Raw genomic sequence first — 101,474 nt, forward strand, 5'->3', positions numbered from 1 at the left:
GCTACAAAATACTATCTATGGACATGTAGCAAAATGGCTAAAGCTCGGAGCTTAATATCAATTTTACTTTTGCTTAATTGCGCCGAATGAAGTTAAATTCCACTTTCTCTCTGCTTAGAACATTTATTTTCGTCTCCATAACCAAATTTAGCAAACTAATAATATCCTTAGTTTGCTATTTTTACTTTTCAGATAAAATATCGAGAATACAATATATGGAACATCATAACTATATTAACATAATTAATATTAGTTTCCGAAATACTACTTTCCAAACATCCCTTACATTGATAGTTTATCCTTAAATATCCACAATTCTATTTCCTCCGCGCTCACCTTTTAAAAAAACGCAACAAAAAAGCATTCTATACCCTAACAAAACGGCGATTTTATTACAAAATGAAGTCTAAATTGTGAAATGATATTTTCACAAAAAAAACTATTTAATTAGTTAAAGATGAGAAACTCAGTATTTTCAACGTTTTAACAGTGTTTATTTAATTAAACACAAAAATACTAATATTGAAATAACGATTTTTGTTCAAAAAATGTTCATATTCATCCCGAAAATACTATTAAAAAAATAAAAAATTAATTTTTTTTCTTTAAAACGGGCGTATAATCCAATGTGCAAACAACGACATTTGTGTCGGTCGATTATGACACATTGTCTGAAAATCGATTACACAGATTAAAGACTTTGCGAACGCTTGCACTAGACCAATCAAATACTAGATTCAATGTTTCATATTGAACCATGCCATTGTAAGTATTTCTGATTATTTGATTGGTACAACAACTAAAAGAGGTGACCGTATTACCCACTATTTATAAATTCGAATCTATTTACAAACACAGAAAATTTATGAATAGCCGTTTTATAGAAAGGAGTCAAACATGAAGAAAAAGTTAAGCTTAATGTTTGTTGCATTTGGTGCGCTTGCAGTTCTTTCTGGCTGTGAACCACTAACAGTCTTTGACCCAAAAGGGCCAAATGCCAAAACATTATCAGACACAATTATTTTATCCATTATTACAATGGCCTTTATATTACTAGTCGTGTACGTGCTTTTAGCATTTATGCTAACTAAATACCGTGCTTCTAAAACACCTGCCGATTATGAGCCTCCTCACGAAGAGGGTAGTCATTTACTTGAAATTACATGGACAGTTATCCCTATTATCATAGTGGCTTTCTTAGCAATTGTTACTGTAAGAACAACAAGTACAGTAGAGTCTCAACCAGAAGGTTATGACAATAAAGAGCCACTTGTAATTTACGCATCATCCTCTAACTGGAAATGGCATTTTAGTTATCCAGAGCAAGGTATTGAAACTGTAAACTATGTAAATATTCCAACTGACCGTCCAATTGAGTTCAAACTATACTCTTTCGGACCAATCACAAGTTTCTGGATTCCACAATTAGCTGGTCAAAAATACGCGATGAGTGACATGTTAACAACTATTCACCTAGCTGCAGATGAGGTTGGTTCATACATGGGCCGTAACTCTAACTTTAGCGGTCGCGGTTTCGCTCAAATGGAATTTGAAGTTCAATCTATGACAGAAAAAGACTTCGACAAATGGGCTTCTGATGTGAAAACAAAAGAAAAACCATTAACAAAAGAAAAATTTGATGAACTATTAAAAGCAGAACACGTTGGTCGTTCAAGCTATTCATCTACACACTTAGAATTTAGCCCAGCTCCAATGGAACACAGTGAACACATGAAAATGGGTGGCATGGATCATAGCGATATGAACATGTCTGAAAATGAAATGGATCACTCTAAAATGGATCATGGGAATCATTCTGATTCACAAGAAAATTCTGAAGCAACACATTCACATTAATTTTATTTTTACACCTGAAAGGAGCGCATCCAATGAGCATGGAAGAAATTTTCCATCCACTTAAAGAACCGATGATTTTGGGGGCAGCTATTAGTATCATAGTTGGAGCAGTGGTTATCGCAATCGGCCTTACTTATTTCAAAAAATGGGGCTATTTCTATAAAAACTGGCTATCAACTGTTGACCATAAAAAAATCGGTATTATGTATATCGCTACAGCACTATTGATGCTATTCCGCGGCGGTATCGATGCTTTGTTAATGCGTGCACAAACAGCAGTTCCTGATAACGGACTTCTTGATGCACAACACTATAATGAGATTTTCACAACACACGGTTTAATCATGATTCTATTCATGGCTATGCCATTCGTAATTGGTTTAATGAACATTGTTATCCCACTGCAAATTGGTGCACGTGACGTTGCCTTCCCACGTCTAAATGCAGTCAGCTTCTGGTTATTTGCAGCTGGTTGCGGTTTACTAAACCTATCATTTATCATTGGTGGTTCACCTGATGCTGGTTGGACAGCTTACTTCCCACTATCTGGGACAGAATTTAGTCCATCTCCTGGGGGCAACTACTATTCTTTAGCTTTACAATTATCAGGGATTGGTACGTTATTGACTGGTGTTAACTTCATCACGACAATCATTAAAATGCGTGCACCTGGTATGACGTTAATGAAAATGCCAATGTTTAGTTGGTCAATTTTAATCACAAACGTTATTATCGTATTCGCATTCCCAGTGTTAACTGTAGCGCTTGCATTAATGATGTTTGACCGTCAATTCGGTACACAATTCTTTGCGATGCAAAATGGTGGTATGGACATGCTTTGGGCCAACCTATTCTGGGTTTGGGGACATCCTGAGGTTTATATCGTTATCCTACCTGCTTTCGGTATCTTCTCAGAAATCATTGCAACATTTGCACGTAAAAACTTATACGGCTATACATCAATGGTTATGAGTATGGTTGTTATTTCGTTACTATCATTCTTAGTATGGGCCCACCACTTCTATACAATGGGTCATGGCGTTATGGTAAACAGCTTCTTCTCTATTACAACAATGGCGATCGCTGTTCCAACAGGGGTTAAAATATTTAACTGGTTGCTCACAATGAGACACGGTAAAATTCAATTTACAACTCCGATGCTTTATGCACTTGGTTTTATTCCGATCTTCACAATCGGTGGGGTTACAGGGGTAATGCTAGCAATGTCTAGTGCGGACTATCAATATCATAATACGATGTTCTTAGTTGCCCACTTCCACTATGTATTAATTCCAGGTACAGTATTCGGTGTACTTGCAGGTTACCACTACTGGTGGCCAAAAATGTTCGGTTTCCGATTAAATGAAAAACTAGGGAAAACTGCTTTCTGGTTTATCGCAATTAGCTTCAACGTAGCTTTCTTCCCTCTATTCATTTTAGGTTTAGATGGTTACGCTCGTCGTATGTACACTTACTCTGCTTCAACTGGATATGGTCCATTGAGCATGGTATCGTTCATCGGTGCAATTGGTCTTGCTGTCGGCTTCGCGTTAATCGTATATAACATTTACTATAGCTGGAAACATATGCCACGTAATGAAAAAGCAGATGTTTGGGATGGTCGTACGCTAGAATGGGCTACTCATTCTCCAGTACCTGAATACAACTTCGCAGTAGTTCCGACTGTTTCACGTTTAGACGAATTCTGGTTCGCTAAAAAAGAAGGTCGCGATATTACTGCAGGTAAGATTGAAAAAATTCATATGCCTAACAACACTGGCGCACCTTTCTGGATGAGTGGATTCTTCTTCCTTGCAGCATTCTTCGCTGTATTTAATCTATGGATTCCAGCCATCGTAAGTATGCTTTGTGTATTTGGCTTTATGATTCATCGTTCATTTGAAAAAGATCATGGTCGTTACATTTCAGTTGAAGAAGTTATGGCAACTGAAAAAAGCTTGAGAGGTGATAAATAAAATGAAAATCGATTCTTCACTTCCATTAGAATATAGTACAGAGGAAAATCGCCTGAAAATTTTCGGTTTCTGGGTTTTCCTTGGTGCCGAAATCGTATTATTCGCCACACTATTTACAGTGTATTTCACACTTCATACACGTACAGGTAGTGGTCCAAATGGCGCTGAAATCTTTGAATTAACACCAGTATTATGGGAAACATTCTTATTATTAACAAGTAGTTTCACAATTGGTCTTGGTATTCATGCAATGCGCATTGGCAACAAAAAAGCGATGATGGCATTTTTCATCATCACACTTCTATTAGGTCTTGGCTTCTTAGGTATTGAGATTGATGAGTTTGTCACTTATGTTCATGAAGGTGCTACAATTCAAACTAGCGCATTCTTATCAGCATTAATGACTTTACTTGGTACGCACGGTGCCCACGTAACTTTCGGTTTCTTCTGGGGCGTTGCAATTTTAATCCAAGTAGCAAACCGTGGCTTAAACCCACAAACGGCTAACAAAGCGTTTATCTTCTCACTGTACTGGCACTTCCTAGACGTTGTTTGGATTTTCATCTTCAGCTTCGTCTACTTGAAAGGACTGATTAGCTGATGAAGGAATTATTCCCAAAACAACATGTGATGGGCTTCGGCTTCTCACTATTACTAACAATTGTAGCTTTAGCTGTTGTTAAGTTTGATATGTCTGCTAACATGGCACTTGGTATTTTACTTGTGACTGCTATTGCACAAGCAACTGTACAATTAGTATTATTCATGCACATCGGTGAATCTGAAGATAAGAAAACGTTATATATAACGATTTTATATGCAGTATTCGTAGGTGTTGTTACAATCCTAGGTACATTATTCGCAATGATCTGGGGCTATAACTGATAAGAAAAGTCGAGAAAATGATATCATTTTCTCGGCTTTTTCTTTTTGGAAAAAATTTTTTTCGTCAATTTAAATGAACACTATCTCGCATAACTCAACATTCAGTACAGTTTAAAAAGTAATATTTCTGCATCTAAATAAGGCCTAGTTCAGCCTGAATACCAGTCCTTATTCTTTTATGCTCTGTTAGCAACCAATAATTCTAATGCCTCGAATACTTGATTTAAACTATGTCCTGCGCACACCTATTTCAAATCAAACACTAAATACCCTATCGTCTTTCAAGACCCCTGCATTTAGTTTTCTCTACCATAAACTATTAAAGCTCTATAACTTTATGATTCACTCTGCAAATATTCTAGCAACGGTTCCCTGTTGTAAAACTCACATTATAGGTTAATTTTCTGATTATTATCAAGTTTTGTTCAATTATTAACAAAACTTGATTTTGAAACTTTTATAGCTAACGTTATGATAATAAACCTATTTCAAGGGTATTTTAAGACCGCTATTTTGGATGCAGTTATGATTATGAGCCCATTTTCCGTCAATTAAGTACGTATCAAATGCGTGCAGTCATTCCTATAATGTCTGCAGCTAAGGCCGGATTTGATTAGCATTTCAGACCGACATATATATATGAACACAGTTACTATTACAACAGCTTCGATGAAAAGTATCGAACGAAAAATATTATTTATGAAATTAATTCACTTATTATTCTTGTACTACTTTTTCTTGTTATTCAGCTAAGCATGAAGGCTTATAAATACAGGTATAAATTGGGCATTTACTATTATTTTAATATTGAATTAGAACTGTTTTTTAAATAATGAAACTTTTACTTTTATAGTAATGTATACTAATAGATGATGTTTTTACCAAGAATAGGAGATGAAAGTAATGAACAAATTTTTTAAAGTTTTAAGTGTTGGAGCACTAGCACTAACACTAGCAGCTTGTAACAGTAGCGCTACACCAACTAAAGACACAACTAAAACAAGTAAACTCACTTTAGAGCAAGTGTATGACAAAGCGGTGAAACGCCAGGAAGACATTAAAAGTGCGAGTGCAAAAGCAGAAGTGACTCAAGAGGCAAAAATGGGGTCAGGTGACAAAGCAGAGAAATTTACCAGCGATACAAAAATGGACGTGGATGTAGTTACCGATCCAGTAGGTATGCACTTCTCAATGACAACGACTTCGCCAGATATGCTTGACGAAGGCGACAAGAATAATGAAGTGTCAGTTGAAATGTACATGAATAAGGATCAAGGTATTTTCGTAAAAGACGAAACTACCGATAAATGGTTAAAGTTACCAAGTGATGATTTCGATTCACTTTTAAAGGAGACTTCATCAGCAGCAAACGCTAAGGAACAATTAGAACAGCTTAAAAAGTTTGCAGGTGATTTTAAATTCGAGCAAACAGATGATGCATATGTCTTAACTTTAGACGCAAAGGGCGATAAGTTTAAAGAGCTTATCGATTCTGAAATGAAAAAATCGTTGAAAGATCTTAACCTTCAAGAAAATCCTCTTGATAATTTAACGATTAATAAAATGGACTACGTACTATACATTGATAAAGAAACTTTTGATACAAATAAAATAGATGTGAATATGGATTTGAAAATAAAAGTGGAAAATGAAGAATTTTCGTCAAAAATGAAGACAGTTGTAACATATACTGATTTCAATAACCTAAAAACAATTGACATACCAAAAGAAATTATCGATAACGCACAAACTGTTGCACAGTAAACAATATTATAAAGGAATCTGCATACTTTAATGTGCGCAGATTCCTTTTGCTTTGGGTAACACTTCATTGAAATCGACCATTACCCTAGGATTTCACTTGAAGATTTTTCGAAAATATCCGCAAGACTTATATATTATTTATACTATAAATGAACAGAAACATTACGATTTAAAACATATTTAGCGGCCTCAACATATTCGGTTGCTGCTCTTTGGCTAATTGTTGCTGTTGGGACGAAGCTTTCAAAGGCATGATAACAGCCCGGATACAAATGGAATTCAACATCAACACCCGCCTGACATAGCCTCGTTACATATTGTAATGTTTCATCACGGAACGGATCTAATTGACCGACACACGTATAAGTAAATGGTAAACCTGATAAGTCTTCCGCTCTTGCAGCTGCAGCATATTGTGATACATCATCACCACCATTATCCCCATTTAAATACATTTCCCAGCCCTTTTGATTTAAATCATGATTCCAAACCATATGTCCTGTAATCTCCAATGCAGAAGGTGTATTATTACGATCATCTATCATCGGATAGAGTGGCATTTGAAAACTAAGGTTAGGATAATTTCTATCACGAGCCAGTAATGCTAATGCTGCTGTTAACCCTCCTCCCGCACTTGCCCCAGCTACACCAATACGTGTATTATCAATACCTAAATCATCAGCATGATCAGCTACCCATTTTAGCGCTGCATAGCAATCCTCAATTGGTGCAGGATAAGGATGCTCTGGCGCGAGTCGATAATCCACTGACACTACTATACAATTTGCTTCATTCACGAAACGTTGACATAGTAAATCATCGCCCTCTGGAGAACCTATTACATATCCCCCTCCATGAATCCATAAAAGCGCTGGGAAAATCCCTGTTTTCCCCTTCTGTTTATAAATTCTTAAACGTAGTGAATCATTATCATCTGGTCCTTGAATCATTTTGTTTTCAACTGAAATATTGTCTGCTATCTGAGCAGGTTGAGCAATAGCAACTAACCCTTCTCTAGTAGCCTCCAAATTGTCTAAATCTAAAGGTGGCATTAGTGATAAAGTCTCTCTTAGTTCTGGATCAATACGGTTTTCCATTCATTTCATCCTTTCATCATTAAAATTTTTTTATGATTTTAAGAAGTTAATCCACCATCAATCGTCACAACTGCGCCATTTACATAAGATGCATCCGTTGAAATTAAGAAACCGATCACATTTGCAATCTCTTCTGGCGATGCGAGTCTTCGCATAGGTCCGTTTTCCTCTGGACTCGACTCTAATCCCTTCGTCATATTCGTTACGACACCACCAGGGCATATAGCATTTACTCTAATTCCACTAGAACCATATTCGACAGCCGCTGTTTTTGTTAATCCAATGACACCATGTTTACTCGCTGCATAACCACCTAAATATGGCTGACCTTGAATACCTGCTGCAGAAGCAGTATTCACAATAACCCCTGATTTTTGCTGTTCCATTTCTTTTAATACATATTTTAAGCCTAGAAAAGCACCTTTAAGATTAACCGCTATAACCTTATCAAACGTCTCTTCTTCTAAATCTCCTAGTAACGATGGAGGACTTAATATACCTGCGTTATTGATAAAAATATCAATCCTCCCAAAGTTCTCTTTTGCTGCTTCTACATACTTCTTGACATCCTGACTTTTGGACACATCTGCAAGTACAAAAATAGCATGTTGATTATGTTCCTTTACAGCTTCTAAAGTTTCCTGTCCATTTTTTTCATCATAATCTACTAAAACAATCGCCATATCTTTTTTCGCTAAAAGCTTAGCAGTCTCTCTTCCTATACCGCTCCCAGCTCCCGTAATAATTGTCACCTGCTGTTTCATCCCTAGTTCTCCCTTCCTCGTACAATAGTTAAGACATTGTTTTTAATTTTAACAGCGTAAAACCTTCATAATTGTTTTGCGCAATCTCATTGCAACGTTTTATATAATTATCAAACCCTCCAAGATAGATTAAAAAGCTTCGAGGCTTACCTGCTATATTAGCGCCAGTATACCAAGAATCGCCCTTTACATATAACGTTCCATTTGCAATTTCACGATTATGCTTACTCCATTCTTCCTCCGCTTGTATACTGGTCTCTATTTCATCAATGTCATGCTCGCGCAAATACTCAATACAATTTGCAATCCATTCTACGTGCTGTTCGATAGCAGTTGGCATATTTACAAGCACCGACGGACTTTCGGGACCTGTAATCATAAACAAGTTTGGGAACCCTGTCGTCGTTAAGCCTAAATACGTTCTAACCGAAGCCCCGTTCTCCCATTTATCTTTTAATGCAACGCTGTCTTTTCCTTGAATATCGATTTTAAATAAAGGACCTGTCATACCATCATAGCCAGTAGCAAAAATAATAATATCTAAATCATATTGATCATTCGTTGTTTTAATGCCCGATTCTGTTATCTCCTCTATTGGTGATTCCTTTACATCAACTAATAAAACATTCTCTCTGTTGTACGTTTCAAAATAATCGGTATCTAGTACTTGTCTTTTCGTGCCATACATATACTTTGGACTTAGCTTCTCCGCTACTTTAGGATCTTTGACAACTTCACGAATTTTCGATCGGATAAACTCTGAAGCCTTTTCATTCGATTGTTCATTTGTTAATAAATCATTATAAGACATTGCAAAAGCAAATCCCCCCTCTGCCCAAGCATCCTCAAACACCTGCTGCCGTTTGCTTTCACTATCCTCCATAACAGATCGATCATTTGGTATGTGAGGTGTACCCGATATAGAATTCCTCATTGCATGCTTTAATGTTTCAAAGTTTTCCTTAGTACTTTGAATAAATTCCTTGTCATAAGTATGGTTTCGTGCAGGAACTGTATATTGTGGTGTACGCTGAAATACTGTTAATTGCTTTGCCTCTTTTGCTATTACTGGAATTGCTTGAATTCCACTTGAACCTGTCCCAATAATCCCTACTCGTTTTCCAGTAAAATCAACTTTTTCATGTGGCCAATGCCCCGTATGATACCACTTACCTTTAAATTGATTTAACCCTTTAATGTTTGGAATATTTGCAGCAGATAAGCAACCTATCCCCGTTATGAAATACTTTGCATAAACTTGACTGCCATCATTTAAATGAATAAGCCACTTACTACGCTCTTCATCAAAATGTGCAGCATTTACACGTGTATTAAATTGAATATCCTTTCGCAATTCAAAACGATCTGCTACATAGTTTAAATAGCTTAATATTTCCTCTTGCTCTGGGAATCTAGATGTCCAATTCCATTCCTCGTACAATTCTTTTGAAAACGTATAATTATAGTAGATGCTTTCAACATCACATCTAGCACCAGGATAACGATTCCAATACCAAACGCCACCTACTCCGTCCCCCGCTTCATAAACAACAGTAGATAACCCCTTACTTCTTAGTTGATATAGCATATAAAGACCCGCAAACCCAGCACCAAGTACAATTGCATCTACCTCTTTGATTGAATGATTTTTCACACACTTTTCCCCCACTTCGTTAATTTGTAAAACAGTCATATAAACTTCCACAATTCTAATAACTGAAGAAAAAAAGAGAATATCTTAGCATTAATATTATAATTTACAGAAAATATTGAAAATTCCTCATTTCAAGCGTATTATATACTTAAAAAAGGGGATACAATATGTCAAATCTTTATACCATTCAAAAACATTTTGACACTATTGATAACTTTTCTAATCATGAAGAGTTGCTGATACACATTTTGCAGGTATATTTGAATTCATTCCCTATTAAAGATTCCTATTTATTGAGATATTCTCCAATAGGATTTGTTGCTGAAGGCATTATTTATTTAAATGAATCTGGAGGAATCCATATCGGAGAAATTAGAGAGGAGATACGTAGTTTTCCAATTATTTATTCTGCCATTGTTGATAAAAAAGCAAAGTTTTGCACAGGAATGGATTATTTAAAAAACATTAGTATTAAATATGCTGTTGCCTCTAAACACAATAAGCTTTTAATCGTCCCTATATATATTGGGCCATATGTTTTCGGTTATATTTGTAGCACTCATTTTGAAGAAGATATAGAAATAAGTGATAAGCTTTTAGATGATTTAACTGGCTTTGGAAATACGGTTGGACATTTATTAATTCAATCCAACGGGAAAAGCAAAGATGTTTCTCTTAGTAAACGAGAGTTAGAGGTTATGATGCAGGTTGCTAACGGAGACAGTACAAAGGAAATTGCAAATATTATGGATTTAAGCGAATTAACGATCAATCAATATGTAAAATCTGCAATTAAAAAGTTAAAGGCTAAAAACCGTTCCCATGCCATTAACCTACTTTATCAGCAAGGTATTATTTTATAATATAAAAGAAGGGGATTTCTCTCATCCCCTTCAGTGTAAAGTTATTAACCTGAATAGAAAGCTTCTTTTAAATCATTCATTTATATAATTAATACTCTGTTACTAGTCCCAATAATTCTTCATTAGATCAGTTGCCCAACGTGGCTGTTTTATTTCACCTTTTGGTAAAAATTCTTTCATTACAGGCTTTATATCAATGATTGGTGTTCCATCAATAGCATCTAAGCCTTTAACGATTAATGTTCTATCCTTTAATTCTAGTAATTCTACAACTGTTACACCTATTTTATTAGGTCTATTTTTACCTCTCTGTGAAAAAATACCGACTTCCGGATAGTCCGTATTATTTCTTGGATGTCTCGCTTCATATTGGATTTTTTCATCTGCAACTTTGTCAAAATAAAAAATTATTTCTAAATGAGAAAAATCATCAATCCCCTTTAAAGATGATTCATGCATATCTTTTGTCAATACAATATTAGAAATGACGCCACCCCAATTGTCGTCTTCAATCATTTCTCGACTATTGCTTACTACAGCTATTGGTTTAATGTTATAAAGCATATCAAGACCTCTTCTCTTCGTTAACTTCTCCATGTATATTTCCGTTTAATTCCAGTATACTTTAGCTACTACCAATGTCAATTTACGGTAATGAACTTACTCATCACCATAACGTGTTTTTGATTCCCATAACGACTGGGCGCATTCTGAGGGCGTCTGATGAGCCAATTTCAAAGGAATTCACCAATTAATAGAGAATCCAATTTAATTGTCTCCATATAGCAAATGTGTCAAAGAATCTTTTAAATGCATGTATTCACTGTTCTTTTTGTTTTATTATTCGTAAAAATAAAATATATGAAAATGCTGAGAGGGTTATGATATGGTATATTATCTACAATGAAATTTTAGAAGGTGGAAAACATGCTAGAAGTAAGTGAAAGTAAGTTAACACAATATATTATACATTTTATTGACGATACACTCGTGTTAGGTGAGGAGTCATTTTCACAGCCAGAGGTCATGCTAGAGGCAGCTTTTACACAGCTAGCGTTTAGCAAAATCGATTTAGAGCAGCAATACGAATTTTTTCATGAAACAGATATTGGATTAAATGAGGTTTACACATATGTGAGGGCAATTTTTGATCAGGAAGATAATTTCCTTGAACAATCAATAAACATCGCTAAACACTTACATAGTGTATCTCAACATCCTAACATTAAAAGTGGCGAATTGTTTATTGGATTATTTGACAATTGTTTTCTATCTACGGAAGTTAAAAAAGCAATCGCCATCGTTAAGATTGATGAAAAGGAAATGTTTTTAGATGTAAAAAACCAACAAAACAAAATGATTGTTAATGGCATTGATGGAATTAATGTTAAGAAAATCAATAACATGGCCATCATCATAGATATGGGGACGGATGAGGCACCTGCTGTCTTTATAAAAACGAAAAGGAAAGAAGATATTGTCTACTGGCAAGAACGATTTTTAAAGATTAAAGCAGCAGATGAACATTATTACAAAACAAATTTAGCGTTAACAGAATGCAAAAAATATATCTTAAAAGAAGAGAGCTTTACGAATACGGAGAAACTGGGGCTTTTAAACAAAACGCTTGATTATTTCAGAAATGAAGATGAGTTTCAAGTAAATAATTATATAGAAACGGTATTTGAAAAAGCAGAGCCAACACAAAAAGATATTATCATAAATTCGGTAAAACCTTATGAAACTGTTATTTCTGAGAGCGCACTTGAAAAGGCTGAAAAAAAATATAAACGTAAAATTAAACTCGATTCCAATATTGAGATTCAGGTGAACGTACAGGATATTGAGCAAGTGGATGAACTAATTGAAGTAGGCTACGATGAATCTACAAATCGAAAATTTTATAAGATTTATTTCCAGGAAGAACTATAAATAAATTAGGCCCTCACGACAGTATTTAACATGATAAAAAAAGGACTTGTTTTTATGATTTATCAACAAGTCCTTTTACTTTTTTAAACTAAAAAAATATCACCTTAAACTCTCCCATATTTTATTGCTCTGGCCCAATCAGATCTATTTTGACCTTCACTTTGTTTAATAACCTCCGTAGTATCATAAGGAATGCTTAACTGCTCAATAATCCATTCACCATTCCTTTTTTCTACAACTGTATAATTCGCAAACGGTGTACCTGATTCAATCTTATAATAGAACGGTTCAACTTCTTCATAAGCAGGCAAACCGACACTGCCTGGATTAATAATGATTTTGTTATTAGGTAAATAAACAATCGTTGGAAAATGGGAGTGACCACAAAATATAATATTTTGTGGGATATCTTTTACTAATTTCATTATTTCCTCTGGTTGTTTTAAAGTAACACCAATTGGCGTAATTTCATTCAACATATAAAGCTCATCATTTTCAGGTGAAGCATGACAAAAGTAAAAATCATCTGTTTGAATTGAAAACGGCAGGTTCATTAACCAGCTTTTATGTTCTTCCGTGAGCATGTCTAATACATATTGAACAGTTGGATTTTCCGATGAAGACTGTATTAATATCCGATCACAATTTCCACTTACACTTTTAATATCTGTACTCTTTATCATTTCATAGGTTTCTAATGGGAATAACGGTCCGTAAAGAGTGTCACCTAAATTATATATCTTATCGATACTTTTATATTTTATATCCTCTAACACTGCTTTTAATGCATCTTTATTTCCATGAATATCTGATATAACTGCTATTTTCACAATATCCTCACCTTAATTAGTTTTACATTTCTGGAGCTTCCATACCGATATTTGCCCATTCCTCTTTAGCTGGACCATAAATGCCTGGAACAGTTAATCCAGCCTGTCGCATAAGAACCGTCATTTGTCCTCGATGATGATTTTGATGTTGAATCAAAAACATTAATAGTGTTCCAATTTGCATTTTTTGACCGAAAAAGTTGATGTACTCGTGAAAGGTTTGATCAGTCCAATTGGTCTTTACAGCTTGCACAAATGCATTATTGACTTGAGAGTAGCTATCTGCAATAAAATGCGCTGAAGTAGGAACAGGATAATCTTTAGTTGGACCTTCAAAAGTTAAATTTGAATTTGAAGTTATGATGCGAATTGCAGTAACAGTATGCCAAGCAATACGTCCTAAAGTCCAATTTTCAGACGTTATTTCCTGATTAAGTGATTCATCAGTTAAAGTATTCAATAACCTCTGTGTACCATCGGCTTCGAACTCCCAAGACTTAAAAAAACCATTTAATGTCTGATACATAATGATTCCCCTCTTTTCTTGCGAAATTTTTAGTAAAGCAACAGAAAAGCGCTCTCATCGTAAAGGAAATGGGCTTCCAGATTAGTAGAGTGTATCAATATATTTATTTAATTCTTTTTGATTAACCTGTCCTTCTATCGAATATTTCAATATACCTTTAGAATCAAATATAAAGGTTGTTGGATACTCCAATATTCCAAATGATTTTTGAAGTTTACCATCTAAATCAAGAAATATAGGGAAATTCAAATTGTATGTTTCTTTAAATTTCATAGCATTTTCACTACTATCTTTAGAAGTTGCATTGATTGCTAACAGCTCAACATTTTCAGATTTATTGTTATAAAAATCCCTTAAATCAGAAGCCTCTTCTTGACAAGGTCCACACCAAGATGCCCAAAAGTTAACGATTAGGACCTTTCCATTGTATTCTTTAAATGTTGTTGATGATTCATCTAATCGTGTTAATTTTGCATCAAAAACGAGCTGTTTTGTTCCATCTTCATTTTCTACTATCGGATTAACTGTTGCTGCATTTATAAATACATTTTTCAAACTAATCCCTACAAGTAATACGACTACCAAAGCTGAGAAATATAAACCTAAACGTTTTTTAAGTTGCATAAACAATCACCTAAATTACCCCTTTTAAAATTACCATTATATATATCAATTATCATTTTAACCAATTTGATAAATTCAGTCTACTCTCTATAAATCGTAGTAGCTTTCCTCTTTTTAATCCAACACAATCTGGCAAGATGACATTTTTCAGCTATAAAAAATCCTTTCTTATAAATCAGTAGTAATTCCCATAATTAGTTTTTCACCTAATCCATACAATTAAAAATATTCAGATTACGGATTGACTCCCAAATTTGTCCAATGTTATATTTACTAATGCAGTAATTTACTAAATTACTAAAATTCAAATTAACGAAGGGGTTGTAATTGATGAAAATACCTACACATTTAAAGCATAAACCTGTTATTGTTGCTGAAAATTATGCCAATATTGATGGGCGTACTGCTTATCATACAGATGCACAGGGGCTTTCACTTGGCTTAGCTCAATGGAATGACAGAGGCAAGGTAGATATTTCCGCTAAGGTGTGGCGTCATACAGGTGGTAAATGGTCACGTCAATCGGAGGAACTACCTCTTCATCGTGTACTTGACCTCGCTATCTTAGTATGTGAGTCTCAGCTTTATTTTAAGGAAGCTTATCAATACGAAAATTTATATGATGAAGAAAACCCTATTATTAAACGTGTTGGTTTACAGGGTGATGCTATGACAGTGGAAGTATGCACAGAAAATGAACAAATTAAAGAGGATATTAAGCTCTTTAATCAAGCATTAAGTGCGGATGGTGAACTAATTGGCGAACGCCTACGCACGCTATCAAATATTTTAAAGGAAATGGGTTATTAAAACCCAAGAGGACATAAAAATGGACCAACAAATTTTACATGATGATAAAAAACTACAAAAAGCTTTTTTTAACTTTTTAATCCCTATTATGCTAGCGAATGTGCTGCAGTCACTAGGGCAAGTCTTTGGAATGTTTATGGTTGGGCGCAATTTAGGTGTTGATTCGCTAGCGGCAATTTCAGCATTCTTTCCATTCTTCTTCTTTTTAATGGCGTTTGCTATTGGGATTGGCTCAGGTAGCTCAATTTTAGTAGGGCAAACGTATGGGGCTGGCAATCATGAGAAGATGAAGGAGGTTGTAGGGGTAACTTTAGCCTTCACAACGATTTTATCGATTGTCGTCGCGATTTTTGGTGGCTTTTTCATTGAGTGGATTTTACGCTTTATGCACACACCTGCAAATATTTTAGATATGAGCATTAGCTATGCTCAAATCCTATTTTTCACACTACCAATCATGTTCTGGTATTTTGTGTACACAACCTTTATGCGTGGTGTAGGTGACTCTAAAACGCCTTTTTTATTTTTAGTCATAAGTGTTATTTTAAATATCGCATTCCTACCACCATTAGTTTTTGGCTGGCTTGGTCTGCCTAAGTTTGGCTTAAACGGCGCTGCATATGCTTCTGTTTTATCGAATCTGGTGACGATGATATTGTTACTTGCTTACTTGCATAAAACAAATCATATTTTGCGCTTAGACAAATCGATTTTACAGCATTTTAAATTAAAGAAGGATATTTTAGCTTCTTTATTAAAGTTAGCCATTCCATCGAGCATTAGTATGGTTGCGATCTCTGTAGCGGAAATTGCTGTAATTGGCTTCGTTAATGTTTACGGCTCCGATGCTACTGCCGCTTACGGTGTTGTCAATCAGGTGGCCAGTTATGCACAAGTGCCAGCGATGAGTATTGCTATTGCGACATCTGTATTTGTTGCGCAGGCTTTAGGGGCTAACTCTACGGATATGATTAAAAAAATTCGTCTATTAGGTGTGCGTATTAACTATATTTTAGGCGGCGCTATTATTTTAATTATGTATTTATTTGCGGAACCTATTTTATCTTTCTTTATTGATAAACATGATACGGTACTTATCGCAAAGGATTATTTATATATCGCATTTTGGAGCTATTTAATTTTTGGTCATACACAAACCGTTTCAGCTACAATGAGAGCTACAGGTGTTGTCTTATGGCCTACTATCTTTCTAGTCATCGCAATTTGGGTAGTCGAGGTACCATTGGCGTTTATTTTATCGCACCACACTAAATTCGAGCTAAATGGCGTTTGGTTAGCTTACCCTATTACCTTCTGTGTGCATTTTGTGTTACAGTACACATACTTCAAGTTAGGCTGGCAAAAACGGACTTTAAAAGCAATGTTAAGCGATTAATCTTTATGATAGAACCTGTAGACAAAGCCGTATGTAACTTTGTCTACAGCAATCTCATAAGTATTTAGGGTAGATAGAACATCCGATAGCTCTGTTTACCTATAGGTTTAAGACACTCATCTTCTTCCCAATTATCATGTTTACAATAAGTATCTAGAATGCTTATTCTTAATTAAGCATATTAATTAACTCCTGAGAAAAATTAATAAATTATTCTTACTTATAAACTAAAACATTAAAAATGGTCTTGTATCTCAGTTCATGAATAATCTTTAATGCTTCAACAGCTCCAACAATGAATTTAGAAAAAAATTATGTTAATAAAATAAGTTTTACATTTGCATAATCCGCTCGCTTACACATTCCATTACTATTTTAACGAACATTACGATATGAAAACAACCAAGCAGAAATAGGTAATAATAATACCACCCAAGAAAATTGAACCACTAGCCCTGACCATTTGTCCAATAAGGTATTTACCGCAGGTATTGAAAAAAGATTCAGTGTAGCAAGAGTAGGTAAAAATTTTGCCAACTGAGAAATTGTAAACAACAATTGGCTAAGTCCCAAAATAAGCGGGAACATGATAGCGGTAGGTGCTATAAGCGATTTTGTCATAATGGATAAGGCAGAGGTAATCCAAGCTAATTGAATCCAACTAAGCATGCCAAGAGAAATACTTCCAAGTAACCGTATCATTAAAGTACCTGTCCATTCCATATCATATTGAATAAAAGGAACAAGTAAACTAAGTCCACTTGAAACTATTCCTGTAAGCACTACAACTATGGTAATATTTACAAATTTAGCGCATAATAATTTTAATCTTGATGGTTGTGTGAGAAGTGTTGTTCTTAGAGCAGAGTTAGAATATTCTTGTCCAAAATAACTTGCACTGGCAAAAATAATTCCTAGTTGACCTAAATAGAGGGCTTGCAAGCAAAGAGAAAGTATCTCCTTCTCTCTCCCTATCTTTGGAGTATCAGATGTTAATAAGAAGAGTAAGGGAACGATAATAGCTCCCATTACACCTACAATACACCAACCAAAAGAAAAAAATTTAGTTTTCTCACTACGCAACGCAGCGTACATCAATATTTCCCTCCTACATCACTACGAATAAAAGCATAATAAGATATGATTAAAGTTAAAATCACCCATATCAACAGTACGATACCACCTTTTAATGGATCATGTTCAAAAGGATCTGTTGGTGTTGCAAAGAGAAGATTACCTGCTGCCACAGGAAGATACTCCCCCCATCCCCACCTTTGCGCTAAATAATTTCCAAGATTATAAACCTGAGGAACTAAAAAAACTAAAGGTACTATAGCATTTCTAAAGAGCACTCCGATCCCAAAAGAAAGTATTGTTAGTAAAATCCAATCCAGCACTGAAAAGCCAATGAACTGCCAAGCTATTGTACTTAAATAAAATGGATGTAAACCTAGTTCCCCCAAACCAAAATGCGTAATAGAAATTGTGGAAAAAATTGTCAAAGATGATATGAATGTACTACATATTAAAAGTGCAAGTACTTTCGCATAGAAAACCTTAATACGACTGCTTTGACATAGTAAAGTTGTACGTAACATATGATGTTTATATTCACTCGCTCCTAAAATTCCTCCAAAAACAACCATCGGTAATAACCCAAAAAGCACTGCATCAAATCCCAAGTAATCCAAAGGAGGCAAGGCTTCCGCTAATTCCGGATGAGTTTCTGGTGTCGCGTCTAAACCCATCTGAGCGAAGCTTTTTGCTGTGATAAGTGCAAGTAATGGTTGAATAACGACAACTAAAGCACAAATTACCCACCACACTCTACTTGAACAAATCTTTATCAGTTCAAATCGTATAGTTCTAGAAAAAGTCTTCATCTTTTGCTTCACCTTCTTCTGTAAGAGAAAAGAACACATCTTCCAATGATTCTAGATTTTTCATAACATCCTGAAGTTCACCAGTTGCAATTATTTTTCCATGATTAATAATAACTACATCGTCTGCCACAGCTTCCACTTCAGAAAGAAGATGTGATGACAACAAAATAGTTTTTCCCATGTCTGATTGCTGACGAATAAATTTTCTAAACCAGCGAATTCCAGTTGGATCAAGTCCATTGGTTGGTTCATCAAGAACAATATATTGAGGGTCTCCCAAAAGAGCTACCGCAAGTCCAAGTCGTTGTCCTTCACCCAATGATAAAGTTCCAAGCCTAGATTTGCTTTTTTCTGATAAACCAACTATTTTCAATACTTCGGACACACGACGGAAAGAAATGTTGTTGCTTTGTGCTATGATTTTGAGATGGGTTTTTACACTTCTAGAAGGAGTACCACCTATACCGTCAAATGCTGCTCCTACCACTTTCAATGGAGTACTAAATGTTACATAGTTACTTCCGCCAAAAGTTGCTGTTCCTGTTGAACGATCAAGTCCTAACAAAATACGAAGTGCCGAGCTTTTTCCTGCACCATTTGGCCCAAGAAAAGCTGTGATTCTCCCTTCTTTCGCTTCAAATGACACATCTTTTAAAATATCTTTTTCTCCATGTCGTTTACATAATTTTGATATAACAATATTTTTTGTAGTATTCGTCAATATAACCTTCTCCTCCGAAATAATATTAGTCTTGATTAACAAAATTTCAGTTTCTAAATTAAACAATGAGGAATTTAATATAGTCAGAAATTTCAGATAACTAAATATATGATTTTTTAATATTTATTAAATCTCTTTGAGTTTACCATCTTTATTTAAATTGCCTTGTCAAGAAATTGTTCTTTAGCTAATTCTCTATATAATGGTACTTTATCAAGTAACTCATTATGATTACCTGAACCAACAATTCTTCCATGTTCAAGAACATAGATTATATCTGAATCAACTATTGTAGAGAGACGGTGTGCTACAACAATGACAGTTTTAGACTCTCTCATCTTGTCAACAGCTTTTTTCATCCCAATTTCATTTAAACTATCTAAATTGGATGTCAATTCATCAAGAAGGACAATCTCTGCCTTTGATAAAAGAGAACGAGCCATAGCTAAACGCTGGCGTTCTCCACCAGATAAAGTAGTACCAGATTCTCCAATTTTCATGTCGAGCTTTTCAGAAGAACGTTCTATCAAATAGCTAAGGTTTACCTCTTTTAAAACATCGTAACATTCTTGATCAGATACATTAGAATTTCCTAAAAGGAGATTATCTCTTAAAGTCCCTGCTATAATAGGGGCATTTTGTTCAACATAAGTGATAAGTTTACGAAGTTCTTCACGTGAATAACTGCGATAATCCTTTCCGTCTACATAAATTTGCCCGCTGATAGGATCATAAAATCTTTCAATTAATTGTAAAACAGTACTTTTCCCTGCACCAGAAGGCCCGACAATAGCTGTGCGTTTCCCATATTCTGCGCTTAAAGTAACTTCTTTAAGTACCATTTCCGCAATCATAGTGGCCCATTTAGAATCACTATTCCATTTACTATCTGTTTTTGCATGATATAGCTTAATGTCTGCATAATATGCTTTTAAAGCATACGCAATTGCGGCTGAATCAACACCTCCAGAAAGGTCAGCAGATAAATTAGCATAGCTGTTAGTAGGATTCCTTAGTAATTCAAAAAACCGCTCTCTTATATTTTGCAGCGTCAATTCTAAATCATTACTTAGTTCTAGCGGCATCCAAATTTTGAATTCATCCAATTGTTTATTTTTCCCATATTTCAAAACACAAAATGGCTGAATTTTATTCACACCTTCCCATAAAGGTATATTTTGAAAAGGATAATATGGTAGACTACTTATCAAATTCAATGCAACGGCTGATTTCGATATATTTAAATCACAATATCGCGCAATATTACTAGCCGAATCACTAATAATTAAAATATCATTTAATATTTTCCATGATAGAGAAACATCAAATAATGCTCCTCCTATAATAACTTCGCACTTGTCAACTAGAACAAAGATTCCTTTAGAAACAATCTTTTGAAAAGTTACTGCTAATTTTGACATTTCAAATTCCTTAATTACCTGTATACGGTCTACAATTTTTGGATATTCGCATGGTATACAATATATCTCTAAGTTGGCTTTAGAATGCTTAACATACTCATGTTGAGAAATAAGCAAAATATTTATCGAAGCCGTTTTTATATGTACTTGAAATGGTACTTTATCAGAACTTAATTTTGTTAACTTTTCTTTTAACTGAATGTAAATAATAGTACCCGCCTTTCGCTGAAGAATCGATTGTTTTAAAGTCTCGTATGTTAAATTTTATTGGAAATTAAGTAGTGGTCACTGGATATCCTAAAATTTTCCAATGACCACTTTTCTCTCTGTAATTAAAATCCAATTTCAATGTGAATAAAAGCTCGACTACCCAAACCATCTATAAATTTACCAAACCAAAGCCCTTTAGTAGACTCTTTAAAACTAGCAACTTTCTCAATTGTTGGTTTAGAGTAAACAACGTTTGTCATTGAATTTCACCCCCTTTAACTATGCAAACACCACAATTTCACATGGCTTTAACATTAGATTAAATAGAAATAAAAATTCTATTTATTTTGATAATAATATATTTTCAAACTATTTTTCTTTTTGTGTAACAAACTGCATATTATATGTAACTAATGACATCATTTCTACGCTAGCCTAATAATCAGATACATAGAACAGGGTCTTTTATGCTAATTATTATAGTTTTTTAAAATGTCTAAAAATCGAATTGTTTACAATTAAACTGGTTAGGGAAGATAGTTGTAGAATGGTAGAAGTGGCTAAGTATTTAAACTTAATTTTTCTTCACACACAAATTATTGTTTATGACATATTCGTGGCTCATTGCTACAATTTACTATTATTAAAGGAGCGAAACAATGGTAATAAAAGTTGCTATTTGTGATGATGTTCCAGTTATTGCAAAAGCTATCGAAGATTTAATGTTAGAATATGACTCCTCATTATTTGAAATTGATATATTCAATAATCCATTTCGTTTAATTGAATTACTTAAAGAAAATACATATGATTTGTTTATTCTAGATATTGAGTTTCCTAATATATCGGGAATAGAGATTGCCGAGACCATTAGAAAAAATAATTATACTTGTCTAATTATCTTTCTTACAAGTTTCAATGAATATATGGAAAAGGTCTTTAAGGTTAACACTTTTGATTACATTTTAAAACCAGTAACAAAAGATAAACTATATCCTGCCTTAAATCGCGCTATTAAGTATTTAGATTTAGATGATTCAAAATTTATGTTTACATTTAACAAAGTTTTTTACAGTCTTTCTTTTAGTGAAATTATTTACTTTGAAAAAAATAAAAGGAAAGTACTCATTCACACTCCAACTGATATATATGAAACGGTTCTTCAAACAAGAGCCCTTTTATCGAAAATTAATGAGAATTTTGTGCAGGTCCACACCTCGTTTATTGTTAATGTTAAATATGTAAAACAAATTAGCAATAATACAATTATTGCTAATTTAAATGATAAGAAAACTGTTGAAATACCAATAAGTCGTACATTTAAGGATAGTGCCAGAAAACAAATTTTGATGCAGTTAAGAGACTTAATATAATGAATGATACTATCGTTGCATTATTCAACTTTGTTGTTAATTTAGTGTTGGTTAATCATTATTCCCTAAATAAATCCATCCATAAACTGTTTTCTAAAGAAAACTTAACTATTACATTCTTGGCTTTTATTCTTACTGCATTTTTACTATTTTCTAATCAACAATCACATATTCTTATTAATACCATCTTCACTTCTTTATTGTTTTTAGTTATTACAATCAGAAATCCGATAGATATTAGAAAAGAGTTCTTTTCATTAATTTACTTACTTTTAATGTTTTTCATTTGTGATTCCTTTTCGTTTTTTATTACGAAAGAAGTATTGCTATCAGAAGGTTATAATTCAAATCTACTCTTTATGGCTGGAGGAGGAGCTATTGCTATAATTTTAAAACTAATGGCTGTAGCTGTTCTTAAAATTATCGTTCTCCAAAAGCGTAAATTAAAGAGACCAATAAATGTTTTTCTCCTAATGACACTAATTTCAATACCAACGATATCAGTTTTTATGTTAAGTACATCTGTAGTATCTGGAATTAAATTTATTAATCATCCTAACTTTATATTGATTGCTACTTGTATTTTTTATATGAATATATGCATACTATATCTTTATATAACCATAGGGAATTTTTTAAAAAAACTTGCAAAAGCTACAACACAAAAAATAGTATTTGAATCAGAATTGAATTTTTTTAAACAACTAAAGCATTCACAATCTAAACTATATTCAATGAAGCATGACTTAAAAAACCAATACGTAGTTCTACTGGGGATGTTAAGTCAGGGAGATACTGCTGGTGCTGAAAAATATCTTCAAAATTCGATACAGAAAATCGAACACAATGATTATTTTTATACAAATAACTATGTGCTAAATTATCTTCTGAATGAAAAAAAATCTATTGCTGAAAGCAATGGAATAACTTTAAGAGTTAAATCTTTCACCTCTGAAAAAGTTAATTTAGATAATGATATTTTTGCAGTTGTGCTAGGAAATTTAATAGATAATTCCATAAACGCAGTCGGGCGTTTGTCTAATTCTAAAGAAAAAGAGATTTCACTTCTTATCAAACAATTTAATAATCACCTACTTATAGAAATTTCAAATGTATTTGATACTGTGGAGCTTAAAACTCGAAAGAATAGACGATTCGAGGGAATAGGAATTAAAAATGTGAAGAGAATTGTAGAAGAGAATAGCGGAATTTATAATCAATGGATTCAAGATAATCAGTATATTGTTAGTATACTTTTACTCAATGTATATGATAGAGAAAATGAAGAATAGAAAAGACTGGTAGGGCCACTCCTTATATATTATTGTCCTTTCTTGCGCTTATGAGTAAGATGTTTGATTCATTATACCGCATGCTTAAAAAAAGTTAGCATACAAAGAGGATTTAAAAAAGTAAATTTACAACAACATTAGCTAACATGCTGCTATTCCCTACTAAAACTGTATTCGTTCAGCTTTATTAACACCAAACTTACATGCGCCAAATAGCGCCCACCTTTCTCAGGAAGGCGCTATTCTTATGTAGATTTTTAGGAACATGACAGTTGTTTGGAATAGCTTCCGACCAAGTCTTGAGCGCACCTAATGCTACATTGTCCTGGACGTCGATTAACGGTATTTGCTCAAACACATGCATTATATAACGAAGTGTATCCAATCCGTTTTTTTACTGTTTCGACGATGTTGTAAATAATCGCACTTGCTTGGGCGCCTTTTGGTGACTTCGTAAATAACCAATTCTTTCGATCAATCACAAATGGTTTGATGGAACGTTCGCCTCGATTATTATCTAACTCCAAACGAACATCTTGTATTTGAGTAGTCGACATGCCATTGGTATTAATTTTATCGAACTACACTACATTCGAGCTAAATGGTGTTTGGTTAGCTTACCCTGCTGCCTTCTGTGTGCATTTTGTATTACAATACGCATACTTCAAGCTAGGCTGGCAAAAACGAACATCAAAAGCAATGCTAAGCGATTAATCATTAAAATTGCTGTAGACAAAGCCACACATACTTTGTCTAAGCAATTTTATAAGTATTTCAAGCTTCCACAGGAGGAATTATTCCCCAAACTAATAAGAGAAAGAGTACTAAACCAATTAAAAAGAATATAACTGACGTAATAAATATCGGACCTAGTTGATAAGTGAACTTTTCCCTTTTCTGAATTATGCCTGTTTGCCCACTAACTTGAGATGTAAATAACCTAGTCATAGCACCACCACTACTCGAAAAGTAAAAACTGCCCCCAGCAAAAGCTATACCAGTGAAAAACATTATCTCGATAAACCTTATGGAGAAAAATGAAGCAATAAAATACGTAATTAAAACTTCTACAATAAATGCCACTATCATAATAATTAAATTTTTACTACGCATACAAACCCCTCCTCTCTACATTTTATGTCCATTACTCTGTATACGATTAAATCTAGATAAAGTTCCAATTTTTACTTTATCAACCATTTTTCTGTTTGATGGTTAAGAGATTCATGTAGCAAGTGTCAAAGAAAATAAATTAATGTTTGGTGATGCTTTTTAATGAATTGAAACACAAGATGTACATTCACAGTTCCAACTAAATAATCCTTTAAGCCACTCAACATTGAAATGAATGCTTTTTTAGTTTATTAAAAGACAAATCTAAAATAATCAAGCGTTGGTACTATATTTTTAGAGTTATACATATTTTCAAGCTCATATTTGGTTACCCATTTAATATCGCTCATTTCATCTTCATGTAATACTGTCTCCGTAATTTCAAAGCTTTGGTCAAAAAGCCATACATCGTAAAAATCATTATACGCATCTCTACGTTCACTCTTTATCATTTTTCCATTAAACTTAAATAAATTAATTCCGATCTCTTCTTTTACTTCTCTTATAGCACCATCAAGACTACTTTCCCCTGCTAAAATAGAGCCACCTGGACATTCCCACAAATTAGGATAAGTCTTATCCTGATGTCTTTTCGCTAAGAGAAATTCACCCTTATTATTCTTTATCCATACATGTACAACTATATGATAATCACCATCGACTAACTTTTCTCCACGCATATGAAGCTTATTTGTTTTATTTCTATTCTTATCGTAAACATCCCAAATTTCCATAACGCCCTCCTACATTCATTTAAAAACCATGAAAAACATACTAACTTGAAATTTATTCAAATAATTGTCTCCTTTATTATTCCAGTTTTCAACTAAAACCACTAATTAAAATTGCAATTGTTATTTTCTTGGAGATGCAGTTCAGTTATGTAAAACAAAATTAGGCTTAGTTTGAAGTTCGCCCATATCAATTATCGCGCCAATACATTTTTTCAAAACAACGCTTCCTTTTTCGCATAAAAAAAAAGGCATCCTAATGAAAGGATGCCTCTTTTATGGTTACATCATTAAAATTAAAGTTTTACGATGTTTGTAGCTTGAGGTCCGCGTTGGCCTTCTTCTACTGAGAATTCAACTTTTTGACCTTCTTCAAGTGTTTTGAAACCGTCACCTTGGATAGCTGAGAAGTGAGCAAATACGTCATTTCCGCCTTCTACTTCGATGAAACCGAAACCTTTTTCTGAGTTAAACCATTTTACTGTACCTTGTGTCATTTGAATGACCTCCATTAATTGTATTAAATAAAATCATATCTAGCCAAAAGAAAAAATTCACATATTACAAAAAGCATCAAACAAAACACGATTACTCTTTGTAATATGTGAATTTATTGTTCCCTTGCAAACGATTTTATTATACTTACTATATTATAAAAAATCATATTTGTCTAGTACAAAAGCTGATTTATTAAATATACATTTCTCACTAACCTAATCCGTCACTAAATTAGGTCAACAAACAAGGTACGATAATCTTTTTAGATCAACGCACTTTGTTAGTAAACTTAATTTTATACAAACATCTATTGTGGTTTCGTCGCCATTAATTTTAGACCAAGACCAATACAACACCTGCTACCTTAATCATCATCGTATTAAACTGTTTGCTGTCCTTTTATGCTTTTTGTTGCTAATGTTGCATCAAAATCAGAAATGGTAATGAACCAAAGCTGTTACTTCTTAATGACCGTTCTTATTTAGTGAATGTGGAGTGATAGGGATGAGCATATGAGAACAATTGAAAAATTTTAATTTCCAGTTATTCTTTTCATTAGATCTTCTGTAGCTCTAATGCCTCCAATACCCAAATTGATTGGTTCTTCCTCTTCAATAGCTAGAATAACAAATTTCCTAAACTCCTCATTTCCTTTCCCTTCAATTTCGACCATTAAATCAGCGAACCTTCTATGAAGCTCTTGTTTTTGTTCATTTGTTAAAGCACCTTTAAAAGTTTTAATTGTAGCAAACGGCATTCTTCGCTTTTTTCATTTGGCACTGTGACTCTACTGTTGTTTTCCGAAGCATTCTGCTCGCTTTCCGCGGGCGAGCGATGCTTCTCCAAACAACGCAATGTATCACACTATTATTTTAGTCACGCTTTCCTTTATAATAAAAAATCATCAACAGTCAAACGATTATTGTGGATGCCACACAATCTAGATTACTCTTCTGATGCGGATGCGCGAAAAGGGCATAAGACGTCGGAATCTTCTTTCTTCTGGTATAAGACCATATCGCGTTGAGTGATGAACGTATTATTACAGCGGCTGTCATTACAACAGGTGAAAAAAGTACACAAGCAGGTATGAAAATTAATACAGTTATTGGAGACGCAGCTTACTCTGAAAAGGCAAATATCGAATATACAAAAAAAGAGAAAATCGCAGAAGGCGCAAAAAGTAAAACATATTCTGTCACAATTAAGTCGGATACACATGCCGAACAAGAGGCATTTCAAAATACGGAAGCATTTAAGAAATTAGCCGCAAATCGCTACAAAGTAGAAGCGAAGAATAGTGAATTTGAAAACGGACACGGGTACGATACAGCATCGACTGCGGGTCTATTTGGCATGAAAATTCAAGGTGCTACAACAAAATTCGCTGTCAATTTGAAACGGATATTAAAGCTACTAAACGAAAATGAATAAGGAATAGAGACAGAGATAAGGCACTTCCTGTTCAAAATTGAACAAGAAGTGCCTTATTTTCATCTTAAAAAGGTTCGCTTTTATGAAAACGTAAGTTTTTCAGTGCCCTCCAAATGGCAAGTATTTTTTTCACTTACAGTTTTAAAGTGTTTCATATATAATTTGCCCCATTTGAGTGACGTCATAATCACCTAGTGCCACTACTTCTGATTGGAAATCTGGTGAATTTAAAATCTCTTTGACCGATTCAACCAGCTGTTGGTTTTCAGGTGTTTTTAATAGGACAATATCATAACGTTCTCTAATAAGTGGAATAAAGTCAACTTCTATCAGTTTTGATATTTTTTCAATGCCTATTCCAATGTCTGCATTCCCATTTGCGACAGCAGAAGCTACATCTATATGGCTCATTTCTTCTTCGTTATATCCTTCAATTGAGGATGGAGATATGTGATGAATGCATAATTGTTCATCTAGGAAAGTACGAGCACCTGAACCTTTTTCACGGTTCATCAATTTTAGTGATTTGGTCTTAAAATCATCAATTGATTGAATATGCAATGGATTTCCTTTTTGAACATAAAAGCCTGCTCGGCGTGAAATCAAATTGAGAAGAATATAAGAGTGACTTACAAAAATCTTTTTCAAATAGGGTGTATTATATTCCCCTGTATCCCCATCGTACAAATGTAAACTAGCAATATCACATTCCCCATTATATAGTGCCATGACACCATTAAAGCTACCTTCATGTGAGCGCAATACTTTATTTGATTGTTTTTTCTCTATATATTTTCCTAATAAGTCTAAGGCTAAATCTTGTCCGCTAATAATAATTTTTTTATTTTTTGTCGAAGGAGTAGTCGAGGCAGTAGATGCAGCAGGAGTTGCTCCTGTCTTGCTTTTTTGTATATATAACTGTAAATCGTTTCTATCCACACGCATTTGTCGACCTACACGAAAAATAGGTAAATCCCCCTTTTTCACTAAATCGTAGATCGTTAATTTTGAAACCTTTAATAATTGAGCCACCTCTTCAATCGTATAGGAATGTTCCTGTGACATGTAAAAAATCTCCCCTTCTGCTTCTATTGATTCTATAGTAACTTAATTATAATATTTTTGGACCATCACCAAAACGTGTGGTTGATTTCCGTTCCGACTGGGCGCTTTTATCGCTGACGCTTCGCTTTCTCGCAGAGCTTCCTGGGGGCGTCCGATGAGACGCTAATCCCCAAAGAGTCGCCCAGCCTCCACTCCAATCAACTTATTTACATAGTATACGTTTTACAAAACTCCTCTACAACTTTTGGTGATGAACCATATTTTTTACATCTTGAGCGTTTCTAGCGATTAAGTATTTCTTTTTTGGACATAACTAATTATAATTAGTTATGTCTTGTTATAACGAGTTATAAAAGGAGTATAATCAAAGTGAAAAAGTATTATAGTTTAATAGCTTCATTGTTACTACTGATCGGCATTTTAGCAGGTTGTGGTAGCCAAGGAAGCAACAACAAAGTAAACGAACCAGTTGAATTAACGATTTCCGCAGCAGCTAGTTTGCAAGATTCATTAGAAGAGCTTCAAAAAGCCTATGAAAATGAACACGATAATATTAAAATCACATTTAACTTTGGTGGCTCTGGTGCTTTACAACAACAAATTTTAGAAGGTGCTCCTGTTGATCTTTTCTTTTCAGCAGCACAAGATAAGTTTGATGAGCTAGTTCAAAAAGATTTAATCGACAAAAAACAAGGAACGGATCTTTTAGCTAACGAATTAGTGTTAGTCGTTCCTAAGAACAATGAAAAACATATTCAATCATTTGAAGACTTAATGAAAGCTGATAAGATTGCCGTTGGTACACCTGAAACGGTTCCTGCTGGCAAGTACGGTATAGAAACATTGAAAAACATGAACCTTTGGGAAAATGTAGAATCAAAAGTAGTGTATACAAAAGACGTACGACAAGTTCTTACTTATACAGAAACTGAAAATGTTGATGCAGGGTTGGTTTATAAAACGGATGCCCTTGTGTCAGAAAAAGTTGATGTCGTTTCTACAGCCAAAGAAGATACTCATACACCTATTATTTATCCTGTTGGTGTGATCAAAGAGAGTAAGCATGCAAAAGAAGCGGAAGATTTTTATCACTATTTACAAAGTGATCAAGCGATGAAAGTATTTAAAAAATATGGCTTTCAAGGAACTCATTAATAGATGAGTACTGATTTCTGGTCACCTCTTAAGCTTTCTATTGAGATAGCACTTGTGTCAGGAATAATTGTGATAGTAGCAGGTATTCTATTTGGTAAATGGATGGCAAAACGTAATTTCAAAGGAAAATTATTTCTAGAAACAGTGTTACTTTTACCATTAGTATTACCCCCTACTGTAATAGGATTTCTTTTAATTATTATTTTTGGCAAAAACAGTGTGCTAGGTAACTTGATTACATGGCTTTTTAACCAACCCGTTATGTTCACATGGTGGGCAGCAGTCATTGCCTCTACCGTTGTTGCATTTCCTTTAATGTATCAATCAGCAAAAACTGGCTTTGAATCTGTTGATAAGGACATTGAGAACGCTGCACGTGTTGATGGTGCTAACGAATGGCAAGTCTTTTTCTTTATTTCTATCCCTCTTGCATTAAAATCAATTGTCTCAGGCGGAATTTTAAGTTTCACACGAGCTTTAGGTGAATTTGGTGCAACCTTAATGTTTGCTGGAAACCTTCCAGGCAAAACGCAAACTACGCCGCTTGCTATTTATATGGCGATTAGTTCGGGTAACATGTCACTCGCTTGGTCATGGGTGATTTGTATGATAGGTATTTCCTTCCTTATGCTTCTGAGCGTTCATCTCTTGAAGGCATAAAGTGGAACTTTAACCAGTAGGGGTTCCTCTTCCCCTACTGACAGGCTTTTTCAGGATAAATATAATAAAAGATGTAGTCGGTTCAAACTAAACTGTACCAACTACATCTTTTCTTTTTACCCTCCACTAATAGGTGGAATAAACGCGATTGTATCACCTTTTTTTACAACCGTTGCATCTGTTGCAAATTCCTCATTTACTGCTGTCATGACATGTTGTAAATTAACTTGTGGATATTGAATTTCCATCCATTCTTTAATTTGCCCAATTGTTCGGTCTGACAGTTCTACATATAATTTTGACTCACCGATGATCTCTTGTAAGTGAGCAAACAATAATATGTTAATCACAAGATTCCTCCTCACTGATTGATGGATTTCCTTTTGGATAAGGGATATTTTCTAATTGATCACCAATCCATTCTGTCCCATCTTCCCAATACTCTTTTTTCCAAATAGGCACAATTTGTTTAATACGGTCAATCGCATATTCATTGGCTTCATAGGCTATTTTACGATGTGGTGATGAAACCGCAATTACTACAGCAATATCCGAAATTTCTAAATGACCAACACGATGTGTAATGGCTACTTTCGCTTCTGACCATCGCTCTTGTATTTCTTTAGATATTTGTTCAAACATTTTTATAGCCATAGTAGGATAGGCTTGATATTCCAAATGTAGTGTTTTCTTGCCTTTCGTCATTTCACGTACTGTTCCGATGAATACAGTGATTGCACCAGCATTTCGATCTGTTACTTTTTCTCTAACCTCTTCAACATCAATTGGTTTATCAATGATTTCAAACAACGATGTAGTCATGATTTATTCCTCATTTCCTGCATTAGAAATTCTATATATTGTGCTTTTTCTTGAATTGAAAAAGTGGGATAATCTAACGGTTTATTTAGTGGATATGTTGGCCAATACAGAACACAGACGATATTGGTTACTTTTTGTAGCAAAGATTGATCTTCCGCCTGTCGCAAAAGAACAACCTTTGGAAAGTCTTCATTTTTATAACCTTCAATGAAAATGATATCCATATTAAATGTTTCATAAATAACTAGTATATCAGCAAGCTGCCAGTTACTTTGGTGAATGCTCATCCGCAAAGTACCTTCTCCCTCAACTGCTGTCACACTTGCGCCAGCTTTCTCATGACGAACACTATCTTTTGAACTTTCTATCATAGGGATACCACCATGTCCATGATGCTTGATTGATCCTACACGAAAACCTTCTGTAGTGGCTTGTGTAATGAGTTGTTCCATTAACGTTGTCTTTCCACTATTTTGATAGCCTACGATTTGTAAGATTTTTCGATGATGCCCCATGGCCACTCACTTCCTTGCAAATCTTCTAACAATAGGACAACTACTTGCATTCCTTTTTCGTATCCACGTGATCCACCTGGTAATACAATAAAAGAATTGGCTTCTGCTAAGGAAGAAACCGCACTAGATTTATCGAACCCAGAAGGAGCTGCAACTAATTGACCGTTCTCGTAAGACACATTCGCACGCACAAAACGGGTAAATGGATTCGGTTTTTTAAAGTCCGCATTTAAAACAGCCTGCTCCCTACGTAAATGCGGCTGCTTATTACCAAAAGCCGTTCGAATAATAGGTCGTGTAAATAGTTCAAAACCAACATAACAAGCTGATGGATTACCTGAAAGTCCAAATAATAATTGACCATTTCTAGCCGCAACAGTTGTTACACTACCTGGTCGCATTGCTACTTTATTAAAAAGTACTTGTGCGTCAATGGCTTCATAAATGGCAGGTAAGTAATCGTAATCACCTACTGATACTCCTCCTGTTGTAATCAAAATGTCTACTTCCTGAAGGGCTTTTTCAACAGCTTGAATACATAAATTTAGATCATCGCTAAACTTACCAAAATATTTGACGGTTGCCCCAGCACGTTCAATTTGAGCCATTATCATATATGCATTACTATTACGAATTTTTCCCGGCTGCAAAGCATCACTTGGTTCTAGTAATTCACTTCCTGTTGCAATAACGCCTACGATTGGTTTTCTGAAAACGGGTACTTGATCATAACCAAAAGTAGCAAGTAATGCGACAACACCCGGATTGATGAATTGTCCTTTTTCAATAAGAATAGCGCCTTTTTGAACGTCCTCTCCCTTATAGGAAATATTTGTTCCTGTTTCAAAAGAGCGTTTAATCGACATATACCGTTGATTGTCTTCTTCAAATGTGTGCGTTAATTCTAGCATAACGACAGCATCACACCCGTTTGGGATAGGAGCTCCTGTCATAATGCGCACCGCTTCTCGATCACCGATTTCTCCCTCAAATACATAGCCCGCGCCAATCTCCCCCACTACTTGAAAGGTCACTGGATTGTCTGAACATGCCTCTTGACTATCGACTGAGCGAATAGCATAACCATCATAAGGCGAACGATTAAAAGCTGGTACATCTTGGTCTGCAGCAACATCTTCTGCTAAAAAACGGCCATGTGCTTGCTGTAATGAAACGACCTCTATTTTTTCTTGGAATGCGAACTCCATAACACGTTGAACAGCTTCTCCAACAGCAATTGGTTTTCTTTTTTCTAACATTTTAGAACACTCCTTTATCCGAATAAACGATAATAAATGGTTTTAGCTTTTTGTATATCTTGTACACCGTGAATGACAACTCGTCCATCTTGGAAAATCACTAGTCGATAATCTTCTGCTTGGCAAGATAATAAATAGGGATTTTGTTGAATATCACCATAGGGACTAAGTTGAACAGCGAGCTGATCAAAATTATAGTGAATCGGTTTTGCTGGACGTATTTGAATAGCATCGCGACCACATAATACATTTAATTTTGTTTGATTTTCATATGATAAATAAGGATAGGTCGGATTTTTACCACAGGATGGGCAATCATGATTACGGATTTTTTCCACGTTTATTTCATAATGTTGATTTTGCCAAACATCAAAAGTTAAATAACTTTTGCGTAATGCTTTTTCATCGCCTACTAAAAACTTTAATACCTCAGCTACTTGATAAGCTGCAACGATTTGAACAGTCGGACTTATAATTCCTACTGTATCGCATGTCATCCCTGTATTAGGCATCGCTGCTAGCAAACAATGTAAACAAGGTGTTTTACCTGGCACAATCGTATAAGTAGCGCCATAACTGCCAACACAAGAACCATAAACCCAAGGAATTTGATATTTTTGTGCAAGATCGTTCATCATAAAGCGAATATCAAAGTTATCCGTTGCATCCACCATAATATCTACATCTGCAAGCAGTGGGATTATTTGCTCTGAACACGCATCAAGAATATATTCCTTAATTTCTACCTCTGAGTTAATGCTTTGTAGTCGTTTTTTTGCAGCGATTACTTTAGGGATTTTTTCTTGCGCATCTTGTTCGGTATATAGTTGTTGTCTTTGTAAATTACTCCACTCTACATAATCACGATCAATAATCGTCAATTTTCCGACGCCTGCCCTTACAAGAGCCTCTGCGCTAGCACTGCCTAAAGCACCAATTCCTATCATCAGGACATGCTTTTGTTTTAGTAATAGCTGCCCGTTTTCTCCGATTGGGCTGAATAATTGTTGTCTAGAATATCTATTATGCATAAACGCTTTTGCCTTTCTTTCTATGAATTTTAGTTTGACCTTTTAATTTATAGCTTTATAATAAAAGCAATGTTTTTCAGCAAAAACAAAAATCAACTCTATAAAAGGAGGTCTTTTCCTTGCATCCTACACATAGTCAACTTCCTATACGAGCTGCCATTTTAACTGTGAGCGACACACGCACGAAGGCGGATGATCGTGGTGGTCAGCGTATTCAAGCATTACTTCAAGAAGCTTCATTTGAATTAGTAGACTACCAAATGTCAAAAGATGAACCGCTTGAAATCTCAAACCACGTACAAAAATGGTGCGATAATCCTGCCATTAATACCATTATCGTAACAGGAGGAACAGGATTTACACCGAGAGACCAAACTTACGACACGATTCTCCCTCTTTTCGAAAAAGAAATGATGGGCTTTGGTGAATTATTTCGAACACTAAGCTATGAAGAAATCGGCCCAAGAGCCATGTTTAGTCGTGCAACAGCGGGTAGTCGCGATAAAACGGCTATCTATGTGCTACCTGGTTCCACTAATGCCGTGACACTCGCCATGACAAAACTGATTCTTCCTACTGTGCAACATTTTGTCGGTGAGTTGAATCGCATATGAAAATGGCTGGTGTTGTCTTAGCTGGTGGTCAATCTTCACGGTATGGTCAGCCGAAAATGTTTGAATTATTTGCTGGTCTGCCTTTATATAAGCACAGTCTCATAGCCTTACAAAAAAATCAACTACAGCCTTTAATTATTGCTACGAATGCTAACTTGCAATCAAAGTTTGTAGAAGAAAATGTCCAATGGATCATTGAAAAACAGCCTCATCAAGGACCTCTGTTTGCCTTGCATAATATAATGACAAATTTCCCGGAAGTAGAGTGGTTTTTCGTAATAGCAAGTGATATGCCTTTTATTAATGCCGAATTTGTCCAAACTATGCTAACATTCATCGATGATCGTTATGATGCGATTGTTCCTAAACAAGCTTCAAGATTACAACCTCTTGCTGCTTTATATCGACGCAGTGCTTTACCAAAAGCACAGCATTTAGTCCAACAAAACAAGCGAAGTATGAAAGTCTTGTTAGAGCAACTTCAAGTATGTTATGTCCCATTCGAAGAAGACAGCTCAACATTTATCAATATCAATTCTCAACAAGATTGGCTACAAACATTTGAAAGGAAGTCTAATAATGAATAATTTTACACACTGGAATGAAGAAGGCCGCCCCAAAATGGTCGACATTTCAGATAAAACAATCACAAACCGTACAGCAATCGCTCGTAGTACAATCACGTTATCCGATGAAGTCTATCAAGCTATCCAACAGGGAGGCATTAAAAAAGGCGACCCTACGCAAGTGGCACAAATTGCTGGGATTATGGGTGCTAAAAAAACTGCTGATATTATTCCAATGTGCCATCCGATTATGTTACAAGGAACCGATCTTCAATTTGAATATACAAAAGCAGAGGTTGGTTACGAACTACACATTCAAGCTACAGTAAAATGTAGTGGTAAAACAGGTGTCGAAATGGAAGCACTAACTGCCGTATCCATTGCTGCACTAACTTTTTATGATATGTGTAAAGCCGTCGACAAATCTATGGTGATTAAAGAAACGTACCTCGTTCAAAAAACGGGTGGAAAAAGTGGCGACTTTGTGCATAAATAAACATCAAATCAATTTCGCCTTGGCGTAATTGCGTCCGGATTTTGAATTGTGCTAGCACAATTCATTCCTTTGAAAATCCGTGACATCCGCCGGAGGCTTTATCTTCATTCAGCAGGTGTCTTTTGTACCGAAAGCGTAGCGACAGGTACAAGTACTTAGACACCCACTGAAAAAGAAATCTCATACGCATCCATATCACCACCTTCTAGGGCAGTAGCTTTCTGCTGAATGAAGATAAATCCGGCATTTTGCCGATTTTTTTCTGTTTATTAACATAAGTCACCAGCACTAACTAATACCACTCTATTTCGTCTACCCACCGATATGTGACATTTCAATTTTTGAGTTTTTCCTTTTTTCCATTGTTTGTTCATTTCGTTCATCGGAATAGCGATCTTTTCTATTTCCCCAAACATTTGAAATGCATTGGGTGATAGTTTCATCATCTTCCCCAGACCTTAATAAATCTCGTAGATTCGTTCCCTCTGTTGCAAATAAACACGTATATAATGTCCCTTCTGCCGAAATACGGGCACGCGAGCAAGTGGAGCAGAAAGAATCTGTTACAGATGATATCACGCCAATTTCGCCCTGAGCATCCTCATATTGATAACGTGTAGCCACTTCCCCTTTATAATTAGGGTCAACAGGATGCACTGGGGAAAATTGATGGACTTGGTCAATGATTTCTTTCTTTGACACAACTTCATCCAACCGCCAACCATTCGAATTACCGACATCCATATATTCAATAAAGCGAAGAATATGCTGTTTCTCTTTAAAATATTCTGCCATCGAAATGATATCTTGCTCATTTTTTCCTTTTTGAACGACCATATTGATCTTCACTTGTAAACCCGCTTCTGCCGCTTTTTCTATACCTTCTAATACCGTTTTCACTTTTCCTCGATGTCCATTCATCTCGAAAAAACGTTCCTCATTTAGAGAATCTAGGCTAACAGCTACTCGTGATAAACCTGCTTTCGCCAATTCATTGGCATATTTTTTTAACAATGTACCATTGGTCGTTAAGGCAATATCCTCTACTCCCACTATGCGATGTATACGTTCAATTAATGTCGACAAATCACGACGTAGTAAAGGCTCACCACCAGTAATACGTACTTTTTTCACACCTAACGAAACGAAAATCTTTACTAATCGTTCGATTTCTTCAAAGCTCAATATTTTATCAGACGGTAAAAAAGCATAATCTGGACCAAATACTTCTGCAGGCATGCAATATTGACAACGAAAATTACAACGGTCTGTCACTGATATCCTTAAATCTCTTAATGGTCTGTGTAGTTGGTCTAGTAGATTAGTAATTTTAATCTCTTCCTTTCATTTTGATCAATTTCTAGGTAAGTGAATACGTTCTTTGTGTGTATAAATATTAAGTGTATTTTGGCGAATAAAACCTACCGTCGTAATACCAAGTTGCTCTGCCAATTGCAATGCCAATTCTGTTGGAGCTGATTTAGACAGAACAATTTCACAGCCAATTTTCGATACTTTAAGTAAAATTTCAGATGAAATCCTTCCGCTAAATACGATAATCTTGTCCTGAATGCTAATTTTGTTTTTTAGGCAATAGCCATAAATTTTATCTAAGGCATTATGGCGCCCAATATCCATTCTACTCAATAAAACACCATTCGCATCACATAGCGCTGCATTATGAACACCACCAGTTTGTTTGAATGTTTCGGCCAAATCTTGCATATCGCGCATTAAACGAAAACAATCATCTGTTGTAATACGCACATGAATGCCTTCCATTTTTTTAGCTACTAATGCATCATTAGCAAAAACAAACCCTTGGCGGCTCATGCCACAACAAGAAGTAATGTAACGTTTATTTTGAATTTGTTGAAAGTAAGGATTCACACGCTTTGTTTTAACGTGCACAAAACCTTCTTTTTCTTGGTGCCAAATGTCTTCAACATCTTCGTAATTGCGAATAATTCGTTCAGAAGCCAAATATCCAATAACCATATCTTCTACATACTCGGGTGTGCAAACCATCGTCACGAATTCTTGCTCATTAATCTTCACTGTGACAGCGTATTCTGTGACAACTGTATCTTCTATTTCTTTGATTTGATTACCTTCAACACGTATTATTTCTCTTGCTACTGCACGTTCCATATGGCATCCCCTTTATTCACTAATATTATCTTCAAAAACAAATACAGAAATAGCAAAATCTTCTTCAATTTTAATATCTGAAAATAAATGGATTAACTTAGTGCCCATCAATTCTTCCATGCCTTCTGGAGGAGATTTAGTATACAAATCTTGAATCATCCTTGTCCGTGCAGCATGAACCATTTTTAACCCTTCAGGTGTACTCGCAATAAATTTTTCTGTCGGTGTGATATTACCATATAAAGTTGACACAGCCATGTTCTCTACAAAAACAGTATGAATACGCTCTGGTCCTTTTCCAAATATATCTTTGCGTAGTTTTCGAATAATGTCGTTGAACTCATGCACTTTTTTTGACATTTTAACGATTCTCCCAACGTAATTAATCTTATTTATCCTATGTTCACAGGGGTCACCCTTATAGTTTGTTAATAATATAGCAACTTAAATAAAAATTAAAGAGAAAATATCCAATGATAATTATTATCAATTATCGATCAATTTCGCCTTGGCGTAATTGCGTCCGGATTTTGAATTGTGCCTGCACAATTCATTCCTTTTAAAATCCGTGACATCCGCCGGAGGCTTTATCTTCATTCAGTAGATGGTGAACACCTATTGAAAAAGAGCTATATCTGAATTCATCTAATCATCTTCTGAGATAGGATTTTCTACTGAATGAAGATAAATTTTTTTATAATTATTGTCCATTTTGACTGAAAAGGCTATAATAATTAGTATTACATATGGAATGAAAGTATTTTGATTCCTATGTCATGGTTTCATACGAATAAGTTTGAACTATAGACATAGTGGTTTTAATATTTAAATTCTATAGTTATATTGAATAAAAAATAAAAGTTGATTGAATTTTTAGCAAGGCCTGTTAAGAATTTTATCCACCATGAATAAATAGCATGTTAACACATGTCTTTTCATGGTGGATTTTTTTATTTTTGAGCAATATCAACATTGACAACTCGTATTAAATGTTTCTACATCTATGTTGGTGTAGAAATTGGACAAATTGGGAAATGGCATTATAACAAGACAATTTTTTAAAAAAACAAGACAAATCAAAATAAAAAACCTCGTAATTCTATTCCCGATTTATTCTAAGTATTAATCGATTGTCAAATTAGTCTCAAAGAGCAAAAGGAGGAAAATACCTTGACTTCAATTAAAATTAATGGCCAACCGTATGATGTAGCAGAGGGAGCTACAATACTTGATACCATTAATCAACATGGCATCGCCCATCCACAAATTTGTCATGTACCATCTGTCGATCCTATCGAAACTTGTGATACATGTATCGTTGAAGTGGATGGACAATTAGTACGCTCTTGTTCTACAAAAGCAGTAAACGGCATGGATATCCAACTTACTTCTGATAAAGCGAAAGCTGCACAAACAGAAGCGATGGATCGACTTCTAGAAAATCATTTGCTGTACTGTACAGTTTGTGATAATAACAACGGAAATTGTACATTACACAACACAGCAGAATTAATGGAAATCGAACATCAAAAATATCCGTATAAACCAAAAGTTGAACCACACGAAGTGGACATGTCGCACCCATTTTACCGATATGATCCAAACCAATGTATCGCATGTGGACAATGTGTAGAGGTCTGTCAAAACTTACAAGTTAATGAAACATTATCTCTTGACTGGGAAGCTGAAAGACCAAAAGTAATTTGGGATGAAGGCGTTGCCATTAACGATTCTTCCTGTGTAGGCTGTGGGCAATGTGTTACTGTTTGTCCATGTAATGCCTTAATGGAAAAATCAATGCTTGGCGAAGCTGGTTTTATGACTGGGCTTAAACAAGATACGTTAGATCCGATGATTAGTTTAATTAAGGAAGTTGAACCTGGATATAGCGGTATCTTTGCTGTTTCCGAAGTCGAAGCTGCTATGCGTAGTAAGCGTACTAAAAAAACAAAAACTGTTTGTACTTTCTGTGGCGTAGGTTGTTCGTTTGAAGTTTGGACAAAAGGTCGCAAAATTTTAAAAGTGCAACCTTCTGACGGTCCTGTAAATGCTATTTCTACTTGTGTAAAAGGAAAATTCGGCTGGGACTTCGTCAACTCTGAAGAACGAATTACAAAACCATTAATTCGTAAAAATGATGCATTTGTTGAATCTTCGTGGGATGAAGCTCTAGACTTAATTGCTACTAAACTAGGTGGCATTCAAAAAGAATACGGCTCTGGTTCTGTCGGCTTTATTTCTTCTTCAAAAATTACAAACGAAGAAAACTACTTAATCCAAAAAATGGCACGTCAATTGTTCGAAACAAACGATGTCGATAACTGCTCACGCTATTGTCAATCGCCAGCTACTGACGGCTTAATACGTACAGTTGGTATGGGTGGAGACGCAGGAACAATTAAAGATATTGCAAAGGCTGGCCTTGTCATTATTGTTGGGGCAAACCCTGCAGAAGGTCATCCGGTTTTAGCAACTCGCGTAAAACGTGCCCATAAATTACACGGTCAAAAATTAATTGTTGCCGATATCCGCAAACATGAAATGGCTGAGCGTTCTGACATCTTCATGCGTCCAAAACAAGGTACAGACCAAGTATGGTTAATGGCCGTTACAAAATACATGATCGATCAAGGCTGGCATGATGAAGCATTTATTAATGAAAACGTGCATTTCTTCAATGATTTTAAAGATGTGCTTGAAAAATACACATTAGAATATGCTGAAGAAAAAACAGGTATTTCCAAAGAAACTTTAATTAATGTTGCTGAAATGATTCGTGATGCAGACGGTACATGTATTCTTTGGGGTATGGGTGTTACACAAAATACAGGTGGCTCTTATACATCTGCTGCTATTTCAAATCTACTTTTAGCGACAGGTAACTATCGTCGTCCAGGTGCAGGTTCCTACCCTCTTCGTGGTCATAATAATGTTCAAGGTGCTTGCGACATGGGTACACTGCCACATCTATTACCAGGTTATCAAAAAGTAGTAGATGATGAGGAACGTGCAAAATTTGAGGAAGCATACGGTGTAAAAATCAAACCACAACCTGGTCGTACTAATATGCAAATGTTAGATGCGGTTATGGAAGGTAAAATGAAAGCTATGTATTTAGTAGGAGAAGATATGGCTCTTGTAGACTGTAATGCAAACCATGTAGATGAAGTTCTTTCACAATTGGATTTCTTTGTTGTACAAGATTGTTTCCTATCACGCACAGCACAGTACGCAGATGTTATTTTACCAGCAGCACCTTCTCTTGAAAAAGAAGGTACGTTTACAAATACAGAACGTCGTGTTCAACGTCTATATCAAGTACTACCAACACTTGGTGAATCAAAAGCAGATTGGGAAATCCTTCAAGCAGTAGCTCGTCGCTTAGGTGCAGATTGGAATTACAGTCACCCTAGTGAAATCTTTGCTGAGATGGCTAGTCTTTCTCCAATCTTCGCTCAAGCTAACTACGATGTATTAGAAGGCTGGGGCAGCTTCTGTTGGGGTAGCCTTGAAGGTAAAGATACACCTTTACTATATGAAGATGGTTTTAACTTCCCAGATAAAAAAGCTCGTTTTGCTTTAAATGATTGGGTCAAACCTGTTGAATATGAGGCACAGTATGACTGTCATATTAATAACGGCCGTATGCTTGAGCACTTCCACGAAGGTAATATGACAAATAAATCAAAAGGTATTCAATCGAAAGTACCTGAAATTTTTGTTGAAGTATCACCAGAACTAGCAAAAGAACGTGGCATTGAAGATGGAGCTCTTCTTCGTTTAGTGTCTCCTCATGGCGCATTAAAGTTAAATGCCCTAGTGACAGATCGCGTACAAGGAAATGAACTTTTCTTACCAATGAACTCTGTTAGCAAGGACTCAGCGATTAATTTCTTAACGGGCCCCGCTGCAGACATCAATACATCGACACCAGCGTACAAACAAACAAAAGTACGTGTAGAAGTATTGAAACAAAAAGGAAAATCGCCACTTCCTAGAACAAACCCGCGTTATAAAAAACGTCATCCACAAAATGGTGTTGAGGTACAACGTAAATGGAATCGTCCTGGTTACGTACACTTAACAACTAACGAAAGGGAGTGATTTCATGGCTGCACCAATTACGACAATTCAAAAAGCGCAAGTAACAGAAGAACAACTAAAGGAAGAAAAGTTAGAGAATTTAAAGCAACTTCTTTCTGAGAATGAAGAAATGGTTAATCAGGTCTTTACGATCATGGCAGAATTAAATGATATTGGAGCACTAGAAGCAGCTACGAAACTACTTGAAGCTAAAGAGGATGTAGCACATATTGCTCTAGGTCAATTAACTCGTAAGCCTGTTACGAATATCATCAACAACTTAATGGGTGTTGCTGGAGCATTAACCGAACTGAATCCTGAAACAACAACTAAGCTTATAGAAGGCTTAAATACCGGCTTAGATGAAGCGAACAAAGCTGTTGAATCGGACGAAAAAGTTAGTGCCTTTAAGTTGTTCAAAATGTTAAACGATCCTGATGTTAATCGTGCTGTAAATTTTGGCGTTCACTTCTTAAAAGGACTTGGCAAAGGCCTAAAATAGGAAGGTGGATTCTGATATGCTAACGAACGAACACATTTTAAAAACTTTGCAGAAAATCGATGACCCAGAACTTCATAAAAGCATCGTTGACTTGAATATGGTACGCAATATTCAAGTCAACGGTACGGATATCTCACTTGATATTATTTTGACTATTCAAGGATGTCCTTTGAAAGCCAAAATCCAACAAGATATTGAAGAAGCGTTGAAAGCGATCGGTGCATCAAAAGTCTCCATTAAATTTGGTTCTATGACCGATGAAGAACGTCGTCGTTTAACAGCTTCTTTAAAATCAGAAAAAGTAACGGATAAAGGTATGCCTAAAATGCTTCTACCCGATTCTGGTGTCAAATTTATAGCAGTTACTAGTGGTAAAGGTGGAGTCGGTAAATCTACCGTGACAATTAACTTAGCAGTAGCTCTTGCCCGTCTTGGTAAACGTGTAGGTATTTTAGACGCAGACATATACGGATTCAGTATTCCTGCCATGATGAAGATTCATCAAAAGCCAACAATGCTTGACCAAACAGCTATTCCAGTCATAAGCCATGGTGTAAAAATCATGTCGATGGGCTTTTTCACAAACGACAACCAACCTGTCATGTGGCGTGGCCCAATGCTCAACAAATGGATTCGTAATTTCCTTGTTAATACACATTGGAATGGATTAGATTATCTCCTTATAGATTTACCACCTGGTACAGGAGATGTAGCCATTGATATGGCAGCAATGATTCCACAAGCGCAGGAAATTATTGTAACAACACCACACCTTGCAGCTTCTCATGTTGCTTCTCGTGCAGGTCTGATGGCTCAACATACGAAACACACGATTCTCGGTGTTGTTGAAAACATGGCTTACTTTGAAAACTCAAATGGCGAAAAGAACTATTTATTCGGTCAGGGTGGCGCAGAAAAATTAGCAGATGAGCTTCAGTCAAGTATCATCGCTCAAATTCCATTTGCACAACCTGAGGAAAATACAGGTTCTTCCGTTTATGACGAAGACTCCATTATCGGTGAAGTATTTACGCACCTTGCAGAAGATATTATATATCAATAAAATGTACCTTTCGTCAGTAGACGGTTTTCTTCATCCCCTACTGATGATCAGTCTTCGCCAATCAGGCTTTTACAGGCAGTTAATCTCCCTAAGAGCATGATAAAACACAAAATCCTTGTCTCACTTTTACACGAGACAAGGATTTTTTAATGGAGCAATGTTCAAATTTATATTTAATTCAATAGCCAGCCTTTTTCAAAACCTGCATAAAATAAAAGCGATATGTATTTTTAACAAAAGAATCTAAAGGCAGTCCAACATTCAATTGATACTTTGTAAAAATAAAATAAAAACGCTTATCCCATTTTAACCGCAATAATTCCCCAGCATCTTCACCGTATTTCTCCGTAAATTCCTCAATTAAAGGTTCGATCATATAGTAGCAATAATTTTTTAAGTTTGCGAGAGCCTCTATATCTTTCTCCTTTTGAAAACGTGTAATCCAATCTACTAATTGTTCATTCATTTTAAAATCCATCTCTCTTTATTGAGTTTCTTCCTATTATATTATAACTCTTTTTATAAGTTTTCGCTTCTCTCGTTTCTGAGACATTTGGATTGGTACGTATTTAGATGTGAAATAGTTTTAAATTCAACTGGTATCATTGACTCGACTAATTTACGAGCCCTTTATTATATTCAATCCACTTTTCCATTTCTCTCTCTACAGCTCGATTTTGCCATTCAAACCAAATACCTGAGCATTCACTACAGTGACTATCTACCCCACTTTTATTATGCATATCTTTACGTGTAAATACAGTTTTTTTACGACAGCTGTAGCAGTAAATTTCTAACTCTTTATCAAATTCCATAACGATCAACTCCAACATTTTTACACCTATTTATTTCCGTTTTTTATATAAATTATTCTAATTTGCAAAAAAATCTTTACGGAAGGTAGTGAGAACTTCAAAATTTATATTTAACCCAATAGAGGTTAAGTGCTACAAAATACATTTTTTAAGAAGTTGATCTAATCATATTAAGAATGAACAACATAAAAAAAAACAAAAGTGCCTTAAACCCTTGATAACACAGGATTTAGAACACTTTTCAGCTGGTTCAAACTTACTTCTTTTTGATCCTCACGAAATGGTCTTTTTATGGATTATTACAGCTAATCATAACTTAATCCTGCTTACAGTAATCAGTCGCGACCTGCCTCGTAAAACTTCTGTGCCACCATAGCTGGTCTTGTACGCGTGTCCGTAAAGTGGTCACCGTCGCCTACAATCAGGCGGAACTGCCCAAGCCGACTGGACATATTCGGATGCCAGCCGTAATTCTCTCCTCGTGGCAATGCGTTGTCTTGGTAGAAATAGACATAGCTTTTGGGCGTAGGTAGCGAGTAGAACGTTTTAAGATCTAGTTTCTCGAAAAGCGGCTTAGCCGGCTCCGGAGTAACGCTTTCATACATCCGTTTAGCGTCCTCCAAAGTGGCCGTATTAACGAATGAATCTCGAAACAGGGAAAACGGCATAAAAATCGTATCGTCGTTCGAGCTGGCTCTGAGCTCTTCAAAACTTTGTATCATTTGGGGCGAGAATTCGTCAGCAACTGATTCTCCGTCTTTCAGTACGAACGCGTCCCAGAAGACAAGTCGCTTTATGCGATCCGGAACCTGTTCTGCAACCTTTTGAATGACTGATCCTCCGAAACTGTGCCCGACGAGAACAAAGTTACGTAGATTCCATTTTATAATAAAATCAACGACGGACTTCGTGATCATCTCATGCGTGACATTTTTATTCGGATCTTCACCGTGACCTGCGTATTCAGGTGTATAGACGTCATGCCCTCGACTGCGCAATTCTGCCGCTACTCCATCCCAGAAATGAGCATCAGCCCAAGCACCATGCACAAGCACGAAAGTAAGCCGTTGCTGTGAGGGTAAACGGTGTCTTTCATCTAATTCAAGAGCACCATTGCTCCAGGGCGACCAATAAGGGGCGTAATAAAAACTGTTAGACATAGACCTATAATCGCGATAGGGAAATTGAGGATAAGGAAACATGAAGAAGACACCCTTTCAATTCGACATATATCAGCATATGCCCAGTATATTTGAGAGGTTCCCTTACTTAATTAATCTTCTTCCAATATGATTTTGATGAAAGAATAGGCTTTTAAAGGTTTTTAGTCCCCCCACACATCTATCACATTTCCTTCTATTATAATCTTCTCCAGTATTATTGAAGAGTACATTTGTGTACGATTTTCTCCATAATAAAAAAAATCCATAGTATAGCTCCTTTTATTTATTTCTCCGTAATACTATTCTATCCTTCTCTAACGTCTTCTCAAAAAAGGAAAGCGCTGCAAATCCTTAATGTTAAAGGATTTGCAGCGCTTTTTTGTGGCAGATCGACTTTTTTAGTATGGTTTGAAGATATTTATAATATCTTTGAATTTTAGATAATTTTCTGACTCTTATCAATTTTCGTTCAATTACCAACAAAAATTGATTTTGAAATTATTATGTCTAATGATAAGTCATTAATATACCCGGGAAAAAGTAAAAAAGGAGGTATTTAAAATTGAATAAGAAAATGTATTTTTTTTCTTTAAGTTTTATTTTAATATTTTCATTTGTTTTTCCAAGTATTAATATAAATGCAAGTTCTAATAATGCTGAGGATGTATTACCAAGTTTAGAAGAGTCTTTAGAAGTATTGACGTTAGAAGACGAAACGTTATATGAATCTATGACTGATGAAGAAAAAGATGAAATACTACAAAGTACTCAATTTAACTCGGGACAAGGAACACTGCCCTCTGGAATTGAATTTACTTTCGGGGTCCCTCTATATACTAATGAATTTAGTGAGGACGATACTTTTGAATGGGTCATAATTGATTCCGAACTACAAATAAAAGAAAATATAATATTAGACTCAATATCTGCAGCGACACCTAGAATTGACCCAGGTGGGGCTACATATATTACTAGAGCATATTGGATAAATAGAGATGGCTTAAAATCAATCTCTATTTATCCAAATAAATCTGCCAAGGGTTGGACAAAAGAAAAAGCATTCGCAGAATTAAAGAAAAACTTTTCTCACTATTACGACTGGAAAAATGAAGCATCCCTAAAAAAGCAATTTAATTGTCACGCTAGACCTATTCCGCCATATACAGGTAAACTCCCTTGGAATATAGAACCCAGCAAAAAAATCTACTAATGTTATCTCATGTAATTAAACAACAAAAAAGAGTCCCCATTCGCATGAATTGGGGATCCTTTTTTAACCACGACAATGCCAAGAGGGTTTGGGTGTAGCAAAATTGCCAACTCCTTAAATTCGCCCTTACAAGTTTATTTACAACAATTATGAACAAATGTTAAGTAGGTAACTTATTTAACTATTTTTCGTTTGAAGATATGAGGAGGGAGTATTTTTATGATTCATTTATTTAGCATAATACTTGGATTAGTAGCTTTGATTGCCCCATTTTTTAATCTTTTAGGATATAAAAAACACAAGAGCAAGAAATGGTTTGCATTTTCTATTATTAGTTTTAGTGCGTGCGCAATCGCAATTTGTTTACAAATTTTTTATAGCTATATATTGGTAGAAAATGGAGAATTAGCTTCTCTGATGGATACAATGGGTACTATAGCTTATGTTTCAGCAATACTTGTCAGCGTTACTATATTATTAAACGTAGTTACATTTGTTTTGTACCGTGACAAAATTGCAAAGTAATGCAATTGGGTAGATTTATTTAATAACGAAGATCGCCAATTTGACGATCTTTTTTTCATTTAAAAGCTGATTAACTGCAGAAGAAAAAACGTGGTGTGCTTTTCGTTAATTAACCTCCAATAAAGCACATTTATCTCACTAGGGCTTATCCTAATATATAAAACTGGATCTAAGTCAAGATTCCGGACACACAAAAGTTAAGTTTTTGTTTTGTGGCAACCTCCATTTATGGAGTGTTCCACATCCCGTATAGCCAGTCAAAGTGAAAAGAACCTTTGACAGACTTCACGGGAAGTGGGGCGAGAAACTCATAGAGGTTGCGCCCCAAATAAGGGAAAGGTTATTATAGAACAAAAAAATCCTCCATTCAAAATTTTGATTGGAAGATGATTTCGGAATCCCATAAATATTTGAGGAACGAAAAAAGGGATTCAATGCCCCGGACCGAAGCCCTGACTGAATCCCTAATTTCTCTCAAACCCTTATACCCTGTTTTTAGACGTCCCAGGAGGACATACTACAATGCTGATATATCAATGGTTAACGTATAGAATGTTTACCTTTTGTTTACCTTACTTTTTTTAGACCACCCATCATGGAGTGGTCTTTAAGTAATTAATCTATTATTTGGAGAAATGATTATTTAAGAAATCATGATATCTTATTAAAAAAGTTTTGAGTTTATCTGTTGTTTCCTTACGTTCAAATAATTTCCGGTCTTCAAATTCTAGTCCTTCTTCTTCTATCATCATATTTATAGAATCTATAGCATTTATGATTAAAATATTTGTAGAATCCTCATTCTTAATTGTTTTTAAAATATTATTAGATAATTTTTGTATTTCAGCTGAATTTAAGCTCGGTGAAAACCTTCCTGTAGTCACTAATAAATATTTAATAGTCATTAAAATATGCCATTTCATTCTAGTAAATTCTCTGTACTCTTTATTCTTCCTAAAAAAGGCTTCTAATCTATAAAATAGTATAGAACTCACAAAATATGGTTCCGACTTATCATCTTCTTGGAAAATTTCATCTTTTACTTTTCTGGCTACTGTTCCATAATGTCCTGAAACTCCATGAGGATTATCCAAAAACATTGAAGTCACTGTTTTAATTTGCTTAGGAATATTAATTATTTTAGTTTGTGTTATATCACTCGTTCTATATTGATTGGAACGCCTTTCATAATATAACTGTAAATCCTTAAAAGTAGTATGTTGAGACTTATAGAATTCTTCCAGCATTTTATGAAAATTATTAAGGGCGTCTAACTGTTCTGGTTTTAATCCCGTTTGACTATTAGTAGATTTAACTATCTCATTTTTAGTATTTTCATCAGTCGTAGCTATTATTTTTAATGGTATAGAAGTATTTTTTTGAGTCAAAGAGTCATATGTTTCAAAAATAACATTACTAGTCTGACAACCATTTACTATTTGATAATTATGAAGTGTAAACTTTTCTCCAACAGGTTTAATTTCATCAGTAACTATTGTAATACCGTTATTTAAAATACCAAATAATTGTGAAGATGAACTTTTAAGTCGGTCATGCATATTCTTATTAACTTCATTATTATCTATACCTAAATAGTCTCTTATGTTATCATCAAAAACATTTTTTACTCCCATTGTTTCATTATCTAATAGTAAATTCATATACTCTTGAATTTCTACCAAACCGAAATAAGCAGATTTTATTTCATCTCCTTCATATGGAAATGTTACATTTTTAGGAAATTTAAATGTTGCTTCTAAATCTGAATCAATTTTACGATATAGCTTTTGAATTTCTTTAACACCTAATGGTAGAAACTTAACTTCATCTGATAGATATCCACTATCTAATAATGCAGTTTTACCATTGTTAATAGTTTGAATTATATCCTCACTTATTTGAGATGTTGGCGAAGTTGTTGCATAATACATTGTACATTTTGGATTTTCTTTTCTAAAAAGATGAGAGTTTTCATAAATTATATTTCTTAATTCCCAAAATTTAGTAATTTCCGGGATTGTACATGTCTCATTGCAAATAAACTGGTTTACATGTGCTAAAAAATATGTAATATTTGTATCGTTAAATTTCTCAGCGGCTTTAGATTGAACGAAAATAAACTCAACAGATAATACTTGTTTCTGCTCAACAAGTACATTTATATCTTCCTCATTCAAAACTAACTTGTTATTCACCATTATCGCAATACCATCAAATGCCTTAGCAGTTCCAGTATCAAGTTCTTGAAAGTTTTTTTCTGAGTCTATTACATGATTGTTTAAAACACAGTAATTAATAAAATCTTCAAATAACAAATCTTCTTCTTTGTCTTCTATTTCATATTTTGCTTTAAAATCTTTCAAGAAACCTTTAATTATCGGGTTTTTCATAATTAACTCCTTTTAAAGAATAATAATCCAATATTACCATAAATTCAAACAATGCAGTAGTTGAATTTGTATATTATTAACCAATTTAAATATTACCATTTTCCTTCTTCTACAATTCCAACCAATTATCCAATGTACGTCTATTAATAGATTGTGTACGATCATCGCGCTCATTCAGCCAGTTATATAATGGTACTGGACGCTCTCTATCGGTCGTTTCTTCTATAGAGGATGATTTACTAAGCTTCATACTTGAACGCTCCACAGCTTTTTTATATGCTCCTGTGAATACAGCTCTTAATGTACTAGCAATTGTTAATGTACCGTTCGCAATGTCACGGATAATGTTAGCTAAAACGTCTTTAGCGTTCACAAAATCACGTATATCATTCATTATTGTAGCCAGTATGCATTTATGCAGTTGGTCTTTTAAATCGTCATGTAAAGGCAGTGAGTGCATGAAATCGTACAACATCACTTTTTGAATAAGAGATCATAACGAAGGGTGGTTTATTATGCGGATAAAACTAAAAGAAGTAATGGAAGAACGAGGACTTACACAATCAAAATTGGCTGAAATGACAGGAATTCGCCAAGCAGCTATCAGTGAAATTGTAAACAATCGCAGAGACACAATTAACAAAGCGCATCTAGAAACCATTTGCAATACATTAGAAATTAAAAGCTTTGACGATATTTTGGAATGGGATTAACAGATAACTAATCACAGTTGTCTGTTTTTTTCTTCAAATTCTACTGACACATTATAGGAAATTTGATATAGTTTAATACGAACAAAATATTACATATCAGGGGAGAGTTACTACAATGAAGAAATTTTTCAAATTTGGATGTGGAGGATTAATACTATTAGTCGTATTAATTATTGCATTAGCTATGTGTAGTACTGACGATGATAAACCATCTACTGGATCATCTGGAGAGAAAGTGGAAACATCGTCTTCAAAAAATGATGGATCTAAGAAAGTTGATGCAAGCGCACAAAATGTTGATGCTTCAGGTCTAAAAGTTGGACTTGGAGAAATTAAAATTACCAAAAGTAAGATACAAGTTGGAGTTAATGTTCATAATACTAAGGATAGTAAAGTATCTTTTTATCCAGACCAAGGTTCAGCGGTTATTGGTGACATGCAATTAGATGCCAATATGTTCTTAACTGATGGTAAGGTTTCAGGTGAAATTCAAGGAGGAGTTAAAAAAGAAGCTGTATTAGAATTTTTAGCACCAGATGGGAAAGATATTGATGTAGAAAATGTCAAAGAAATTAAATTAATGTTTGGCGATGTCTACGATGAGAAAACTGGAACGCAAGATGTAACATTCACAGTTCCAGTTAAATAATACTTTAAGCCGCTCAAATGAGTGGCTTTTTTCATTGCATAAAAAATAGGTACCTAATCAGTGCCTTCATTTATATGACTTAAAAGTAATTCTTCCACCTGTGTTTTAAGTGCTTGATTGGCATATCGTAATACTTGGTCCTCTCCAGGTGTAGTAACGGTTAATTCGCTGAAATATTGGTCAATCTTTTCCCACTTAACAATTTTTATTTTATCTTTCGCTAAATCTCTTTTAATGTTGTAATGCTCGCTAGTTATAGCCTTCAATAACTTTTCAATCATTGTCATATATACATTACACATCTTTAGATTTTCGATAACGGAGAAATCACGTTGTAAAGATTGGATTGCTAAATCTAAAATAACAAATTTGTGTAAAAGCCTTTGTTGTTCAAATTTAATCATACGACTTCACGCTCTCTTTGAGTGATTGGAACAACCGCCAATACACTATCAATCATAAATGTACGCTTTGCCTGTTTATTGAAACAATAAGCTTGAAACGAATCACCGACAATTTTAATGATTTTAATTCGTCTTTTTGATACTTCACCAGACTTAGCCATGTACATCATATTTAAAAATTGGTTACGTTGCATTGCTTTAATCAGTTGCTCTTTCATCATTCCACACTCCTTACAATAAGAACATTTGTTTGTTTTATTTTAGAACAGACGTTTGTATTTTGGCAAGAAAAAATTTTGGAAATAAAAAAGCTCAGGCTCAAAGTTAATTTGAGTACCTGGGCTTTGTTGTAATTTATGTATACAAACAATAATAAATCTCTTAAAATGGAAATGATTGAAAATAATTAATAGGAGAAAGATTGAGATGAAAAAATTCTTAGCAATTATCGTAACTGCATTAGTAGCAATTTTAGGAATATCTTTTTTACTTCTTAATTTAAGATACGAAAAAGAAGAGATTTTACATGATTTCCCTGTACCAAGAGGTGCAATAATAACAGAAAAAAGGGAAGATAAGTTCGATAATTCTGTTTCAGCCGAATGGACAAAAGCTTCTAGTAAAGGACTTCCTTTAGACTATGAACTTTTTCTAAAGATTAATGGATGGGAAAAATCAATAGAAGATGCATTTAATGAAGATAGTAAAGCTTGGTATTGTTCATACAAAAAAGATAATGAGTTAGTTGGAGTATATCTTTCTGAATCATCTAGTTCTTTAATTATTACCAGTAGTTCAAGATAAAGGAAAATCTCAATAGTTGTTGATAATAAAACCAGCTCAGCTAAAATAGCTTTGCTGGTCCTCATTGCTTATTTACTACGTCTTTGTTGAATAGTAATATACAACCCAATCAAACGATCAGTTGTCATTGCTCCACTTTGTAAATCTTTCAAGTGTGAAGCTTGAATAATACCATCCTTTACTGCCTGTGCTAGATAGTTTTCAGTTTCTGTTTTCATAGTTGGTGAACCTGGATTCCAATTTGTATTTGACACTTTAATTTCCTCCTTTTTGTCTTCCACAATTAATTGAACTTGCAATTTGCTATTACTCGGAACTATTACTTGTCCTTCAAGCTTATAGCCATTCGGCATTTTCCAATTTGATTTAACTTCGAAATGAGGTCGGTCAATACTACCTACCCAATCACCGCCCCATGTGATGCCTAGCTTGCGAGCGATAACACCAATTCGATTGAGCGTTGTCACTTCATACAATGATTGTGGAGGGCCAACAGCAATATCCCATGCTAAACGTGATTTATGGTTACTATTCAGTGTCCAGGTAACAATTTGCCCTAGTCGTGTTCTCCCTTGTGCAGATAGGTAATTTTGGCGTTCCAGAGAGCGGTATGTTTCTGTGATGAATATGTTTTTAATGCCTGCCTTAAAGCACTCTTGGAACAATAATCGGCATGCGGTTTGTGCTTCTGGTAATAGTTCAGCTAAATTTCGACATGTAGTATTTACGCTTGCACTCATTTAGCATCATCCTTTGGTTTGTTATAATCCATTGCTTGTTGGCTATCTGAAACACCGTTTGTTGTTGGGTCGATAATAATACCTAATAAAGCTAAAATACTTAAAACAGTTTCTGAAATAGCTGTTACTTGATTGTTGTAAATCGTAATATCGACATAAAAAAAATACCCGCTATTTGATTAGCGAGTACAATAAGTAATGCAATTAATGACACCCAAAATTGTTTATGCTGCAAACGTACTTTCCAGTTAATTTTCATGTGTAATTCCCTCCAATTTATCAATTCGTTTGTGAGCTTGTTTCGCTGATTCTTCGTTACGAATTGATTTTTCGTTTAATGCTTCAATTTTATGACCTTGATCTTTTAAATCTAATCGGATATCATCCACACCACGTGCTATATAATCGACCTTAGAAGTGATATTCGCTTCCGTTGCTCCTTGATTTCTACTATCTTTTTTCATTGTTACAATTACACCAATAACGCCTAACAAAGCTCCGATGGCTCCGAAAAGCAATGACATTTCAATATTCATATAACACCTACTTTCGCTAATATAAAAGCCCTCCACAGATGATTGTGGAAGGCTAAAAAGTATATTCTATTTTCAAATTTGTGATTCAAATTATTTTTCTAAAGCAGAAGCTATTCTTTTTAAATAAACTATTATTTCATCAAGTTTTTCCTCAATACTACTAGTTGTTGCTGATTCATTTTCCGATGAACTTTGATTTACAGATACCCCGAACACTTCAATAAGACCATGTTTCATTGCATTTTCCCACTTTACGCTTTTTTCATAATGTAATTTTTGAGCGATGTCCCATGCTGGTAAAAAGGCCTCAGTCAATAACTCATGGTTTTGAATTAAATTAAATTCCCTAGCAAATAATCGGAATGTGCGAATATTGGCTACTTTTTCACCCACTTGATCAGCAAATTCCTCAGCAGAGTATGTCTTTTGAATTTTCATTACATCAACCCCTATAATTGTATTTTAACTACACTTTAATTGTACTTTAAATGGAGTTTAATTGCAATAAAAAATTCAATTGAAGTAATTCTGCCAAAATTCTATCAAAAGGTAATTGTTTACTTCAAAATAATAGACGATAAATTTAATATGCGTATGATTGTGTTCATCTCCTAACTTCACCACTAATCTGACTCAATTCTTGCTTAATCTTTTGAATCAACGTAGGACGATTATTACCGAATGTAGCTTCAATACTAAACCCTGATGTTTCATAAATTTCTTTAATATCAGTAATACGAGCATCCATAGTTATTCCCCAACTGTTATTTTGAATAGTGGTAACATCACCTAAATCATAATCCTTTTGATACTTAAATGGACTATTGGTTAATATCTGTCCTTCTAAGTATTATTCTTGCATAAGCTCACCTAGCTTTTGTTGCCCACGATCAGTTAAAGCTTGAATGACTTTTTGTTCTGGTAATGGATTATCATCTTCATCCGTTTCAGCTATATCTCGAGCGTCGATAAATTCTTCGTGGCGATTGATACCAGTTCCAATTCCAACGCCAGCAACTTCAATTACTCGTCTTTCTACACCTTCACCTTGTCCGGCAACTATTGCTACATTTTTGAATTATATAAATCCAATAAACACATTAATACCTATAACCGTTATTCTAATTCTTCTGAACGTGTTAAAGAATATTTCAAAGATAAACCTATTCAAAAAATAACTCGAGCAGATTATCAATTGTTTTTAAATGATTATGGTAAAGGTAAATCAAAGGAGACTGTTAGGAAGCTTAATACACACATAAGAGCTTGTGTAAGAGATGCAATTGATGAAGGATATATAATGATAGACTTCACTCGCAAAGTGGAATTAAACGCTACCCAAAATGCTAAGAAGAGTGAAGATAAGCACTTGAATTATAATGAAAGTGTTAAATTATATAATGAATTATTTAAACGGTTGTCACCTTCTACAAGTACCTATCATTTAATTTTATTAGGACTAGTATCAGGTCTTCGGTTTGGTGAATTAACTGGACTAACTATAGATTGCTTCGATTTTAAAAAGAACCAAATTAAAGTTTATAGAGCATGGGACTACAAAAGAGGAACTGGATTCGGGCCATTAAAGAATGAACAATCAGAAAGAAAAATTTCTATAGATAAGAAAGTTATGAATGAATTTAAAAAATTAATATTAGCTGTACCTGAAAATGAAAATAACTTAGTTTTCTACAGACAATCAGTCATTAAAACAGTAACAAATGAAGGTGCTAATAAATTATTACGAAAAACATTAGATGCGTTGGAAATTGAACATATTTCAATTCATGGCTTACGGCATACTCATGCTAATGTTTTGATATATAAAGGCGCTAATATTCATTCTGTTTCAAAACGCTTAGGCCATTCTGATATTCAAACAACACTAGATCATTATTCGCATGTATTAAAAGAGATGGAAGAACGAGATGAAGAAATAGCTATCAACGTTTATTCATCTTAATTATTTTGTTTACCGTGTTTACATTTTGTTTACCTCAAATATATTTTATATGTTATTCAATGCGATTTTCAATATTTATCAAATAATAAAAAAACGCTCAAAACCCCGTATTCATAAGGTTTCAAGCGCTTTTCATTTCGATTAAAAATCAACATTGATTTACAATAGACGTCCCAGGAGGGATTCGAACCCCCGACCGACGGCTTAGAAGGCCGTTGCTCTATCCTGCTGAGCTACTGAGACATGATATTATTTTATATGTAGTCCAAGTGAAGGACAATATTTATTATATGTGCTTTTTATCATAAAGTCAACATTAATTTTACTATGAAGGCAAGGTTTGCCTCAATATTAATATTATATGATTTCCTGTATCCCATTATGCCCCCCTCATCTCTACTTTTGTTAAAATAATGAAAAGTAAACAAACTGGAGGAAGCAATATGTTTAAAGATTTAGTCGTAGTTGTAACTGGTGGAGCGCAAGGTATTGGTAGAGGCATTGTGCAAGAGTATGCACGAAATGGTGCCAATGTAGTTATTGCCGATATAAACAAAGAATTAGGACAGCAATTAGAAATGGATTTACTTGCGCAAGGTCATTCTGTTCTTTTTGCTCAAACAGATGTTACGAAAGAGCAGGACATCGTTTCTTTAATGCAAAAAGTAGTTGATCATTTTGGTACTATCCATATTTTAATTAATAATGCGGGTAAATTTCAACATAAATCTCTCTATGACGTAACATTAGATGAATGGAATGATACGATTCAAACAAATTTAACAAGTGTCTTCTTAAGTTCAAGGGAGGCTGCAAAAGTTATGCGAGCAAATGCCAATGGCGGCTCAATTGTTTCTATAGCCTCTACACGCGCAGAGATGTCTGAGCCTCATACTGAAGCCTATGCAGCAACAAAAGGCGGTATCGTCGCATTAACACATGCTTTAGCGAGTTCTTTAGGTCCAGATAATATCACGGTTAATTGTATTTCGCCTGGTTGGATTGAAACAGGTGATTATGAACAGCTCCGTAAGAATGATCACGAGCAGCATTTATCGGGGCGTGTAGGCGTTCCTGCAGACATTGCACAGGCTTGCTTGTATTTAACTTCTTTCAGCAGATGTCCAAGCACCCACTGAAAGAAGTTAAAGCCTCCGGCGGATGTCACGGAATCAGAAAGGAGTTCTTTGTGCATGCACAAAGCCGATTCCGGACGCAATTATGCCAAGGCATAATTGAACAAGCCCAACAAATAATTTCGTCACAGGCATTAATTTAACAGTGGATGGTGGGATGACAAAGAAAATGATATATGAAGAATAGGTCAAACTACTACTTAATCAACGAACAAAAGCAAACCAGATTCACTAAGCATTTTTGAATCCGTTTTCTACTTTTGGCGTATAAATTCTTGCCTCTTTACTCTTTGAATAATGAGCAATAGGTTGAATGCCTTGGATAGATTCCTTCACAAATGGAGCTAGTGTATTGCTTTCAATGTTAATATGAACTCGTTGCAGCTGCCATGGCATATGATCTATATCTATGCGAACTAGAGAGCTCTTCCATTTTGACCAAGAGTGATAACGTTCCACTAACCATTTATCAAAGGTAGAACTACTTATTTCACTGGCAATCGGTTGATATGAAATTTTCAACCTTTCATCCTGTGCACCGTGATATAAACTTATAAAAGAAAAATTGTTCCCTTTTTGTTTTAAAGATATTTTGGAATGGCGATATGCTAAACTGCCCTTTGTGGCTATTTGTACAATAAAACGATTCGTAACGTCTAAGTTGAAGAAATAGATGCCTTTCATGCCGTTATATGTAACATATGTCCGGACATTAAGCTGTAAATGAGAACCTACTCCTGGTAATGGTGGTAGAAATCTTAGTCGCTGTCCTTTTACTTTAAAAAGGACAGCACTAAGCCAAGCGTTATTTTCATAGAGATCCAGTTGCAACTCTTGCGGAATGTAGTATTCTAAATCCTTAGGTGAAACTGGCCAATGCAGAAACAACACATCTTGCCATATTTGCGTCAAAATCCACGATTTACTCCACATAATATAACTCCTTTCTGTAGTTAAATTCTTTCCTACAAAGGAGTTATTCAAACGAAACTGACTATTTTTGTTCTGAATCTAACGTTTCTTTTTCAACATATCGGTAATATAAATTGCGCAGTTCGGATTCTTTATAATTGCCTAAATGACTTTTATATTGTGGATGCACTAAAATACCATGATCTCGAAGTTGCTTAACAAACCAGCCTTTTGAATACTTATGCACTGTACACATTCTCCTTCACTAATACTCATACATAGCGTATGCTCAAGAAATTATGTAGTGACATTTTTTCAAAATAAAAAAAACGAAGAATTTATCCTTCGTTTTCGTACTGTTGAAAAACAAAATGGGTCAAGGTAATTTTGGTGAATGTTGTTGCTCTTTAAATAAGGGTGAATCCCGTTCCAGGCTACTCGCTTTGTTGCTGACGCTTCGCTTTCGCACAGATAAAACATTGTCGCTGACGCTTCGCTTTCGTACAAAAAACTCTATTGCTAAAGTTTCGTTTTATAACCATAAATTAAAGTGATATGTCAGAAGATACATACTATGTGAGCTGGTTGATTGGAGTGGAGGCTGGGCGACTCCTTGGGGATCACAGCGTCACAGATGAGACCCTGCAGCGAAGCGAAGCGGCTCATCGGACGCCCCCAGGAAGCTCTGCTCTGCGCGAAAGCGAAGCGTCAGCGGCAAAGCGCTCAGTCGGAACGGAAATCAACCCCTCGTTTTGCCGAAGAGCCATACTTTATTTAATATAGCTTTATTCCCTCGGTTTTCACCTTATGTGCCACAATAAGTTCGATATGGTTGGTTAGATGGTGTTGGTAATGTTGCATATTCCTGCTGCTCCTTACAATGTGCAAAAGGTTGAGCAAGAGCATCCAGTAATCGCTCCATTACGCTATAGTCTCCTTGTTCAACAGCAGCTTCTAATGCTTCTTCTACACGGTGATTTCGTGGAATTACTGCTGGATTATGATCACGCATTAATTGTTGGGACATGTCTTTTGTTTCTTGCTGTCTTTCCAGCCTAGCTAGCCAATTCTTATGCCATTCTTTAAATTCATTTGTACTAAATAACGTTGAGTCAGCAAATTTATCGAAGGTTAATGCGATAAATGTATTCGTATAGTCTGCTTGATGTTGCTGCATTAACTTTAGAAGTTCCTCAATTAGTGCCTCGTCCTGATCTTCTTCGTTAAATATTCCAAGCTTTGCTCGCATACCTGTTAGCCAGTTTGAATAATACAACTGAGAATATTGCTTTAGAGTCTCTTGAGCTAAGTTTATAGCCTCTTCCTGATTTTCATGGATTAACGGTATTAATGATTCAGCAAATCGCGTTAAATTCCATCCTCCGATATTAGGCTGATTACCATATGCATAACGGCCTTGTCTATCTATAGAGCTAAATACTGTCGCTGGATCATAAGTGTCCATGAAAGCGCAAGGACCATAATCAATTGTCTCACCACTAATAGTCATATTATCCGTGTTCATGACTCCATGAATAAAACCAACTAGCTGCCATTTTGCAATGAGAGATGCTTGTTTCTTGATAACTTCCTGTAGCAGGGTTAAATAACGATTTTGAGCTTCATCAGCATTAGGAAAGTGACGCTCCAAAGCATAATCCGCCAATGCTTTTAACTCCTCATCCGATCCAAAGTTCGCTGCATATTGGAAAGTTCCAACTCGCAAATGACTGCTTGCAATACGAGTTAAAACTGCACCTGGAAGCTCTGTTTCACGAAGGATCATTTCTCCTGTAGTCACGACAGCTAGACTTCGAGTAGTTGGAATGCCAAGTGCATACATGGCTTCACTAATAATGTATTCACGTAGCATTGGACCAAGTGTTGCTCTGCCATCTCCGCCACGGGAATAAGGCGTTCTTCCTGAGCCTTTAAGCGCGATATCAAAGCGTTCATGAGTTGGTGTTAGTTGTTCACTTAACAACAGTGCTCTTCCGTCTCCAAGCATATTAAAGTGACCGAATTGATGACCTGCATAAGCTTGGGCAATAGGCATGCCACCAGTCGGATTGTTGTTACCTGCAAAAATCGCTACCGCTTCCTCGCTTTGCAAAGCATCGACGTTTAAGCCAAGTGCATTGGCAACTGATTCATTTAACATGATTAACTTTGGTGAACGAACTGGATTTAAATTGATTGCTGTATAAAAAATGTTTGGTAGGCGAGTATAGCTATTATCAAAATTCCATCCTATTTTATTGTCCATGTTTTCTCCTTTGTTACGTTTATATTTATTTTTTCTACTTCATCATAAACAATTCATAGCCATTTTTTCCATTTAGGAAGCTTTCAGGGCAGCATGTCTTACAAATCGGGATACAACAAAAAACGCTTATAGTTTCTAGAACTTAAGCGTTTTTGTTACATCATTTTCGCATAAACTTGTGGGTGGAAATATGGCTATTATCATCCGTAAAGAACTTCACTTCAAAATGTGTGTCTTCGGCCTCTAAAAGGGCAAAGCTTTTTTCTTTACGACCACGTGGTTTTAATAAGCTCCCCGGATTTAAAAATAACACATCATCAATCATTTCCGCCCCAAGAATATGAGAGTGACCAAAGCAAGCAATTTGTGCGTCTACCTCTTTGGCACGATAGGATAATGACAAGACCGAGGTTTTTACATTGAATAAATGGCCATGTGTGACAAAGACTGTGACGTCCGCTAAATCGAATACCGCTTCATCCGGAAAGGCTTTATCGATGTCACAATTTCCTCTTACTTTCTTCATACCATCCAATGCTTTATGGGAGAAAGGAAGCTCACTATCTCCACAATGGATGAAAGCATCAACATTTGGATAATAACCACGAACTTTTTCAATCACATTACTATCGCCATGTGTATCACTCATGACTAGTATTTGCATGGATATCACCTCTTATTTTATAAGATTAGGTAATTGTTCCTTCAACTTACGAATAGCATTCCCACGATGGGAAATTGCTCCTTTTTCATCTGCTGATAGCTCTGCCATCATACGGTTTAAGCTTGGGACAAAGAAGATTGGATCATAACCAAATCCGTTAGTACCACGTTTTTCGTGTGCAATAACGCCTTCACAAGTACCAAAAACTGTTGTTGTTTCAAATCCAGGCCCTGCAATTGCAATGCAACAGCAGAAGCGTGCTGTACGTTTTTCATCCTCGACATTTTTTAGGTTTTCTAAGAGTTTAACCATGTTTGCTTCATCATCATGATCACTAGCATAACGTGCGGAATAAACACCTGGTTCACCATTTAATGCATCAACAGCTAAGCCACTATCATCGGCAATAACAATTGTGTTTAGTTCTTTTGCCAATGCTTCTGCCTTTAAGATTGCATTTTCCTCAAAGGTAGTGCCTGTTTCTTCTATTTCCATCTCTGGGGCTACATCAAACATCGTTACTACTTCATAGCCAAGTGGACCGAATAACGCTTCGAAATCTTTTGCTTTGCCTTTATTTTTAGTTGCAATGACTACTTGTTTCATGTTATTCATTTCCTCCCACTTTGTTAGCCAATTCACCTAGTGCCTCTTTTTGAAGTACAATCAATTGTTGAATGCCCTCTTCACCTAATGACAGTAGTTCATTTAATTCTTCACGAGAAAAGGTTGCTTCTTCACCTGTCCCTTGAAGCTCAACAAATTGACCTGCTCCTGTCATGACGATATTCATATCTACGGCAGCAGCGACATCTTCAACGTAGTTTAAGTCTAAAATTGCCCCGTGTTCCTCTACAATACCAACACTTGTTGCAGCTAAATAGTCTGTCACCGGGAATTTTTTAAATGTTTTTTCTTCAGCAAACTTAGCAATTGCCTGTGTCATCGCTACAAATGCTCCTGTTATTGAAGCTGTACGCGTCCCTCCGTCTGCTTGAATCACATCACAATCAATCCACACGGTACGCTCCCCAAGTGCTTCTAAGTCAACGACAGCACGTAATGCACGACCAATTAAACGTTGGATTTCCATTGTGCGGCCATTGACTTTGCCACGAGATGATTCGCGTGCTGTTCTCTGTGCTGTTGCACGAGGTAGCATTGAGTATTCTGCAGTGATCCAACCTTTGCCTTGTCCACGTAAAAAACCAGGAACTTTATCCTCAATCGTTGCCGTACAAATTACTTTTGTATTGCCTACTTGAATTAAAACCGAGCCTTCTGGATGCAATAGATACTCACTATCTATTTTCACAGGACGTAGTTCATTTACATTTCTTCCATCAAATCTTGTCATCTTTTTTCGTTCCTCCTAAAAACTTTCGCGCCCTCATCTTAACATAATTTTCACCTTCAAAAAAGTGCTCAGTCCCTTATGTACTTGCTAAAAACGTAAAAAATCAGCCTAGCCCATAGCTAAGCTGATTTTTTATTTTAATGTAATACGTTTTATATTGAGAGTACCTTGCTCAAGCCAACTTTCAGCAATCGAACGGAAAATTGGAACAGAGCCAGTGGCATAAAATTTGTGAGCAGGCACTGCATCTGAATCAGCCAAAGTGCCATTATACGCAAGCATTTCTTGAACATCCTTTGCTGTTTCTTCTGCGGAAGATAACACAAAAACTTCATCTCCGACAACAGCTTCAATTTGTTTTTGCAATATTGGATAATGCGTGCATCCTAGTATGACCGTATCAAATTGTTCATTTTTCAACGGCTTTAAGCCTTCCGCAATTAATTTATTTGCAAATTCACCTTTATACTCGCCACTTTCTACAAGTGGTACAAATGTTGGACAAGCCAACGGAATTATATGAGTTGACGTATTCAGTGATAGTAAGGCTTCTTCATATGCCCCACTTTTAATCGTTCCTTCTGTTGCAAGCACAACGACTTCATGTCGCTTCGTTTTCTTTACAGCTGCACGTGCGCCAGCATTAATAACGCCTAGTACCGGAAAAGGCATATTTCTTTGTAAACTTTCGAGTGCTACTGCAGTCGCTGTATTACAAGCAATGACGAGCATTTTGATATTCATTTTCTCTAGTGCTTTTGCCATTTGCCAAGTGAAATTTCGTACTTCCTGACGAGTTCTTGGACCATACGGACACCTTGCTGTATCACCAATATAATATATCGTTTCGTTTGGTAATAGCTTCATTATTTCTTTTGCTACGGTTAAACCGCCTACTCCTGAGTCAATAACGCCTATCGGGGCATTCATACTTTCCGCCTCAATCCTGTTTCATGTGTACATGTAGTTTCTCTAAATAGCTTGATAATTGCGCGACTTCTTGTTCGTTAAAACCAACAAGCTTCTCTTGCAAGTATTGCTGTCTTTTTTCAATAACCTCTTGAATAATACGTTCGCCCTTTTCGAGAAGATGAACAACAACGACACGACGATCATTTTCGTCACGCACTCGCTTTACTAATTCATTTTTCTCCATTCGGTCCACTAAATCTGTTGTTGTACTAAAAGCTAAGTATAATCGATTTGACAGGTCGCCAATTGTTATATCTCCAAGCTCTTCTAACCACTGTAATGCAACAAATTGTGGCGGCGTAATCGCATATTGTGAAACAATCTCTCTTCCTTTTTGCTTCACAATCGCCGCTATATAGCGTAATTCCTTTTCAACCGTTGCAACGGTTTCAGGTGAGTGCTTTGTTACTTCATCCGACATATAACTATTCCACTCCTAAAAATACGTTGAATAGTTCTATTTTGTCGTTTTTTTTCTGAAATAGCAAGTGTCCATTTAGTCTAATTTGAATTCTTCTAAGCGTAACAGCTCAATTAACGCCTGAGATCGATTCGTTACACCTAACTTTTGAATTGTATTGGAAATGTGATTTCGCACTGTTTTTTCACTAATACCAAGTTGCTCTGCAATATCCCTCGTTGTTTTTTCAGCTAATAAAAGCGCAAATATTTCACGTTCTCGGTTTGTTAAAAGAGAACGATGATGAGAGCCATTCATTTTCAGTTACACCCTCCTCCCCCGCACGTATTGTAACTTATGTTAAGGAATGAGGAGCGGTGACGGCTATTTTCATGAATATCTCTTGGTTCTTAAAAAAATTCGGAAATTGCTTCCATGAATCAATGGATTTTATGTAAAAATGCAATTTCAACTGTCGAAATCAATGTTTTTACTCTGTGAAAGCATTTTACAATAATCATCCTTTTCCAATATTATATGAACGCCAATCTTGCTAACTGAACTTTTTCTTCTTCAGATAAAGGTACACTCTTTCCAGTTCGTGGGTTCATTTGCACGACCGTCCCTCTTCCCGTAAAGCAAACCTCATCATGTTGATTTTTCGCTAAGTAATGAATATCCATTGATGAGTTCCCTACTGTCGCTATCTTTGTATAAATTCTTAGCACATCATCAAAGAAAACCTGCTTCACGTAATCACATTGTAAATCGGCTACAATCGGAATCCCCTCTACATTTTCATCAATTGCTGATGGCATTAGAACACCTAAATGGCGGAAATAATCGATTCGTGCCTGTTCAAAATATGTAAAGCTAACTGTATTATTCATATGACCGTACATATCCGTCTCTGAAAAACGTACACGGACCTCAATAAAAAATGCAAAATCCTTTGCCCATTCCTGAAAATCTTCGATATAATTTGCCTTCATCTAAACCATCCCCCTAATTTTCATTCGCTTCTTTCCGAAATAACATATAGAATTAGCAAATCAAAATGAATATGTATTCATTATAAAGGAAAACACTATATTATCATAGAAAATTCAAATTTTCGCTCGATTTATTTAAAAATCCATTGTTTTTCGTACAACTCGGCATTCCCATTCTATTTTTCTACTGTTTTGAAATCATCATATTTAGTTTATTAATCTTTCTTGAAAATGACCCTATTCAGAACTCCATATAATGCGAAACTTGAATCAGTGAGGAGTTTCTTCATCTCCACTGAAATAGTCTTCACCAATCAGGCATTTATGAGTAGTTAATCTCCAAAATTATTTAATATTTTACAAAGAAAAAACCCCCTCACACATTGAGTGTAAGGGAGTTGGGAGTAAAGCTTGTACTATTAGTCAACGTAGTGGTCAGAACCGAAGAAGTTACGGAACATTTGCACTGTAGTTGCACGGTTTAATGATGCGATAGATGTTGTTAAAGGAATACCTTTTGGACAAGCAGCTACACAGTTTTGCGAGTTACCGCAGTTTGCAAGGCCACCATCGCCCATGATTGCATTTAAACGTTCGTCTTTAATCATTGCACCTGTTGGGTGAGTGTTGAATAGACGTACTTGTGATAATGGTGCTGGTCCGATGAATGAAGCTTTTTCAGACACGTTTGGACATGCTTCCATACATACACCACAAGTCATACATTTAGATAATTCATAAGCCCATTGACGTTTACCTTCTGGCATACGTGGACCTTCACCTAAATCATAAGTACCATCGATTGGAACCCATGCTTTAACTTTTTTAAGTGCATTGAACATACGTTCACGGTCAACTTGTAAGTCACGAATAACTGGGAATGTTTTCATAGGCTCAAGGCGCACTGGTTCAGTCAATTGATCAATCAGTGTTGAACAAGATTGACGTGGACGGCCATTGATAACCATTGAACATGCACCACAAACCTCTTCAAGACAGTTCATGTCCCATGCAACTGGTGTTGTTTTTTCACCATTTGACATAACTGGATTCTTTTGAATTTCCATTAATACAGAAATAACGTTCATACCATGGCGGTAAGGAACTTCGAATTTCTGCCAGTAGCCATTGCCACCTTTTGTATCTTGACGTAAAATTTCAACTTTTACCATTCTTCCAGTATTAGCTGCGATATCCATAATTCTTAGTCTCCTTTCGCAGAGTAATCACGTTTACGTGGTGGAATTAATGAAACGTCGACTTCTTGGTACGTGATAATTGGATTACCAGTAGTTGGATCAAACTTCGCCATTGTTGTTTTTAAGAAGTTCTCATCATCACGGTTCGGGAAATCTGGTTTGTAGTGTGCACCACGAGATTCGTTACGTAATAATGCACCTTTTGTCATTACTTTCGCTAGGTAAATCATATTTTTCAACTGACGCGTAAAGTGAGCACCTTGGTTACTCCATTTTTGTGTATCGTTGATGTTAATGTTTTCCCAACGTTTTTGGAATTCATCAAGTTTGTTCAATGTATCTTCAAGTTGGTCGTTGTAACGTACTACTGTCATAGTAGCTGTCATCATTTCACCAAGCTCTTTATGAAGTAAGTAAGCGTTTTCTGTGCCATCCATTTTCATGATAGCATCCCATTTAGCTTGTTCTTCTTTAACGCGAGCATCGAATACTTCTTGTGGAAGATCTTCAGCATGCTTTTTAAGATGTTTAACATAATCTACTGCGTTTGGACCAGCAACCATACCACCATAGATAGCAGATAATAATGAGTTCGCACCAAGACGGTTTGCACCATGTTGAGAGTAATCACATTCACCTGCTGCAAATAAACCAGGAATTTCAGTCATTTGGTTGTAGTCAACCCATAATCCACCCATTGAGTAGTGAACTGCTGGGAAAATTTTCATTGGTAGTTTACGTGGATCATCACCTACGAATTTTTCGTAGATTTCAATAATACCACCAAGTTTTACATCTAACTCATGTGGATCTTTATGAGAAAGATCTAGGTATACCATGTTTTCGCCGTTGATACCAAGTTTTTGGTTCACACAAACGTCGAAAATTTCACGTGTTGCAATATCACGTGGTACTAAGTTACCATATGCTGGGTATTTCTCTTCCAAGAAGTACCAAGGTTTACCGTCTTTATAAGTCCAAATACGGCCACCTTCACCACGAGCTGATTCTGACATTAGACGGTTTTTGTCATCTCCAGGAATAGCTGTTGGGTGAATTTGAATGAACTCACCATTCGCGTAAGTAGCACCTTGTTGGTAAACGATAGAAGCAGCAGAACCTGTATTAATTACAGAGTTAGTTGTTTTACCGAAGATAATACCAGGGCCACCAGTCGCCATAATAACAGCGTCCGCACGGAATGATTTAATTTCTTCTGTACGCATATCTTGCGCTACGATACCACGACAAACGCCGTCAGGATCGACTACTGCACCAAGGAATTCCCAGTGCTCATATTTGTTAACTAAACCAGCTACTTCGTGAGAACGAACTTGCTCGTCTAGCGCGTATAGTAATTGTTGACCAGTTGTCGCACCAGAGAATGCTGTACGGTGGTGTAATGTACCACCAAAACGACGGAAGTCAAGAAGACCTTCTGGTGTACGGTTGAACATTACACCCATACGGTCCATTAAGTGAATAATACCAGGGGCTGCATCGCACATACCCTTAACTGGTGGTTGGTTCGCTAAGAAGTCCCCACCGTATACTGTATCATCAAAGTGGATCCAAGGAGAATCCCCTTCACCTTTTGTATTTACCGCACCATTAATTCCGCCCTGCGCACATACAGAGTGTGAGCGTTTTACAGGAACTAATGAGAATAAATCAACTTCAGTACCAACTTCAGCTGCTTTAATCGTTGCCATCAGACCAGCTAGACCGCCGCCGACAACAATTATTTTGCTTTTCGCCATGATTATTTCTCACTCCTCTTAAAAAATTGCAATGATTGCATGTCCTCTATAGTAGCTTTTATTAAATTAAACGAAAGATAAAATAGCAGCCACACCAACTACACTTAGAATTACGAAAATAATGTTTGTTACATAAGTAGCAATCTTTTGAGACTGAGGAGATTGTGTAATACCCCAGCTTACTAGGAATGCCCATAAGCCGTTAGATAAGTGGAAAGTTGCTGATAAAATACCAACAATATAGAATCCAAGCATCAGTGGATTCGATACGATATCTGCGATCATATTGAATTCAACATCTGCACCTAACGCTTTTTGGATACGCGTTTCGAAAATATGCCATGCAATGAAAATCACTAAGAATACACCAGTGAAACGTTGTAATGAGAACATCCAGTTACGGTATGTACTGAAACGCCCTGTGTTTGGTGAAGCAGTGAATGCAATGAAGACACCATAGAATGCGTGGAACAGTAATGGGATATAAATAACTACCCATTCAATTACTAACAGAAGATTGTGTGGAATTAAATCCATCTTACCTACTGCATTATTGTAAGCTTGTTCACCACCAACAGCAGTGAAGTTCATTGACAAGTGGAACATCAGAAACAGACCTACTGGAATCACACCAAGTAGAGAATGTAAACGACGCCATAAAAACTCTCGATCTTTCGACAAGACTGTTACCCCCCTTAGTACTTAAAATAGCACAACAAAAGAAGTCATCATTTTGTAACTGATACTTCATTGACTGTGTATTTCATCATGGTACAATATTATGACATGTTTATTGTACTCTCAAGAGCTACGAGCGTCAAGGCAACTAGCTGTTTTTCGCAGTCCTTATTAAAGAAACATTCTAGTACATGATGCATCGTTTTTTCTCGAAAATTCTATCTTTACTTTATCAGTGTCGAATTATAAGAAAATTCTAAGAAAGAAGGCTTTCAATGTTAAACACTTCATCTCCTACAATCTCAGCATTTGGCTATGAGATAATTCGCGATTATATTTTATCTTCTATTCTTGGCAAACATGAAGGGGATGTCCTTTACTGGGCAGGAAAAGATCTAGCTCGGAAGTTCCCATGTAAAAGTCAAGAAGAACTTATCGCATTTTTCGCAGATGCCTGTTGGGGTAATTTAGAGCTTGTCAAAGAATCAAAGGATGGGCGCATATTCCAGTTGACAAATGATCCAGAACTGTTACAAATCGGTCTTCGTAGCTTTAGACTTGAAGCAGGATTTATAGCTGAACAAATCCAGCAAGCAAAAGGTTATTTAACAGAATGCTATGATGAAAAAAGTGAAAAGCATAATAACGTTATGTTTACAGTAAAATGGGACGTCAAAGAACGAATCATGAACACCGTTCCTACAGAATAAAACGTAAAGGATTGTCATTCCAAATTGATGGATGACAATCCTTTTTATTATAAAAGTTTATTTTCGTTGCGACTAAACGCCCCCAGTAAGGTGCTCAGTCGCAACGAAAATCGAATCCCTTTATATTTATTATAGTTGTGCATGTCTTTCTTTTAAAAGCACATCTATTAACGAAATAAACGCTTCTAAAATATTAAGCGAGTGTTGAATCATTTCCTCTAGGTTAATAATTGACAGTTCATTAACTAATTTTTGTGCAGCCATATGTACCAATTCATGAGGTTGTTCTATTTGACGATATTCTGGTAAATTCTTATATTGCTCAAAATGTCCATAATACCATTCTCCAAACGTACATTGATGATGCGTTTTTATTGTCTCTTTATGGCCCGCCTTTTGGATAGCAGTCCGTAAAAAGTTAGCATGATCCATTAATCTTGCTGCCAATTGGCTAACTACCGTTTGCTCTGAAGGCTTTCGAATTGTCGGTGCAATAGCTTTTAACATTTCAGAAACTTGATTTTGTATTATATCCGAGAAGTTACTAGTATGTGATAATTCCGTCATTGTTTCCGCTAAACGGCCAACAGCTATTACATTTTCTTCTGATGCGACTGTTATTTGATGAATTCCAAGTGCTGCTTCTTCAATATTTTTACTTGTTACAGTCAGATTAGCAATATTGTCCTTCATGATACTTAAAAAATCAGTTAAATAATGTTCTACTTGTTTGATATTTGTTATTGTGTTTTGTAATTTCTTATCAATAACTGATCGAATTTTCGTCATTTCTTGCAATGAACCTTTCGAGCTATTGGCTAGCTTCCCTACCTCCATCGCGACAACATTAAAGCCCTTCCCATGCTCACCAGCACGTGCGGCTTCAATGGAGGCATTTAAGGCTAGCAGTTGTGTTTGATCGGCAAGACCGGTTACACTTTTACTAATATCATCCATTTTAATTACTTCATCATTCAACTGCTCTGTTGATCGAGCTCCTTTGATCAACAATTCCTGAACTATCTCGCCTTTTGTAATGGATGATTCCATTTCCTCAACAAGTAGTAATGAATGCTGTTTTATTTCTTGAATGTTTGCATTAACATTTTGCTCAACCGCAAGCATCTCTTCTGTATTTGACGACATTTCTTCACTCATCGCAGAAATATCCCCTACACTCGTTGAGACATTTTTAACCTTTAAAGCCGTTTGAAAATTAATTAACTCCATGTGTGCTAATACAAAGTCTAAAATCGCATTTTTCACATCAATGCTTTCCTGCTCAAGTTCCAATTCCAGAATTCGCTTTTTTAAAATTTGTATTTCTAAATCGTTGTGTTTCTCAACGCTTACATCCATTGGCTTTTGAAATAATCTGAATAAGACCATACAAACTCCACCTTTCCCTTGGTAAAACATGTCACATTTTATTATATAATAATAAAATTGGATAAAGTATTAAATTGATGTAAACAAAAAAAGATGTGCCAATTACTGACACATCTTATTCAATTTTATATGTAAAGTGTTTGTTCTAAATTAAACTCATCATGTAATGCATTTGCTGCACGAATCATTTCGTCCTGAGGAACAACGACAGACACTTTTATTTCAGAAGTACTTACCATTTTCACAGGGATACCTTCACGACGTAGACGATCAAACATACGAGCAGCCACCCCTGGATTAGATGCCATACCTGAGCCAATTATAGAGACTTTTGCTAAGCCAATTTCAAAATCAGCAAAACTAAACCCTAGTGATAATTTGCTATCTTCTAAAACACGTAATGCTTCGGCGAACTCCTCTTTCAAAATGGTAAATGATACAGTCGGTTTTAAACCATCAATTATTGCTTGTACGATTATATCGACGTTTATGCGATTTTCTGCAAGTATTGTGAACATATCTGCTAACGAAGCATTAGAATAAGCATCATAGCCAACCGTTAAGCGAATAACGTCTGACTCATAGGCAACACCACGTACAATTAAATTTTTCTCCATTTCAACTTCCTCCTTTAATAAAGTACCTACTATATCTATTTCGCTCGACCGAATTATTACCGGGATTTGAAACTTTTTTGCTAACTCAACAGCTCTCGGGTGTAAAATTTGTGATCCTAAGTTTGATAACTCTAGCATCTCATCATAGGAAATTTCTTTTAGTTTTTGTGCCCCAGCAACGTAACTTGGGTCTGCTGTATAGACTCCATCCACATTCGTGTAAATATCTACGCGCTCCGCCTCCAATGCTGCAGCAATAGCTACAGTCGCCGTTTCCGCCCCACCTTTACCAAGCGTCGTAATATTCCGTAAATTATCGATACCTTGTGCCCCAGCAACGATTACAATTTTCCCCTGAGTAAAATGCTCTTCAATTCGACTTACATCAATCTCATCAATACGTGCATTGCCATATATAGCATCAGTTTGAATACCTGCCTGCCAGCCTGTTAATGACACTGCATCATATCCTTCTTCCTGCAAAGCAATTGCCACTAAAGCACTTGATAGTTGTGAGCTTGTTGAAAATAGTGCGTCTAGTTCACGCTTAGACGCTTTGTCTGATAGATTACGAGCCATCTTTGCTAATTCTTTAGCCATCCCCCTCATAGCTGTAGTGACAACGACAACATCAAAACCTCTTTGCTTTTCTGCAATCGCCTTTTTAGCAACATTTTGAATGTGCTCTGTTGATACTAATGTGGCACCACCAAATTTCATCACAATTCTCGCCATCTTCATCATTCTCCTTCGTACTTTTTGTTGATTATAAAGTAGCTATACTTTTGCAGTTCTTCACCAAAATAACGATTTTCAGGGACATGCATGAGACAAAAGCAAAGCAACGTGAGCACTCACCGTTCTCCGCTCTAAATTTTTTAATCAAGAACAGATTTTAGTATGAATCCACTTTTGCATTAATAGCTTTTACTCTCGGGGGTTATACGGAAAATCTTTTGGCATCATTTCATAATAGTAAGAACTGCTTTGAGAAATGTTGTCTCTAGAAAACTAAAAAAGCAACTCTCACATAACGTGAAAGCTGCTTATAACATGTACAATAAAAGTAACTTGTGCATGTGTGATAGCTCTCCGAAACGTTTAGAATCGACAGTCCTACATCTCTTAAATGTAAAACCAGCTAAGCATCGGAAACAACGATGCTCTACTTCGGCAAGCTCCCCTTTCATACATTTTCACTGGACTTGTCCGTCCTCAAATGCACTACTCTTGAACCTTGCACCTCTATCATCACTAAATAGTGAGTGTATTTAATCGAACCTTAGTGGGGAAAATTTCCATTTTTGTATAAATAGAAACTACTAAAAAAACTAAGGCATCGTATATAACATTGCTATATTGTAGATCAATGTTATATACAACCTTAGCATATGTCTAATCCTTTGACAATGTCTCCTGTTGAAAATAAGCGTGGATATTACTAGCTAGATTAGTAGGCATTCCTGCTTCCTGTAATGCCTGCTCACTAGCCTCACGAATTTTTTTGACTGAGCCAAAATGCTTAAGTAATTGCTGTTTTCGCTTTGGACCAACGCCCTCTATATTATCGAGGACTGATTGGATAGCATGCTTTTCGTGCTGTTGTCGTAAGAAGGTAATAGCAAAGCGGTGTACTTCGTCCTGAATTCGTTGCAGTAAATAGAAGCCATCGCTTGTACGCTTCAATGCAATTACTTCAGGTGGATCACCAAATAGAAGCTGTGACGTATTGTGTTTGTCATCTTTTGCTAATCCAGCTATTGGAATGACAAGGCCGAGCTCATCTTCTAATACTTCTCGCGCGACTTCCATTTGCCCCTTCCCACCATCAATTAGTACTAAATCTGGCAAAGGCAGACCTTCCTTTAAAACTCGCGTATATCGACGACGGATTACTTCCTGCATTGCACCGTAATCATCGTGCTTGGCAGCAGTGCGTGTTTTGTACTTTCGATACTCCTTCTTTGCAGGTTTTCCATCGATAAATACTACCATTGCAGATACAGCATCTGTCCCATGCATATGACTATTATCGAAGGCTTCAATCCGTAACGGCGTAGAAATACCCATAGCTTCACCCAGAGCCTCACATGCTCCTATTGTTCGTTCTTCCTGACGTTCAATAAGCTGGAATTTCGCTGCTACAGCAATTTCAGCATTTTTAGTCGCTAAATCAACAAGTTCTTTTTTTTGCCCACGTTTTGGTGTCAGTACCTTAACTTCTAATAATTCCGTTAAAATATCTGCATCAATAGATTGTGGGATAAAAATCTCCTTAGGCTTAATGTGCTCTAACTTTTCATAAAATCGTCCAACAAACGTTAAAAATTCCTCTTCTGCTTCTTGGTAAATTGGGAAAATCGACACATCTCGCTCAATGAGCTTTCCTTGACGAACAAAGAAAACTTGAACACACATCCAGCCTTTTTCGACTGCATAGCCAAATACATCGCGGTTCGTTGTATCACTTGATACGATTTTTTGCTTTTGCATAACTGTATCAATATGAGCAATTTGATCGCGAAATTCCTTTGCACGCTCAAACTCTAAATTTTCTGCAGCCGCTAGCATTTTTACCTCTAGCTCCTTTTTGACTTCCTCAACCCCACCATTTAAAAATTTTGTCATATCCTCAATCATATCGTGGTAAATTTCAGCATCAATTTCTTTCACACAAGGAGCTAGACATTGTCCCATGTGATAATACAAACAAACCTTGGAAGGGAGTTGTACACATTTACGAAGAGGATATAAACGATCTAGCAGCTTTTTCGTCTCACTTGCTGCATATGCATTTGGATATGGACCAAAATACTTCGCCTTATCCTTTTTCACTTTTCGCGTTGTAATAAGACGTGGATGTTTTTCATTCGTAATTTTTAAATACGGATACGTTTTATCATCCGTCAGCATAATATTGTACTTCGGATCATGTAGTTTTATAAGATTAAGCTCTAAAATTAAAGCTTCAATATTGGAAGATGTCACAATGTACTCAAAATCTTCTATTTCACTTACAAGCCTCTGTGTTTTCCCTTCATGCGAACCAGTAAAATACGAGCGTACTCGATTTTTCAGCACTTTTGCTTTCCCGACATAAATAATTGTTCCTTGTCGATCTTTCATCAAATAGCAGCCAGGCTGATCTGGTAAAATTTCAAGCTTTCGTTTAATTAAATCATTCATCGCCTACCTGCCCCCCTTTTTGTTAAAACTAGCGTTCGCTTTTTCTCTTTATTATATAACGAAAAAAAGCCGAGCACATCTATAGATGGCTCGACTTTTCTTTTCTTACAGGATCAATTATGCCTCGGCATAATTGCGTCCGGAATCGGCTTTGTGCTTGCACAAAGAACTCCTTTCCGATTCCGTGACATCTGCCGGAGGCTTTAACTTCTTTCAGCGGGTGTTTGGACACCCCTGAAAAGAGGTTAAATTCGCATTCATCTCCCATCTGTAGAGGTGGAAGACTTGTGCTGAAAGAAGTTAAGCATGTTTTGCGATAAATGCTTCTAACGCTTCTTTTGGTTGGAAGCCAACAGTTTTGTCTACTAATTCACCATCTTTGAATAATAGTAAAGATGGAATAGACATAATTTGGTATTGAGCTGCAGTACCTTGGTTGTTATCTACATCTACTTTTACAATTTTAGCCGCACTACCTGTAGCATCCATTTCTTCAAGAACTGGTCCAATCATTTTACAAGGTCCGCACCAAGCAGCCCAAAAGTCTACTAGCACTAATCCTTCTTTAATATCGTCTTGGAAAGTTGCATCTGTTGCATGTACAATTGCCATTTGAAATCCTCCTTAAACTTACTATGTTTGTAGTATAGCATGGATAAATTCTCTTGAGCGAACAATCTGCCTAGTATGCAATATTTATGAAAAATATGGTCGAAAAAGGCATTAATCTGCTATTTAGCTTAATCTTCTTTTAAACGACCATTATAGAAATAAGTTAATGTAATAAAGAGATAAATAGCTAATGTAATACCTGTTACGATAATAGATGTTGTAAAAATAATACCAATCAGGATTGCACTTAACGCGATAATTGCTATCCAAGTTGTATAAGGGAACCATTTTACTGAATATGCACTTGTTTTTTCATGCTGGTTTTTACGCGATTTCAAATGCGCAATCGCAATAATTAGCCAAATAAATAACACGGTATATCCAAGTGAACCCATTAAGAAATCAAAGGTTTTGCTTCCAGCAAATAAAGAAAATATTACGGCTAAATATAAAGCTAAAGTACACATTAATATGGCATATACCGGAACTTTTCTTTTTGATAAATGTGCAAAGATTTTAGGTACACGCCCGTCCACAGCTTGTGTATACAGTACGCGCGATGAACCATAAAGGCCCGAGTTCATTGATGAAATAATGGCTAGTAAAACGACAGCATTCATAATATGGTCAGCACCTGGAATCCCAATCATTTTAAAAACCATCACAAACGGACTTTCTGGCACCCCGTTTACTTCATTCCAAGGAATCAAGCTTACGATAATAAAGAAAGGAATTAAATAAAAAGTTACAATACGTACTAATGTACTGCGAACAGCTTTTGGCACTACTTTCTCAGGGTTTTTCGTTTCAGCTAATGTAATACCAATAATTTCAGTGCCACCATAAGAATAAATAACTACAAGCATTGCGGCAACTAACCCCATTGGTCCGTTCGGTAAGAAACCACCATGCTCCGTTAAATTAGAAAAACCAACAGCTGTATGATTACCAAAAGTAACAAGCAATAAAATTAATCCCGCTATGATGAACACCACAATAACGGTAATTTTAATTAACGCCAGCCAATATTCAGTTTCAGCAAAAACTTTCACAGATAACAAGTTAATGGCTGTAACTAACACCGAAACAGATAATGCAAGTATCCAAATTGGATAATCTGGTAACCAATATTGAATAAAAATTGCCGCGACTATAGATTCTGCAGCAATATTTAAAACCCACATTTTCCAATAGATCCAATCTAGGAAATACGCTGGATACTTTCCTAAAATAGCTTGCACTAAATCTCTAAATGTTCTTGCTTCGCTATTACGGACTGCCATTTCAGCTAAACCTTGCATAACAAATAACAAAATAATCCCACCAATTAAGTACGCTAAAAGTACTGATGGTCCTGCCATATCAATGGCTGTACTACTTCCTTTAAATAACCCTGCACCAATGGCACCACCTAAAGCCATCATCGTAATATGCCGTGAGGTCATCGTTCTCTTTAATTTCTGATTGTCGTTTTCCATTTCCTTACCTCCTAAAATGAACAAATGCGCTAAAGTGCTCGTTTACATCCGACAAGCGCTGGTGAGCCCGAAGAAAAAAGTAAGCGCTCCTCAACTGTTGCTCGAGGGATCGAAGCGACCTCGAGGTTGTAGCTCTTTAGCCTAGATAAAAACAAAAAAGGCATATCGTCTGTTCCATCATTATCAAATGAAAGAAGAGACGATATGCCTTAAGCAAACCGCGGTACCACTCTAATTGGTTCTTTAAGAACCCTACTTAAAAACCTAGTAACGAAGGTTAACCGTCCAACAAATAGAATATTCTGCAAATTCCATTTATCTTACCGCTCCTAGGCAAGTTCAAAGTCTTATTGGACTGCGTTGCACCAACCCGCAGCTCTCTTCACCAAATAATGAGCTTTTACTACTCCTAATCTTTGCGTTTTTTAAAGATTTAAGTTTTTTAAAGATTTAAATTAATATTCATCACTATACGTTCTAAAATTAACTATGTCAACATTTTATTTTGCAATAACTTTTAAAAATCAAAAAATTCAACAAAAAAAAGCAGGGAAGATATAACTCCCCTGCTACAAATTATGCATTCACTTTTAATGCTTTAAATTCTTCAATTAGAAGCGGCACTACCTCGAATAAATCACCTACGATACCGTAGTCAGCAACTTTGAAAATATTTGCCTCCGGATCTTTATTAATCGCAACGATTACTTTTGAGTTAGACATACCTGCTAAGTGCTGAATAGCTCCAGAAATACCCGCCGCGATGTAAAGGTCTGGTGTTACTACCTTACCTGTTTGACCAATTTGAAGTGAGTAATCACAATATTCAGCATCACATGCACCACGTGAAGCACCAACTGCACCACCAAGTAAATCCGCTAGCTCTTTTAATGGTTCGAAGCCTTCTTCCGATTTTACGCCACGACCACCTGCTACAACTACTTTTGCCTCTGAAAGATCGACACCCTCTGAAGATTTACGTACAACCTCTTTAATGATTGTACGAAGGTTTGTAATATCTACAGTAATAGAAGTTACGTCACCTGATTTACCGGCTACTTTTTCTAATGGTGCAATATTATTTGGACGAACTGAAGCTAAAACCAAGCCGTCTTTTACTTTTACTTTTTCAAAAGCTTTACCAGAGTAAATTGGACGGATGAATATAACATCATCGCCAGCACCTTCAATTGACATTACATCAGATACAAGACCTGCTTGTAATTTACTTGCAATTTTTGGTGATAAATCTTTACCGTTTGCAGTATGTCCAAATACGATACCAGTTGGGTTTTCTTGCTCAATAACTGCTAATAAAGCTTGACCATAGCCATCAGATGTATATTGTTTTAAATGTGGATGCTCCACAGTTACAACACGGTCAGCACCATATTCAAATAATGGACCTGTTAAGTTTGCCACGGCATCTCCTAAAAGAACACCAACAACCTCACCACCATCTGCGATTTGCTTTGCAGCTGCAATTGCTTCGAAAGAAACATTACGTAAGCTTCCTTCACGAACTTCACCTAACACTAATACTTTTTTTGACATAGTATTTTCCCTCCGTTACCCTTTAAGATTCGATTTTCGTCATCAGATGACTTAAACTACTTTCGCTTCTGTATGAAGTAGGTTTACTAGCTCTTTTACTTGAGCAGAAAGTTCGCCCTCAAGAATACGACCTGCTGACTTTTGAGCTGGTAAGAAAATATCAATTGTTTCTACCTTAACTTCTACATCATCTTCATCGATATCTAAATCATCTAACTCAAGTTCTGCAAGCGGTTTCTTCTTCGCTTTCATGATACCTGGTAAAGATGGGTAACGAGGCTCGTTTAAACCTTGCTGAGCTGTTACTAAAAGTGGTAAAGATGTCTCGATAACTTCTGAATCACCTTCGATATCGCGCACAATTTTCGCAGATGTTCCATCGATTTCAAGATTTGTAATTGTTGTTACATAGTTAATGCCTAGTAAATCTGCAACACGAGGTCCTACTTGACCAGAGCCTCCGTCAATTGCAACATTTCCTGTTAAAATTAAATCTGGGTCTTTATCTTTTAAATATTCAGCTAAAATATAAGCTGCTGCATTTTGATCCAGTTCATCTAGATCGTCTTCAGTATTAATAAGAACCGCTTCATCTGCTCCCATTGCAAGAGCTGTACGTAATTGCTTCTCTGCATCTTCGCCACCAATTGAAACGACTGTTACTTTACCGCCAGCAGCGTCGCGTACTTGGATTGCCTCTTCAATTGCATATTCATCGTAAGGATTGATGATGAATTCTGCGCCATCCTCTTGGATTTTACCACCCGACACAACAATTTTTTCTTCTGTATCAAACGTACGTTTAATTAATGCAAAAATATTCATATATCCATACCTCCTGAAACGTTTTTTATTTCTAAGTAAACTTATAAATATTATATATTTTCAATGTCGATAACGTCGATAACACTTTTTCAAGTCGCTATCGACACTGATGGAATATTATTTACCAGTAAACACAGGCTCGCGTTTTTCAATAAATGCTTGAATTCCCTCTTTTGCATCTTCCGAAACGAAAACTGTGCCAAAGGATTTTGCTTCTGCCTGAATACCTTCATAGAATGAAGCATGCTTAGCATATTGCAATGTTTGAATAGCTGCTTTTAAAGCAACCGGGCTCTTCTTCGCAATTTTCTTCGCGACCTTTAGCGTTTCTTCCAGTAATGCTTCATCTGTAAATGCACGATTCGCTAAACCCCATTGTACAGCTTCTGTACCAGAAATCGGCTCACTTGTAAACATCATTTCTGCAGCTTTCGCTACTCCTACATATCGTGGTAGGCGTTGTGTACCCCCGAAACCTGGAATTAGACCTAATTGTAATTCAGGTAGCCCTAATTTCGCAGATTCTGTCACAAAGCGCAGATGACAGCTCATCGCTAGTTCAAGGCCTCCGCCTAGTGCCGCACCATGAATTGCAGCAATAATAGGTTTAGAGAAAGATTCAACTCGCTCAAAAACTTGCTGACCATTGTTCGCTAGCTTTGAAAATTCATCACCAGATTCAACCTCAGTAAATTCTTTAATGTCTGCACCTGCTGAGAAGAAACGACCTTCGCCATGAAGTACAAGGACACGTACAGTGTCATCATTTTCCACAGCATCTAGCACAGAATTTACTTCAGCAATGATTCCGCGAGATAATGCGTTTGCTGGCGGGCGTGCAATCGTAATAATCGCTACTCCATCCTCTACTTTCCAACTTAGAAATTCCATTTCTCCACATCCTTTTTAAGCTTTAATGCCGTTCAGGATTAATGCCTGAACTTTCGGAACCTGTTCTATCAAATCATATCGATATTCATTCATGACCCACGACGTGATGGTTTCATCAATTGTTCCAAATACCATTTGACGTGCCAAGCGTACATCCATCGTTTGATTGAACTCACCTGATAGCATACCTTCGATCAAAATTTGATCAAGTAATTGTAAATACTCTCTTAACACCGAATTGATCTTTAAACGTAAATCTTTGTTCGATTGTCGTAGTTCCAATTGTGTAACGGTTGCTAGGTATCGATCTGTCGCTAGAACATTAAAATGATTTTCTATCATTCGTGAAAGTTTGTCTTTAGACGTACTTCCATTTTCTATTATATCTTGTAATGACTCTACAAAAACAGCCATTTTTTCATTAAAAACAGAAATTAATATATCTTCTTTATTTTTAAAATATAAATAGATTGTTCCATCAGCCACCCCTGCCTGTTTTGCAATCTTCGATACTTGTGCTTGGTGATACCCATTTTCTGCAATAACGATGACAGCTGCATCAACAATTTGCTTATATTTTGGCTTATCACGTTTCACTTTTATATCACCACCTAAAAAAACTTGCACACGTCTACATTCATGCTCGATTAAAGTTTCTATGTTTTTCCACATGATGTCATCCTTCAATGACCAGCAAATCTCTTATAAGGATGTGACATGATAACTAAAAAAAATATGAAAATATGAATGGTCATTCATTCATATTTTCATATTATATTTTACATCTTTGCTTGTCAATACTTTATCACGTATTTATTTTGCTTCTTTATTCGCCAATTTCGTTTTTTCTTCATCCACTAACGCACGACGCAAAATTTTTCCAACTGCTGTTTTCGGTAGTTCTTCTCTAAACTCATAATACCGAGGAACTTTGAAAGCAGCCAAGTGTTGACGGCAATATTTATTTAATTCGTCTTCTGTAATCGAATATCCTTCTTTTAAAACAATATAAGCTTTTACTGTTTCTCCTCGGTACGGATCCGGTATACCCGCAACTATACATTCCTGGATTTCCTCTCGTTCATATAGTACTTCCTCTACCTCACGAGGGTAAATATTAAAACCACCTGCGATAATCAAATCTTTTTTACGATCAACTACATAGAAAAATCCTTCTTCATCCATATAACCCAGATCTCCAGTTAAAAACCATCCATCTACGAACGCTGCTGCCGTATCTTCTGGTCGATTCCAATAGCCTTTCATAACCTGTGGCCCTTTAACAGCTATTTCCCCAACCTCACCGACTGGAAGCACCTCTACATCCCCGGTCCGTAAAATTACTGACTCTGTATTTGGCCATGGTAAACCAATTGAGCCGATAACACGCTTATCCCAAATAGGCGTAGCATGCGTAACAGGAGAAGTTTCTGTTAATCCATATCCTTCTACAAGTTTCCCCCCTGTTACCGCTTCAAATTTCTCCTGCACCTCTACTGGAAGTGAAGCGGAGCCACTTAAGCATGCTTTAATGGACGATAAGTCGTACTTTGTAATATCCGGGTGATTTAATAAACCAATATATAAGGTCGGTGCACCTGGAAAAAGTGTTGGTTTTTGCTTTTCTATCGTTTTCAACGCTGTTTCTACATCAAACTTTGGTAATAGCACCATTTTATTTTGCGTGGAAACTGATAATAACATAACGGTAGTCATACCATAAACATGGAAGAATGGAAGTACGCCCATAATGGTTTCCTCACCATGTACACATTTATACATCCATGCATCACACATTGTTGTATTGGCAATTAAGTTTTTATGGGTCAGCATCACACCCTTAGGGAAGCCAGTAGTTCCCCCTGTATATTGAAGCAACGCAATATCCTCTTCAAAATCAAATGGGGTATCAATCATTTTAATTGGCGACGAGCGCATAATTTCTGTAAATAGATGATTTTGACCACTATGTTCAACCTTTACACTAAAACCATACTGCTTTTTTTGAATATAGGGGTAAACTAAATTTTTTGGGAATGGTAAATAATCTTTAATAGCTGTGACAATGACATTTTCAAGTGCAGTTTCTTTTATAATTTTCATAACACGTGGATACAAAATATCCATCAGTAAAATAACTTTGGCACCCGAATCAGCCATTTGATATTGAAGTTCACGCTCAGTATAAAGTGGATTTGTTTGTACGACAATTGCTCCAGCATACATTGCCCCGTAGTAAGCGATTACACTTTGTGGTGAGTTTGGCAGCATAATAGCTACTCGATCTCCCTTTTCCACCCCAAGGGCTTGTAAATAGTTTGCAAACCTTAGCGCCGACTCATATAGCTCGGTGTACGTCAAATCCTTTCCCATAAAATGAATCGCAACTTTGGATGGATTCTTTATATAGGCACGTGTTAAAAACTCTTGCACAGGAATTTCTTCAAACGTTAAAGACGATGGTACTTCTTCAGGATAATTTTTTAGCCATGGTTTTGTTGTCATACGTCCTCTCCCCTTTGTCCCATACTTTGTAAATTCTTATTTTAATTATAATGAAAAAGAAATATACTTTCAAACACAAAATAGAAAATAAATGCATTTTCGATTAATTATTATGCGTTTAACAACATTTATATAACTGTATTTCTCAGGATTTCAGATCAACGTTCCTTATGAATACTCATTCATTCTTTCTTTTTTTATGCACAGGACTGCGTTAATATTTCTATATTCCAAAAATAATTCTTTCATGATAACTTTTTAGATAGATGAGGGAATATTAATAGATTTTAGTAGTATTTTGTGATGATTTGGTGTGAGGATGATGTAACTTAGATTTTTTCGAGGGTATTGAAGTTTTTTATTTAATTGGAGCGATCATACATTCAGCCTGAGTAGTATCTCCCCGGGCTAGAGCAGTTCTTCACTTTTTTGCGTCGCTATGGATCTTCCTTCCGTCGCTTCGGCTCTTCCTTCCGTCGCCCTGACTTCTTTCCGTCACTTCGGCTCTTCCTTCCGTCACTCTGATACTTCTTACCGTCGCTTCGGCTCTTCCTTCCGTCGCTTTAGCTTTCCTTTCCGTCGCTCTGGCTTCTTTCCGTCACTTCGGCTCTTCCTTCCGTCGCTTTTGCTTTCCTATCCGTCGCTCTGGCTTCTTTCCGTCACTTCGGCTCTTCCTTCCGTCGCTTTAGCTCTTCTTTCCGTCGCTTCGGCTCTTCCTTCCGTCGCTCTGGCTTCTTTCCGTCACTTCGGCTCTTCCTTCCGTCGCTCTGATACTTCTTACCGTCGCTTTAGCTCTTCTTTCCGTCGCTTCGGCTCTTCCTTCCGTCGCTCTGATACTTCTTACCGTCGCTTTAGCTCTTCTTACCGTCGCTCCGGCTCTTCCTTCCGTCGCTCTGATACTTCTTACCGTCGCTCTGGCTCTTCTTTCCGTCGCTAGCTACCCGAGCAGTTCTTCTCCTTAACCAATTACTATGAAAAAAACGCATCCTCATAAAAGGATGCGTTTCTAAGTTTAAAGGGTCATCATATAATAGACACCGACTGCCAAAAATGCGATGCAGACAACGATTAGTACTTTTGCTAATTTTTCCATGTCATTACACTCCTATGCAATACTTGCCCCAATAACAAACGATAGACCGACTGAAATGGTAAAGGAAATGAAGCCAACTGAGCGATTATCATTTGCGATTTCTTGATCGACATTAAAACGTGGTGTCATAAATTCAAATAAGAAATACGCTACAATCAGTAATGTAAAACCAAAAAGGCCCCAGCCAATCATTTCACTTAAAGTACTGTGGCGGGCAATGGAAAAACGAAAAATATTACAGATCCCCAGTATTTTCCCACCTGTTGCGAGTGCCACAGAGATATTACCATTTTTAATTTCTTCCCAATTTTTATATTTCGTAACGACTTCGAACAATGCCATCGAGACGACTAAACATAATACAACAACACTAAAGTATCCTGCCGTTTCGATAATTGGGTATCGCCAAAAGCTAGAATTCAGCATTTTCTCCGTCCCCTTTACAGCTTATTTCAATTCCACAACCGTGACGCCTAAGCCCCCCTCGCCGGCTTCACCAAAACGGAAGGATTTTACACGCTTATGTTTTTTCAAATAGGTTTGAATTCCTTGACGTAATGCACCTGTACCGACACCATGAATAATTGATACACGCCCATAGTTAGCAAGCAAGGCATCATCAATATATTTTTCTGTACGTATAATGGCGTCTTCATATCGTTCGCCGCGTAAATCTAATTCTAATTTTACATGGCTACTGCGATTTTTCACACCAGCAATACGTTGCACAGGTTCTTTTTCAGGTTTAATGTACTCTAGATCACTATCTGAGATTTTCATTTTCAAAATACCCATTTGGACAACCCATTCGGAATTCGATGCTTTTTCGAGCAATGTACCTCTTTGTCCATAGCTTAACACCTTTACCTCGTCTCCGACAACTAAGTTTTGTGCACGGGCCTTTACTTGTGCCGCTTTTTTCAGCACTTTATTGTTTTCAAGCGGTGTAGCTTCTTCCAGTCGTTTACGAGCTTCGATGAGCTCATGCTCCTTAACAACTTGGTCTGCATTTTTGCGCATTTCTCGAAGCTCCGCAATAATTGATTCTGCTTCTCTTTTGGCTTCATCAACAATTTTACGAGCTTTTTCTTTCGCTTTTTTATCGAGTGCCTCTTTGCGTTCCTCATAAGCTTGTAATTTTCCTTGTAACTCTTTACGAAGGTCTTCAGACTCCATCAGTAATTCATGAGAGCGTTCTGCATCATCTTCGGATTGGCGACGAGTCTCTTCAAGTGAAGCAATCATAGACTCCACCTCATGACGATCTGTGCCTGTAAAGCCTTTCGCACGGTCAATAATCGACTCTGGTAAGCCAAGGCGACTTGAAATTTCAAATGCATTGGAGCGTCCTGGTACACCAATTAGTAGGCGATATGTTGGGCTCAATGTCTCGATATCAAACTCTACACTTGCATTGGCAACTCCTGGACGATTATAGCCGTATGCTTTTAGCTCAGGATAATGCGTTGTTGCCATAACGCGGGCACCACGACCATGTACTTCATCTAAAATGGAGATGGCCAGAGCTGCACCTTCCTGAGGATCTGTCCCAGCACCTAATTCATCAAATAGAACTAGTGACTCATAATCAAACTTTTGTAAGATATCTACTATGTTGACCATATGAGAGGAGAATGTTGACAATGATTGTTCTATTGACTGTTCATCTCCAATATCCGCAAAAAGCTGCTTGAAAACGGCAAGCTCTGAACCATCAAGTGCAGGCACTGGTAACCCTGCCTGTGCCATTAATGTACACAGTCCGACTGTTTTTAAAGTGACAGTTTTACCACCAGTGTTTGGTCCTGTAATCACAATTGCCGTAATGTCTTTACCAAATTCAATATCGTTAGCAACAGCCATTTCAATTGGTAAAAGTGGATGACGTGCACGCACAAGTCGAATATAGCCATCGTTATTCATTTTAGGCATTGTACATTTGTTCGCTTGACCGTACTTGCCTTTAGCTAAAATGACGTCAATCTCGCCTAGTACTTTTACTAAATTAAATAAATCTGGAGCTACTTCCTCTACCATTGCACTTAGAGCAAGTAAAATACGTTCAACTTCAGCCTGCTCTTTCATTTTTAAACGATGAATTTCATTATTCGCTTGTACAACAGAATCAGGCTCGATGAATAACGTTTGACCAGAAGATGATTGGTCATGCACAATTCCACCATAATGATGACGATACTCTTGCTTAACTGGGATAACAAAACGATCATTACGAATCGTTACAAGCGTATCTGAGAGCATTTTTGAAGCATTGCTCCCACGTGTAAGACTTTCCAGCTTAGACCGTACTTTAGCTTCCTCAGCGCGCAAAGATTGGCGAATTGAACGCAAAGTTTGGCTTGCAGAGTCTAGCACTGAGCCGTTGTCATCAATACAGTTATTAATTTCATGCTGCAAGCCTGTTAAAACGGGCATTGCCTCCTTTTTGGCGATGAAATGAGGAATCTCAATTACTTCTTCTGATTCTATATCTTCAATAAAATTGCGAAGAATTCTACTAGCTCGAATCGTACTTGAAACTTCCATTAACTCCATCGCTGAAAGCATGCCACCGATTTGGGCACGTCTTGCAGCCGGTCGTACATCAAAAATTCCACCCATCGGTACATTGCCTTTTACACGTAAAATGGATAGTCCTTCATCCATTTCCTCTAATAATTGTACAACTTTTTCATAATCTGTCTGTGGTACAAGCTCATCAATGGCTGATTTGCCGATTGAAGAAGTACAGTATGTAGCCACTTGTTGACGTACTTTATCATATTCTAGTGTTTTCAATGCGCGTTCGGCGATCACTGAGAACACCTCCTCAACCTATTTATTTCGTCGAATGAACGCTTCAAATTGTTCCCGCGTCCATGTATTCATAATCATATCCCTTTTCAACCATGCTCTGTTTGCGTAGCGCACTCCAATATCCATAAAGCGTAAATGAGCGATATCATGGGCATCCGTATTAATAGCTACGGGCACACCAGCTGCCAAAGCCATTTCTAAATGCTCTACACATAAATCAAGACGATATGGATTCGCATTTAACTCTAAAATTTTACCATATTCCTTTGCCCAAGCAATTAATTGTCCCATATCTGGATTATAGCCATTACGATCCTCAATAATGCGACCAGTTGGATGTGCAATCATATGAACGTATGGATTTTGCATCGCCGTAAGCAAACGCGCCATAATTTTGTCCTGCGATTGTGAAAAGCTAGAGTGAATAGAGGCAATGACAAAATCTAACTCTCTCAGCACATCATCCTCAAAATCGAGGGAACCATCTGGTAAAATATCCATTTCTGTCCCTGCATATAAGCGAAAATCTGGATGTGTTTCATTAAACGCCTCAATTTCAGCACGTTGTTTTGTTAAGCGCTCTGGCGTTAGACCATTCGCTACTTTTAAAAATTGTGAGTGGTCAGTAATAACGCTATATTGATAGCCACGTACTTTCAATGCCTCGCCCATTTCAGCTACAGAATATGCACCATCAGACCATGTCGTATGCATATGCAAATCTGCTTTAATATCTTCTAATTTTACTAGACCTTTAATATTATCCGTTTTGTCAAATTCCGTTGTACCCGTACGCAAGCTAGGCGGGATAAATGGTAAATCAAAATGCGCAAAAAATTCCTCTTCATCCTTAAACGTTAATACGGTACCATCAGCCTGCTCAACACCATATTCACTAATCTTTTCACCACGGGCTTTAGCAATTTGGCGCATGCGGACATTGTGATCTTTCGAGCCTGTGAAATGATGTAAGGCAGTTGCATATTCAGCATCTTTTACTAATCGGAAATCTACACTTACAGGCTCATCTAGATCTAAAATAACTGAAATCTTTGTATCACCAGCTGCTACGACTTCTTGTACAGAAAGCTCATTCAGTAACTTTTCACGTACAGTTTCAACTACTTCAGTGACAACAATAAAATCAATATCTTTACTTGTTTCAGCTGCACGACGGAAGCTTCCAGCAACAGAAAAACGTTCCACTTCTTCCATACTACCTAGAAGAGCTTCAATTTGTAAAACAACTGGCTCTAGCTGCCAAATCGGCAAACGTTCTGAACGATTTGCTAAATTTGCAAGTTCCTTTAAAATTTTTTCTTCTGTTTTTGCTGCAAAGCCTGCTAGCTCTCGAACCTTACATGCCTCACATGCAGCCTTTAAACTTTCCGCAGAATCAATCCCTAATTCTTGATGAAGCTTTGCGATTTTTTTACCACCTAAGCCTGGAAGTTTTAATAACGGAAGCAATCCTTTTGGCACAATTTCTTCTAATTCTTTTAATAAGCTTGATTCACCATTTGTCATTAAATCCTCAATAACGGCAGCTGTACCTTTACCAATACCTTTAAGCTTTGTTACATCCTCCATCTCACTTAATGAGCGCTCGTCCCCCTCAAGTGCAGCAGCAGCTTTTCGAAAGGCAGATACCTTGAATGGATTTTCCCCTTGTAATTCCATATACAAAGCAATTTTTTCAAGTGTTCGAATAATTGTTTTTTTGTTCATTGGGAATTCCTCCTATCGTAAAAACACTTCCCTCAAAACCGAGAGAAGTGCACAGTTTGCTATTGCATATAAATATACCACCAGTTTTGGAACATACTTGTAATAATTGGGGTGTGTTCCAAAATGAGACCACTTAACAACGACTTCGACATTAAACTTTGGATAAAATCAACTGGCAATAAGGCAAGAATGTACAGCAAAATAAACATTATTAAATAGTTTTCAATCATGCCAAACAATGCTCCAAGCCAACGATTCAATGTACCTAACACAGGTAAATACGCTATAAAATCAAAAATCGATGCTACAATTTGCAATGTAATTTTCACAGCAAAGAAAATTACAGCAAAGGCAATGACACGGTAAAAAGTGCGGTCTAAATCCAGACTATCAATGACTACTCCAAGACTACCTGAATCCGTTACACCAGGGTACGGAACCCAAAAAACAAATTTTTGTGCTAATGGTTTATAATAGATATACGCAACTATTAGGGCAACTATAAAGCTAACAATATGCATCATCTGTACAATGAAACCACGTTTTGCTCCAACGATGAGCCCAGCTAGTAGCACCACTAATATGATTAAATCTAACATTCACTTCAACCCTTTAATTTTTTCAATTCTTCTTCTAGTTGCTCCATTTGTTCTTTTAATAGTAAATAATCGTGAACGGTATTTACTGCTGTAAGAACGGCAAGCTTTGTGCTATCAAGTGAGGGATTATGTACATTCATTTCGCGCATACGGTCGTCAACAATCGAAGCGACAAGTCGCATATGTCCAATGGATTCAGAGCCGACCATTTTATATGTATGGCCGTATATTTCCACAGAAATTTTATTCTTTTCTTGATTTTCCATAGTCGCACCCTCCTTGTACTCACGATTTTTTTTTGATTGTGAGCAGCATACACAAAAAAGCTATTTATTATCATACCATGAAAGGTATAAAATTGTGAACAATGAGGACAGAAAGGAACGAGTAAATGTCAAATATTGTACTTTCAATATCAACAAAAATACAAAAAGAGGTGATGTCCTACTACGCAAACCATTTTGTAGAACGTAAAGCACCAGGAGTAATCTTTGCTGCAAAGCTTCCAGATACAGCAATTACGATGTACAAATCAGGTAAATTAATGTTCCAAGGGGGAGGAGCTGAGCGAGAAGCAGCACGCTGGGGAAACATAGAAGTAACAAATTCACAGAAATCATCGTCGATCGGGGCAAAGGGCGACGTTCTACCAGAAGGTTTTGCTACGATGTCTGTACTAGGCTCAGACGAAACTGGTACTGGTGATTATTTCGGTCCAATAACAGTGGCAGCCGTATATGTCCCTTCATCAAAAATTGCACTTATAAACGAACTTGGTGTCAAGGACTCAAAAATGCTAACGGATGATTATATGCGTAAAATAGCGCCAGATTTACGTGCGACTTGTGTCCATAGTGTGCTTGTACTACGTAATGAAAAATATAACGAATTACAATCACGAGGCTACTCTCAAGGTAAGATGAAAGCTATGATGCACAATAGGGCACTTAAAAATGCACTGTCAAAAATGGCACCCGAAAAACCAGAGCATATATTAATTGATCAGTTTGCGGAACGTGGCTTGTATTACAATTACTTAAAAAATGAACGAGATATTGTTCGAGAGGATGTACTACTTTCTACGAAGGCCGAGCAATTACATGTTTCAGTAGCAACCGCATCGATATTAGCTCGTGCGGCATTTTTAAAAGAAATGGACCGACTGAGTGAGATTGCTGGGATAGAGTTGTTGAAGGGGGCTTCTGCGAAAGTAGATGCGTTAGCAGCACGCATTTGGCGAAAACAAGGTGAGGAATTTTTACGTTCCATTACGAAATGGCATTTTGCTAATACTGAAAAAGCTAAGAAGATGAAATAAAGTGAAACATTTATCAGTGGGGGTTTTTTTCATCCCTCGCTGATTATTAATTGAACGAATCGGGCTTTTATGGGCAGTTTATCTCTCACCTAACTTCTTTGCTATTGCCAAATTTTGAGGTGGGAGTATTACGCCCGTTAATGCGGGATAAACTTGGTATTATAGTCCACAAAAAAATTCGCTATACTCCAGCAGAGAACTAATTTACACTACTTGTTCTCTTCTGTAGTTAGCGAATTTTTTATATCAAAAAGTTATCATAATCATTTTAGAAGAATTTTGATTCCAACTTAATATTTAAATTGTTGAATCGTTTCTTGTAGATTTTCAGACATTTTAGCAAGGGCTTCGGCCGATACAGCGATTTCTTCAATAGTAGCAAGCTGTTCCTCTGTTGCAGCAGAAATATTTTGTGCGCTTGCTGTATTTTCATTGGTTTGTTCAAGTACACTTTCAATTCCCATCTCCACTTGATGGGCGTGTTCAGAAATAGCTTTAGATGCCTCCGAAATTTGTCCTATTTCATAGGTTACACTTTGCACATTTGTACGAATCTCATCAAATGACTTTCCTGCCGTATTTGTTATATCAATTCCCTTTACTACCTCAGCTGAACCGGCAGCCATTGATTCAACCGCTAATTCTGTATCAGCTTGAATCTGTGAAATAATATCCTTGATTTGCAGTGTGGATTGTGCAGATTGTTCTGCTAGCTTTCGTACCTCTTCAGCTACTACCGCGAAACCTTTTCCATGCTCACCGGCACGGGCAGCTTCGATTGCTGCGTTTAAAGCTAGTAGGTTCGTTTGATCAGCAATTTGGGTTATAGCCTCCACAATGTGCCCAATTTCGTGAGAACGCTTGTCTAATGTTTGCACTGTCTTTTCAAGGGCCTGTACAGTATTTTGAATCATGGTCATTTGTTGCACAGCTGTTTGAATAGTCTCATCACCAATCATAACAGCACCCATAGCTTTATTTGACATCTCATTAACAGCACCAGCTTTTGCTGAAATATGCTGAATGGATGATGACATTTCAAGTACAGCATTATTACTTTCCTGAATAGTGTCTCCCTGCATGTCAACCGTCTCAGCAAATGATTGAATGGAATCAACAATTTGCGATGTTGCTCGCTTATTTTCTGCAGTGCTTGCAGTTAGCTGCTCTGAAGAATTGGCCAATAAATTTGATTTCTCGCCAATATTACCAACTACCCCACGTAAAGAGAAGATCATTTTATTGAAAATATTAGCTAGTTTTCCAATCTCATCATTTCTTCTTATGTCGATCAGGTTACGCAAATCGCCTTCACCTACTCGTTCAGCAACTGTAGATAGCTCTTTCAGTGGACGAGTGATTGAGGCAATGATCATGCCACCGATTATCCCACAGATAATTAAAGCGATAGCAATGACTGCTGTTGTCGATTTTAAAATTGGAGCAGTGACAGCTGTTACATCCTTTAAATCCATAATACCGATAATTTTCCACCCTGTAAGTTTATTAGTAGTGAAAAAAACTTGATGCTCCTTGCCATCTTCCTTAATTTTAAAGCTACCTTCTTCTTTACCTTGCATCTTTTCTATATACGAATCTTTCAGCTTGGTTCCCACTTCAACATTCGGATCTGCTATTGTAAGATTATTGGCATTCACTAATGAGGCATAGCCACTTTTCCCAATCTCCACTGTATCTACGAGCTTCGCAATTTCAGCAAGATTCAAATCTATAGAAACAACCCCGGATTTGTCAGGTAATCCTGCCGCTACAGTTAAAGTTAAATCGCCTGAGATATTTGATTTATATGGGTCCATCACGACCCCTTTACCTGGCGACTCCATAGCCTTTAAATACCAGGGACGCAGAAACGGATTATAATCAGACGGCATTTCATGATATGGATTACGTAAAAAACCATGGCCTTCTAATGTTAAAGCAACTACCGAAACACTAGTATGTAAAGCATTGTATTTATCTAATTCCTTTAATGCATCTGCATCTTTCCAATCCTTATTAAAATAAGCTGCCAAATATTCTGCATCACTTATGATTGGAGAAATTTCTTTTGTCACTAAAGAATTGATTAAATCGACATTCTCACGTGATCTATCACTTAATTCGTTATAATATAGGTTATCCGATTTCATGTATGAAAATGTACCAATTGCAATACTCGGAATTAAGAGTGTCATTGTAAATGCCCAGATTAGCCGAGCACGTACGGATAAGCTTTTTCGTTTTCGATAATCTTTCAAGATCATTATCTCCTCTTACTATTTTTTCTATCCAGTTTCTACTATACACATAATAAATACTTAAGATTCTTTTTTTGTTATTTCAAAATATTATTAAAAACTTAAAATATCAGAAAATTTTGTATTGACTGTTGTATCATATAAACGTTAAGAAGTGCCTTCCAACTAAAAAAGCTGCCTCATTACGAGACAGCTCATAAAAAAATTATTAAATTAGCGTACTTCTGTACCTTCAATTGTTGCAATAGCTTTTAACACTTTATTATGTGCTGCAACAACCTCTTCATCTGTTAATGTACGTTCTGGATCGAAGTATGTTAGGGAGAATGCCACTGATTTTTTACCAGAATCCATTTTTTCACCTTCGTATACGTCGAATACGCGAACGTCTTTCAATAATTTCACACCTGCCGAACGAATAGCAGTAATGACTTCTCCAGCAGTTGTTGCACGGTCCATGATAAGGGCAATATCACGAGACATTGCTGGGAAACGTGGTACTGGTGTATAGGCAAGTGGTGCTTTTTTAGCAGTAGCAATTAATAATGTTACTAGATTCATTTCCATTACATAAGTGTCTTTTACACCCCATGCTTTTTGTTCTGCAGGATGTAATCCACCGATAATGCCGACTTGTTCACCGTCTAAAAGAATGCTAGCCGTACGTCCTGGGTGTAAACCATCTACTTCCGTTTTCACAAATGAAATACGGTCCTCTAAACCAAGCTTACCGATAACACCTTCTACAATGCCTTTTAAGACGAAGAAATCTACCTCTTTTTTCTCACCCTGCCAAGCATGGTCAAGCCATTTTCCTGTTACTACTGCCGCCACATGCTCTTCCTCATATGGTAACCCCTCTTCTGATTGACCAAGGAATACTGAACCGATTTCATACAATGCCACATTGTCAGCTTTACGTGCAACATTGTATGCAGCAGCTTCAATTAGATGTGGGATTAGACTTTGACGTAGTGTTGAACGGTCCTCACTCATCGGCATAAGTAAACGTGTTACTGGCTCTGCTTTTAATGCAAAGCGTTGTGACAATGCATCTGAAGTTAATGAGTAAGTGACAGCTTGGTAAAGGCCTCCCCCTTCCATGTAAGTACGAACTACACGACGATTTGCTTGATATGGCGTTAGACGACCTACTTGGTTTGCGCCCTCTGGTAAGGTCATCGGAATTTCATCATAGCCGTATAAACGAGCAATTTCCTCTACAATGTCTTCCTCAATTTTAATATCTTGACGACGTGTTGGTGCATCAACAATTAGTAAACCATTTGCTGCTTCTACGCCGAATTTAAGACGCTCTAAAATTGACAGCATCTCTTCTAATGAAATTTTCATACCTAAACGTTCATTAATAAAATCTGGAGAAACAACAACACGTGCTGGTGATTTATCTAGTTCATCCACGATGCATGTTCCTTCTAACACTTCACCGCCAGCTAATTCAGCTAGTAGTGCTGCAGCACGTTCTGCAGCAGGTAACACACGGTTAGGGTCTACACCCTTTTCAAAACGAGCAGAAGCATCTGATCGAAGTCCAAGATGACGCGATGTTTGACGTACTGTTAAACCGTCGAAGTATGCAGATTCGATTACAACAGTTGTTGTAGAATCACTTACTTCAGAGTTTGCACCACCCATTACACCTGCGATAGCTACTGGCTCCTTGCCATTTGTAATGACTAAATCTGTTGCTTTTAATGTACGCTCTTGATCATCTAAAGTTGTAATTTTTTCACCTTCTGTTGCTTTACGCACTACGATTTCACCTGTTGCTAGGCTATCGTAGTCAAAGGCATGAAGCGGTTGACCGTATTCCATTAAAATGTAGTTCGTAACATCGACAACATTGTTATGTGGGCGTACGCCTGCTGCCATTAAGCGATTTTGTAACCACATTGGTGATTCCGCGATTTTTACGTTTTTCACAACTTTTGCAACATACATTGGGTTTGCTTGTAAATCTTCCACTCGAAGCTTTAACATGTCTTCTGCTTTTTCAGAAGATGTGCTGTAGGCGATTTCTGGATACTTCACTTCTTCAGTTAGAATTGCACCAACTTCGTATGCCACACCTAGCATTGACAACGCGTCTGAGCGGTTTGGTGTTAAACCAAGCTCTAATACTGTGTCACGTAGACCTAAAATAGCAAGGGCATCCGAGCCGACCTCAGCATCCTCAGGAAGTACATAGATACCTTCAGAATATGCTTTAGGAACAAGCTTTCCTTCGATTCCTAACTCTTGTAATGAACAAATCATACCGTTTGATTCATGTCCACGAAGTTTTGCTTTTTTTATTTTAATGCCACCTGGTAAATGTGCACCTGGACGAGCAACAATAACTTTTTGACCAGCATCAACGTTTGGAGCACCACAAATAATTTGTTGTGGCTCAGCTTCACCAACATCCACTTGGCAAATATTTAATTTATCCGCTTCAGGATGTTTCTCTTTTGATACGACATAGCCTACTACAACTTTTTCCATTGCGTTAGCACGGTCAATTACTGCATCTACTTCAATTCCAGAGCGCGTAATTTTTTCAGCTAACTCCTCAGGCGTTAAATCCTGTGTACTTACATAATCTTTTAACCATTCTAATGATACTAACATTTTTTATCCCCCTTACGCCTCTGTTCGCTCGAATTGTGATAAGAAACGTGTGTCACTCGTATAGAAATGACGAATATCGTCGACACCATATTTCAACATTGCGATACGTTCAGCACCAATACCGAATGCAAAGCCTGACACTTTCTTCGGATCATAGCCAGCCATTTCAAGAACATTTGGATGCACCATACCTGCTCCTAAAATTTCAATCCAGCCTGTACCTTTACATACGTTACAGCCAGAACCACCACATTTGAAGCAAGAAATATCCATTTCAACAGATGGCTCTGTGAATGGGAAGAAACTTGGACGAAGTCGAATTTCGCGGTCAGCACCGAACATTTTTTTCGCTAATGTATCAAGTGTACCTTTAAGGTCACTCATGCGAATATTTTCACCAATCACTAGCCCTTCAATTTGCATGAATTGGTGAGAGTGTGTAGCATCATCGTTGTCACGACGGAATACTTTCCCTGGACAAATAATGCGAATTGATTCACCTTTCTTCTCTTCCATCGTGCGAGCTTGCACAGGAGAAGTATGCGTACGTAATAATATTTCCTCGGAAATATAGAATGAATCCTGCATATCACGAGCAGGGTGTCCCTTCGGCAAGTTCAGCGCCTCGAAGTTATAATAATCCTTTTCCACTTCAGGACCTTCGGCAATTTCATAGCCCATACCGATAAATAAATCTTCAATTTCTTCAATAACACGTGTTAAAGGATGACGATTGCCAACTTTAATCTCACGGCCAGGTAAAGTGACATCAATCGACTCACTTGCTAATTTTTCAGCAATTGCTGCTTCCTCTAGCACAGTTACCTTTTCCTCTAATACAGCAGTTACATTTTCACGAACCGTATTGACTAAGGCACCCATTTTCGGGCGTTCCTCAGCTGATAATTTTCCCATGCCTTTTAATAAATCAGTAATAGGTCCTTTTTTTCCTAGATATGCTACTCGCACATCATTTAGTTCCTTTAAATTTGCTGCCGCTTCAATTTTAGCAAGTGCTTCTTGCTCTAATTGTTTTAATTGCTCTTCCATGTATAAACCCTCCTTGTTCACATAAATGCCTGCTGTTGATGGCATAAAAAAACTCGCCCCTAAAAAAGGGACGAGGACATATTCGCGGTACCACCCTAGTTATTGCATAGAAAATTCCTAGCAATCACTTCATTGACATAACGACTAGATTAAAGCCGGCGTACCTTTACAGCATTTAGCTGGTCCCGGTAGCTGCTCGCGGGGTGAATTCAAAACTGCATTGGTACGGCACTGGCTCTCAATCTTCGTCCTGCGCTCCCTGTCGTCCATTCACAATTTTTACTACTTCCCGGTCAAAGCATTTTAGTTTACATTTTAACAGTGATTATACAATACTATACCAATTCAAATCAAGAGCCATGTGCCTATTGCCATCGATATCGATGATTCTATCGGTAATTTTAGGCTCCTCACCATAACGTGTGGTTGATTTCCGTTCCGACTGGGCGCTTTCCTGGGGGCGTCCGATGAGCCACTTGGGGCAACAGGTGTTTTTTGCGCGAAAGCGAAGTGCTAACGTAGCGGCAGCAAAGTGTTTTTGTCTGTGCGAAAGCGTAGTGCAACGTAGCGACAGCAACAGCAGGATGTTGGTCACGAAGGCGTTATCACAGGATGTGATGGTTTTAGCCTTCGTTCCTCTATTGCTGATCCCCAAGGAGTCGCCCAGCCTCCACTCCAATCAACTAGTACATTGCATACGATTTCACCATATTCTTGCAATTACAGGTGTGATTACGATTATTAACTACTTAACAAATCCATATAAAACAATTCCTGTTGCCACTGCTACATTTAGAGACTCTGCTTGCCCCAATATCGGAATAATAATATTTTGATCTGTCATCGAAAGTAATTGTGGATGAATGCCACTACCTTCATTCCCCATCATTATCGCGAAAGCACCAGTATGCTCAATATCACTATAGACAACTGCATCCTCATCTAAAGCTGTTCCAAATACTGGTACATTATTATCCTGTAGCTGCTCAATCCATTCCTCTAGATCGCCACGAAGGACAGGAATATGGAAATGTGAGCCTTGCGCAGAGCGAAGCGTTTTAGGATTATATAAATCCGCACAACCCTTGCCGAGTATGACCGCATCCAAACCAGCTGCATCCGCAGTACGAATCATCGTCCCAATATTCCCTGGATCTTGGACGGCATCAATTAGTAGCACCTTGCGCCACGAAGCCATTACATCTTCTTCTAACAAAGGTTGCTTACAAACTGCAAATACACCTTGAGATGTCTCAGTTTCAGCAAACTCCTTGGCAACAGCCGCTGTTATTTCAACGATAGCTACATTATCAATCGGCCAAAGCATTGGTAAATCTACACCTTCACGTACAATTAGCTGTAGCACCTGGTCCTTATTTTTTAATGCTTCCTCCACCAAATGGAATCCCTCTACTATGAATTCTCCGGATCTTTCACGCTCTTTACGTGTTGTCGCTAGTTTCTTCCAATATTTCACTAACGCATTTTGCGTAGATTCAATTCTTTTCATCGTACCTCGTACCGCCTTTTTCCTATTTACTGTTCATTATTATACAGTAGAAAACGATAAATTACATAGTCATGCAAAAAACAGATTAATTGTTATATCTTTTTCTTTTATTATCAACTTATCACCCCCAGATAATTACAAAATCACAGAAATACATGTTATAATTTTCAATATTTCAGAAATACAAATGATTCCCATTTTGGGTGATGTAGAAATAAATCTGAGGGTGAAAATAAATGAAAAAAAATGTACATGTAGTAGGTGCCATTATTGAAAATGACAAGCATGAAATTTTTTGTGCGTTAAGAAATCCTAATATGGTACTAGCAAATTATTGGGAATTTCCTGGTGGTAAAATCGAAGAGGGCGAATCGCCGGAACAAGCTTTATCTCGTGAAATATTAGAGGAATTTAATTGCTCGATACAAGTTGGGGAAAAGGTTGAGGATACCATTTATGAATACGAAAAATTTATAGTACGCTTAAAAACATTTAAAGCGTCCATTATAAAGGGAGAGCCGGTCATGCTAGAACATGCTGAAATTAGATGGGTTCCTCGACATCAACTTCTAGATCTTAATTTCGCTCCTGCCGATATTCCCGCGATAAAAAAAATACTTGCTGAAAGATAATACTATTCATAAACAAAAGGATGACATAAAAAAATGCCTTAATTGTCATCCTTTTGTTTACTCAAATCTCTACAATGAGTTACCCTATTTCTCCCATTCTCCTTAGAGGCATATAAAGCTTCATCAGCTCTTTTTAATATTGTAGCCTCACTATCCTTTAAGGTGGCTGTCGCCATTCCGATACTCACTGTTATTTTTCCAGTTTGCCATTTTGCATATTCAACAGCCCGTCTTAAATACTCAGCGATATCTTTAGCCTCGTCCTCATTAGTTTCAGGTAAAATAACAACGAATTCTTCTCCACCATAACGTGCGACTGTATCTTCTGAACGAGCCTGAGTTTTTAATATTTGTGCTAATTGTGCAAGGACTTCATCTCCTACTTGATGCCCGAATGTGTCATTTACTTTTTTGAAATGATCGATATCTAAAATAAAGAGTGAAAATGATTTTGCAGTTTTGTCGAAAATAGAAAACTGTTCTTCTAGTTTTTCTTGAAAGAACCTTCTATTTTTCAAACCAGTTAGCTTATCTGTTACTGATAATTCTATTAATGTAGCATTCATTTCTAATAGCTCTGCTTGTTTTTGTTCGATTTCTAAATGAATCTGTTCTAATTTTGCTAATGCTCTTTCCTTATCAATATAAGCTGCTTCCACTTGTTTTTTAGCTGATCGTAACTCTAGTTCATAATCAATTCGCTTTTTCATCTTCACTAAAATACAATCAATTCGCTCCATCTCATCCTCAGTATACATCCTAGCATTCAACAAATATGGATTAGAAATACCGTCCTGATGCTTAAAACTAATAAATAGTTCTTCTACACACCTTTGTAAATTAATAGTAGGGTAAAAATAAGAATGAAAAATCAGCTTATTAGGTATAGACATGAGAAATTCAATATGTTTATTTAACACATCCGCCTGTTCATAGCCCATCCATTTGAGAAAAGTTTGATTTACTTCTGTTATAATCCCTTCATGTGTAATGGAAAGAAAACCACAAGGCGCATAGTTCAATTGTTTATCCATTTTTTGAATATCCTTTCATGTTTCTTACAAAAAGCCTTTGATACAGCGAATCGTTTCTTCTGGATGGCTAATATGTGGGTAATGACCTTTTGCCTCCATTAATATCAATGTACTATTTTTTAAGTGAATATGTAAAAATTCTCCTATCTCAATCGGTACAATACTGTCATCTGAACATTGCATTATAAGTGAAGGAACTGTCACTTTTACTAGGTCGTCACGATAATCAGATAAAAAAGTTACTTCAGCAAATTCTCTAGCAATAACAGGATTAGCTGCAATAAATGTTTGCTCCAATTCCTGTGATAATCTAGGAACCTCAGGATTTTTCATAGCTATAGGAGCCAAGTAACTTGCCCATCCTGAAAAATTCATTTCCATCATATCCAGTAGTTCTGTAATATCACTTAATTCGAATCCGCCATGATAAGCACCGTCATTTAAATAACATGGAGATGGCCCAATCATCACTAATTTCTTGAAATATTCAGGACGTTTTATTGATGCTAACATTCCTATCATTGAGCTAACAGAATGTCCAACAAATATAATCTCGTTCAAATTTAAAAATTCGATAATGTCTAGTAGATCTTGTACATAACCGTGCAAAGTATTGTATTTTTCAGATTTATAAGCGTTTAAATCCGATTTTCCCGAACCAACATAATCAAACAATATTATTTGAAAATTTTCTTCAAGTGCAGGTGTGATAAAGCGCCACATATTTTGATCGCATCCAAAGCCGTGCGCAAAAATAATAGTTTGATCCCCCTTGCCTATTATTTTTACATTATTACGAACAATAACATCCATCATCGCATTTACTCCCTTTAGAATTTATGTATTACATTCATTTTGACCTTGAGGGCAATAATTATCAAGATAAATGAAGGATTATTATTGCTGTGAGCTTTACTTTCTTCAACATACAGCCCTTTCTCAAATGATGCATATCACTTGGAAAGAATATGGAGATTGAAATTTTATCACTTAAAAATTAAAGATAAATACTCAATTTCTTGATTCATACATATGATGCTATATTGAAACCCATTAAGGAGGTGTCCTAATGATTATTCATGTGGTGAGCGCAGGTGAAACACTTTGGCAAATTGCAAACAGCTATTCTGTACCGATTAATTCCATTATCAAATTAAACGCATTATCTAAACCAGATCAATTAGTAATCGGACAATCACTCGTTATTCCCTCTCCTTACACAACCCATATTGTAAAAAGGGGTGACACCTTATGGTCGATAGCCCAACATTATGGTGTGTCTATGCAATCGATTATCACAGAAAATCATCTAACAAATCCAGATGTTTTAACACCTGGAACTAGACTAGTTATTCCACCCACTACACATATTGTATTGCCAGGAGAGACTCTATCGCAAATTGCCACGTATTATGGAACGACTGTTCAAGCAATTGCTTCGGAAAATGAAATTTCAGATCCAAACATGATTTATGCTGGTACGCAGTTGATTATTCCAAGAGCAAAGCCTTCCATTGAAGTAAATGCTTATACGTATCAAGAGCCTAAAGAAGCTGTGCAGTCGATTAACGCAATCGGTCATCTACTAACTTATTTTAGCCCCTTTGCTTATATGGTGAAAGAGGATGGAACACTACAACCTATAAATGATAAAGAAATGATCGATGCAGCTAATGCCAAAAACATTACTCCTATGCTGACCCTTACGAATTTCTCTTCTACAGAAGCCGGCTCCAATCTATCACATGTTATTTTATCTAGTGCAGAATTACAGGAAAAGGTCATTAACAATACTTTGAAAGTGATGCAGGAAAAGGGCTATAAAGTTCTAAACGTTGATTTTGAGAACGTTCTACCGGCAGATCGAGAGAATTATAACACTTTCCTCCAATTAGCTGTTGATCGTCTTCATCCAAAAGGATACCTAGTATCAACAGCACTTGCGCCAAAAACGAGCGCAACTCAGGCAGGAACTTTATATGAGGCACATGATTATGAAGCACACGGAAGAATTGCAGACTTTGTAATTTTGATGACATACGAGTGGGGATATCGACTTGGTCCACCTCAAGCAATTTCACCCATTAACGAAATGAGAAAAGTTGTGGAATATGCTTTATCAGTTATGCCTGCTGACAAAATATTTTTAGGCTTTGAAATTTATGCTCGCGATTGGCTTCTACCGCATGTTAAAGGGCAAGAGGCAGAAACATTTAGCTCTCAAGAAGCGATTAATAGAGCAATAAAATATGGCGCAATCATTCAATATGATAGGACCGCACAGTCACCATATTTCCGTTATGTCGATGAACAAGGTAGAAATCATGAGGTATGGTTTGAAGATGCTAGAAGTGCACAAGCTAAGTTTGACTTGGCGAAGCAATATAATCTTCGAGGTATTAGCTATTGGGCATTAGGTTTCCCTTTCCCACAAAACTGGGCGCTATTAAATAATGATTTTTCCATCAAAAAAGTTTCATTATAAAGCGGGGGAACTTTTTGGCAATCAATGAACTTAATTAGCTTAGTATGCGCAGTTTAGAATGTACTATTAATCCAAAAAAGTCTAAACAATTCTACAATAAATTCTTACCTTTCCCTAGTTTTTCCCATAATAAAAAATCAATTCAAAGCCATATTAAGAAATATCAAAACGAAAGGAGAAACTAAACATGGGAAGAGACAATAAACAAGGTACTAGCGCAAACAAAGGGTCATTGCCCCAAACACCAAAAAACCAAAAAATAGCGCCAAACAAAGCTAGTGAAGAGTTTTCTCAAGAGTTTATGAACCTGATTAATTCGGTTACTAAAGAAGGCAAGACAAAGAAATAAGGGGGGCTTCAAGTGGATTATAATCGTGCACAAGAAATTGTAGCCTCACCAAAGGAATATGAAGTAAGCTATAATGGCGTATCTATTTGGATTGACAAGCTTCATGAAGATGGTAAAACAGCAACTGTTCATTTACGTCGTTCTTTAGAGGAACGATCCGAAGTGGATATAGGTGAATTAAAAGAAGAGTACCTCGTACATTAGACTTTATAAAAAAACTGCTTACTTGAAGTGACCCCTAAAAGTTAGACACGGTTATTTCATTAGGCAGCTTGGGTAAAACGAGTTCGGTATTGCACCGGACTCGTTTTTAATTTTGCCT

At 36.4% G+C, this 101,474-nt stretch carries 107 protein-coding genes, 1 tRNA gene, 3 pseudogenes, 1 riboswitch and 1 other annotated feature (1 of these 113 cut by a window edge); of the genes and pseudogenes, 37 read left to right on the plus strand and 74 right to left on the minus strand.

The window, feature by feature from the left end:
* The 6 genes from ACQKNC_RS03055 to ACQKNC_RS03080 all read left to right on the plus strand — a co-directional run.
* Positions 1-55 carry the end of a DUF2785 domain-containing protein gene (locus ACQKNC_RS03055; protein ID WP_427423397.1) on the plus strand. Its footprint begins 788 nt before the window's first position, so the window shows 55 of its 843 coding nt (coding positions 789-843); its start codon lies off the left edge, out of view; the stop codon is at positions 53-55.
* An 842-nt stretch (positions 56-897) separates the two neighbouring features.
* A complete protein-coding gene (qoxA, locus tag ACQKNC_RS03060; RefSeq protein ID WP_427423398.1) occupies positions 898-1,857 on the plus strand; it encodes a cytochrome aa3 quinol oxidase subunit II in 960 nt (319 codons plus the stop codon).
* A gap of 32 nt (positions 1,858-1,889) precedes the next feature.
* Positions 1,890-3,833, plus strand: a complete 1,944-nt coding sequence (gene qoxB, locus ACQKNC_RS03065; RefSeq protein WP_427423399.1) for a cytochrome aa3 quinol oxidase subunit I — start codon at positions 1,890-1,892, stop codon at positions 3,831-3,833.
* Position 3,834: 1 nt separating this feature from the next.
* Positions 3,835-4,434 carry a cytochrome aa3 quinol oxidase subunit III gene (qoxC, locus tag ACQKNC_RS03070; protein WP_427423400.1) on the plus strand — a complete coding sequence of 200 codons (600 nt, stop codon included), beginning with the start codon at positions 3,835-3,837 and terminating at the stop codon, positions 4,432-4,434.
* On the plus strand, positions 4,434-4,718 hold the full coding sequence (gene qoxD, locus ACQKNC_RS03075) for a cytochrome aa3 quinol oxidase subunit IV (RefSeq protein ID WP_427423401.1): 285 nt from the start codon (positions 4,434-4,436) through the stop codon (positions 4,716-4,718). Before qoxC ends, qoxD begins: the two co-directional genes overlap by 1 nt.
* Before the next feature lie 903 nt (positions 4,719-5,621).
* Positions 5,622-6,482: a DUF6612 family protein gene (locus tag ACQKNC_RS03080; protein WP_427423402.1), complete on the plus strand. Its 861-nt coding sequence runs from the start codon at positions 5,622-5,624 to the stop codon at positions 6,480-6,482.
* Between the two features lie 143 nt (positions 6,483-6,625).
* Here the strand turns inward: ACQKNC_RS03080 and ACQKNC_RS03085 are convergent, their stop codons facing one another.
* From ACQKNC_RS03085 to ACQKNC_RS03095, 3 genes are read right to left on the minus strand one after another with little or no spacing between them, the layout of a single operon-like run.
* Positions 6,626-7,579 (minus strand): alpha/beta hydrolase, encoded by a 954-nt coding sequence (locus ACQKNC_RS03085; RefSeq protein ID WP_427423403.1) that lies wholly within the window; start codon positions 7,577-7,579, stop codon positions 6,626-6,628.
* Between the two features lie 38 nt (positions 7,580-7,617).
* Positions 7,618-8,343 (minus strand): SDR family NAD(P)-dependent oxidoreductase, encoded by a 726-nt coding sequence (locus tag ACQKNC_RS03090; protein WP_427423404.1) that lies wholly within the window; start codon positions 8,341-8,343, stop codon positions 7,618-7,620.
* A 28-nt stretch (positions 8,344-8,371) separates the two neighbouring features.
* The gene (locus tag ACQKNC_RS03095; RefSeq protein ID WP_427423405.1) at positions 8,372-9,997 is read right to left on the minus strand and encodes a flavin-containing monooxygenase; all 1,626 of its coding nucleotides are present in this window, start codon (positions 9,995-9,997) and stop codon (positions 8,372-8,374) included.
* 167 nt (positions 9,998-10,164) lie between these two features.
* Here ACQKNC_RS03095 and ACQKNC_RS03100 point away from each other — a divergent pair, with 167 nt between their 5' ends.
* A complete protein-coding gene (locus ACQKNC_RS03100; protein WP_427423406.1) occupies positions 10,165-10,860 on the plus strand; it encodes a response regulator transcription factor in 696 nt (231 codons plus the stop codon).
* A gap of 102 nt (positions 10,861-10,962) precedes the next feature.
* Here the strand turns inward: ACQKNC_RS03100 and ACQKNC_RS03105 are convergent, their stop codons facing one another.
* Positions 10,963-11,424 carry an SAM-dependent methyltransferase gene (locus ACQKNC_RS03105; RefSeq protein ID WP_427423407.1) on the minus strand — a complete coding sequence of 154 codons (462 nt, stop codon included), beginning with the start codon at positions 11,422-11,424 and terminating at the stop codon, positions 10,963-10,965.
* A 363-nt stretch (positions 11,425-11,787) separates the two neighbouring features.
* Between ACQKNC_RS03105 and ACQKNC_RS03110 the strand changes: the two genes are divergently transcribed.
* Positions 11,788-12,792 carry a hypothetical protein gene (locus ACQKNC_RS03110; RefSeq protein WP_427423408.1) on the plus strand — a complete coding sequence of 335 codons (1,005 nt, stop codon included), beginning with the start codon at positions 11,788-11,790 and terminating at the stop codon, positions 12,790-12,792.
* A 104-nt stretch (positions 12,793-12,896) separates the two neighbouring features.
* Here the strand turns inward: ACQKNC_RS03110 and ACQKNC_RS03115 are convergent, their stop codons facing one another.
* The 3 genes from ACQKNC_RS03115 to ACQKNC_RS03125 all read right to left on the minus strand — a co-directional run bounded on the left by ACQKNC_RS03115 (position 12,897) and on the right by ACQKNC_RS03125 (position 14,772).
* Positions 12,897-13,622, minus strand: coding sequence for a metallophosphoesterase family protein (locus tag ACQKNC_RS03115; RefSeq protein ID WP_427423409.1), 726 nt, complete (start codon positions 13,620-13,622; stop codon positions 12,897-12,899).
* 22 nt (positions 13,623-13,644) lie between these two features.
* Positions 13,645-14,148: a DinB family protein gene (locus tag ACQKNC_RS03120; RefSeq protein WP_427423410.1), complete on the minus strand. Its 504-nt coding sequence runs from the start codon at positions 14,146-14,148 to the stop codon at positions 13,645-13,647.
* A gap of 81 nt (positions 14,149-14,229) precedes the next feature.
* Positions 14,230-14,772, minus strand: coding sequence for a TlpA family protein disulfide reductase (locus ACQKNC_RS03125; RefSeq protein ID WP_427423411.1), 543 nt, complete (start codon positions 14,770-14,772; stop codon positions 14,230-14,232).
* Between the two features lie 330 nt (positions 14,773-15,102).
* Between ACQKNC_RS03125 and ACQKNC_RS03130 the strand changes: the two genes are divergently transcribed.
* The gene (locus ACQKNC_RS03130; protein WP_427423412.1) at positions 15,103-15,582 is read left to right on the plus strand and encodes a DUF6530 family protein; all 480 of its coding nucleotides are present in this window, start codon (positions 15,103-15,105) and stop codon (positions 15,580-15,582) included.
* A 19-nt stretch (positions 15,583-15,601) separates the two neighbouring features.
* Positions 15,602-16,978, plus strand: a complete 1,377-nt coding sequence (locus tag ACQKNC_RS03135; RefSeq protein WP_427423413.1) for an MATE family efflux transporter — start codon at positions 15,602-15,604, stop codon at positions 16,976-16,978.
* A 375-nt stretch (positions 16,979-17,353) separates the two neighbouring features.
* Here the strand turns inward: ACQKNC_RS03135 and ACQKNC_RS03140 are convergent, their stop codons facing one another.
* From ACQKNC_RS03140 to ACQKNC_RS03160, 5 genes are all read right to left on the minus strand, one after another.
* Positions 17,354-18,073 carry an ABC transporter permease gene (locus ACQKNC_RS03140; protein WP_427423414.1) on the minus strand — a complete coding sequence of 240 codons (720 nt, stop codon included), beginning with the start codon at positions 18,071-18,073 and terminating at the stop codon, positions 17,354-17,356.
* Positions 18,073-18,861, minus strand: a complete 789-nt coding sequence (locus ACQKNC_RS03145) for an ABC transporter permease (protein WP_427423415.1) — start codon at positions 18,859-18,861, stop codon at positions 18,073-18,075. The genes ACQKNC_RS03140 and ACQKNC_RS03145 overlap by 1 nt, the downstream gene beginning before the upstream one ends.
* Entirely contained in the window at positions 18,845-19,582 is a 738-nt protein-coding gene (locus ACQKNC_RS03150) for an ABC transporter ATP-binding protein (protein WP_427423416.1), read from the minus strand. Before ACQKNC_RS03150 ends, ACQKNC_RS03145 begins: the two co-directional genes overlap by 17 nt.
* Before the next feature lie 155 nt (positions 19,583-19,737).
* A complete protein-coding gene (locus ACQKNC_RS03155; protein ID WP_427423417.1) occupies positions 19,738-21,003 on the minus strand; it encodes an ATP-binding cassette domain-containing protein in 1,266 nt (421 codons plus the stop codon).
* A 332-nt stretch (positions 21,004-21,335) separates the two neighbouring features.
* Entirely contained in the window at positions 21,336-21,473 is a 138-nt protein-coding gene (locus ACQKNC_RS03160) for a lasso RiPP family leader peptide-containing protein (protein WP_427423418.1), read from the minus strand.
* Positions 21,474-21,872: 399 nt separating this feature from the next.
* Between ACQKNC_RS03160 and ACQKNC_RS03165 the strand changes: the two genes are divergently transcribed.
* Positions 21,873-22,586, plus strand: coding sequence for a LytR/AlgR family response regulator transcription factor (locus ACQKNC_RS03165; RefSeq protein ID WP_427423419.1), 714 nt, complete (start codon positions 21,873-21,875; stop codon positions 22,584-22,586).
* Positions 22,586-23,878: a sensor histidine kinase gene (locus ACQKNC_RS03170; RefSeq protein ID WP_427423420.1), complete on the plus strand. Its 1,293-nt coding sequence runs from the start codon at positions 22,586-22,588 to the stop codon at positions 23,876-23,878. Before ACQKNC_RS03165 ends, ACQKNC_RS03170 begins: the two co-directional genes overlap by 1 nt.
* A gap of 350 nt (positions 23,879-24,228) precedes the next feature.
* Here ACQKNC_RS03170 and ACQKNC_RS03175 read toward each other — a convergent pair whose 3' ends face one another.
* The gene (locus ACQKNC_RS03175; RefSeq protein ID WP_427423421.1) at positions 24,229-24,435 is read right to left on the minus strand and encodes an IS66 family transposase; all 207 of its coding nucleotides are present in this window, start codon (positions 24,433-24,435) and stop codon (positions 24,229-24,231) included.
* On the opposite strand from ACQKNC_RS03175, the gene ACQKNC_RS03180 reads away from it, so the two are divergent.
* Positions 24,434-24,592, plus strand: a complete 159-nt coding sequence (locus ACQKNC_RS03180) for a hypothetical protein (RefSeq protein WP_427423422.1) — start codon at positions 24,434-24,436, stop codon at positions 24,590-24,592. The genes ACQKNC_RS03175 and ACQKNC_RS03180 overlap by 2 nt on opposite strands.
* A gap of 60 nt (positions 24,593-24,652) precedes the next feature.
* Here ACQKNC_RS03180 and ACQKNC_RS03185 read toward each other — a convergent pair whose 3' ends face one another.
* The 4 genes from ACQKNC_RS03185 to ACQKNC_RS03200 all read right to left on the minus strand — a co-directional run bounded on the left by ACQKNC_RS03185 (position 24,653) and on the right by ACQKNC_RS03200 (position 26,977).
* Positions 24,653-24,991 carry a hypothetical protein gene (locus tag ACQKNC_RS03185; protein ID WP_427423423.1) on the minus strand — a complete coding sequence of 113 codons (339 nt, stop codon included), beginning with the start codon at positions 24,989-24,991 and terminating at the stop codon, positions 24,653-24,655.
* Positions 24,992-25,242: 251 nt separating this feature from the next.
* A complete protein-coding gene (locus ACQKNC_RS03190; RefSeq protein ID WP_427423424.1) occupies positions 25,243-25,725 on the minus strand; it encodes an NUDIX hydrolase in 483 nt (160 codons plus the stop codon).
* A gap of 293 nt (positions 25,726-26,018) precedes the next feature.
* Complete coding sequence (locus ACQKNC_RS03195; RefSeq protein WP_053484870.1) at positions 26,019-26,219, minus strand: cold-shock protein; 201 nt, start codon at positions 26,217-26,219, stop codon at positions 26,019-26,021.
* Positions 26,220-26,752: 533 nt separating this feature from the next.
* Positions 26,753-26,977 (minus strand): tautomerase family protein, encoded by a 225-nt coding sequence (locus ACQKNC_RS03200; RefSeq protein WP_427423425.1) that lies wholly within the window; start codon positions 26,975-26,977, stop codon positions 26,753-26,755.
* A gap of 180 nt (positions 26,978-27,157) precedes the next feature.
* Between ACQKNC_RS03200 and ACQKNC_RS03205 the strand changes: the two are divergent.
* Positions 27,158-27,654, plus strand: a pseudogene (locus tag ACQKNC_RS03205) (transposase); the annotation flags it as partial.
* A gap of 141 nt (positions 27,655-27,795) precedes the next feature.
* On the opposite strand, the gene ACQKNC_RS03210 reads toward ACQKNC_RS03205, so the two are convergent.
* Positions 27,796-28,719 (minus strand): substrate-binding domain-containing protein, encoded by a 924-nt coding sequence (locus ACQKNC_RS03210; RefSeq protein WP_427423426.1) that lies wholly within the window; start codon positions 28,717-28,719, stop codon positions 27,796-27,798.
* Between the two features lie 369 nt (positions 28,720-29,088).
* On the opposite strand from ACQKNC_RS03210, the gene modA reads away from it, so the two are divergent.
* Positions 29,089-29,874: a molybdate ABC transporter substrate-binding protein gene (gene modA, locus ACQKNC_RS03215; RefSeq protein ID WP_427423427.1), complete on the plus strand. Its 786-nt coding sequence runs from the start codon at positions 29,089-29,091 to the stop codon at positions 29,872-29,874.
* 3 nt (positions 29,875-29,877) lie between these two features.
* A complete protein-coding gene (gene modB / locus ACQKNC_RS03220; RefSeq protein ID WP_427423428.1) occupies positions 29,878-30,534 on the plus strand; it encodes a molybdate ABC transporter permease subunit in 657 nt (218 codons plus the stop codon).
* A 116-nt stretch (positions 30,535-30,650) separates the two neighbouring features.
* On the opposite strand, the gene moaD is transcribed toward modB, so the two are convergent.
* From moaD to ACQKNC_RS03245, 5 genes are read right to left on the minus strand one after another with little or no spacing between them, the layout of a single operon-like run.
* Positions 30,651-30,884, minus strand: coding sequence for a molybdopterin converting factor subunit 1 (gene moaD / locus ACQKNC_RS03225; RefSeq protein ID WP_427423429.1), 234 nt, complete (start codon positions 30,882-30,884; stop codon positions 30,651-30,653).
* On the minus strand, positions 30,877-31,356 hold the full coding sequence (locus ACQKNC_RS03230) for a molybdenum cofactor biosynthesis protein MoaE (RefSeq protein WP_427423430.1): 480 nt from the start codon (positions 31,354-31,356) through the stop codon (positions 30,877-30,879). Before ACQKNC_RS03230 ends, moaD begins: the two co-directional genes overlap by 8 nt.
* Positions 31,353-31,877 carry a molybdopterin-guanine dinucleotide biosynthesis protein B gene (mobB, locus tag ACQKNC_RS03235; RefSeq protein ID WP_427423431.1) on the minus strand — a complete coding sequence of 175 codons (525 nt, stop codon included), beginning with the start codon at positions 31,875-31,877 and terminating at the stop codon, positions 31,353-31,355. Before mobB ends, ACQKNC_RS03230 begins: the two co-directional genes overlap by 4 nt.
* The gene (locus ACQKNC_RS03240; RefSeq protein WP_427423432.1) at positions 31,838-33,130 is read right to left on the minus strand and encodes a molybdopterin molybdotransferase MoeA; all 1,293 of its coding nucleotides are present in this window, start codon (positions 33,128-33,130) and stop codon (positions 31,838-31,840) included. Before ACQKNC_RS03240 ends, mobB begins: the two co-directional genes overlap by 40 nt.
* A 14-nt stretch (positions 33,131-33,144) precedes the next feature.
* On the minus strand, positions 33,145-34,161 hold the full coding sequence (locus tag ACQKNC_RS03245) for a thiazole biosynthesis adenylyltransferase ThiF (protein WP_427423433.1): 1,017 nt from the start codon (positions 34,159-34,161) through the stop codon (positions 33,145-33,147).
* 119 nt (positions 34,162-34,280) lie between these two features.
* Between ACQKNC_RS03245 and ACQKNC_RS03250 the strand changes: the two genes are divergently transcribed.
* Genes ACQKNC_RS03250 through moaC form a run of 3 tightly spaced genes read left to right on the plus strand, consistent with a single transcriptional unit; the run spans position 34,281 to position 35,837 of the window.
* Positions 34,281-34,775: a MogA/MoaB family molybdenum cofactor biosynthesis protein gene (locus ACQKNC_RS03250; protein ID WP_427423434.1), complete on the plus strand. Its 495-nt coding sequence runs from the start codon at positions 34,281-34,283 to the stop codon at positions 34,773-34,775.
* Positions 34,772-35,362 carry a molybdenum cofactor guanylyltransferase gene (gene mobA / locus ACQKNC_RS03255; RefSeq protein ID WP_427423435.1) on the plus strand — a complete coding sequence of 197 codons (591 nt, stop codon included), beginning with the start codon at positions 34,772-34,774 and terminating at the stop codon, positions 35,360-35,362. Before ACQKNC_RS03250 ends, mobA begins: the two co-directional genes overlap by 4 nt.
* Positions 35,355-35,837, plus strand: coding sequence for a cyclic pyranopterin monophosphate synthase MoaC (gene moaC, locus ACQKNC_RS03260; protein ID WP_427423436.1), 483 nt, complete (start codon positions 35,355-35,357; stop codon positions 35,835-35,837). The genes mobA and moaC overlap by 8 nt, the downstream gene beginning before the upstream one ends.
* A gap of 312 nt (positions 35,838-36,149) precedes the next feature.
* Here the strand turns inward: moaC and moaA are convergent, their stop codons facing one another.
* Genes moaA through ACQKNC_RS03275 form a run of 3 tightly spaced genes read right to left on the minus strand, consistent with a single transcriptional unit; the run spans position 36,150 to position 38,348 of the window.
* Complete coding sequence (gene moaA / locus ACQKNC_RS03265) at positions 36,150-37,166, minus strand: GTP 3',8-cyclase MoaA (RefSeq protein ID WP_427423512.1); 1,017 nt, start codon at positions 37,164-37,166, stop codon at positions 36,150-36,152.
* Positions 37,167-37,190: 24 nt separating this feature from the next.
* Positions 37,191-37,988 carry a formate dehydrogenase accessory sulfurtransferase FdhD gene (fdhD, locus tag ACQKNC_RS03270; RefSeq protein ID WP_427423437.1) on the minus strand — a complete coding sequence of 266 codons (798 nt, stop codon included), beginning with the start codon at positions 37,986-37,988 and terminating at the stop codon, positions 37,191-37,193.
* A gap of 12 nt (positions 37,989-38,000) precedes the next feature.
* Positions 38,001-38,348: a DUF2294 domain-containing protein gene (locus ACQKNC_RS03275; RefSeq protein WP_427423438.1), complete on the minus strand. Its 348-nt coding sequence runs from the start codon at positions 38,346-38,348 to the stop codon at positions 38,001-38,003.
* Positions 38,349-39,158: 810 nt separating this feature from the next.
* Between ACQKNC_RS03275 and fdhF the strand changes: the two genes are divergently transcribed.
* From fdhF to ACQKNC_RS03290, 3 genes are read left to right on the plus strand one after another with little or no spacing between them, the layout of a single operon-like run.
* Positions 39,159-42,092, plus strand: a complete 2,934-nt coding sequence (fdhF, locus tag ACQKNC_RS03280) for a formate dehydrogenase subunit alpha (RefSeq protein ID WP_427423439.1) — start codon at positions 39,159-39,161, stop codon at positions 42,090-42,092.
* A 4-nt stretch (positions 42,093-42,096) separates the two neighbouring features.
* Positions 42,097-42,573, plus strand: a complete 477-nt coding sequence (locus tag ACQKNC_RS03285) for a DUF1641 domain-containing protein (protein ID WP_387082277.1) — start codon at positions 42,097-42,099, stop codon at positions 42,571-42,573.
* Positions 42,574-42,589: 16 nt separating this feature from the next.
* Complete coding sequence (locus ACQKNC_RS03290; RefSeq protein WP_427423440.1) at positions 42,590-43,636, plus strand: Mrp/NBP35 family ATP-binding protein; 1,047 nt, start codon at positions 42,590-42,592, stop codon at positions 43,634-43,636.
* Between the two features lie 178 nt (positions 43,637-43,814).
* Here ACQKNC_RS03290 and ACQKNC_RS03295 read toward each other — a convergent pair whose 3' ends face one another.
* From ACQKNC_RS03295 to ACQKNC_RS03305, 3 genes are all read right to left on the minus strand, one after another.
* Complete coding sequence (locus ACQKNC_RS03295) at positions 43,815-44,102, minus strand: hypothetical protein (protein WP_427423441.1); 288 nt, start codon at positions 44,100-44,102, stop codon at positions 43,815-43,817.
* Between the two features lie 148 nt (positions 44,103-44,250).
* Complete coding sequence (locus ACQKNC_RS03300) at positions 44,251-44,451, minus strand: hypothetical protein (protein ID WP_370041634.1); 201 nt, start codon at positions 44,449-44,451, stop codon at positions 44,251-44,253.
* A 335-nt stretch (positions 44,452-44,786) separates the two neighbouring features.
* Positions 44,787-45,653 (minus strand): alpha/beta fold hydrolase, encoded by an 867-nt coding sequence (locus ACQKNC_RS03305; RefSeq protein ID WP_427423442.1) that lies wholly within the window; start codon positions 45,651-45,653, stop codon positions 44,787-44,789.
* Positions 45,654-46,176: 523 nt separating this feature from the next.
* On the opposite strand from ACQKNC_RS03305, the gene ACQKNC_RS03310 reads away from it, so the two are divergent.
* Positions 46,177-46,824 (plus strand): DUF2599 domain-containing protein, encoded by a 648-nt coding sequence (locus tag ACQKNC_RS03310; RefSeq protein ID WP_427423443.1) that lies wholly within the window; start codon positions 46,177-46,179, stop codon positions 46,822-46,824.
* A gap of 219 nt (positions 46,825-47,043) precedes the next feature.
* On the plus strand, positions 47,044-47,349 hold the full coding sequence (locus ACQKNC_RS03315) for a hypothetical protein (RefSeq protein ID WP_427423444.1): 306 nt from the start codon (positions 47,044-47,046) through the stop codon (positions 47,347-47,349).
* Between the two features lie 623 nt (positions 47,350-47,972).
* Here ACQKNC_RS03315 and ACQKNC_RS03320 read toward each other — a convergent pair.
* The gene (locus ACQKNC_RS03320) at positions 47,973-49,739 is read right to left on the minus strand and encodes an AIPR family protein (RefSeq protein ID WP_427423445.1); all 1,767 of its coding nucleotides are present in this window, start codon (positions 49,737-49,739) and stop codon (positions 47,973-47,975) included.
* A gap of 109 nt (positions 49,740-49,848) precedes the next feature.
* A complete protein-coding gene (locus ACQKNC_RS03325; protein WP_427423446.1) occupies positions 49,849-50,133 on the minus strand; it encodes a hypothetical protein in 285 nt (94 codons plus the stop codon).
* Positions 50,134-50,254: 121 nt separating this feature from the next.
* On the opposite strand from ACQKNC_RS03325, the gene ACQKNC_RS03330 reads away from it, so the two are divergent.
* Positions 50,255-50,452, plus strand: coding sequence for a helix-turn-helix domain-containing protein (locus ACQKNC_RS03330; RefSeq protein WP_427423447.1), 198 nt, complete (start codon positions 50,255-50,257; stop codon positions 50,450-50,452).
* A 115-nt stretch (positions 50,453-50,567) separates the two neighbouring features.
* Entirely contained in the window at positions 50,568-51,101 is a 534-nt protein-coding gene (locus tag ACQKNC_RS03335; protein ID WP_427423448.1) for a hypothetical protein, read from the plus strand.
* 53 nt (positions 51,102-51,154) lie between these two features.
* On the opposite strand, the gene ACQKNC_RS03340 is transcribed toward ACQKNC_RS03335, so the two are convergent.
* Positions 51,155-51,505, minus strand: a complete 351-nt coding sequence (locus tag ACQKNC_RS03340) for an aconitate hydratase (protein WP_427423449.1) — start codon at positions 51,503-51,505, stop codon at positions 51,155-51,157.
* Entirely contained in the window at positions 51,502-51,723 is a 222-nt protein-coding gene (locus ACQKNC_RS03345; RefSeq protein WP_427423450.1) for a transcriptional regulator, read from the minus strand. Before ACQKNC_RS03345 ends, ACQKNC_RS03340 begins: the two co-directional genes overlap by 4 nt.
* 208 nt (positions 51,724-51,931) lie before the next feature.
* Between ACQKNC_RS03345 and ACQKNC_RS03350 the strand changes: the two genes are divergently transcribed.
* Positions 51,932-52,309: a hypothetical protein gene (locus ACQKNC_RS03350; protein WP_427423451.1), complete on the plus strand. Its 378-nt coding sequence runs from the start codon at positions 51,932-51,934 to the stop codon at positions 52,307-52,309.
* Between the two features lie 68 nt (positions 52,310-52,377).
* Here the strand turns inward: ACQKNC_RS03350 and ACQKNC_RS03355 are convergent, their stop codons facing one another.
* The 6 genes and pseudogenes from ACQKNC_RS03355 to ACQKNC_RS03380 form a co-directional block, all read right to left on the minus strand.
* Positions 52,378-53,049 (minus strand): M15 family metallopeptidase, encoded by a 672-nt coding sequence (locus ACQKNC_RS03355; RefSeq protein WP_427423452.1) that lies wholly within the window; start codon positions 53,047-53,049, stop codon positions 52,378-52,380.
* Complete coding sequence (locus ACQKNC_RS03360) at positions 53,046-53,198, minus strand: phage holin (protein WP_427423513.1); 153 nt, start codon at positions 53,196-53,198, stop codon at positions 53,046-53,048. The genes ACQKNC_RS03355 and ACQKNC_RS03360 overlap by 4 nt, the downstream gene beginning before the upstream one ends.
* Positions 53,174-53,308, minus strand: coding sequence for a phage holin (locus ACQKNC_RS03365; protein WP_427423453.1), 135 nt, complete (start codon positions 53,306-53,308; stop codon positions 53,174-53,176). Before ACQKNC_RS03365 ends, ACQKNC_RS03360 begins: the two co-directional genes overlap by 25 nt.
* Positions 53,298-53,585, minus strand: a complete 288-nt coding sequence (locus ACQKNC_RS03370) for a hypothetical protein (RefSeq protein ID WP_427423454.1) — start codon at positions 53,583-53,585, stop codon at positions 53,298-53,300. Before ACQKNC_RS03370 ends, ACQKNC_RS03365 begins: the two co-directional genes overlap by 11 nt.
* Before the next feature lie 90 nt (positions 53,586-53,675).
* Positions 53,676-54,023, minus strand: coding sequence for a hypothetical protein (locus ACQKNC_RS03375; protein ID WP_427423455.1), 348 nt, complete (start codon positions 54,021-54,023; stop codon positions 53,676-53,678).
* A 166-nt stretch (positions 54,024-54,189) separates the two neighbouring features.
* Positions 54,190-54,651 (minus strand): annotated as a pseudogene (locus tag ACQKNC_RS03380) (Gp37-like protein); the annotation flags it as partial.
* Between ACQKNC_RS03380 and ACQKNC_RS03385 the strand changes: the two are divergent.
* Positions 54,565-55,548 carry a tyrosine-type recombinase/integrase gene (locus tag ACQKNC_RS03385; protein ID WP_427423456.1) on the plus strand — a complete coding sequence of 328 codons (984 nt, stop codon included), beginning with the start codon at positions 54,565-54,567 and terminating at the stop codon, positions 55,546-55,548. The pseudogene ACQKNC_RS03380 and the gene ACQKNC_RS03385 overlap by 87 nt on opposite strands.
* Positions 55,549-55,717: 169 nt before the next feature.
* Here the strand turns inward: ACQKNC_RS03385 and ACQKNC_RS03390 are convergent.
* Positions 55,718-55,791 (minus strand) — tRNA-Arg (locus tag ACQKNC_RS03390).
* A 200-nt stretch (positions 55,792-55,991) separates the two neighbouring features.
* Here ACQKNC_RS03390 and ACQKNC_RS03395 point away from each other — a divergent pair.
* A complete protein-coding gene (locus ACQKNC_RS03395) occupies positions 55,992-56,687 on the plus strand; it encodes an SDR family oxidoreductase (RefSeq protein WP_427423457.1) in 696 nt (231 codons plus the stop codon).
* Between the two features lie 100 nt (positions 56,688-56,787).
* Positions 56,788-56,871, plus strand: a pseudogene (locus ACQKNC_RS03400) (3-ketoacyl-ACP reductase); the annotation flags it as partial.
* A gap of 44 nt (positions 56,872-56,915) precedes the next feature.
* Here the strand turns inward: ACQKNC_RS03400 and ACQKNC_RS03405 are convergent.
* The 13 genes from ACQKNC_RS03405 to ACQKNC_RS03465 form a co-directional block, all read right to left on the minus strand.
* Complete coding sequence (locus tag ACQKNC_RS03405; protein ID WP_427423458.1) at positions 56,916-57,617, minus strand: YqjF family protein; 702 nt, start codon at positions 57,615-57,617, stop codon at positions 56,916-56,918.
* A 61-nt stretch (positions 57,618-57,678) separates the two neighbouring features.
* On the minus strand, positions 57,679-57,852 hold the full coding sequence (locus ACQKNC_RS03410; RefSeq protein WP_427423459.1) for a DUF2639 domain-containing protein: 174 nt from the start codon (positions 57,850-57,852) through the stop codon (positions 57,679-57,681).
* A gap of 549 nt (positions 57,853-58,401) precedes the next feature.
* Positions 58,402-59,862, minus strand: a complete 1,461-nt coding sequence (locus tag ACQKNC_RS03415; protein WP_427423460.1) for a protein adenylyltransferase SelO — start codon at positions 59,860-59,862, stop codon at positions 58,402-58,404.
* A 160-nt stretch (positions 59,863-60,022) separates the two neighbouring features.
* On the minus strand, positions 60,023-60,526 hold the full coding sequence (locus tag ACQKNC_RS03420; RefSeq protein WP_427423461.1) for a metallophosphoesterase: 504 nt from the start codon (positions 60,524-60,526) through the stop codon (positions 60,023-60,025).
* Between the two features lie 12 nt (positions 60,527-60,538).
* Positions 60,539-61,132 (minus strand): XTP/dITP diphosphatase, encoded by a 594-nt coding sequence (locus ACQKNC_RS03425; protein WP_427423462.1) that lies wholly within the window; start codon positions 61,130-61,132, stop codon positions 60,539-60,541.
* 1 nt (position 61,133) lies between these two features.
* Complete coding sequence (rph, locus tag ACQKNC_RS03430; RefSeq protein ID WP_427423463.1) at positions 61,134-61,883, minus strand: ribonuclease PH; 750 nt, start codon at positions 61,881-61,883, stop codon at positions 61,134-61,136.
* Positions 61,884-62,015: 132 nt separating this feature from the next.
* On the minus strand, positions 62,016-62,813 hold the full coding sequence (gene racE / locus ACQKNC_RS03435; protein WP_427423464.1) for a glutamate racemase: 798 nt from the start codon (positions 62,811-62,813) through the stop codon (positions 62,016-62,018).
* Positions 62,814-62,823: 10 nt separating this feature from the next.
* Complete coding sequence (locus ACQKNC_RS03440; protein ID WP_053484913.1) at positions 62,824-63,276, minus strand: MarR family winged helix-turn-helix transcriptional regulator; 453 nt, start codon at positions 63,274-63,276, stop codon at positions 62,824-62,826.
* A 75-nt stretch (positions 63,277-63,351) separates the two neighbouring features.
* Positions 63,352-63,573 (minus strand): helix-turn-helix domain-containing protein, encoded by a 222-nt coding sequence (locus ACQKNC_RS03445; protein WP_004226437.1) that lies wholly within the window; start codon positions 63,571-63,573, stop codon positions 63,352-63,354.
* A gap of 215 nt (positions 63,574-63,788) precedes the next feature.
* Positions 63,789-64,247: an acyl-CoA thioesterase gene (locus tag ACQKNC_RS03450; RefSeq protein ID WP_427423465.1), complete on the minus strand. Its 459-nt coding sequence runs from the start codon at positions 64,245-64,247 to the stop codon at positions 63,789-63,791.
* Between the two features lie 419 nt (positions 64,248-64,666).
* The gene (gene sdhB, locus ACQKNC_RS03455) at positions 64,667-65,446 is read right to left on the minus strand and encodes a succinate dehydrogenase iron-sulfur subunit (RefSeq protein ID WP_427423466.1); all 780 of its coding nucleotides are present in this window, start codon (positions 65,444-65,446) and stop codon (positions 64,667-64,669) included.
* A 5-nt stretch (positions 65,447-65,451) separates the two neighbouring features.
* Positions 65,452-67,206 carry a succinate dehydrogenase flavoprotein subunit gene (gene sdhA / locus ACQKNC_RS03460; protein WP_427423467.1) on the minus strand — a complete coding sequence of 585 codons (1,755 nt, stop codon included), beginning with the start codon at positions 67,204-67,206 and terminating at the stop codon, positions 65,452-65,454.
* 66 nt (positions 67,207-67,272) lie between these two features.
* On the minus strand, positions 67,273-67,887 hold the full coding sequence (locus tag ACQKNC_RS03465) for a succinate dehydrogenase cytochrome b558 subunit (protein ID WP_427423468.1): 615 nt from the start codon (positions 67,885-67,887) through the stop codon (positions 67,273-67,275).
* Positions 67,888-68,159: 272 nt separating this feature from the next.
* Here ACQKNC_RS03465 and ACQKNC_RS03470 point away from each other — a divergent pair, with 272 nt between their 5' ends.
* Positions 68,160-68,594 carry a YslB family protein gene (locus tag ACQKNC_RS03470; RefSeq protein ID WP_427423469.1) on the plus strand — a complete coding sequence of 145 codons (435 nt, stop codon included), beginning with the start codon at positions 68,160-68,162 and terminating at the stop codon, positions 68,592-68,594.
* Positions 68,595-68,723: 129 nt separating this feature from the next.
* Here ACQKNC_RS03470 and ACQKNC_RS03475 read toward each other — a convergent pair whose 3' ends face one another.
* From ACQKNC_RS03475 to ACQKNC_RS03520, 10 genes are all read right to left on the minus strand, one after another.
* Entirely contained in the window at positions 68,724-69,983 is a 1,260-nt protein-coding gene (locus ACQKNC_RS03475; RefSeq protein ID WP_427423470.1) for a methyl-accepting chemotaxis protein, read from the minus strand.
* Positions 69,984-70,108: 125 nt separating this feature from the next.
* On the minus strand, positions 70,109-71,335 hold the full coding sequence (locus ACQKNC_RS03480; RefSeq protein ID WP_427423471.1) for an aspartate kinase: 1,227 nt from the start codon (positions 71,333-71,335) through the stop codon (positions 70,109-70,111).
* A 342-nt stretch (positions 71,336-71,677) separates the two neighbouring features.
* A riboswitch (Lysine riboswitch) is annotated at positions 71,678-71,856 on the minus strand.
* A gap of 139 nt (positions 71,857-71,995) precedes the next feature.
* A complete protein-coding gene (uvrC, locus tag ACQKNC_RS03485; RefSeq protein ID WP_427423472.1) occupies positions 71,996-73,786 on the minus strand; it encodes an excinuclease ABC subunit UvrC in 1,791 nt (596 codons plus the stop codon).
* Between the two features lie 300 nt (positions 73,787-74,086).
* Complete coding sequence (trxA, locus tag ACQKNC_RS03490; RefSeq protein ID WP_427423473.1) at positions 74,087-74,398, minus strand: thioredoxin; 312 nt, start codon at positions 74,396-74,398, stop codon at positions 74,087-74,089.
* Positions 74,399-74,526: 128 nt separating this feature from the next.
* Positions 74,527-75,876 carry an amino acid permease gene (locus tag ACQKNC_RS03495; RefSeq protein ID WP_427423474.1) on the minus strand — a complete coding sequence of 450 codons (1,350 nt, stop codon included), beginning with the start codon at positions 75,874-75,876 and terminating at the stop codon, positions 74,527-74,529.
* 192 nt (positions 75,877-76,068) lie between these two features.
* Positions 76,069-76,302 (minus strand) — a binding site (T-box leader).
* A gap of 150 nt (positions 76,303-76,452) precedes the next feature.
* Positions 76,453-77,430: an electron transfer flavoprotein subunit alpha/FixB family protein gene (locus ACQKNC_RS03500; protein WP_427423475.1), complete on the minus strand. Its 978-nt coding sequence runs from the start codon at positions 77,428-77,430 to the stop codon at positions 76,453-76,455.
* Positions 77,431-77,481: 51 nt separating this feature from the next.
* A complete protein-coding gene (locus ACQKNC_RS03505) occupies positions 77,482-78,255 on the minus strand; it encodes an electron transfer flavoprotein subunit beta/FixA family protein (RefSeq protein ID WP_427423476.1) in 774 nt (257 codons plus the stop codon).
* 117 nt (positions 78,256-78,372) lie between these two features.
* On the minus strand, positions 78,373-79,146 hold the full coding sequence (locus tag ACQKNC_RS03510; RefSeq protein WP_427423477.1) for an enoyl-CoA hydratase: 774 nt from the start codon (positions 79,144-79,146) through the stop codon (positions 78,373-78,375).
* 15 nt (positions 79,147-79,161) lie between these two features.
* Positions 79,162-79,743: a TetR/AcrR family transcriptional regulator gene (locus ACQKNC_RS03515; protein WP_427423514.1), complete on the minus strand. Its 582-nt coding sequence runs from the start codon at positions 79,741-79,743 to the stop codon at positions 79,162-79,164.
* Positions 79,744-79,959: 216 nt separating this feature from the next.
* Positions 79,960-81,651, minus strand: coding sequence for an AMP-binding protein (locus ACQKNC_RS03520; protein ID WP_427423478.1), 1,692 nt, complete (start codon positions 81,649-81,651; stop codon positions 79,960-79,962).
* A 439-nt stretch (positions 81,652-82,090) separates the two neighbouring features.
* Between ACQKNC_RS03520 and ACQKNC_RS03525 the strand changes: the two genes are divergently transcribed.
* The gene (locus ACQKNC_RS03525) at positions 82,091-82,588 is read left to right on the plus strand and encodes a hypothetical protein (protein WP_427423479.1); all 498 of its coding nucleotides are present in this window, start codon (positions 82,091-82,093) and stop codon (positions 82,586-82,588) included.
* A 168-nt stretch (positions 82,589-82,756) separates the two neighbouring features.
* Here the strand turns inward: ACQKNC_RS03525 and ACQKNC_RS03530 are convergent, their stop codons facing one another.
* The 5 genes from ACQKNC_RS03530 to zapA are packed head-to-tail and all read right to left on the minus strand — an operon-like array spanning position 82,757 to position 88,151.
* The gene (locus tag ACQKNC_RS03530) at positions 82,757-83,170 is read right to left on the minus strand and encodes a DUF350 domain-containing protein (protein ID WP_427423480.1); all 414 of its coding nucleotides are present in this window, start codon (positions 83,168-83,170) and stop codon (positions 82,757-82,759) included.
* A gap of 21 nt (positions 83,171-83,191) precedes the next feature.
* Positions 83,192-85,558: an endonuclease MutS2 gene (locus ACQKNC_RS03535; protein WP_427423481.1), complete on the minus strand. Its 2,367-nt coding sequence runs from the start codon at positions 85,556-85,558 to the stop codon at positions 83,192-83,194.
* An 18-nt stretch (positions 85,559-85,576) separates the two neighbouring features.
* On the minus strand, positions 85,577-87,286 hold the full coding sequence (polX, locus tag ACQKNC_RS03540; RefSeq protein ID WP_427423482.1) for a DNA polymerase/3'-5' exonuclease PolX: 1,710 nt from the start codon (positions 87,284-87,286) through the stop codon (positions 85,577-85,579).
* A 59-nt stretch (positions 87,287-87,345) separates the two neighbouring features.
* The gene (locus ACQKNC_RS03545; RefSeq protein WP_427423483.1) at positions 87,346-87,885 is read right to left on the minus strand and encodes a CvpA family protein; all 540 of its coding nucleotides are present in this window, start codon (positions 87,883-87,885) and stop codon (positions 87,346-87,348) included.
* Positions 87,886-87,890: 5 nt separating this feature from the next.
* On the minus strand, positions 87,891-88,151 hold the full coding sequence (gene zapA, locus ACQKNC_RS03550; RefSeq protein ID WP_249072869.1) for a cell division protein ZapA: 261 nt from the start codon (positions 88,149-88,151) through the stop codon (positions 87,891-87,893).
* 125 nt (positions 88,152-88,276) lie between these two features.
* On the opposite strand from zapA, the gene rnhC reads away from it, so the two are divergent.
* Positions 88,277-89,203 carry a ribonuclease HIII gene (rnhC, locus tag ACQKNC_RS03555; protein ID WP_427423484.1) on the plus strand — a complete coding sequence of 309 codons (927 nt, stop codon included), beginning with the start codon at positions 88,277-88,279 and terminating at the stop codon, positions 89,201-89,203.
* 290 nt (positions 89,204-89,493) lie between these two features.
* Here the strand turns inward: rnhC and ACQKNC_RS03560 are convergent, their stop codons facing one another.
* From ACQKNC_RS03560 to ACQKNC_RS03575, 4 genes are all read right to left on the minus strand, one after another.
* Positions 89,494-91,461: a methyl-accepting chemotaxis protein gene (locus ACQKNC_RS03560; RefSeq protein ID WP_427423485.1), complete on the minus strand. Its 1,968-nt coding sequence runs from the start codon at positions 91,459-91,461 to the stop codon at positions 89,494-89,496.
* 213 nt (positions 91,462-91,674) lie between these two features.
* Positions 91,675-94,092: a phenylalanine--tRNA ligase subunit beta gene (pheT, locus tag ACQKNC_RS03565; RefSeq protein ID WP_427423486.1), complete on the minus strand. Its 2,418-nt coding sequence runs from the start codon at positions 94,090-94,092 to the stop codon at positions 91,675-91,677.
* A gap of 12 nt (positions 94,093-94,104) precedes the next feature.
* Complete coding sequence (gene pheS / locus ACQKNC_RS03570; protein ID WP_197144733.1) at positions 94,105-95,142, minus strand: phenylalanine--tRNA ligase subunit alpha; 1,038 nt, start codon at positions 95,140-95,142, stop codon at positions 94,105-94,107.
* Between the two features lie 745 nt (positions 95,143-95,887).
* On the minus strand, positions 95,888-96,652 hold the full coding sequence (locus ACQKNC_RS03575) for a TrmH family RNA methyltransferase (RefSeq protein WP_427423487.1): 765 nt from the start codon (positions 96,650-96,652) through the stop codon (positions 95,888-95,890).
* Positions 96,653-96,888: 236 nt separating this feature from the next.
* On the opposite strand from ACQKNC_RS03575, the gene ACQKNC_RS03580 reads away from it, so the two are divergent.
* The gene (locus tag ACQKNC_RS03580) at positions 96,889-97,284 is read left to right on the plus strand and encodes a (deoxy)nucleoside triphosphate pyrophosphohydrolase (RefSeq protein WP_427423488.1); all 396 of its coding nucleotides are present in this window, start codon (positions 96,889-96,891) and stop codon (positions 97,282-97,284) included.
* Positions 97,285-97,322: 38 nt separating this feature from the next.
* Here the strand turns inward: ACQKNC_RS03580 and ACQKNC_RS03585 are convergent, their stop codons facing one another.
* Positions 97,323-98,318, minus strand: coding sequence for a sensor domain-containing diguanylate cyclase (locus ACQKNC_RS03585; protein WP_427423489.1), 996 nt, complete (start codon positions 98,316-98,318; stop codon positions 97,323-97,325).
* A 24-nt stretch (positions 98,319-98,342) separates the two neighbouring features.
* On the minus strand, positions 98,343-99,134 hold the full coding sequence (locus tag ACQKNC_RS03590; protein WP_427423490.1) for an alpha/beta fold hydrolase: 792 nt from the start codon (positions 99,132-99,134) through the stop codon (positions 98,343-98,345).
* A gap of 253 nt (positions 99,135-99,387) precedes the next feature.
* On the opposite strand from ACQKNC_RS03590, the gene ACQKNC_RS03595 reads away from it, so the two are divergent.
* From ACQKNC_RS03595 to ACQKNC_RS03605, 3 genes are all read left to right on the plus strand, one after another.
* Entirely contained in the window at positions 99,388-100,803 is a 1,416-nt protein-coding gene (locus ACQKNC_RS03595; protein ID WP_427423491.1) for a glycoside hydrolase family 18 protein, read from the plus strand.
* Between the two features lie 187 nt (positions 100,804-100,990).
* The gene (locus ACQKNC_RS03600) at positions 100,991-101,152 is read left to right on the plus strand and encodes a YfhD family protein (protein WP_427423492.1); all 162 of its coding nucleotides are present in this window, start codon (positions 100,991-100,993) and stop codon (positions 101,150-101,152) included.
* A 12-nt stretch (positions 101,153-101,164) separates the two neighbouring features.
* Positions 101,165-101,356: a small, acid-soluble spore protein, H family gene (locus ACQKNC_RS03605; RefSeq protein WP_427423493.1), complete on the plus strand. Its 192-nt coding sequence runs from the start codon at positions 101,165-101,167 to the stop codon at positions 101,354-101,356.
* Positions 101,357-101,474: the final 118 nt, after the last annotated feature.

It is taken from the genome of Lysinibacillus sp. NPDC094177 (assembly GCF_050279145.1).
GTDB lineage: Bacteria > Bacillota > Bacilli > Bacillales_A > Planococcaceae > Lysinibacillus.

What these genes read in the sequence shown, in the direction of transcription:
- qoxA (WP_427423398.1), top strand. Translation starts at nt 898, where the DNA reads ATGAAGAAAAAGTTAAGCTTAATGTTTGTTGCATTTGGTGCGCTTGCA.
- qoxB (WP_427423399.1), top strand. Translation starts at nt 1,890, where the DNA reads ATGAGCATGGAAGAAATTTTCCATCCACTTAAAGAACCGATGATTTTG.
- qoxC (WP_427423400.1), top strand. Translation starts at nt 3,835, where the DNA reads ATGAAAATCGATTCTTCACTTCCATTAGAATATAGTACAGAGGAAAAT.
- qoxD (WP_427423401.1), top strand. Translation starts at nt 4,434, where the DNA reads ATGAAGGAATTATTCCCAAAACAACATGTGATGGGCTTCGGCTTCTCA.
- ACQKNC_RS03080 (WP_427423402.1), top strand. Translation starts at nt 5,622, where the DNA reads ATGAACAAATTTTTTAAAGTTTTAAGTGTTGGAGCACTAGCACTAACA.
- ACQKNC_RS03085 (WP_427423403.1), bottom strand. Translation starts at nt 7,579, where the DNA reads ATGGAAAACCGTATTGATCCAGAACTAAGAGAGACTTTATCACTAATG.
- ACQKNC_RS03090 (WP_427423404.1), bottom strand. Translation starts at nt 8,343, where the DNA reads ATGAAACAGCAGGTGACAATTATTACGGGAGCTGGGAGCGGTATAGGA.
- ACQKNC_RS03100 (WP_427423406.1), top strand. Translation starts at nt 10,165, where the DNA reads ATGTCAAATCTTTATACCATTCAAAAACATTTTGACACTATTGATAAC.
- ACQKNC_RS03105 (WP_427423407.1), bottom strand. Translation starts at nt 11,424, where the DNA reads ATGCTTTATAACATTAAACCAATAGCTGTAGTAAGCAATAGTCGAGAA.
- ACQKNC_RS03110 (WP_427423408.1), top strand. Translation starts at nt 11,788, where the DNA reads ATGCTAGAAGTAAGTGAAAGTAAGTTAACACAATATATTATACATTTT.
- ACQKNC_RS03120 (WP_427423410.1), bottom strand. Translation starts at nt 14,148, where the DNA reads ATGTATCAGACATTAAATGGTTTTTTTAAGTCTTGGGAGTTCGAAGCC.
- ACQKNC_RS03125 (WP_427423411.1), bottom strand. Translation starts at nt 14,772, where the DNA reads ATGCAACTTAAAAAACGTTTAGGTTTATATTTCTCAGCTTTGGTAGTC.
- ACQKNC_RS03130 (WP_427423412.1), top strand. Translation starts at nt 15,103, where the DNA reads ATGAAAATACCTACACATTTAAAGCATAAACCTGTTATTGTTGCTGAA.
- ACQKNC_RS03135 (WP_427423413.1), top strand. Translation starts at nt 15,602, where the DNA reads ATGGACCAACAAATTTTACATGATGATAAAAAACTACAAAAAGCTTTT.
- ACQKNC_RS03140 (WP_427423414.1), bottom strand. Translation starts at nt 18,073, where the DNA reads ATGTACGCTGCGTTGCGTAGTGAGAAAACTAAATTTTTTTCTTTTGGT.
- ACQKNC_RS03145 (WP_427423415.1), bottom strand. Translation starts at nt 18,861, where the DNA reads ATGAAGACTTTTTCTAGAACTATACGATTTGAACTGATAAAGATTTGT.
- ACQKNC_RS03155 (WP_427423417.1), bottom strand. Translation starts at nt 21,003, where the DNA reads ATGTCAAAATTAGCAGTAACTTTTCAAAAGATTGTTTCTAAAGGAATC.
- ACQKNC_RS03160 (WP_427423418.1), bottom strand. Translation starts at nt 21,473, where the DNA reads ATGACAAACGTTGTTTACTCTAAACCAACAATTGAGAAAGTTGCTAGT.
- ACQKNC_RS03165 (WP_427423419.1), top strand. Translation starts at nt 21,873, where the DNA reads ATGGTAATAAAAGTTGCTATTTGTGATGATGTTCCAGTTATTGCAAAA.
- ACQKNC_RS03170 (WP_427423420.1), top strand. Translation starts at nt 22,586, where the DNA reads ATGAATGATACTATCGTTGCATTATTCAACTTTGTTGTTAATTTAGTG.
- ACQKNC_RS03180 (WP_427423422.1), top strand. Translation starts at nt 24,434, where the DNA reads ATGCCATTGGTATTAATTTTATCGAACTACACTACATTCGAGCTAAAT.
- ACQKNC_RS03175 (WP_427423421.1), bottom strand. Translation starts at nt 24,435, where the DNA reads ATGTCGACTACTCAAATACAAGATGTTCGTTTGGAGTTAGATAATAAT.
- ACQKNC_RS03185 (WP_427423423.1), bottom strand. Translation starts at nt 24,991, where the DNA reads ATGCGTAGTAAAAATTTAATTATTATGATAGTGGCATTTATTGTAGAA.
- ACQKNC_RS03190 (WP_427423424.1), bottom strand. Translation starts at nt 25,725, where the DNA reads ATGGAAATTTGGGATGTTTACGATAAGAATAGAAATAAAACAAATAAG.
- ACQKNC_RS03195 (WP_053484870.1), bottom strand. Translation starts at nt 26,219, where the DNA reads ATGACACAAGGTACAGTAAAATGGTTTAACTCAGAAAAAGGTTTCGGT.
- ACQKNC_RS03200 (WP_427423425.1), bottom strand. Translation starts at nt 26,977, where the DNA reads ATGCCGTTTGCTACAATTAAAACTTTTAAAGGTGCTTTAACAAATGAA.
- ACQKNC_RS03210 (WP_427423426.1), bottom strand. Translation starts at nt 28,719, where the DNA reads ATGTCACAGGAACATTCCTATACGATTGAAGAGGTGGCTCAATTATTA.
- modB (WP_427423428.1), top strand. Translation starts at nt 29,878, where the DNA reads ATGAGTACTGATTTCTGGTCACCTCTTAAGCTTTCTATTGAGATAGCA.
- ACQKNC_RS03230 (WP_427423430.1), bottom strand. Translation starts at nt 31,356, where the DNA reads ATGACTACATCGTTGTTTGAAATCATTGATAAACCAATTGATGTTGAA.
- ACQKNC_RS03240 (WP_427423432.1), bottom strand. Translation starts at nt 33,130, where the DNA reads ATGTTAGAAAAAAGAAAACCAATTGCTGTTGGAGAAGCTGTTCAACGT.
- ACQKNC_RS03245 (WP_427423433.1), bottom strand. Translation starts at nt 34,161, where the DNA reads ATGCATAATAGATATTCTAGACAACAATTATTCAGCCCAATCGGAGAA.
- mobA (WP_427423435.1), top strand. Translation starts at nt 34,772, where the DNA reads ATGAAAATGGCTGGTGTTGTCTTAGCTGGTGGTCAATCTTCACGGTAT.
- moaC (WP_427423436.1), top strand. Translation starts at nt 35,355, where the DNA reads ATGAATAATTTTACACACTGGAATGAAGAAGGCCGCCCCAAAATGGTC.
- fdhD (WP_427423437.1), bottom strand. Translation starts at nt 37,988, where the DNA reads ATGGAACGTGCAGTAGCAAGAGAAATAATACGTGTTGAAGGTAATCAA.
- ACQKNC_RS03275 (WP_427423438.1), bottom strand. Translation starts at nt 38,348, where the DNA reads ATGTCAAAAAAAGTGCATGAGTTCAACGACATTATTCGAAAACTACGC.
- ACQKNC_RS03285 (WP_387082277.1), top strand. Translation starts at nt 42,097, where the DNA reads ATGGCTGCACCAATTACGACAATTCAAAAAGCGCAAGTAACAGAAGAA.
- ACQKNC_RS03290 (WP_427423440.1), top strand. Translation starts at nt 42,590, where the DNA reads ATGCTAACGAACGAACACATTTTAAAAACTTTGCAGAAAATCGATGAC.
- ACQKNC_RS03295 (WP_427423441.1), bottom strand. Translation starts at nt 44,102, where the DNA reads ATGAATGAACAATTAGTAGATTGGATTACACGTTTTCAAAAGGAGAAA.
- ACQKNC_RS03300 (WP_370041634.1), bottom strand. Translation starts at nt 44,451, where the DNA reads ATGGAATTTGATAAAGAGTTAGAAATTTACTGCTACAGCTGTCGTAAA.
- ACQKNC_RS03305 (WP_427423442.1), bottom strand. Translation starts at nt 45,653, where the DNA reads ATGTTTCCTTATCCTCAATTTCCCTATCGCGATTATAGGTCTATGTCT.
- ACQKNC_RS03315 (WP_427423444.1), top strand. Translation starts at nt 47,044, where the DNA reads ATGATTCATTTATTTAGCATAATACTTGGATTAGTAGCTTTGATTGCC.
- ACQKNC_RS03320 (WP_427423445.1), bottom strand. Translation starts at nt 49,739, where the DNA reads ATGAAAAACCCGATAATTAAAGGTTTCTTGAAAGATTTTAAAGCAAAA.
- ACQKNC_RS03325 (WP_427423446.1), bottom strand. Translation starts at nt 50,133, where the DNA reads ATGAATGATATACGTGATTTTGTGAACGCTAAAGACGTTTTAGCTAAC.
- ACQKNC_RS03330 (WP_427423447.1), top strand. Translation starts at nt 50,255, where the DNA reads ATGCGGATAAAACTAAAAGAAGTAATGGAAGAACGAGGACTTACACAA.
- ACQKNC_RS03335 (WP_427423448.1), top strand. Translation starts at nt 50,568, where the DNA reads ATGAAGAAATTTTTCAAATTTGGATGTGGAGGATTAATACTATTAGTC.
- ACQKNC_RS03340 (WP_427423449.1), bottom strand. Translation starts at nt 51,505, where the DNA reads ATGATTAAATTTGAACAACAAAGGCTTTTACACAAATTTGTTATTTTA.
- ACQKNC_RS03345 (WP_427423450.1), bottom strand. Translation starts at nt 51,723, where the DNA reads ATGAAAGAGCAACTGATTAAAGCAATGCAACGTAACCAATTTTTAAAT.
- ACQKNC_RS03350 (WP_427423451.1), top strand. Translation starts at nt 51,932, where the DNA reads ATGAAAAAATTCTTAGCAATTATCGTAACTGCATTAGTAGCAATTTTA.
- ACQKNC_RS03355 (WP_427423452.1), bottom strand. Translation starts at nt 53,049, where the DNA reads ATGAGTGCAAGCGTAAATACTACATGTCGAAATTTAGCTGAACTATTA.
- ACQKNC_RS03365 (WP_427423453.1), bottom strand. Translation starts at nt 53,308, where the DNA reads ATGAAAATTAACTGGAAAGTACGTTTGCAGCATAAACAATTTTGGGTG.
- ACQKNC_RS03370 (WP_427423454.1), bottom strand. Translation starts at nt 53,585, where the DNA reads ATGAATATTGAAATGTCATTGCTTTTCGGAGCCATCGGAGCTTTGTTA.
- ACQKNC_RS03375 (WP_427423455.1), bottom strand. Translation starts at nt 54,023, where the DNA reads ATGAAAATTCAAAAGACATACTCTGCTGAGGAATTTGCTGATCAAGTG.
- ACQKNC_RS03395 (WP_427423457.1), top strand. Translation starts at nt 55,992, where the DNA reads ATGTTTAAAGATTTAGTCGTAGTTGTAACTGGTGGAGCGCAAGGTATT.
- ACQKNC_RS03405 (WP_427423458.1), bottom strand. Translation starts at nt 57,617, where the DNA reads ATGTGGAGTAAATCGTGGATTTTGACGCAAATATGGCAAGATGTGTTG.
- ACQKNC_RS03410 (WP_427423459.1), bottom strand. Translation starts at nt 57,852, where the DNA reads ATGTGTACAGTGCATAAGTATTCAAAAGGCTGGTTTGTTAAGCAACTT.
- ACQKNC_RS03415 (WP_427423460.1), bottom strand. Translation starts at nt 59,862, where the DNA reads ATGGACAATAAAATAGGATGGAATTTTGATAATAGCTATACTCGCCTA.
- ACQKNC_RS03420 (WP_427423461.1), bottom strand. Translation starts at nt 60,526, where the DNA reads ATGCAAATACTAGTCATGAGTGATACACATGGCGATAGTAATGTGATT.
- ACQKNC_RS03425 (WP_427423462.1), bottom strand. Translation starts at nt 61,132, where the DNA reads ATGAAACAAGTAGTCATTGCAACTAAAAATAAAGGCAAAGCAAAAGAT.
- rph (WP_427423463.1), bottom strand. Translation starts at nt 61,883, where the DNA reads ATGACAAGATTTGATGGAAGAAATGTAAATGAACTACGTCCTGTGAAA.
- racE (WP_427423464.1), bottom strand. Translation starts at nt 62,813, where the DNA reads ATGAATGCCCCGATAGGCGTTATTGACTCAGGAGTAGGCGGTTTAACC.
- ACQKNC_RS03440 (WP_053484913.1), bottom strand. Translation starts at nt 63,276, where the DNA reads ATGTCGGATGAAGTAACAAAGCACTCACCTGAAACCGTTGCAACGGTT.
- ACQKNC_RS03445 (WP_004226437.1), bottom strand. Translation starts at nt 63,573, where the DNA reads ATGAATGGCTCTCATCATCGTTCTCTTTTAACAAACCGAGAACGTGAA.
- ACQKNC_RS03450 (WP_427423465.1), bottom strand. Translation starts at nt 64,247, where the DNA reads ATGAAGGCAAATTATATCGAAGATTTTCAGGAATGGGCAAAGGATTTT.
- sdhB (WP_427423466.1), bottom strand. Translation starts at nt 65,446, where the DNA reads ATGGATATCGCAGCTAATACTGGAAGAATGGTAAAAGTTGAAATTTTA.
- sdhA (WP_427423467.1), bottom strand. Translation starts at nt 67,206, where the DNA reads ATGGCGAAAAGCAAAATAATTGTTGTCGGCGGCGGTCTAGCTGGTCTG.
- ACQKNC_RS03470 (WP_427423469.1), top strand. Translation starts at nt 68,160, where the DNA reads ATGTTAAACACTTCATCTCCTACAATCTCAGCATTTGGCTATGAGATA.
- ACQKNC_RS03475 (WP_427423470.1), bottom strand. Translation starts at nt 69,983, where the DNA reads ATGGTCTTATTCAGATTATTTCAAAAGCCAATGGATGTAAGCGTTGAG.
- ACQKNC_RS03480 (WP_427423471.1), bottom strand. Translation starts at nt 71,335, where the DNA reads ATGGCGAGAATTGTGATGAAATTTGGTGGTGCCACATTAGTATCAACA.
- uvrC (WP_427423472.1), bottom strand. Translation starts at nt 73,786, where the DNA reads ATGAATGATTTAATTAAACGAAAGCTTGAAATTTTACCAGATCAGCCT.
- trxA (WP_427423473.1), bottom strand. Translation starts at nt 74,398, where the DNA reads ATGGCAATTGTACATGCAACAGATGCAACTTTCCAAGACGATATTAAA.
- ACQKNC_RS03495 (WP_427423474.1), bottom strand. Translation starts at nt 75,876, where the DNA reads ATGGAAAACGACAATCAGAAATTAAAGAGAACGATGACCTCACGGCAT.
- ACQKNC_RS03500 (WP_427423475.1), bottom strand. Translation starts at nt 77,430, where the DNA reads ATGTCAAAAAAAGTATTAGTGTTAGGTGAAGTTCGTGAAGGAAGCTTA.
- ACQKNC_RS03505 (WP_427423476.1), bottom strand. Translation starts at nt 78,255, where the DNA reads ATGAATATTTTTGCATTAATTAAACGTACGTTTGATACAGAAGAAAAA.
- ACQKNC_RS03510 (WP_427423477.1), bottom strand. Translation starts at nt 79,146, where the DNA reads ATGGAATTTCTAAGTTGGAAAGTAGAGGATGGAGTAGCGATTATTACG.
- ACQKNC_RS03520 (WP_427423478.1), bottom strand. Translation starts at nt 81,651, where the DNA reads ATGACAACAAAACCATGGCTAAAAAATTATCCTGAAGAAGTACCATCG.
- ACQKNC_RS03525 (WP_427423479.1), top strand. Translation starts at nt 82,091, where the DNA reads ATGGATCTTCCTTCCGTCGCTTCGGCTCTTCCTTCCGTCGCCCTGACT.
- ACQKNC_RS03530 (WP_427423480.1), bottom strand. Translation starts at nt 83,170, where the DNA reads ATGCTGAATTCTAGCTTTTGGCGATACCCAATTATCGAAACGGCAGGA.
- polX (WP_427423482.1), bottom strand. Translation starts at nt 87,286, where the DNA reads ATGAACAAAAAAACAATTATTCGAACACTTGAAAAAATTGCTTTGTAT.
- ACQKNC_RS03545 (WP_427423483.1), bottom strand. Translation starts at nt 87,885, where the DNA reads ATGTTAGATTTAATCATATTAGTGGTGCTACTAGCTGGGCTCATCGTT.
- zapA (WP_249072869.1), bottom strand. Translation starts at nt 88,151, where the DNA reads ATGGAAAATCAAGAAAAGAATAAAATTTCTGTGGAAATATACGGCCAT.
- rnhC (WP_427423484.1), top strand. Translation starts at nt 88,277, where the DNA reads ATGTCAAATATTGTACTTTCAATATCAACAAAAATACAAAAAGAGGTG.
- pheT (WP_427423486.1), bottom strand. Translation starts at nt 94,092, where the DNA reads ATGTTAGTATCATTAGAATGGTTAAAAGATTATGTAAGTACACAGGAT.
- pheS (WP_197144733.1), bottom strand. Translation starts at nt 95,142, where the DNA reads ATGGAAGAGCAATTAAAACAATTAGAGCAAGAAGCACTTGCTAAAATT.
- ACQKNC_RS03575 (WP_427423487.1), bottom strand. Translation starts at nt 96,652, where the DNA reads ATGAAAAGAATTGAATCTACGCAAAATGCGTTAGTGAAATATTGGAAG.
- ACQKNC_RS03580 (WP_427423488.1), top strand. Translation starts at nt 96,889, where the DNA reads ATGAAAAAAAATGTACATGTAGTAGGTGCCATTATTGAAAATGACAAG.
- ACQKNC_RS03585 (WP_427423489.1), bottom strand. Translation starts at nt 98,318, where the DNA reads ATGGATAAACAATTGAACTATGCGCCTTGTGGTTTTCTTTCCATTACA.
- ACQKNC_RS03590 (WP_427423490.1), bottom strand. Translation starts at nt 99,134, where the DNA reads ATGATGGATGTTATTGTTCGTAATAATGTAAAAATAATAGGCAAGGGG.
- ACQKNC_RS03595 (WP_427423491.1), top strand. Translation starts at nt 99,388, where the DNA reads ATGATTATTCATGTGGTGAGCGCAGGTGAAACACTTTGGCAAATTGCA.
- ACQKNC_RS03600 (WP_427423492.1), top strand. Translation starts at nt 100,991, where the DNA reads ATGGGAAGAGACAATAAACAAGGTACTAGCGCAAACAAAGGGTCATTG.